General features: G+C 45.6%; 127 protein-coding genes and 2 pseudogenes. 104 read left to right on the plus strand and 25 right to left on the minus strand.

Annotated elements, in window-relative coordinates:
* Positions 1–152, plus strand: a 152-nt coding sequence (locus tag HQN90_RS39970; RefSeq protein WP_173220921.1) for an IS3 family transposase, incomplete at its 5' end; no start/stop codon positions are given.
* Positions 153–483: 331 nt separating this feature from the next.
* Here HQN90_RS39970 and HQN90_RS17300 read toward each other — a convergent pair.
* The gene (locus HQN90_RS17300; protein ID WP_173220923.1) at positions 484–912 is read right to left on the minus strand and encodes a PH domain-containing protein; all 429 of its coding nucleotides are present in this window, start codon (positions 910–912) and stop codon (positions 484–486) included.
* 185 nt (positions 913–1,097) lie between these two features.
* Between HQN90_RS17300 and HQN90_RS17305 the strand changes: the two genes are divergently transcribed.
* The 7 genes from HQN90_RS17305 to HQN90_RS17335 all read left to right on the plus strand — a co-directional run bounded on the left by HQN90_RS17305 (position 1,098) and on the right by HQN90_RS17335 (position 6,308).
* Positions 1,098–1,601, plus strand: a complete 504-nt coding sequence (locus HQN90_RS17305; protein ID WP_246362550.1) for a hypothetical protein — start codon at positions 1,098–1,100, stop codon at positions 1,599–1,601.
* Between the two features lie 131 nt (positions 1,602–1,732).
* Positions 1,733–2,842, plus strand: coding sequence for a C40 family peptidase (locus HQN90_RS17310; RefSeq protein ID WP_173220925.1), 1,110 nt, complete (start codon positions 1,733–1,735; stop codon positions 2,840–2,842).
* Between the two features lie 117 nt (positions 2,843–2,959).
* Positions 2,960–3,181 (plus strand): hypothetical protein, encoded by a 222-nt coding sequence (locus HQN90_RS17315; protein WP_173220927.1) that lies wholly within the window; start codon positions 2,960–2,962, stop codon positions 3,179–3,181.
* Positions 3,178–4,077 (plus strand): hypothetical protein, encoded by a 900-nt coding sequence (locus HQN90_RS17320; RefSeq protein ID WP_173220917.1) that lies wholly within the window; start codon positions 3,178–3,180, stop codon positions 4,075–4,077. Before HQN90_RS17315 ends, HQN90_RS17320 begins: the two co-directional genes overlap by 4 nt.
* A gap of 4 nt (positions 4,078–4,081) precedes the next feature.
* Positions 4,082–5,278 carry a glutathionylspermidine synthase family protein gene (locus HQN90_RS17325; protein ID WP_173220929.1) on the plus strand — a complete coding sequence of 399 codons (1,197 nt, stop codon included), beginning with the start codon at positions 4,082–4,084 and terminating at the stop codon, positions 5,276–5,278.
* On the plus strand, positions 5,275–5,922 hold the full coding sequence (locus HQN90_RS17330) for a hypothetical protein (RefSeq protein WP_173220931.1): 648 nt from the start codon (positions 5,275–5,277) through the stop codon (positions 5,920–5,922). The genes HQN90_RS17325 and HQN90_RS17330 overlap by 4 nt, the downstream gene beginning before the upstream one ends.
* Complete coding sequence (locus HQN90_RS17335) at positions 5,919–6,308, plus strand: DUF350 domain-containing protein (RefSeq protein ID WP_173220933.1); 390 nt, start codon at positions 5,919–5,921, stop codon at positions 6,306–6,308. Before HQN90_RS17330 ends, HQN90_RS17335 begins: the two co-directional genes overlap by 4 nt.
* 10 nt (positions 6,309–6,318) lie before the next feature.
* On the opposite strand, the gene HQN90_RS17340 is transcribed toward HQN90_RS17335, so the two are convergent.
* The 3 genes from HQN90_RS17340 to HQN90_RS17350 are packed head-to-tail and all read right to left on the minus strand — an operon-like array spanning position 6,319 to position 9,216.
* Positions 6,319–7,374, minus strand: coding sequence for an HD-GYP domain-containing protein (locus HQN90_RS17340; RefSeq protein ID WP_173220935.1), 1,056 nt, complete (start codon positions 7,372–7,374; stop codon positions 6,319–6,321).
* 47 nt (positions 7,375–7,421) lie between these two features.
* Complete coding sequence (locus tag HQN90_RS17345) at positions 7,422–8,492, minus strand: ThiF family adenylyltransferase (RefSeq protein WP_216855350.1); 1,071 nt, start codon at positions 8,490–8,492, stop codon at positions 7,422–7,424.
* A gap of 22 nt (positions 8,493–8,514) precedes the next feature.
* On the minus strand, positions 8,515–9,216 hold the full coding sequence (locus HQN90_RS17350) for a molybdenum cofactor biosynthesis protein MoaE (RefSeq protein WP_173220937.1): 702 nt from the start codon (positions 9,214–9,216) through the stop codon (positions 8,515–8,517).
* 131 nt (positions 9,217–9,347) lie between these two features.
* On the opposite strand from HQN90_RS17350, the gene HQN90_RS17355 reads away from it, so the two are divergent.
* The 8 genes from HQN90_RS17355 (at position 9,348) to ytvI (ending at position 19,507) form a co-directional block, all read left to right on the plus strand.
* Complete coding sequence (locus tag HQN90_RS17355) at positions 9,348–9,818, plus strand: molybdopterin-dependent oxidoreductase (protein WP_173220939.1); 471 nt, start codon at positions 9,348–9,350, stop codon at positions 9,816–9,818.
* Positions 9,819–9,888: 70 nt separating this feature from the next.
* Positions 9,889–11,343: a bifunctional metallophosphatase/5'-nucleotidase gene (locus HQN90_RS17360; RefSeq protein ID WP_173220941.1), complete on the plus strand. Its 1,455-nt coding sequence runs from the start codon at positions 9,889–9,891 to the stop codon at positions 11,341–11,343.
* Between the two features lie 118 nt (positions 11,344–11,461).
* Positions 11,462–12,274, plus strand: a complete 813-nt coding sequence (locus HQN90_RS17365; RefSeq protein WP_173220943.1) for an undecaprenyl-diphosphate phosphatase — start codon at positions 11,462–11,464, stop codon at positions 12,272–12,274.
* 117 nt (positions 12,275–12,391) lie between these two features.
* A complete protein-coding gene (locus HQN90_RS17370; protein ID WP_173220945.1) occupies positions 12,392–13,525 on the plus strand; it encodes an HD-GYP domain-containing protein in 1,134 nt (377 codons plus the stop codon).
* A gap of 74 nt (positions 13,526–13,599) precedes the next feature.
* Complete coding sequence (locus tag HQN90_RS17375; RefSeq protein WP_338042338.1) at positions 13,600–15,822, plus strand: MMPL family transporter; 2,223 nt, start codon at positions 13,600–13,602, stop codon at positions 15,820–15,822.
* A 129-nt stretch (positions 15,823–15,951) separates the two neighbouring features.
* Entirely contained in the window at positions 15,952–17,079 is a 1,128-nt protein-coding gene (yfkAB, locus tag HQN90_RS17380) for a radical SAM/CxCxxxxC motif protein YfkAB (RefSeq protein WP_173220947.1), read from the plus strand.
* A 29-nt stretch (positions 17,080–17,108) separates the two neighbouring features.
* Positions 17,109–18,446 carry a hemolysin family protein gene (locus tag HQN90_RS17385; RefSeq protein ID WP_173220949.1) on the plus strand — a complete coding sequence of 446 codons (1,338 nt, stop codon included), beginning with the start codon at positions 17,109–17,111 and terminating at the stop codon, positions 18,444–18,446.
* Between the two features lie 14 nt (positions 18,447–18,460).
* On the plus strand, positions 18,461–19,507 hold the full coding sequence (gene ytvI / locus HQN90_RS17390) for a sporulation integral membrane protein YtvI (RefSeq protein WP_173220951.1): 1,047 nt from the start codon (positions 18,461–18,463) through the stop codon (positions 19,505–19,507).
* Positions 19,508–19,607: 100 nt separating this feature from the next.
* On the opposite strand, the gene HQN90_RS17395 is transcribed toward ytvI, so the two are convergent.
* The gene (locus HQN90_RS17395; protein WP_246362552.1) at positions 19,608–20,294 is read right to left on the minus strand and encodes a C40 family peptidase; all 687 of its coding nucleotides are present in this window, start codon (positions 20,292–20,294) and stop codon (positions 19,608–19,610) included.
* 195 nt (positions 20,295–20,489) lie between these two features.
* On the opposite strand from HQN90_RS17395, the gene HQN90_RS17400 reads away from it, so the two are divergent.
* The 3 genes and pseudogenes from HQN90_RS17400 to HQN90_RS17410 all read left to right on the plus strand — a co-directional run.
* A complete protein-coding gene (locus HQN90_RS17400; RefSeq protein ID WP_173220953.1) occupies positions 20,490–20,708 on the plus strand; it encodes a spore coat associated protein CotJA in 219 nt (72 codons plus the stop codon).
* Between the two features lie 2 nt (positions 20,709–20,710).
* Entirely contained in the window at positions 20,711–20,977 is a 267-nt protein-coding gene (locus tag HQN90_RS17405) for a spore coat protein CotJB (protein WP_173220955.1), read from the plus strand.
* A gap of 15 nt (positions 20,978–20,992) precedes the next feature.
* Positions 20,993–21,193: pseudogene (locus HQN90_RS17410) on the plus strand (manganese catalase family protein); the annotation flags it as partial.
* A gap of 24 nt (positions 21,194–21,217) precedes the next feature.
* Here the strand turns inward: HQN90_RS17410 and HQN90_RS17415 are convergent.
* The 4 genes from HQN90_RS17415 to HQN90_RS17430 form a co-directional block, all read right to left on the minus strand.
* Positions 21,218–22,801: a recombinase family protein gene (locus HQN90_RS17415; protein ID WP_173220959.1), complete on the minus strand. Its 1,584-nt coding sequence runs from the start codon at positions 22,799–22,801 to the stop codon at positions 21,218–21,220.
* 712 nt (positions 22,802–23,513) lie between these two features.
* A complete protein-coding gene (locus HQN90_RS39975; RefSeq protein WP_173220961.1) occupies positions 23,514–23,723 on the minus strand; it encodes a helix-turn-helix domain-containing protein in 210 nt (69 codons plus the stop codon).
* Between the two features lie 75 nt (positions 23,724–23,798).
* On the minus strand, positions 23,799–24,047 hold the full coding sequence (locus HQN90_RS17425) for a hypothetical protein (RefSeq protein ID WP_173220963.1): 249 nt from the start codon (positions 24,045–24,047) through the stop codon (positions 23,799–23,801).
* A 147-nt stretch (positions 24,048–24,194) separates the two neighbouring features.
* Positions 24,195–24,551 carry a helix-turn-helix domain-containing protein gene (locus tag HQN90_RS17430; protein ID WP_173220965.1) on the minus strand — a complete coding sequence of 119 codons (357 nt, stop codon included), beginning with the start codon at positions 24,549–24,551 and terminating at the stop codon, positions 24,195–24,197.
* Positions 24,552–24,713: 162 nt separating this feature from the next.
* Between HQN90_RS17430 and HQN90_RS17435 the strand changes: the two genes are divergently transcribed.
* The 48 genes from HQN90_RS17435 to HQN90_RS17670 all read left to right on the plus strand — a co-directional run bounded on the left by HQN90_RS17435 (position 24,714) and on the right by HQN90_RS17670 (position 58,183).
* Complete coding sequence (locus tag HQN90_RS17435; protein WP_173220967.1) at positions 24,714–24,965, plus strand: hypothetical protein; 252 nt, start codon at positions 24,714–24,716, stop codon at positions 24,963–24,965.
* A gap of 34 nt (positions 24,966–24,999) precedes the next feature.
* Entirely contained in the window at positions 25,000–25,164 is a 165-nt protein-coding gene (locus HQN90_RS17440) for a hypothetical protein (RefSeq protein ID WP_173220969.1), read from the plus strand.
* A 300-nt stretch (positions 25,165–25,464) separates the two neighbouring features.
* Positions 25,465–25,698: a hypothetical protein gene (locus HQN90_RS17445; protein ID WP_173220971.1), complete on the plus strand. Its 234-nt coding sequence runs from the start codon at positions 25,465–25,467 to the stop codon at positions 25,696–25,698.
* Between the two features lie 268 nt (positions 25,699–25,966).
* Positions 25,967–26,230 (plus strand): helix-turn-helix domain-containing protein, encoded by a 264-nt coding sequence (locus HQN90_RS17450; protein WP_246362554.1) that lies wholly within the window; start codon positions 25,967–25,969, stop codon positions 26,228–26,230.
* Between the two features lie 17 nt (positions 26,231–26,247).
* Positions 26,248–26,535, plus strand: a complete 288-nt coding sequence (locus tag HQN90_RS17455; protein WP_173220973.1) for a hypothetical protein — start codon at positions 26,248–26,250, stop codon at positions 26,533–26,535.
* Positions 26,528–26,905 carry a hypothetical protein gene (locus tag HQN90_RS17460; protein ID WP_173220975.1) on the plus strand — a complete coding sequence of 126 codons (378 nt, stop codon included), beginning with the start codon at positions 26,528–26,530 and terminating at the stop codon, positions 26,903–26,905. Before HQN90_RS17455 ends, HQN90_RS17460 begins: the two co-directional genes overlap by 8 nt.
* A 283-nt stretch (positions 26,906–27,188) precedes the next feature.
* Positions 27,189–27,557 (plus strand): replication terminator protein, encoded by a 369-nt coding sequence (locus tag HQN90_RS17465; RefSeq protein WP_173220977.1) that lies wholly within the window; start codon positions 27,189–27,191, stop codon positions 27,555–27,557.
* Between the two features lie 24 nt (positions 27,558–27,581).
* Positions 27,582–28,289 (plus strand): hypothetical protein, encoded by a 708-nt coding sequence (locus tag HQN90_RS17470; protein ID WP_173220979.1) that lies wholly within the window; start codon positions 27,582–27,584, stop codon positions 28,287–28,289.
* Between the two features lie 66 nt (positions 28,290–28,355).
* The gene (locus tag HQN90_RS17475) at positions 28,356–28,691 is read left to right on the plus strand and encodes a hypothetical protein (protein ID WP_173220981.1); all 336 of its coding nucleotides are present in this window, start codon (positions 28,356–28,358) and stop codon (positions 28,689–28,691) included.
* A gap of 12 nt (positions 28,692–28,703) precedes the next feature.
* Positions 28,704–30,263: a PcfJ domain-containing protein gene (locus tag HQN90_RS17480; protein ID WP_173220983.1), complete on the plus strand. Its 1,560-nt coding sequence runs from the start codon at positions 28,704–28,706 to the stop codon at positions 30,261–30,263.
* On the plus strand, positions 30,260–31,261 hold the full coding sequence (locus HQN90_RS17485) for a DUF3102 domain-containing protein (protein WP_173220985.1): 1,002 nt from the start codon (positions 30,260–30,262) through the stop codon (positions 31,259–31,261). Before HQN90_RS17480 ends, HQN90_RS17485 begins: the two co-directional genes overlap by 4 nt.
* Positions 31,262–31,302: 41 nt before the next feature.
* Positions 31,303–32,199 carry a hypothetical protein gene (locus tag HQN90_RS17490; RefSeq protein ID WP_173220987.1) on the plus strand — a complete coding sequence of 299 codons (897 nt, stop codon included), beginning with the start codon at positions 31,303–31,305 and terminating at the stop codon, positions 32,197–32,199.
* On the plus strand, positions 32,177–32,521 hold the full coding sequence (locus HQN90_RS17495) for a hypothetical protein (RefSeq protein WP_173220989.1): 345 nt from the start codon (positions 32,177–32,179) through the stop codon (positions 32,519–32,521). The genes HQN90_RS17490 and HQN90_RS17495 overlap by 23 nt, the downstream gene beginning before the upstream one ends.
* On the plus strand, positions 32,514–33,905 hold the full coding sequence (gene dnaB / locus HQN90_RS17500; protein ID WP_173220991.1) for a replicative DNA helicase: 1,392 nt from the start codon (positions 32,514–32,516) through the stop codon (positions 33,903–33,905). The genes HQN90_RS17495 and dnaB overlap by 8 nt, the downstream gene beginning before the upstream one ends.
* A gap of 19 nt (positions 33,906–33,924) precedes the next feature.
* Positions 33,925–34,410 (plus strand): hypothetical protein, encoded by a 486-nt coding sequence (locus tag HQN90_RS17505; protein WP_173220993.1) that lies wholly within the window; start codon positions 33,925–33,927, stop codon positions 34,408–34,410.
* Between the two features lie 41 nt (positions 34,411–34,451).
* The gene (locus tag HQN90_RS38320; protein ID WP_216855351.1) at positions 34,452–34,904 is read left to right on the plus strand and encodes a hypothetical protein; all 453 of its coding nucleotides are present in this window, start codon (positions 34,452–34,454) and stop codon (positions 34,902–34,904) included.
* 25 nt (positions 34,905–34,929) lie between these two features.
* A complete protein-coding gene (locus HQN90_RS17515; protein WP_173220995.1) occupies positions 34,930–35,193 on the plus strand; it encodes a hypothetical protein in 264 nt (87 codons plus the stop codon).
* Positions 35,194–35,195: 2 nt separating this feature from the next.
* Entirely contained in the window at positions 35,196–35,423 is a 228-nt protein-coding gene (locus HQN90_RS17520; RefSeq protein WP_173220997.1) for a hypothetical protein, read from the plus strand.
* 96 nt (positions 35,424–35,519) lie between these two features.
* On the plus strand, positions 35,520–35,909 hold the full coding sequence (locus HQN90_RS17525) for a hypothetical protein (protein ID WP_173220999.1): 390 nt from the start codon (positions 35,520–35,522) through the stop codon (positions 35,907–35,909).
* Positions 35,910–36,544: 635 nt separating this feature from the next.
* A complete protein-coding gene (locus HQN90_RS17530) occupies positions 36,545–37,090 on the plus strand; it encodes a tyrosine-type recombinase/integrase (RefSeq protein ID WP_173221001.1) in 546 nt (181 codons plus the stop codon).
* Between the two features lie 446 nt (positions 37,091–37,536).
* Positions 37,537–37,767 (plus strand): HNH endonuclease, encoded by a 231-nt coding sequence (locus tag HQN90_RS39650; RefSeq protein WP_338042346.1) that lies wholly within the window; start codon positions 37,537–37,539, stop codon positions 37,765–37,767.
* 431 nt (positions 37,768–38,198) lie between these two features.
* Complete coding sequence (locus tag HQN90_RS39350; protein ID WP_420851061.1) at positions 38,199–39,179, plus strand: collagen-like protein; 981 nt, start codon at positions 38,199–38,201, stop codon at positions 39,177–39,179.
* A 222-nt stretch (positions 39,180–39,401) separates the two neighbouring features.
* A complete protein-coding gene (locus HQN90_RS17545) occupies positions 39,402–39,884 on the plus strand; it encodes a phage terminase small subunit P27 family (protein ID WP_338042339.1) in 483 nt (160 codons plus the stop codon).
* Positions 39,865–41,655 carry a terminase large subunit gene (locus HQN90_RS17550; protein WP_173221005.1) on the plus strand — a complete coding sequence of 597 codons (1,791 nt, stop codon included), beginning with the start codon at positions 39,865–39,867 and terminating at the stop codon, positions 41,653–41,655. Before HQN90_RS17545 ends, HQN90_RS17550 begins: the two co-directional genes overlap by 20 nt.
* 217 nt (positions 41,656–41,872) lie before the next feature.
* Positions 41,873–43,156, plus strand: coding sequence for a phage portal protein (locus HQN90_RS17555; RefSeq protein ID WP_246362556.1), 1,284 nt, complete (start codon positions 41,873–41,875; stop codon positions 43,154–43,156).
* On the plus strand, positions 43,143–43,745 hold the full coding sequence (locus tag HQN90_RS17560; protein ID WP_173221006.1) for an HK97 family phage prohead protease: 603 nt from the start codon (positions 43,143–43,145) through the stop codon (positions 43,743–43,745). The genes HQN90_RS17555 and HQN90_RS17560 overlap by 14 nt, the downstream gene beginning before the upstream one ends.
* A 40-nt stretch (positions 43,746–43,785) precedes the next feature.
* Positions 43,786–44,952, plus strand: a complete 1,167-nt coding sequence (locus HQN90_RS17565) for a phage major capsid protein (protein ID WP_338042340.1) — start codon at positions 43,786–43,788, stop codon at positions 44,950–44,952.
* A 14-nt stretch (positions 44,953–44,966) separates the two neighbouring features.
* Complete coding sequence (locus HQN90_RS17570; protein ID WP_173221010.1) at positions 44,967–45,524, plus strand: head-tail connector protein; 558 nt, start codon at positions 44,967–44,969, stop codon at positions 45,522–45,524.
* On the plus strand, positions 45,521–46,000 hold the full coding sequence (locus HQN90_RS17575; protein ID WP_173221012.1) for a hypothetical protein: 480 nt from the start codon (positions 45,521–45,523) through the stop codon (positions 45,998–46,000). The genes HQN90_RS17570 and HQN90_RS17575 overlap by 4 nt, the downstream gene beginning before the upstream one ends.
* Entirely contained in the window at positions 45,997–46,329 is a 333-nt protein-coding gene (locus HQN90_RS17580) for a hypothetical protein (protein WP_173221014.1), read from the plus strand. The genes HQN90_RS17575 and HQN90_RS17580 overlap by 4 nt, the downstream gene beginning before the upstream one ends.
* Positions 46,322–46,813 carry a phage neck terminator protein gene (locus HQN90_RS17585; RefSeq protein WP_173221016.1) on the plus strand — a complete coding sequence of 164 codons (492 nt, stop codon included), beginning with the start codon at positions 46,322–46,324 and terminating at the stop codon, positions 46,811–46,813. The genes HQN90_RS17580 and HQN90_RS17585 overlap by 8 nt, the downstream gene beginning before the upstream one ends.
* Position 46,814: 1 nt before the next feature.
* The gene (locus HQN90_RS17590) at positions 46,815–47,828 is read left to right on the plus strand and encodes a DUF3383 family protein (RefSeq protein ID WP_173221018.1); all 1,014 of its coding nucleotides are present in this window, start codon (positions 46,815–46,817) and stop codon (positions 47,826–47,828) included.
* Between the two features lie 13 nt (positions 47,829–47,841).
* The gene (locus HQN90_RS17595) at positions 47,842–48,237 is read left to right on the plus strand and encodes a phage structural protein (protein WP_338042341.1); all 396 of its coding nucleotides are present in this window, start codon (positions 47,842–47,844) and stop codon (positions 48,235–48,237) included.
* A gap of 12 nt (positions 48,238–48,249) precedes the next feature.
* The gene (locus HQN90_RS17600) at positions 48,250–48,540 is read left to right on the plus strand and encodes a hypothetical protein (protein WP_173221020.1); all 291 of its coding nucleotides are present in this window, start codon (positions 48,250–48,252) and stop codon (positions 48,538–48,540) included.
* Positions 48,524–48,721, plus strand: coding sequence for a hypothetical protein (locus HQN90_RS17605; protein ID WP_173220919.1), 198 nt, complete (start codon positions 48,524–48,526; stop codon positions 48,719–48,721). The genes HQN90_RS17600 and HQN90_RS17605 overlap by 17 nt, the downstream gene beginning before the upstream one ends.
* A 36-nt stretch (positions 48,722–48,757) precedes the next feature.
* On the plus strand, positions 48,758–50,938 hold the full coding sequence (locus HQN90_RS17610) for a phage tail tape measure protein (protein WP_173221022.1): 2,181 nt from the start codon (positions 48,758–48,760) through the stop codon (positions 50,936–50,938).
* A gap of 19 nt (positions 50,939–50,957) precedes the next feature.
* On the plus strand, positions 50,958–51,407 hold the full coding sequence (locus HQN90_RS17615) for a phage baseplate protein (protein ID WP_173221024.1): 450 nt from the start codon (positions 50,958–50,960) through the stop codon (positions 51,405–51,407).
* Complete coding sequence (locus HQN90_RS17620; protein ID WP_246362558.1) at positions 51,395–51,715, plus strand: phage baseplate plug family protein; 321 nt, start codon at positions 51,395–51,397, stop codon at positions 51,713–51,715. The genes HQN90_RS17615 and HQN90_RS17620 overlap by 13 nt, the downstream gene beginning before the upstream one ends.
* A complete protein-coding gene (locus HQN90_RS17625; protein ID WP_173221026.1) occupies positions 51,712–52,500 on the plus strand; it encodes a phage protein in 789 nt (262 codons plus the stop codon). The genes HQN90_RS17620 and HQN90_RS17625 overlap by 4 nt, the downstream gene beginning before the upstream one ends.
* A complete protein-coding gene (locus HQN90_RS17630) occupies positions 52,497–52,886 on the plus strand; it encodes a Gp138 family membrane-puncturing spike protein (protein WP_173221028.1) in 390 nt (129 codons plus the stop codon). Before HQN90_RS17625 ends, HQN90_RS17630 begins: the two co-directional genes overlap by 4 nt.
* Positions 52,874–53,251: a DUF2634 domain-containing protein gene (locus HQN90_RS17635; RefSeq protein WP_173221030.1), complete on the plus strand. Its 378-nt coding sequence runs from the start codon at positions 52,874–52,876 to the stop codon at positions 53,249–53,251. Before HQN90_RS17630 ends, HQN90_RS17635 begins: the two co-directional genes overlap by 13 nt.
* A complete protein-coding gene (locus HQN90_RS17640) occupies positions 53,208–54,383 on the plus strand; it encodes a baseplate J/gp47 family protein (RefSeq protein ID WP_338042342.1) in 1,176 nt (391 codons plus the stop codon). Before HQN90_RS17635 ends, HQN90_RS17640 begins: the two co-directional genes overlap by 44 nt.
* 17 nt (positions 54,384–54,400) lie before the next feature.
* The gene (locus tag HQN90_RS17645; protein ID WP_246362560.1) at positions 54,401–55,021 is read left to right on the plus strand and encodes a hypothetical protein; all 621 of its coding nucleotides are present in this window, start codon (positions 54,401–54,403) and stop codon (positions 55,019–55,021) included.
* 14 nt (positions 55,022–55,035) lie between these two features.
* On the plus strand, positions 55,036–56,505 hold the full coding sequence (locus tag HQN90_RS17650) for a hypothetical protein (RefSeq protein ID WP_173221034.1): 1,470 nt from the start codon (positions 55,036–55,038) through the stop codon (positions 56,503–56,505).
* The gene (locus HQN90_RS17655; protein WP_173221036.1) at positions 56,505–56,720 is read left to right on the plus strand and encodes a hypothetical protein; all 216 of its coding nucleotides are present in this window, start codon (positions 56,505–56,507) and stop codon (positions 56,718–56,720) included. The genes HQN90_RS17650 and HQN90_RS17655 overlap by 1 nt, the downstream gene beginning before the upstream one ends.
* A complete protein-coding gene (locus HQN90_RS17660) occupies positions 56,717–56,875 on the plus strand; it encodes a hypothetical protein (RefSeq protein WP_173221038.1) in 159 nt (52 codons plus the stop codon). The genes HQN90_RS17655 and HQN90_RS17660 overlap by 4 nt, the downstream gene beginning before the upstream one ends.
* Before the next feature lie 67 nt (positions 56,876–56,942).
* Entirely contained in the window at positions 56,943–57,401 is a 459-nt protein-coding gene (locus HQN90_RS17665) for a phage holin family protein (RefSeq protein WP_173221040.1), read from the plus strand.
* On the plus strand, positions 57,398–58,183 hold the full coding sequence (locus HQN90_RS17670) for a DUF1906 domain-containing protein (protein WP_173221042.1): 786 nt from the start codon (positions 57,398–57,400) through the stop codon (positions 58,181–58,183). The genes HQN90_RS17665 and HQN90_RS17670 overlap by 4 nt, the downstream gene beginning before the upstream one ends.
* Positions 58,184–58,256: 73 nt before the next feature.
* On the opposite strand, the gene HQN90_RS38820 is transcribed toward HQN90_RS17670, so the two are convergent.
* Positions 58,257–58,460 carry a hypothetical protein gene (locus HQN90_RS38820; protein WP_246362562.1) on the minus strand — a complete coding sequence of 68 codons (204 nt, stop codon included), beginning with the start codon at positions 58,458–58,460 and terminating at the stop codon, positions 58,257–58,259.
* A 256-nt stretch (positions 58,461–58,716) separates the two neighbouring features.
* Between HQN90_RS38820 and HQN90_RS17675 the strand changes: the two genes are divergently transcribed.
* The 3 genes and pseudogenes from HQN90_RS17675 to HQN90_RS17685 all read left to right on the plus strand — a co-directional run.
* Positions 58,717–59,514, plus strand: coding sequence for a cytochrome c family protein (locus HQN90_RS17675; protein WP_173221044.1), 798 nt, complete (start codon positions 58,717–58,719; stop codon positions 59,512–59,514).
* A 133-nt stretch (positions 59,515–59,647) separates the two neighbouring features.
* The gene (locus tag HQN90_RS17680) at positions 59,648–59,968 is read left to right on the plus strand and encodes a DUF5316 domain-containing protein (protein WP_173221046.1); all 321 of its coding nucleotides are present in this window, start codon (positions 59,648–59,650) and stop codon (positions 59,966–59,968) included.
* A 318-nt stretch (positions 59,969–60,286) separates the two neighbouring features.
* Positions 60,287–60,673: pseudogene (locus tag HQN90_RS17685) on the plus strand (manganese catalase family protein); the annotation flags it as partial.
* 277 nt (positions 60,674–60,950) lie between these two features.
* Here the strand turns inward: HQN90_RS17685 and HQN90_RS17690 are convergent.
* Positions 60,951–61,847 (minus strand): TetR/AcrR family transcriptional regulator, encoded by an 897-nt coding sequence (locus tag HQN90_RS17690; RefSeq protein WP_173221051.1) that lies wholly within the window; start codon positions 61,845–61,847, stop codon positions 60,951–60,953.
* Positions 61,848–62,150: 303 nt separating this feature from the next.
* Here HQN90_RS17690 and HQN90_RS17695 point away from each other — a divergent pair, with 303 nt between their 5' ends.
* The 4 genes from HQN90_RS17695 to HQN90_RS17710 all read left to right on the plus strand — a co-directional run bounded on the left by HQN90_RS17695 (position 62,151) and on the right by HQN90_RS17710 (position 68,898).
* Entirely contained in the window at positions 62,151–65,261 is a 3,111-nt protein-coding gene (locus HQN90_RS17695; protein WP_173221053.1) for an efflux RND transporter permease subunit, read from the plus strand.
* A gap of 49 nt (positions 65,262–65,310) precedes the next feature.
* A complete protein-coding gene (locus HQN90_RS17700) occupies positions 65,311–66,567 on the plus strand; it encodes an efflux RND transporter periplasmic adaptor subunit (RefSeq protein WP_173221055.1) in 1,257 nt (418 codons plus the stop codon).
* Between the two features lie 53 nt (positions 66,568–66,620).
* Entirely contained in the window at positions 66,621–68,333 is a 1,713-nt protein-coding gene (locus HQN90_RS17705; RefSeq protein ID WP_173221058.1) for a hypothetical protein, read from the plus strand.
* Positions 68,334–68,409: 76 nt separating this feature from the next.
* A complete protein-coding gene (locus HQN90_RS17710) occupies positions 68,410–68,898 on the plus strand; it encodes a DUF4334 domain-containing protein (RefSeq protein WP_216855353.1) in 489 nt (162 codons plus the stop codon).
* An 89-nt stretch (positions 68,899–68,987) separates the two neighbouring features.
* Here the strand turns inward: HQN90_RS17710 and HQN90_RS17715 are convergent, their stop codons facing one another.
* Positions 68,988–70,061 (minus strand): Gfo/Idh/MocA family protein, encoded by a 1,074-nt coding sequence (locus HQN90_RS17715; protein WP_338042343.1) that lies wholly within the window; start codon positions 70,059–70,061, stop codon positions 68,988–68,990.
* Between the two features lie 511 nt (positions 70,062–70,572).
* On the opposite strand from HQN90_RS17715, the gene HQN90_RS17720 reads away from it, so the two are divergent.
* The 5 genes from HQN90_RS17720 (at position 70,573) to HQN90_RS17740 (ending at position 76,902) form a co-directional block, all read left to right on the plus strand.
* Entirely contained in the window at positions 70,573–72,165 is a 1,593-nt protein-coding gene (locus HQN90_RS17720) for a sensor histidine kinase (protein ID WP_173221062.1), read from the plus strand.
* Positions 72,140–73,750: a response regulator transcription factor gene (locus tag HQN90_RS17725; protein WP_173221064.1), complete on the plus strand. Its 1,611-nt coding sequence runs from the start codon at positions 72,140–72,142 to the stop codon at positions 73,748–73,750. Before HQN90_RS17720 ends, HQN90_RS17725 begins: the two co-directional genes overlap by 26 nt.
* A gap of 96 nt (positions 73,751–73,846) precedes the next feature.
* Entirely contained in the window at positions 73,847–75,106 is a 1,260-nt protein-coding gene (locus tag HQN90_RS17730; protein ID WP_173221066.1) for an extracellular solute-binding protein, read from the plus strand.
* A 62-nt stretch (positions 75,107–75,168) separates the two neighbouring features.
* Entirely contained in the window at positions 75,169–76,053 is an 885-nt protein-coding gene (locus HQN90_RS17735; RefSeq protein WP_173221068.1) for an ABC transporter permease subunit, read from the plus strand.
* A 3-nt stretch (positions 76,054–76,056) separates the two neighbouring features.
* Entirely contained in the window at positions 76,057–76,902 is an 846-nt protein-coding gene (locus tag HQN90_RS17740) for a carbohydrate ABC transporter permease (RefSeq protein ID WP_173221070.1), read from the plus strand.
* Positions 76,903–76,934: 32 nt separating this feature from the next.
* Here HQN90_RS17740 and HQN90_RS17745 read toward each other — a convergent pair whose 3' ends face one another.
* The 3 genes from HQN90_RS17745 to nagB all read right to left on the minus strand — a co-directional run bounded on the left by HQN90_RS17745 (position 76,935) and on the right by nagB (position 79,985).
* Complete coding sequence (locus HQN90_RS17745) at positions 76,935–77,690, minus strand: YdcF family protein (RefSeq protein WP_173221072.1); 756 nt, start codon at positions 77,688–77,690, stop codon at positions 76,935–76,937.
* Positions 77,691–78,084: 394 nt separating this feature from the next.
* Entirely contained in the window at positions 78,085–79,260 is a 1,176-nt protein-coding gene (nagA, locus tag HQN90_RS17750) for an N-acetylglucosamine-6-phosphate deacetylase (RefSeq protein WP_173221074.1), read from the minus strand.
* Positions 79,257–79,985: a glucosamine-6-phosphate deaminase gene (gene nagB, locus HQN90_RS17755; RefSeq protein WP_173221076.1), complete on the minus strand. Its 729-nt coding sequence runs from the start codon at positions 79,983–79,985 to the stop codon at positions 79,257–79,259. The genes nagA and nagB overlap by 4 nt, the downstream gene beginning before the upstream one ends.
* Positions 79,986–80,254: 269 nt before the next feature.
* Between nagB and HQN90_RS17760 the strand changes: the two genes are divergently transcribed.
* From HQN90_RS17760 to HQN90_RS17775, 4 genes are all read left to right on the plus strand, one after another.
* Entirely contained in the window at positions 80,255–80,923 is a 669-nt protein-coding gene (locus HQN90_RS17760; RefSeq protein ID WP_173221291.1) for an HAD family hydrolase, read from the plus strand.
* Between the two features lie 75 nt (positions 80,924–80,998).
* Positions 80,999–81,223, plus strand: a complete 225-nt coding sequence (locus HQN90_RS17765) for a spore germination protein (protein WP_173221078.1) — start codon at positions 80,999–81,001, stop codon at positions 81,221–81,223.
* A gap of 202 nt (positions 81,224–81,425) precedes the next feature.
* Entirely contained in the window at positions 81,426–82,472 is a 1,047-nt protein-coding gene (locus HQN90_RS17770) for a cation diffusion facilitator family transporter (protein WP_173221080.1), read from the plus strand.
* 17 nt (positions 82,473–82,489) lie between these two features.
* On the plus strand, positions 82,490–82,852 hold the full coding sequence (locus tag HQN90_RS17775; protein WP_173221082.1) for an ArsR/SmtB family transcription factor: 363 nt from the start codon (positions 82,490–82,492) through the stop codon (positions 82,850–82,852).
* A gap of 48 nt (positions 82,853–82,900) precedes the next feature.
* On the opposite strand, the gene HQN90_RS17780 is transcribed toward HQN90_RS17775, so the two are convergent.
* The 5 genes from HQN90_RS17780 to HQN90_RS17800 all read right to left on the minus strand — a co-directional run bounded on the left by HQN90_RS17780 (position 82,901) and on the right by HQN90_RS17800 (position 89,127).
* On the minus strand, positions 82,901–84,016 hold the full coding sequence (locus HQN90_RS17780) for a YheC/YheD family endospore coat-associated protein (RefSeq protein WP_173221084.1): 1,116 nt from the start codon (positions 84,014–84,016) through the stop codon (positions 82,901–82,903).
* Between the two features lie 6 nt (positions 84,017–84,022).
* Positions 84,023–85,150, minus strand: a complete 1,128-nt coding sequence (locus HQN90_RS17785) for a YheC/YheD family endospore coat-associated protein (RefSeq protein WP_173221086.1) — start codon at positions 85,148–85,150, stop codon at positions 84,023–84,025.
* Entirely contained in the window at positions 85,150–86,514 is a 1,365-nt protein-coding gene (locus tag HQN90_RS17790; RefSeq protein WP_173221088.1) for a YheC/YheD family endospore coat-associated protein, read from the minus strand. Before HQN90_RS17790 ends, HQN90_RS17785 begins: the two co-directional genes overlap by 1 nt.
* A gap of 99 nt (positions 86,515–86,613) precedes the next feature.
* Positions 86,614–87,741: a YheC/YheD family endospore coat-associated protein gene (locus HQN90_RS17795; RefSeq protein WP_173221090.1), complete on the minus strand. Its 1,128-nt coding sequence runs from the start codon at positions 87,739–87,741 to the stop codon at positions 86,614–86,616.
* 9 nt (positions 87,742–87,750) lie between these two features.
* Positions 87,751–89,127 carry a YheC/YheD family endospore coat-associated protein gene (locus HQN90_RS17800; RefSeq protein ID WP_173221093.1) on the minus strand — a complete coding sequence of 459 codons (1,377 nt, stop codon included), beginning with the start codon at positions 89,125–89,127 and terminating at the stop codon, positions 87,751–87,753.
* Positions 89,128–89,400: 273 nt separating this feature from the next.
* Between HQN90_RS17800 and HQN90_RS17805 the strand changes: the two genes are divergently transcribed.
* From HQN90_RS17805 to HQN90_RS17830, 6 genes are all read left to right on the plus strand, one after another.
* On the plus strand, positions 89,401–89,736 hold the full coding sequence (locus HQN90_RS17805; protein WP_173221095.1) for a YlbF/YmcA family competence regulator: 336 nt from the start codon (positions 89,401–89,403) through the stop codon (positions 89,734–89,736).
* A gap of 289 nt (positions 89,737–90,025) precedes the next feature.
* On the plus strand, positions 90,026–91,630 hold the full coding sequence (locus tag HQN90_RS17810) for a LytS/YhcK type 5TM receptor domain-containing protein (RefSeq protein WP_173221097.1): 1,605 nt from the start codon (positions 90,026–90,028) through the stop codon (positions 91,628–91,630).
* Between the two features lie 6 nt (positions 91,631–91,636).
* Entirely contained in the window at positions 91,637–92,386 is a 750-nt protein-coding gene (locus HQN90_RS39655; protein ID WP_173221099.1) for a LytTR family transcriptional regulator DNA-binding domain-containing protein, read from the plus strand.
* Between the two features lie 115 nt (positions 92,387–92,501).
* Complete coding sequence (locus tag HQN90_RS17820; RefSeq protein ID WP_173221101.1) at positions 92,502–94,571, plus strand: carbon starvation CstA family protein; 2,070 nt, start codon at positions 92,502–92,504, stop codon at positions 94,569–94,571.
* A gap of 6 nt (positions 94,572–94,577) precedes the next feature.
* Positions 94,578–94,772 carry a CstA-like transporter-associated (seleno)protein gene (locus tag HQN90_RS17825; RefSeq protein WP_173221103.1) on the plus strand — a complete coding sequence of 65 codons (195 nt, stop codon included), beginning with the start codon at positions 94,578–94,580 and terminating at the stop codon, positions 94,770–94,772.
* Between the two features lie 285 nt (positions 94,773–95,057).
* Positions 95,058–96,116, plus strand: a complete 1,059-nt coding sequence (locus HQN90_RS17830) for an acyltransferase (protein ID WP_173221105.1) — start codon at positions 95,058–95,060, stop codon at positions 96,114–96,116.
* Between the two features lie 164 nt (positions 96,117–96,280).
* On the opposite strand, the gene HQN90_RS17835 is transcribed toward HQN90_RS17830, so the two are convergent.
* Both HQN90_RS17835 and HQN90_RS17840 read right to left on the minus strand, forming a co-directional pair.
* Entirely contained in the window at positions 96,281–97,309 is a 1,029-nt protein-coding gene (locus tag HQN90_RS17835) for an NADH:flavin oxidoreductase/NADH oxidase (RefSeq protein ID WP_173221107.1), read from the minus strand.
* 29 nt (positions 97,310–97,338) lie between these two features.
* On the minus strand, positions 97,339–98,058 hold the full coding sequence (locus tag HQN90_RS17840) for a 3-ketoacyl-ACP reductase (RefSeq protein WP_173221109.1): 720 nt from the start codon (positions 98,056–98,058) through the stop codon (positions 97,339–97,341).
* 192 nt (positions 98,059–98,250) lie between these two features.
* Between HQN90_RS17840 and HQN90_RS17845 the strand changes: the two genes are divergently transcribed.
* The 9 genes from HQN90_RS17845 (at position 98,251) to HQN90_RS17885 (ending at position 105,654) form a co-directional block, all read left to right on the plus strand.
* Entirely contained in the window at positions 98,251–98,553 is a 303-nt protein-coding gene (locus tag HQN90_RS17845) for a winged helix-turn-helix transcriptional regulator (RefSeq protein WP_173221293.1), read from the plus strand.
* 228 nt (positions 98,554–98,781) lie between these two features.
* The gene (locus HQN90_RS17850) at positions 98,782–99,156 is read left to right on the plus strand and encodes a hypothetical protein (RefSeq protein WP_173221111.1); all 375 of its coding nucleotides are present in this window, start codon (positions 98,782–98,784) and stop codon (positions 99,154–99,156) included.
* Positions 99,157–99,339: 183 nt separating this feature from the next.
* Positions 99,340–99,975 (plus strand): 3-hexulose-6-phosphate synthase, encoded by a 636-nt coding sequence (gene hxlA / locus HQN90_RS17855; RefSeq protein WP_173221113.1) that lies wholly within the window; start codon positions 99,340–99,342, stop codon positions 99,973–99,975.
* A gap of 5 nt (positions 99,976–99,980) precedes the next feature.
* On the plus strand, positions 99,981–100,538 hold the full coding sequence (hxlB, locus tag HQN90_RS17860) for a 6-phospho-3-hexuloisomerase (RefSeq protein ID WP_173221115.1): 558 nt from the start codon (positions 99,981–99,983) through the stop codon (positions 100,536–100,538).
* 160 nt (positions 100,539–100,698) lie between these two features.
* Positions 100,699–101,703: an LLM class flavin-dependent oxidoreductase gene (locus HQN90_RS17865; protein WP_173221117.1), complete on the plus strand. Its 1,005-nt coding sequence runs from the start codon at positions 100,699–100,701 to the stop codon at positions 101,701–101,703.
* Positions 101,704–101,749: 46 nt separating this feature from the next.
* On the plus strand, positions 101,750–102,940 hold the full coding sequence (locus tag HQN90_RS17870) for an MFS transporter (protein ID WP_173221119.1): 1,191 nt from the start codon (positions 101,750–101,752) through the stop codon (positions 102,938–102,940).
* 87 nt (positions 102,941–103,027) lie between these two features.
* A complete protein-coding gene (nfsA, locus tag HQN90_RS17875; RefSeq protein ID WP_173221121.1) occupies positions 103,028–103,756 on the plus strand; it encodes an oxygen-insensitive NADPH nitroreductase in 729 nt (242 codons plus the stop codon).
* Between the two features lie 96 nt (positions 103,757–103,852).
* Positions 103,853–104,140: a hypothetical protein gene (locus HQN90_RS17880; RefSeq protein ID WP_338042344.1), complete on the plus strand. Its 288-nt coding sequence runs from the start codon at positions 103,853–103,855 to the stop codon at positions 104,138–104,140.
* Between the two features lie 185 nt (positions 104,141–104,325).
* The gene (locus HQN90_RS17885) at positions 104,326–105,654 is read left to right on the plus strand and encodes a DRTGG domain-containing protein (protein ID WP_173221130.1); all 1,329 of its coding nucleotides are present in this window, start codon (positions 104,326–104,328) and stop codon (positions 105,652–105,654) included.
* On the opposite strand, the gene HQN90_RS17890 is transcribed toward HQN90_RS17885, so the two are convergent.
* From HQN90_RS17890 to HQN90_RS17900, 3 genes are all read right to left on the minus strand, one after another.
* Positions 105,651–105,944 carry a YtpI family protein gene (locus HQN90_RS17890; protein WP_173221132.1) on the minus strand — a complete coding sequence of 98 codons (294 nt, stop codon included), beginning with the start codon at positions 105,942–105,944 and terminating at the stop codon, positions 105,651–105,653. The two genes, HQN90_RS17885 and HQN90_RS17890, sit on opposite strands and share 4 nt — an antisense overlap.
* Positions 105,945–106,010: 66 nt before the next feature.
* Positions 106,011–106,502: a sporulation membrane protein YtrI gene (locus HQN90_RS17895; RefSeq protein WP_173221134.1), complete on the minus strand. Its 492-nt coding sequence runs from the start codon at positions 106,500–106,502 to the stop codon at positions 106,011–106,013.
* Complete coding sequence (locus HQN90_RS17900) at positions 106,499–106,831, minus strand: YtrH family sporulation protein (protein ID WP_079421119.1); 333 nt, start codon at positions 106,829–106,831, stop codon at positions 106,499–106,501. The genes HQN90_RS17895 and HQN90_RS17900 overlap by 4 nt, the downstream gene beginning before the upstream one ends.
* Before the next feature lie 122 nt (positions 106,832–106,953).
* On the opposite strand from HQN90_RS17900, the gene HQN90_RS17905 reads away from it, so the two are divergent.
* The 6 genes from HQN90_RS17905 (at position 106,954) to pyk (ending at position 115,165) form a co-directional block, all read left to right on the plus strand.
* Positions 106,954–110,571, plus strand: a complete 3,618-nt coding sequence (locus HQN90_RS17905; protein WP_173221136.1) for a DNA polymerase III subunit alpha — start codon at positions 106,954–106,956, stop codon at positions 110,569–110,571.
* Positions 110,572–110,658: 87 nt separating this feature from the next.
* The gene (locus HQN90_RS17910) at positions 110,659–111,159 is read left to right on the plus strand and encodes a phosphatidylglycerophosphatase A family protein (RefSeq protein ID WP_173221138.1); all 501 of its coding nucleotides are present in this window, start codon (positions 110,659–110,661) and stop codon (positions 111,157–111,159) included.
* A 172-nt stretch (positions 111,160–111,331) separates the two neighbouring features.
* Complete coding sequence (locus tag HQN90_RS17915; RefSeq protein WP_028554922.1) at positions 111,332–111,520, plus strand: hypothetical protein; 189 nt, start codon at positions 111,332–111,334, stop codon at positions 111,518–111,520.
* A 67-nt stretch (positions 111,521–111,587) separates the two neighbouring features.
* Entirely contained in the window at positions 111,588–112,454 is an 867-nt protein-coding gene (gene accD, locus HQN90_RS17920; protein ID WP_173221140.1) for an acetyl-CoA carboxylase, carboxyltransferase subunit beta, read from the plus strand.
* Positions 112,444–113,418, plus strand: a complete 975-nt coding sequence (locus HQN90_RS17925; protein ID WP_173221142.1) for an acetyl-CoA carboxylase carboxyltransferase subunit alpha — start codon at positions 112,444–112,446, stop codon at positions 113,416–113,418. The genes accD and HQN90_RS17925 overlap by 11 nt, the downstream gene beginning before the upstream one ends.
* Positions 113,411–115,165 (plus strand): pyruvate kinase, encoded by a 1,755-nt coding sequence (gene pyk, locus HQN90_RS17930; protein WP_173221144.1) that lies wholly within the window; start codon positions 113,411–113,413, stop codon positions 115,163–115,165. Before HQN90_RS17925 ends, pyk begins: the two co-directional genes overlap by 8 nt.
* Positions 115,166–115,343: the final 178 nt, after the last annotated feature.

Here is a 115,343-nt window from a genome sequence, read left to right on the forward strand (position 1 = left end):
AAACATTTGAAGAAGCTTACCAGAGAGTACACACATACATTGAATTCTACAACCAACGGCGTTTCCACGGAAGTCTGCACAAAATGAGTCCAAGTCAGTACCATGAGGCTTGGAAAGCTAAAAAATTAGAAGCCATAGAAATTTCGGTTTAGTGTGTTTAGAGAAATGAGAAAAATGAAAAACTGCGAGAGCGAGAGCATTTAGCAGATGGACTCCATAATTAAGGGGCCGAACCGAAATCGCTAAAAAGGAAGAGGAAATGCCTGCGATTGTGCAGGCTTTTTCAGTAAAATCGCAAAAAAGGAAGAAATGCCTGCAATTGTGCAGGTATTTCCTCCCTTTTTGAGCTGAAAACGAAAATGAGCCTTAAATTGATGCATAATCGCAGGAATTTACCAATTTTCCACATGAATGGAGCTAAAAAGATGCACAATTGCATCTTTTTACTTACTCCAAGTCAAAGGAAGGAAGTCATTCATTGACTTATGAATTAATGCGCTTGCGGTTCTGGCTGGCCAGCGAAAGAATAGCTACATAAAAAGGCTGGAGATTGAACTTTTTGCCAAATTCGAATTTGTAAGCTGCCGTTTTGGCATCATTGGCTTTGTAGTACGGTGAAGTGATGTAATGAATGGTTAATTCGCTGTCGTCAAAGCCGGTGCCGCCAGTTTCCATCGTTACTTCGTAAATAGAGTCGAGCTCAATGGAGGCTACCCGCGTTTTTTTACCTGTCACACCTTGATGATCAATGAGAATAATTCTTTCATCGGTGACGATGAAGCTATCCCGTACCAGCTTAAATCCGGTCGTTATTCTCTCATTCGGCATGAGATAGATGCCATATTGTCTAGTGAGTTCATCGACGGAAACTTCTGAGAAATTACCTAAAAGTCCATTTAAAAAACCTGCCATTGTTATCCCTCCTCGTTTCATGTTATTCCCATTATTCGACCAAAAGAAGTGGAATCCTTTATCTACTCTCCGTCTTGAGACGGACGGTTAAGCCTACCAGAGACGGTTATACCAGCGCAAGGATGTTGCTATACTTAGAACAATGAATGTCTGGAGGTCCAGGCAGAGAAGTGAGGGAGCACGAGATGAGCGGAATGAACTGGTTTAATGGCATGTGGGAAAGCAAAGGCTGGAATCAACGAGAAATTGATTACCAATGGCCCTCATCGTCTTTTCCTATTATTAACATTCAAACAGGTGGTTTGGGCAAAGGCAGAAAACGGGTGGCCATTGGCGTTATTGCTGTAGGGGATATTGCGATTGGCATTTTCTCAATAGGGGCTGTCAGTGTGGGGGTTTTCTCTTTTGGCGCTGTAGCGATCTCTTGGCTGTTGTCGATTGGAGCTGTTGCGATGTCGAGTTATTTGGCAGGCGGCGCTGTTGCCATTTCGAATTGGTTCTCAATCGGAGCTGTAGCCATTGGGGATACGGCTGTGGGGGCAGTTGCTATCGCTAGGACAGCCATTGGGGCAGTGGGAATTGGAGAAACGGCTTATGGCGTTGTTGCGATAGGTCAGCACGGCTTTGGACTAATTCCACTCACCCATGATGCAATCAAATGGATCACAGGATTATTTAAATCCAACTGAACTGATCTTATGCAGCAAGCTTGCTTCCAACATGCTCCATGCAGGTGATCACTCCCTTTCATGCATATTTACATGCTCCTTTTCTCAACCTATGAAGGATTATAATGTGTCTTTAAAGGAGAAGAGAAGGTATGTGGAAAAAGCTCAAAGTAGTGGCACTAGGTAGCATGGTTGTCATGATGGCGACTACGACAGCTTGTGGGAGTAATCCGAAAAGTTCCAAGCTTTCAGCACCAACGCCAAATTCACCGACACAATCAGGTACAGGCAATACATTAACCCAGAGCTTATCTCAATCTGGCAGCAACGTAATCCAAAGCGGAAACGATGATGCGGTCCTCCCCATTAAAGTAATTAACAATGTCAATTATGTAGCTGCCAGTGAACTTATTCAAACATTAAAGTTCCAGTCAGACTGGGATGCCGCTAATCAGAAGCTGCTCATTGGAGATAATGATGCGAACTACGAATTAACGGTGAACTCAACGAAAGCGATGAAGGACGGTTCAGACATTCAAGTGAGCCAGCCTTTTATCAAAGAAGGGGACACGACGTATGTACCGGTCTCAGCACTGTCAGACTTGTTTCAGGAAGATATGTCTTTTGAAATCAGCAAAAATCAATTGAAGATTCATCCCTCGCCTGTAGCGCCTATAGAGAGTGAGGATGCAGCTGATCCTAGCGGCAGAACTAATGAGCTTGGGTTCGGCGAGGATCCGCAAGATCCATTTAAAGGCGTGAAAAAGAATGAAAGTCCTGTATCCAACAATCTGCTGCTGGAGAATGAGCTTCAGGTGTGGTCTCCTTTAGGACAAGATCAAGTTGTTCCCGTTCTGAAAAACGTTGATGTTAACGCGATGATTGATAAAGGCGAACAATATTTGGGGGTAAAATATAAATTCGGTACAGGTCCCTACCCAGAAACCGGGAAATTCGACTGCTCCACATTTACCCAATATGTATATGGAAAATATGGCATAAAGCTGCAACGATTGGCTCGTCAGCAAGCGGCTCAAGGCACTTTGGTAAGCCGCAAAACGCTCCGCAAAGGGGATTTAATGTTTTTCTATGTGCCGGGTCGTTTTAAAAGCAACAAAACGGTTGGACATGTAGGCATCTACATCGGCAACATGCAAATGCTGCATGCATCCCCGGAGCCTAAAAACGGCGTTCAAATCTCAAATATTGATAAAGCTTACTGGAAAGCAACTTTTCTTCGAGCAAAACGGATTGTATATTGATCGGTTAGCGTCTATCCTTAGGGGTAGGCCTTTTTTTATTTTCTGGAAAATTGAAACAAATCGACAGTTCGTGCGTTTTATCTAATGTAAAGTCTTGGATGGAGGAGGAATAATTCGATGAATATTACCCTTTACGAAAAAATGGTAGATGGAGAGCTGCAAAAAATTAGTGATCGTCCCTGGGATGAGCAGCTGATTTCGGCTTTGAATGTGGCTAATTTTCTTCTGGTTAACGGCAAGGAGTATGAAATGATTGAAGGCAGATTGAATCTGGATTTGAATGTGTTTGAAATTTTATTGGTAACAGTACATTCAGAAGGGGGAGTGAATCGGCCGTGAAGCGACCGCTCAAAGTACTTTCAGCTTCGCTAGGGATTTTGCTTGCCGGCCATTTGCTGCTTCTACCGGCGCATGCCGCGGAGTCTCCGAAGCCGAATGCAGGTTCAGCCAAGCTGGTTGAATGGTCTACGGATGAGGTGAAAGCGTTTTTCGACCCTGCGCTGGATTGGAGCTTGCCGGTTCCTTCCGCGAAAGGGACGGGGGCTGACTCCTCCACATCGGGTGATTCAAGCTCCGGCAGCGGCACGGCACCGATTATCGTGAATCAAGTTAGCGGCGGCAGCGGGTTCGGTTGGGATGATTTGTTATTGTATCATTTGATTTTTAATACAGTAAGCCCGTATTCTTCGAATAACTGGGGAAGCAATCATCGCTCTTCTTATTATCGTTCTAATACACCGTATGTGAGCAAAACGTACCAACCAAGCACATTCACGAATCGTTCCACAACCAAAGCTCCGACAACATCAAGCGGAACAGGAACGTTTACGACGAATAAATCATCAACAGCAAAATCGGGTTCGACAACGGCCAATACACCGAGTACTGCTTCAGGTTCATCTTCTGGGACAAAAGGAACTTCAGGCACTTCAGGAACTTCGGGAACTTCGGGAACTTCAGGAGCTGCAGGAACTTCAGGGACAAAAAGCACCTCAGGCACTTCAGGAGCTGCAGGAACTTCAGACACCGCAGGAACTTCAGGAACAAAAGGAACCTCAGGAACCTCAGGAACCTCAGGGTCCAAAGGTTCTTCGACGAATTCAGGCTCTTCGGGATCGGTCAGCAGCAGTGGAACGTCGTCTTCCAAATCGACTTCAACGTCTTCCGGCAGTATTGGCGGCAAATCAAGCGGATTCAGCTCATCCTCTAGTTCATCATCCAGCTCAGGAGGTTAATCTTGTGGTGTTTGAAGTGATAGGATCACCTTCGCCGGATCGACAAGCTCAAGTGGCGAAGCTGGCCGAACTAGGATTTACTTGGGCAGACCTGGAAACCGAGGAATATTGGATTGATCAGATTGTGCTGATGGAACGAACATCTTACGATGAATTGATTCACGCTGCGCAATGGCTGTGGCGTGTGTTTGATAAAGCCGTCCGATATGTCATAGGAAGCCGCACATTATACAGGCAGTTGTCAATCCCGGAAGTGCTGTGGGATGGGTTGGATCGGCTCCAACCGAACGAAGCGGGCTTTATAAGCCGGTATGCGCGGTTTGATTTTACGGTGAATCAGGATGGCCGAATTAAGCTTTTGGAACTAAACGCGGATACGCCAACCGGATATGTGGAAGCGGCGATCGCGACGCCTTGGTTATGCGGGTCCAAAGGAATCGAGTCCCCCAATCATGCGATGAAAGACCTCGTTCGGGCAGCTTGGGAAATCGAAGCGCCTGACTACGCGGCCTGCACGGCCTATGGCGATCATATAGAAGATACAGGGACAATAGACGCGCTGGTAGCACATAGCGGAAGACAGATGACCTGTGTGGACACTCTGGACCTATGGATTGATGAAGGTGTTGTAAAAGTAGGCAAGGAGCACATCATTACCAAAATGTTTGCGCTTTACCCCAAGGAATGGATGGGAGTAGATGATGGTGGAGAAGCATTCGCCTATGCGATAGAGGAGCAGTTCATACAGCTGTTCAATCCTTTACATGCCGTCATTTTGCAATCCAAAGGCTTACAGGCTTTGATTTGGGGCTTGCATGAAGGAAATGATGCTATCTATACAGCCGATGAACATAAGGCTATTGCAAGTTATATGCTGCCTACCTATACAGAACCGCTGCTCACAAGAGATTACGTGTCCAAATCGATGTTCGGCAGAGAAGGCGGTTCCGTAGAGCTTTATGACGCCAACGGAGACATTGAGGTTAAAGATGAAGCTGGATTCGATACAAGTGTATTTTTTGAGCGTGTATATCAGCAGCGTGCTGATTTGCCGGAGCTTTCTTTTGCTCAGGGGAAGAAGCATTTGTTAACGGGGCTTTTTGTATTAAATGGCACCCCTTGCGGGCTTTTGGGGAGAGCAGGCGGAATGATTACAGGCAATACGAGTCAATTTGTAGCGATTGGAGTGAAGGCACCTTGAATAAAAAGCGAATTTGGATGTTGGTACTTGTCGTTTTTGTACTTTTCCTGATTGCTCGGGCATGCAGCGTTGCTGCGGATAAGAAGCAAGCCGATTCGAGCAAGACGGCATCGGGGGATGCAGCTAGCGTCAGCGGCGTTACTGGGGAAGTACCTTGGGATTATCAAGTTCGGGAAGCAAAGGTCGGAGATTTATTGGATGGCGACATGGTCTTATTGCCGAATAATGAACGTATTTCCAATGATCAGAATTTTGCAACCGGTGAACAGATCTGGGTGTTAAGTTCGATACAGGCGACGATGAAAGCAGATAGTCAAGGTAAAAATGATGTGACCTTGTCGCAATGGAAGCCCATCAAAACGTTCAAAACGAAAGAGGAAGCGGACAAGGATTTGGCTGAGTTGAAGGTTGAAATCAAGACGGAGGTCAAGTTGGTTGGTGTCTACAAAACGGAGCTCGATGGCAAATTCCGCTACTTCGCTGTTGTTGAGCTGCCAACTGGGCAGAAAGTGAAGCAGCCGATCCCAGAAGAGCGCTATACAGATTTCAAAAGCAAGAAGGATGTGCAAGTGATTTTAGAAGAAGTTCATGATTACAGCAATTATGATCAATCTATGGCGAAATTTCGGGGGTGGGCAGAGTGATAGTGTTTAACGTTGTAGTCAGTTTATTCGTGATTGTCCTGCTGCAATTCGGAGGCATGTATATTTTTAGCTTAATGACGCCTTATCGTGAAATGGAGGAGGTCAACAATGGGAATGTCGCTGTAGGCATTTCCATGGGGGGCCAGTTTGTCGCAACAGCGATTGTGCTAGGCATTGCGGCTTATACCAATTCATCCATCTCGCATATGTGCTTATGGTTTGCTGTGGGGTACGTCTGCGTGGTCGCTACTTACTGGGTGTTCGATTGGCTGACGCCAAGGGTGAAGCTGTCTGATCAATTGAAGCAAGGGAACATCGCGGTTGGCACCCTGCTGGCTGCAGTATATATTGGAATTGCGATTGCAGTCAGCAGTTTAATTGTTTAATTGCTAATTCCTATTCGATTGCGATTTGCGTGATTTCGACGTCTTGCAGCTGAGACAGATCCAAGAATTCATTATTGATGTTAATGAGCGGCCGGAAGAAATCGGAGGGATTCGTCATGACGATCCGCCCGACGCGTCCATCGCTCAGCGACACCTTTTTGCCGATAAAGTTAGGAATCATGTTCCGGATAAACACTTGCGTAATTTTCGGATCCAGCTGTCCAAAGCTCATGCGATGCAGTTCTTTCAGAACAATAAGCAGATCACGCTTTTCCTGATAAACACGGTTGCAGATCATCGCGCTATAGACATCAGCTACCGAAATAATTAAGGAATAGGAATGAATTTCGGTGCTTTTCTTGCGCATGGGATAGCCGGACCCATCCATGCGTTCATGATGCTGCAAGGCAACAAGGGCTAAGGTATTATCTTTCATTGAACTCTTGATGATTTCGTAGCCATAAATCGTGTGTTTTTGAATTTCATTGTACTCATCATTCGTCAATTTAGCAGGCTTATTCAGGATATCCGGGTGAATTCTACTTTTACCGATATCATGGAGATAGCCTGCTTTTCCTATATAAAGCGCATCTTTTTCGCTTTTGTTCATCCACTTGGCTATGTAATAGGAAAGCATGCCGACTTGTACACTATGCTGGTACGTATAGTCATCTTGACTGGTTAAGGAAAGCAGCAAGGAAACAACGTCTTTTTCTTCCTGAAAGCTGTCAATTAAAGGATTGAAAGCGGACTCAACAACTTCGTTATCAATTAAACCGCCATCTCCTACGGTAGTGAAGATATCTTTAATGGCTGTAATAGAGTTGCTGAAAGAAGATAATTGCAGGGCATTTGCTTTACGAACGGGAGCTTCACTTGGCTCGTGGCCTGCTCCGATCGTCGTTCTGGGCAGAATATCTACATATTCGACATTGTGGCGATTGAGCATATGAATATCGCCTGCATCCAAAATAGTTCCAGAGGATAGCAAGTGAAGGCCTAACGAATTGTAAGAATCGGAAATCAGTTTATCGCCAACGATTAATTGCAAGACATGAATGTGCATTGAAGTTCCTCTCCTAGGCCTATAATCAGTAGGTATATGGTAATATACTACATCCCAATATAACGGCTGTAAAGACTTTTGGCCTGAATTAAATCATCGGTCCCTTGAATCAAGACACGGCCTCCCGGGAAAATGACCATATGCAAATCAGGCGCAGCTTGAAACTTTAGAAGGAAGCGATTCTTCTCAACCGGTCCGAGAGGTTTCAAACGCTCTTCCCAATCGTCAAGCGACTTGGTGGAGGGGACAATAGGTTGGATCTGGACCGAGTTCCGTCCGCATAAGGATTGAATCGTGTCGTTTTCGAGATGTGCTTCCAAATACTCATATTGCTGCTTCGCGCAGGCAGGACAATCCGACTTCAATGCGCCATCGACCCGAATAGCGGAGTGCTGATTGAACCATAGGTCCCATTGCTGCATTTTGAGATTCAGCTGTTCCTTTGCGCCAATAAGCAGTTTCAGGGCTTCGGTGGATTGAAAGGAAGCAACGACATGAATGATGCCGCCAATGACGCCCGCCGTATCACAGGTTTCAGCTGTTCCGGCAGCGGGAGCCTGGGTAAACAAGCAGCGCAAGCATGGCGTTTGTCCGGGAATGATGGTTAAGGAGACGCCGCGCGAGGCAACGGCACCGCCATAGATCCAAGGAATTCCAAGCTTCATGCTCACATCATTAATGAGAAAGCGAACCGAGAAATTATCGGTGCCATCGAGAATTAAATCCACATCGCTTAATAAGTCTTCAGCGTTCGTGGAATTGAGATCAGTGACGTGAGGTTCGATGGTAACAAGCGAATTGACGAGCTGCAGCCGTCTTGCGGCAGCAATAGCCTTCGGTGTTGTTGTGTTAGCGTCTTCCTCATCATACAGCATTTGCCGCTGCAGATTGCTGGTGTCGACGAAGTCGCGGTCAATTAAACGCACATAGCCGATCCCGGCACGTACCATATGATTGGCAAGTACGGTACCAAGTGCTCCCATGCCAACGATGGCGACGCGACTTTCCCCCAGCTTGCGCTGTCCTTCCGCACCGATCGGGGAAAAGAGGATTTGTCTGGAATAACGGGCATCTACGTGATCTATTTGTTCGTTATCTAAATGTGAATGTGAGTTCAAGATGGCTCATCTCCAATCGAGTCTATTCAGTGGCTGGTATCTCAAGCGGGTTCCAAGGCCCAGTCTGGCTGCCTTTCCACTCGGAACCGTCTTCCCATATCTCTTTTTTCCAAATGGGGACGATTTGCTTCAAACGCTCAATCGCGTAGCGGCTTGCTTCGTAACAATCTGCCCGGTGAGGAGAAGAAACGGCAATCACTACACTCGCTTCTGCAATAGCGACCTTGCCCAAACGATGGGTAATGGCGCATAGCGTGCCAGGCCACTTCGTGTCTATTTCCTGACCGATGGTTTCCATGGTTTTGAGTGCCATAGGGGTGTAGGCCTCATATTCCAGAAGTACGGTGCGCTGCCCATAGGTCATTTCTCGTGTTGTACCGATAAAAGCAAGGGAAGCGCCATGATTCGGATGGTTGACTTTCGCAGCTACGGAGGCGGCATCAATGGTATCGTACGTGATTTCATAGTTCGCGGGTTGCCCTCCAGAGACTGGGGGGATCAGCGCAAGCTCGTCTGCTTCGGTGATGATCTCTTGGCTGCCGGCATAGGCTTGATTTTTGGCGAAGAAGCAAGATTGCAGCGGCTCGGATGCCGCCGGATAAGCAGCAGCGATCTGTTCCTTGAGTTGTTCAATGGAGATCGTTTCTTGCTGAATATCTATGTGTAGGACAGAAGTCCCGAACAGGTCAACCAGACCTGCGAATAGGTGAATGTGAAGTTTCATGGGTCTGCTCCTAATGGCTTATATAGTAGGAATCCCCTACAGCATATCATATTTTGTCCTGAAAATGGTATAATGGGGAAGCCTTTGGAGAGGCCTATCGGAGTCATAAGGATGAAAGGAGATCAGACTTTATGTCATTGGAAACCCACATACAAGTGTCAGACATCCATATAGCAACGGAAGAGTTTACGGTCGCACAAATGGTTGAGCTTGCTGAGCACAAGCTGTCCCTTGAAGCGCGGGTCCCTGAAGTACAGGGGAAAGCTTTTGATTTAAAAGACTGGTATCGAAGTTGGAAAACGAGCCATGCGGGCAAGCCGTTGGATGAACCTACCCATGTTAAAGTAGAGGCTGTGGATGAGTTTCAAGCTCTTATCCCGTGGTCTGAGGCAGAGAAAGCCTTGTTTCTATACGAACAGGACGGACAACCCCTCAAAAAGGGATATCCGATACGACTTTATGTACCTGATGGCAGCAGTGAATGCCTGAATGTCAAAAGCATCGTGAACATCTGGTTTCTGCATGATCCTTCGCTCGGGGAAGAGTCGACCTTCGGGTTCAAAAATCGAGTAACACTGGATGAACTGAAATACAAGAAATGATCATCCTGTTTCCTGCATAAAATTAGACATGCTTGGAACTGGATGAAGCCTGGAAAGCGTGGTGACTGGTTTGTCTGAGCCTTTGCAACGACTAGTAATTTTACATACGAATGATTTACATAGTCATTTTGAACAAATGCCCAAAATCAGCGCCTATTTTGATCGTGTTCGTCGGTTGTGGCCGGCTGATCAGGTGTTGACGCTGGATATCGGCGATCATATGGACCGGATGAGACCCGAAACAGAAGGCACGAATGCGATTGCGAACTTGGAAATTATGAATGCAACCGGTTATGAAGCCATGGTGGTCGGAAACAATGAGGGGCTGACTTTTACCCCGGATTTGCTGAGCGCCGTTGTGAAAAACCATGCGAGGTTTCCTATTATTGGCAGCAACATTATCGATATGGCGACGAATCAGACGCCGGAGTGGATGCAGGTCTCCCTCATTCTTGAGAAATCAGGTCTCCAGATTGGATTAATTGGCGTCACTGCGGCTTATCAAATCTATTACGAGCTGCTAGGATGGCATGTCACAGATCCTGTCGAGGCTGTAGAAGCCCAAATTCGGCTTCTCCGTCCTCAAGTGGACATCCTGATTGTGATGTCCCATTTGGGGCTGAGAATGGACCAGCGGATGGCTGAGGAGCTGGAAGGGATCGACGTGATTCTGGGTGGACACACCCATCACGTGCTGGAGGAGCCGCTTCTTCTGTGCGGCACCTATATTTGTGCGGCCGGCAAGTATGGTCAGTACGCCGGCCACATTGAACTTGCCTACGATTCGGCGCAGCGCCGAATCGTGGAACTGCACGGCCGCGTCGTCCCGATGACGGCGGAACACGAGGAAGACAGCAGCGTGATCGCGCTGCTGGATCACTACCGCATCGCCGGCGCAGCGGCGCTGGATGAGGAAGTGACGCAGCTGCGGCAGCCGCTGCGTCTGGACTGGTACGGCGAATCCCCGCTCGGCAACTTGCTTGCCGCAGGGCTTCGCCGCTGGACCAGCGCCGAAATCGGGCTGGTCAACAGCGGCCAACTCCTTCAGGGACTGAAGGAGGGGCGGTTAACCAAAGGCAGATTGCTGGACATCTGCCCAGGGCCGATCAACCCCTGCCGGCTGCTGCTCAGCGGGGCGGATCTGCTGCAAGCGCTCGAGGAGTCGCTGATCGGCGAGTTCATGGAGAAGCCGATTCGCGGCTTCGGCTTCCGGGGCGAGGTGCTGGGCGTGCTGTGCGTCGACGGGATAACCGTCGAGCTGGACAGCTCGCGCGCACCTTATGAGCGAATTCTTGCCGTGCATGTCGGCGAGAACCTGCTTGAGCTTGATCGTGACTACGTGGTGGGTACGATTGATATGTTTACGTTCGGCTCCGGTTATTTATCGCTAAGCCGTGGGAAAGAAGTGGCCTATATGCTTCCTGAATTTATTCGCGATATACTGGCTTCTGAGCTGCGGGACGAGGAAGCGATCGCCCAAAGCCAAAGCTTGCGGTTCACGGATCGAAGTATTTCGGTGAGCTGAAATTATGTAGTTCATGTAAAGCTTTATCAAAAAAGTTGTCAGATTCACCAAGTTGCAAGTAGAATAGATAATTGGACAGGCTTCATTTTAATAAACTCTCACAATTTAGGGGGAAACCATGCATACTATTTTTGAAGCGATCATCATTGGGATCGTCGAAGGCTTGACCGAGTTTTTGCCCGTCTCATCTACGGGGCATATGATTCTAGCGCAAAGCTTGTTGAACACAGAAAACGACCAAGTGATGAAAACTTTTGATTTTGTCATCCAATTGGGTGCCATTATGGCTGTCGTGATCATTTATTGGAAACGTATTTTATCATTGTTTGGCTTAGTGAAAAGAAAAAGTGAAAGCAGAACCGGCAAGAAATTGAACTTGCTGCATATCCTGATCGGTATTTTGCCTGCGGGTGTGATTGGCTTAAAGTTTAACCATGTTGTCGATGAGAAGCTGTTTAACACCACGACGGTCCTCGTTGGTCTGGTCTTGGGCGGGATTCTGCTGATTATTGCGGAAAAGAAAAAATCCCAGCCGAGTACGATGGTTTTAGATGACTTGACGTATCGTCAGGCTTTCTTCATTGGGCTGTGGCAGCTAGTTTCCATCTGGCCAGGATTCTCGCGGTCCGGCTCGACGATTGCGGGGGGCATGCTGTCTGGCGTAAGCCGCGCAGCTTCTGCTGATTTTACGTTTATCATGGCAATTCCAATTATGTTTGGCGCATCAGGCGTGTATTTTTTGAAAAATTATGACGCTCTCTCTTCCTCGGATTTGCCCTTTTTCGCGGTTGGTTTTATCGTAGCTTTCATCGTTGCTTTGTTAGCGGTTGTTTCCTTCATCAAGTTTGTTCAAAACATGAAATTAACGTATTTTGCTTACTATCGATTTGCCGTAGCTATCGTTTTTGCTCTTTATATGTTCTTAAAGTAATCATATTTCAAATATTTAGCGAACCGCGTCGAATGATGCGGTTTTTTGTGTTGAACTTTTTTGTGAAATCTATTACATTTAGATAGAAAATAACGCTCAGCTAGCGGGGGTCCTTAAATGCTGTTAATGCCGATCAACATGTGTCATCCTGGAATGAGGCTGGCCAAGAATATTTACAACGACGATGGTATGGTGTTGTTGGCCGTTAACGTGGAGCTAACTCAGAGACTAATTGATCGGCTTTTTTCGTATGGTATCGATTATATCTACATAGAAGATTCAAGAACCGACGATGTCATTCAAGAAGACATCATCCAAGACGAAACGAGAACCAGAGCTGTCATCGAAATTCGAAATACATTCAAGAAAGTGATGGAGGATTCGAATAAGCGCGGGGCTGTCAGCTACTATGATATTGGAAGAAATTTTCGCGATGTAATGAGGATGATCATTGACGACTTAAGCGCCCATCAAGGTGCTATGGTTATGCTCAATAATATGAATATTAAAGATAATTATCTTTTCCAGCATTCCGTCAATGTGAGTATTTATGCGATTATGCTGGGGATCAGCTATGGCTACAGCCGCGAGAATTTGGAAACATTGGGTCTAGGCGCTTTGCTGCATGATATTGGCAAAACCAAAGTACCGCTCGGTATCCTGCGCAAGCCTTCGCAATTGACACCAGAAGAGTTCACAGAAATGAAAAACCACACGAATTATGGCTTTCAAATTCTGAAGGAAGAACCGAACATTCCGTTAATTTCGGCGCATTGCGCGCTTCAGCATCATGAACGTGTCAACGGAAGCGGTTATCCGCGTGGTCTGCAGGGGTCGGACATTAATGAATTTGCCAAATGGATCGGGCTCGTGGATTCCTATGATGCGATGACAACGACAAGAGTGTACAGAAGGCCGCTGCTTCCCCATGAAGCCATGGAGCAGTTGTTCGCTGGATCAACGACCATGTACGACCAGAGCCAAATCGCCTTGTTCCGCGACAAAATTGCCATCTATCCACTAGGAATTACCGTGCGGCTGAACACCGGCGAATACGGGATTGTTTCCAAGTTAAACATGGCCGTACCCCAAAGACCAATCGTACGCATCTTGCAGGATGAAGCGGGAACCGTATTGAAAGAGCCCTACGAAATTGATCTGTCCAAAAGACTTTCTGTCTTAATTTCAGAAATTGGCGAAATTAAAGTGGATGATCTGGGGACAGATCCGCATATACCGACACTTCTTTGAGATACAATATAGATAACGAACTAGAAGAACCTGGGCTCCCAGGTTCTTTTTGCGATAATCAAGGGGGTACGCTTGTGAGAGAATCGACGGTAAAAGGGAAGTTCTGGAGATGGGGATATGCCATGCACCGCTTCCGCTGGCTCGTATTGGCCATTGGCATAGTGCTGCTTCTCAGCTTTGCGATGTTTGCCCAGCAAACGCCTGGCATGTTGAAGGACAACGGCTTCACGCCCAAAGGCAGCGAGTCTGATCAGGGCTTCCTCCAGCTGCGAGATGAACTGGGTGTCCCGCTAACGCAGCTGAACCTGGTATATACAGCCGACGGGCTGGATATGACGGAAGAACGCCATCAACAAACGATCATGGCTTCACTGAATGAGTTAAAGCAGCTCCCTTATGTGGAAAGCGTGAAGTTCGTCACGACACCGCGCAATGAAGGTTATCGGAATGTACAAGCTGTCACGTTATCCCTGAAGCTGGATACCGATCCCGCTCTAGAGAAATACCCGGAACTTAAGGGACTTGTGCATCCGCCCAGTGGGATGAAGGTATATGTGACGGGCGGGCCTGCCATTTTGCATGATATGCAGGAAGCCAGCAAGCATGATATTGCTAAATCAGAAGCAATTGGCCTTCCGATTGCCCTTATCGTTTTATTGATTGTATTCGGAACCTTGGTTGCTGCGCTGCTTCCGATGATTGTCGGATTAATGAGCGTAACCTTGACGCTGGGCATCACGTATTTTATTGCGCAGCATCAATCCTTATCGAATTTTCTGCCTAATATGGTGACCATGCTAGGTCTGGCTGTCGGTATTGATTATGCGTTGTTTCTCGTTAGCCGATTTCGGGAAGAACTCAAGCGTCAGAGCAGTGTGGCGGAAGCGGTAGCTATGACATGCCAAACTGCGGGAAAATCGATTTTCTTTTCTGGCATCGCTGTCCTGATTGGATTAATCGGCATGCTGTTCGTTGATTTGACATTTTTTCGTTCCTTATGCCTAGGCGGCGTGATCGTTGTTTCGATTTCCGTAATCGTAGCGAATACGCTGCTGCTTTCTTTATTAGGCATTTTGGGGACAAAAATTAATTCTTTGCAAGTTTTGCCGAAGCGCTTTCGCAAACAAGAAACGTCCCGATTCTGGGAACGTATTGCTTATACCGTAATGAGACGGCCTGTTCTATTAGTTGTCCTCGTAGGCGGTGCTTTGCTGTATATGATGACACCTATCAGTCATATGAAGTTAAGCGTGCCTAATGCGGAAGTACTGCCACCGAACTATGAATCGCGGTACGGGGCTGATTTGCTCAAGGCTGCGTATGATCCGCGCATGACAGGCCCTATTCAAATCGTTGTCCATACGGGAGCCGAGGTATGGGATGAGACATCAATAGGGCTGATTCGTGCCTATAGCGAGCAGGTGAAAGGCGTATCCGGCGTGAAGGAAGTGCAGAGCTTCATTAGCTCACTGGGGCAGCATTCGGATCAAGATTTAGCCACAATGCTGAAGGATGCCAGTGTGAAGTCGAAGATCGAGGACAATCAAATAGCCAAGGGGCATACCGCGTTGTTGATTGTTGTCCCCGAGAAGGACACGGATGACCCTTCTACAGACGAGCTGGTACGCGAGCTGCGCCGTGTAAGCAATGATGGATTGGAGATAGCGGTCACAGGCGGACCTGCTTATCGTCTAGATATTATAGATCGTATCCAGAATGAAATACCGGCGGTACTGATTTTCGTTATGGGAATTACCTATATCGTCCTGCTTTTCGCTTTCCGATCTGTCTTGCTTCCGCTCAAAGCAGTGCTCATGAACATGCTGAGCTTAGGGGCAAGTCTGGGGATTGTGGTGTTAGTTTTTCAACACGGCTATTTGGCAGATCTCTTGCATATCACTTCGATCGGCTATATCAGTGCGACTTTGCCAGTGATTATCTTCTGTGTTGTCTTCGGGATATCCATGGATTACGAGGTGTTCCTCATTTCACGAATTATGGAGGAATACGAGCAAAGCGGTGACAACGATAAGAGTACGGCGGAAGGCCTTAAAAAAACGGGAAGCTTAATTACGAGCGCTGCTTTCATTCTCGTTGTGGTCGTAGGGTCTTTCATTTTCACGGATATCGAAATTATGAAGGCGCTTGGTCTAGGATTGGGTCTTGCGGTTCTAATTGATGCCACGATCGTTCGCGTCATGCTGGTTCCCGCTTTGATGAAATTGTTAGGCGATGCGAACTGGTGGGCGCCAAAATGGCTGCATATCCGAACAGATAAAGCGGCAGATAAGCCGTAATTGACACATACGGTCCTTGTGGCCGTTTTCTTTTTTTTCAATCATAAGTTACAATATAGGGCATAGGTATAGGCATGATAGCAACATTTGGGCAAGTGAATAGGAAATGATAGGTCAGGTGCAAACAGCATGAATATGAATGGAACACACTCCATCTTACCGGAGCTAACCCCGTCTTACGATCCGTGGGATCCGATTCGGTCTTATCGTAAATATGGGAAACATGTATTAACCAGTGTCGAATTGACCATAACAAATCTGTGCAATATGCGATGCGAGCATTGTGCGGTAGGGGATTCTCTTACCATGACAGAAGGACCTCGCATTCCTTTGCCGGTCATTTTGAATAAGCTTGACGAGGTCGAACATTTGGAGACAATCAGTTTGACAGGCGGAGAACCCTCCTATCATATCAAGATTGTCAAAGATTATATGCTCCCGATTCTCAAGTATGCACGCGAGCGCGGCATCCGTACGCAAATCAACTCGAATTTAACCCTTGATCTGGAACGATACGAGCTGCTTGCTCCTTACTTGGATGTGATGCATATCTCGTTCAATTATTTGAATGCCGATGATTTCCATCAGGTCGGCTTTGTGAATGCCCAGCGGCCAGTTGGACAAGAAACCGCGGCTCGGATGTATGAACGGATGGTTGAGAATACGATCGCGCTGAGCAAGGGCGGGCTGTATGTCTCAGCCGAATCCATGATTAATACGCGAACACATGAGAAGCTGCCGCAGATTCACGAGCTGATTAACGAGATGGGCTGTAAGCGGCATGAGGTTCATCCCATGTATGCGAGCTCATTCGCCTCGCATCTGCCGATGGTCTCTCTGGACGAGTTAAGAACGAGTATCCATCGGCTTCTAGACAGCCGCAACCCAGAGATGTGGATGCTGTTTGGGACTTTGCCTTTCTTCGCCTGCAATGAACTGCAGGAGGATCGATTGTTGGTCAAAAGGCTTCGCGAGGAGCCGAACGTAACGGTCAGGAATGACCCTGACGGCCGGAACCGGCTGAACGTTAGCACCTTTACAGGCGAAGTGTTCGTGACGGACTTTGCCAACGAACCGCCATTAGGCAGCATTCACGACGACGGTCTTGATACCATTTTTGCCCGTTGGGAGCATAATCCGTTGAATCAGCGTGTGAATTGTTTCTGCAGCGCGGCTTCATGCTGCGGCCCCAATCTTTTAGTAGCCGATTCGTATTACCGAACTGTTGATTTTAAGAACCGTAAAGCTATTATCTAAATCATCTATTTTGAAGGAGATATACGCAATTGCCACATACGTCCTTTGATTTCGGTACGATAGTTCTCAACCTAGTATTGGTCATTTTCCTAGTTTTGCTTAATGGTTTCTTCGTTGCTGCGGAATTTGCCCTTGTGAAGGTGCGTCAATCGCGTATTCAGCAGTTGGTTAATGAAGGCAGCGGCAAGGCCAAATTTGCCAGTACGGTAACGTCGCAGCTCGATACTTATTTGTCTGCTACCCAATTAGGGATTACACTTGCATCGCTTGGTCTGGGTTGGGTAGGCGAGCCGGCGATTGCTGATCTGATTATGGAACCTCTTTTTCACAAATTAGGTGTAGAAACTTCGGTGTATACAAACGCCGCATCTTTCATCGTTTCATTTGGATTCATTACCTTTCTGCATATCGTGCTTGGGGAGTTGGCACCGAAGTCATTCGCGATTCAAAAAGCGGAGTTAACCTCTCTGTGGCTCTCGGCACCTTTGCTTTATTTCTACAAGATATTTCGTCCGATCATTTGGCTGCTCAATGGAACGGCGAATAAATTTCTGTCCTGGGTCGGGGTTGAACCTGCCAGCGAGCATGAAGCGGCTCATACGGAGGAAGAAATTCGAATTCTGATGGATGAAAGCGTGAAGAGCGGTCACATTGATCGAGATGAAATGGTGCTGTTCGATAATATTTTCGAATTCTCCGAACGGATTGCCAGGGAAGTTATGCTGCCTAGAACGGACATGGATTGTCTGTTTCTGGAGCTTGGCTTTATTGAAAATTTGCGGATCGTCCATGAAACCAAACATACCCGATACCCTGTAGCTACACAGGATAAAGACACCATTGTTGGTTTTGTACATATTGTTGATCTACTGACAGCCGACCCGGATGTCGAACAGGAGATAAAAAGCTTTATCCGGCCTATTCTCAATGTTCCCGAGTCGATGGAAGTCAGTCGTGTTTTGAAATTGATGCAGAAAAAGCATTCTCAATTGGCGATCGTTGTGGATGAATACGGCGGTACAGCCGGACTCCTCACACTCGAGGACATCATGGAGGAAATCGTCGGTGAACTGCATGATGAATTTGATACCGACGAGCGCCCAGGTGTCGAAGTGAAGGAAAAGTATACATCCGTTGACGGGCGCGTTTTGATCGAAGACTTGAATGACATGCTTGATCTTGAAATTGAAGATGAGGATGTGGATTCGATCGGCGGCTGGTTGTTTAAGAAGCTCGAAGGCGCTCCTGTTAAAGGAAAAACCGTGGAGTTCGGCAATCATGTGTTTGAGATATCGGAAGTAGATCGCTTGCGAATCGTACGTATTCACATTACGAAAACAAACCAAGTTAAACCCGGAAATGAATAAGCGGAGGAATCCCTATGTCGCCTAAGACGGCCTTAATTATGGTGCTTGGCATGATTTTGCTTTACGGCTTGTTTACCATAGGGCTTCCCTTTCTACTCGCACTCGTGACGGCTATATTCTTGGACCCGTTGACGAGTCTCCTTACACGTGCCATCAAGGTGAACCGGTTTGTTGCAGCAACCATCATCAGTACATTGTTCACTTTGCTAACCTTGACATTGGTTTACTTCATCGGTTTGAATGTGGTCACAGAGATTATAGATCTCGGCCGCAAAGCGCCAAATTACATGGCTGAAGTCAATAAATATGTCGATCAGGCTGTCTTGAAAACGCAGGTATTCTACGATTCCTTGTCACCGGAAATGGCTGCGCAGGTACAAAGCTGGGTGGAGAAAAGCACAGCAACCTTAACAAGTGCTTTAACCGACGCCCTAACTGGGATTTCCGGATTTTTCTTGAATATGGCAGGGAAAATTCCGAATTTATTTATGTTAATGATCGTGTACGTCATCGCGTTGTATTTATTTATGTATAGCTTGCCTAAGCTGAAAATTGCCTTCCTCTCGATGTTTGAAGAGCAGACCAAAGATAAAATGGAACATGTGCTTGTCTATTTGCGGGAAGCTATTTTTGGCTTCATTCGGGCACAGCTCATCATGGCGGTATTGACGTATTTGGTTACGTTCATGGGGTTATTGCTGCTGAATGCGGAATATCCGCTGGCAATTTCGCTGCTGGTCATGGTCATGGAATTCGTTCCCGTCGTCGGTACAGGACTTGTCTTTATACCGTGGCTTACCTATCAACTGCTGCTTGGACATACAGGGATGGGTATTGGATTATTGATTCTGTTCCTCGTTTTGACGATATTCCGCAGGATTGTAGAACCTAAGGTGTTAAGCGATGCCGTTGGCATTAACGCGCTTGCGGCGCTGATTAGTTTGTATTTGGGTTTCGAGCTGTTGGGGATCACGGGACTATTTCTAGGTCCATTGGTCGTAATTATTTATCAGGCTATGCGCAAAGCAGGCTTGTTGAAATTAAACATTAAGCTGGACTAATCCGGCAGCTTGTTGAAACTGGTTGTCCTACCTATCTCGTTTACATGATCAAAAGTCCTTGCCTTGTTGCTGAACCGCAACCTGGCAAGGACTTTTTTCATTAAAATACCCGTTTAGCTCCCAAATATTTCGGTCCCCAATACGAGTTCATAAGTGCTTGTGGATAAATACCTGCGGAGCGTGTAGCCGATAGGAACTGGCCGTTCCCCATATAGAAGCCGACATGATCCACGACTCCGGGCGCAGCGATTGCGAAGAATACGAGGTCGCCTGGTTGCAATTGGCTTGTGCTGACAGATGTACCGCTGTCAAAAAGTGCCTTGGCGGTCGTCCGATCGGCAGGAATTCCAAATTTCTGAAACATGAAATAGATAAAGCCGGAGCAGTCGAAGCCTGCCGCGGTGCTGCCGCCCCATACATAAGGGACATGCTCATACGTAAGTGCATCTGCGAGCAACGCGCGTTTGGTTATGGCATGGGAAATACTGGTCTTCGTCGTCACATCAACAACACCTGTTTGCGGTAAAAGGTAAGCTCTCTGGTAATCCTTAACAGCTTGTGTCGTAATTGTTCCAAAGTAACCGGTTACCGTTGGATATGTAAAAAATCCGAGGGTTTTCAAATTTTGCTGCAGCTCAGATACGGAGGAACTGCTCATTCCTTGCGTAAGCTGCGTGCTGCTGGCGGCAGAAGCGGCTGCGGCAGATGCAGGCGATACAGGTACTAGACTGCTAACAGAAGCCGTCATTGCCAGTAAGGCGGCTAGAAGTAACTTGGATTTCATCATCATCATTCCCTCCTGTTGTCATTCATGGTGAAATGTCGTGAACTGATCTTATTGTAGCCGCTAACAATCGGATCAGACCAGTTGGAAATGTTGGAAATCATGTGATTTTGGCCAAGTCCTGCTGCATATAACGAACATATAGGCATTTGGCGCTATGGATGATTGCACGAAATTTGAAAATAGAGGAGGAGACCTATGCAATCGCAATTCAAAAAGTATTATCCCTACATTAGTCCTTTTGATCCTTGCCCGCCGGTCCGTGTGAAATTCTATAACACACCACCGCAATTGTATTTGAACTTTCAGCCTCCGGGATTGCCGCAATTCAGCCCCTACGAAGCTTTGAGAAAAGGGACTCTCTGGCCAGCGCTTTACGGACCGTATGAAGCCAAAGCCGTAGAAGGAGTGCGATAACGATGAGCCACGCTATGGTACCTGAGTCTTACTACAAGCAGCTTCATGATCTGCAAGCGGTAGATTTTGTTCTAGTCGAATTGACCTTATATTTGGATACGCATCCTGATGATATAGGGGCTTTGCAGCAATACAATCAATTCGCACAAAAGAGAATGCAGATAGCGAATCAATTCGAGCTGGAATTCGGTCCGCTAATGCCGTTCGGTCACGCCTATTCCAAACATCCGTGGCAGTGGGTAGAATCCCCTTGGCCATGGCAAGTCTGAGAAGGAGGACTAAGCATGTGGATTTATGAAAAAAAGCTGCAATATCCGGTTAGAGTCAGTAAATGCGATCCTCGCATGGCCAAACTTCTGCTTGAGCAATATGGCGGGGCAGATGGAGAGCTTGCCGCAGCACTGCGGTATTTGAATCAGCGGTATACAATTCCGGATAAGGTCGTCGGGCTGCTGACGGATATTGGCACAGAGGAATCAGTACATCATAGATGTAGATGATAATAAATCCTAGTATTTTCTAGGGTGTATCTCAATTTCAAACTGATTTTCTAGACCGCTCCATCGTCCACCTTTCTCTTTAGTGTAGATCACTTTAGAGAGGATAGAGCGAATCATGGCATTTTGTACCTCGGGGTCTTCTTCTAAGAAATAAGACTGGAGAACGTGTTCAATCTTTGGGATCGTCTCCTTAACAGCAGTAGCTTGATTTTCTTCTAAAGTAATTTCCTCTTTCACTTTTTCAATAACGTTATTGATTTCAGTCATCTCTCGTGTGATATCATTCATTCGTTCAAAGAACATTTCATGAGTGTAAACTTTCTTCTCAAGAAGGGTGTACACTTCTTTCTTTTGTTCTGTTAACTCTGAAAGTTTAGTGCCCAATCGTCTTAAAGTGTCCTGGTTTACCCTCAGCTTGATGTTATCTTTCTCAAGGTCCTCAGGTCGCGTTTCTAGCCATCGACTCTTATATTCGGCTAACCATTGCTTGAGGCCAAGTATTATCTTCTTTTCCACGATATCAAAATATGACCCTACATTTTTGCAGTACTGTGTAGAGCAAATTAATGAAGGAGGCGTTTGGTTATTTCTCCCTCTGTACGGTTTTCTTTGCATGGCCCCACCACACATACCACACCTGATGATACCGGCTAGGGGGTTTGACAGCTTCTTGCTAGGAGCAGATCTTTGCGGACTTCCGTAAAGAATCTCTTGCGCCTTATAAAAGGTGTCCTCACCAATAATCGCTGGGTGCAACCCTTTTTTATGAAAAAAGTCTGCTAACGATTTTCTAGGTCTACTCTTACTATCACGCTTCTTCTTTAGGGCTCTTTGACCCCACTTCACGTATCCAATGTAATGAATGTTGCGAAGCATACTATTTATCGTAGCGACAATCCACTTCTTCCCTTTTGCAGACGGAATTTGCTTCTCATTCAAGTAAGCTGCTATTAATGCAGTACCCATTCGCTTGGTAGGATCAGGGTCCGTGTATAGGCGAAATACAAGCTCCACGATAGGAGCCTGAGCAGGGTGCTTCTCAAGCGTAAACCCCTTACCAGGCAACTTAACTCGTGTGTAACCGTATGGAGCTATATTAGCTACGTATCTGCCCTCGTCTACGCCTCCCAGTCTACCGTCTTGCTGCCTGCGGTTAATCGTCTTAAACTCTCTACGGCTCATAAATAAACCAAATTCAAAATATTCTTCATCATCTCGATTGAGAGGGTTGTATATTCGCATCGGCGTTACAATTAACGTTTCGGAGAACTTAAAAGCTTGAGCAACAATTCCTTGATCCATCGTGTCGCCGCGAGCGAGACGTTCCACTTCTACAACTAATACGCCAGTCCATCTCTCATTCTCTACGTCCTCAAGCAAGCTGATGACTTCAGGTCTTTCTGTTATTCGTTCTCCAGATATAGGTTTTTCTCTGTATATCTTTGATAAGTTGATATTGTAACGAGTGGCCAAATCGAACAAGATTTTCTCATGACGCTTATATGTATCCCCTTCGCCGCGGGATTCGGCTTCTATATCAGCCCTTGATTTACGTAGATATCCACAGTAACGGCCCTCTGGTAACTTGAACAAGGCAACACTTCCTTTCACGATCTCGAATTCTTGAAGTTTTTTTTGACAAGATGTATATCAAAATACCCACAGGACAAGATGATACTGGGGTGATAATATGCAAAGGGAAAATGATATTTTATTTGTACAAGTAGTAGGTAGACGAATAGTCATACATACCAACGATGAAGCCATCATTGGATCATTGACAAACCAATTAGAAATGTTGCTGACAAATTACGGATTCGAGAAAGCTGACTCGAACAAGTTCGTACAAATGGATAAAATCTTGATCAAGGATAAGAAACAGAAGAAAGTGTTTTTCAATGAAGAGAGGACAAAGTTTTGCCCAATAACTAGGCCTAATATGAAAAAGTTCTTTTGGTAATCTTTGTTCTTTCTTTATGCGATTCGACAAATGTCGAAATTATTGTAAATTGTGTTACACTATTTGCTATATTTTCGACAGCCTTTTCTTACAATACATGTTATATTAATCTCATAGATATATTATAGAAAAAAAGCCCAATTACGACAAAATCCAGTATCATTATGCGAATGCTATGGTAAATGGTTGGAATAATATGGGTTATTTTCAGCGCCATATTTCATGTGTGCGAATTTATCAACCTAGAAAATGGAAAGGGTTGTATTTTTTTGAAAGCATAGGTTTAGTCAGGGCTAAAGTATTTCCCAGGGATCGGTAGAAATCTACCTCAACCATCTGCCTTTATTAAATCCACTCATTCAAGTCATCTGACGTGCATCCAAGAAAGTCTGCTGCCATCTTTCTTTTGATCACAGACAATCTACTCTTACCACTTATAACTTGTGATATGTACCCTTCGGTTACATTTAAGTGATCAGCAAGTTGCGCTTGAGTCATTGATGCTTTAGCGAGTAGCTCAGGCAAATGGCTTTTCCCAATTCGGGGTTCAGCCATGTTTTCACCTTATATTCAGTTTGTTGGAAATAACTTACTTGTAAGGAACGTTTGTTCGTATTAGAATGAGAACAATTACTTATTTTTCAATTTCTCAACTTCTAATTCCAAGTCAGCTAATCTATGGTTGAAGTACCTGGTACTTCCGCGGTTGTCATTTGCTTCTTCCGCCAATTCTTCGACCTTGGCGTTCGTGCTGCCAACCATTTGTATTAATGTTCCTATCATTTCTTCATTTCGGTCGAAACGTTTTTCGATAAGATCGATTTTCTTATCCATCTGTTCAAGAATGCTAAGTATTAAATCAATTTTTTTGTCACTCATTCAATGAACTCCTTTCATAAATTACATAATAGGCTGGTGCTGACATGGAGAAACTTATTCAGTTTTTGGAACATTCAGATGAAAAGAAGTATCTACAATTAATTCAAAATCTTTATCAAATAAGGGATGAAGAACTTAATGAATTTGCTAGTTCCCTTCATTTGTTAGTGCTTCAATCAAATCATCAATAATTTTTTTCTTGTGTTGAGGCAATTGAGAATATTTTTCCAAGACGGCGCTCTTAACTCGATTTTTTGTATCGTTTCCCGCTATTTCTTCCATTTCGATATAACCTGCTCTTTCAAGTAATTCATTTGGTGTTATACCTTTTAAGTATTTTGCTAAAGTCCTTAAATTCTCCGAACTGGTTTTGTGGGTTCCTGATTCAAGTCGATTGATTGTCGAGTGACTAACACCAGAGGCATCTGCCAATTGCCTCTGACTATCATAACCACTCTTTTCACGAAGCCTCGTAACATAAATACCCAATTCTTTTAAATTCACAAATAACACCACCATTTCTATCTTCATCATTATTTTATCAGTTAGTGTCTCAAACATGAAACAAAAAAAATGTTTCATTAGTGAAATTTTTTGTTGCACGCGTGATACGAACGTGTTAATATATGAATGTATCAAGCGTGAGACATGAAAGGGGGAGGCGAGTTGAAAGTCATCCTTATACCCGGTGTTTTGAAACAAATCCAAAATGAACTTAAAATGACAGATCAAGAATTCGCTGAATACTTAGGTGTATCAAGGAGTCAGTTATGGAGAGTGCAGTTGCCAGCGAACCATAAAAACTTTTCACTTGGCGAGGAGTTTATTGCTAAGATTTTGAATCGATTCTCACAGAAGATGTTTGAAGACTTTTTTTTAGTCACGGTGTCTCAAGAGTGTGACAGTGTGACTGCGTAGTTTCACAATAATAAAAAGGAGATGAACAAAGCAAATGGATGAACAACGAATTCGCGAAATCATTCAGGAAGAACTGGCGAGAAAGGAAGCCGCCGCTGTAACGGCAGCTAATGATTCCGCTGATACATTAACGGATTCGATCGTAAAAGCAATCACTGATTCTCTCTCCATTGATGGTAGCTTTCCAAAGCATTCATAATTAGCTCGATATTAATTTTCATCATACTCGCACTTAAGGCAACCATTGATTTTTCGTTATTAATATTTCCTTGCTCATCTTTTAATTTCTGGAACTCTTCATGGATTGTATTAGAAGAAAATGAAGATATATGGCTTACATAATTTTCAAAGAAAAAGTTCTTGAAATCATTAAAATCTCTCGACACGTTCTCACCTCCATTCTGTACAAATTTGGCAAGTTCTACAACTTACAATATTCGACAAGAATGGCAGGGAGTCCTGCAATATAACTCAGCCCAAAGGAGGCGAAATAAATTCTATGGCTGTCCCACTCGATCGGCTGCATACACTGGTTACAGACAATACGAACAGGAGTGATGCAGTTGTGAAGTCAACAGTTGTCGCCACCTATATGATCGAAGGAACGAAGGTTAAAATTTGCAGTGATCACTTCGTAAAAACCGAAGAAGAGAATGAAGAATGCATTAAAGAATTGTACAGACTTGCTTGGTTTATTATAGGCAGAGCAAGAGCAAGGGGGGTAGATGTTTAATTCTCTCCTGCGCTCAAGTGGGACGAGTAGTCTAGTCCAAGTTGATTCAATATTTTCCTGATATCAATCTTGATCTTCTTCATGCCCTTATTCATTCCCCTCATAAATAAAAAGTAACCCCCTGTGCATCAGAGGGTTCAGGAAGGGTGGTGATGGTAGCCGACCGATCAACCCTGTAAGTCATAATTGAATAGTATCATGTCTCGCACGCTTTTTCTGTAAACAAACAGTAACAAATTAGAAAAAAAAGGAAGGAGAATGAGTTGCTTTGAAGACAGCTGTAATGAAATGTGGAGCTATTATGCAAGCGTGCAGAGAACGTGCAGGTTTAACGCAAGAACAGTTGGCCGAGAAATTAAATCTTTCACGGATTTCGGTAATCAACTATGAAAAGGATAAAAGAATACCAAACGCTCCAACTTTGATGAACTGGGTTGCAGCTACTGGATCTCAAGAGGTAGCTGTAGCATTTTTTTGTGGGATGGACGGTTTATCGATCATGCAGAGCATTTTGGGTTTGGTAGGAAGTTAATGTGGAGGGATGAAACAATGTTTTCTACGATGCTTATAAATTCAGGATTTAATTCAGGAGTTGTTTATGCAAGTGGGATAATGAAAGCCCACGATGTCATGAGAATGGCTGCTGACTTCCGCGCTCAGGAAACAATCAGTGCTATGACTCAGCGGATTCTCATTGAAAACGGAGTACCAGTAAACGAAGAAATAGCCACCGCTGGACACGATGACTATTCCGAATTTAATACATATGAAACAAATTGTGACTTTAGTATACCCTCGATGTCTTCGGATGGCAAGGGGGTAATGGTGAATGCCTAAGAATAAGTACGATCCTGATCTTCATTCCAAAAAATTTAACAAGACAAAGGCTACAGCGTTCTTTAAGGCAGTTCTTGGAACGGCAAAAGGAATTGAGCCAGGCAATGGGTATAGTCAATCGTTTTACGTTCAGACAGGCATGGTACGCTGCCACGCATGGGTAGCATCTTATGAAAGAGATATTTATATGCAAATAGGGATTAACGGCCATATCATCGCATCTTATCATTTTGATTTTGATTCATTTGAACCGAATTATAAACGAGTTGACAGTGATTCTCGCCATGAAACGAGAAAAGAATTTCACCGGATTCGTGATGAGTTCAAACAGGAAATGATTGAAAGAGGATTTTTGAGGGATGGACGATAGTTTTAACAATCTCGTGGAGGATGCGCTATGGCGTATCCTGGGCGATGCTGTTAAGCATCAGGGAGGTTTTCCAATGTACATATTTAAGGGTGATAGGGTCCGGCTTGTTTCCGGCAAGACGGGAGAAGTTACCGAAACATGGGGCATAGCACGTACCTTCATACGCTTATTATGTGATTCTGACGGTAAAACTATTCCTGTTTTCGCGACTGATGTCGTCGAAGTGAGACGTGCCAAACCATCAGTTACTACTAAAGGTAATAAACGGGGGAGGTGAAGCACAATGCATGGAATTGATATTAACACTTTATCAGGCGGGGCGGTAGCCGAGCGCATCAATCGGGAGTTACAAAGGGTTGCCGAGAATATCCTTGATCCGAACACAAATGCGGCTGTAGCAAGAACGGTAACAGTCACAATTAAGATAAAGCCGGATGAATCAAGACAAATTGGTGTTACTGACATTCAAATCAAATCTGGTTTGGCTCCAACAAGAGGCATACCTGCGCAATTCATTTTTGATTACGGCAAAGACGGTAAGGCAGTTATGGCCGAGCTTCGCTCCAGTGAACGCAATCAATTTATGGTTGATGACGATGGTGATGTAGCAGACGACCGCGGAAAGAAAGTCGTGAATGGCAACTTTAGATAAATTAAATTGGAGGTAATTCAAATCATGATCAAAGAAGCATTACAGTATGTAATCGAAGCTTTTACCGCTGAGACAAAAGAAATTTCTGGACAGATGTATTCCACTCAACCACTCGCTCTAGTAAAGAAGGCAATGCCAAATGCGGTTCACCTTAATAACTTAACTGGCCTAGTAGATTATATTAAAGCCAATTATGATGAGCAACCGCCTGTCTTAATTCAAGTGGCAAGCCCGACTGAAGTTAACGTTTTGAGCACTTTCAATCGTGACATGAATCGAAACCATCTAATCAAGTCAACTGCTTTGCTGCCTAATATTCCTTTCGAAAAATTTCATGATGTCGAAGCTTTTAATATTTTGCTCCAATCCTGTTTCGTAGCCAACGATCATCGCGATGCTTTGTTAAAGGTTGTAGGAAACATCAAAGAAGAGACAGTTCAATCTGTAGGGGATGATGGCATTTCCCAGCAAGTGACTGCAAAAACAGGTATCGCAACTGTTGCTCCTGTAGTAGTTCCTAATCCAGTTTATTTAAAACCATTCCGAACATTCGTAGAAGTTACACAGCCGGAAAGTGCTTTTGTCTTCCGTATGCAGAATGGACCAAGGGCGGCTTTGTTCGAAGCTGACGGAGGAGCATGGAAGCTACAGGCTATATTAGAAATCAAAAGATATTTGGAGCATGAGCTCCGAACAGAGATTGACAATGGCCGTGTGATTATCATTGCTTAGCTTATATAGCATTCTAGCAGGGATCATTCCTTGCTAGAATGCATCCTAAAAACGGGAGGGATAAGGATGTTACAAGATGCCTTGCAAAAGATAGGTACAGAAATAAGTGCTGAAAAGAAGAATAAGTATGCTCCAGCCGTGGGAAGTTTTTTAATAAACCATTTACGTAATAATCCTCAAGATGCAGGAAATATTTTGACAGAAGGAAAAACTATCGCTGGAAGCCTTAAAGCGATGAGAGAAGAAGCCCAGAAGAATCAGGATGGCGGCATTGGAATGTTGTCGGATGAAGAGGCTTTTAACATTGTTCTAAAATACTATGGAATTCATGTTAATGAAAAAGTCCCTGTAACTATGTCTAAAGTGGCAAATTTTGATATCTCGCTTGATGATTTAATGTAAGGAGGATCGCGCATGAGTGACTTTAATTCTTTCAAATCGCATTTCTCTACTGAGATCAGCTCGTCACTAGTAAAATACGCATTGGGTACGGTATTGAAAAGCAGTCGGTATTTATTTATCCAAAGTTCAGTTGGTATCCAGTATGCATATTGTACACATTGTGAGAAGACACATCTTTCAAAAGAGAAGTTGAAACATAAACAAAAGGAACCAGCCAAATGTCCACATTGCAGATCTGAATGCAAGGTTCAAGCTGTAGGTGTCGGAAGAAAGTACCTTGAGGATAAAGCCGTATTTGTCTGGTACGAGAAATCGAAGAGCGACAAGAAGGCTGTTACAGCCAGAATTATCGAAGTTCGGCGCGATTATAGCGGTGATTTCAAGAAAGTTCAGACTACATACAATTGCAGTCATATGTATTTATTCATGACAGGGCAAAGCCATTATTTCCACAGGATTTATGGTGGATGGGAGAAACGTTCGAGCGCTCATAGCGCATTTGATTATTACTTTTCCGGCTGGAAAAATATCGAGAGGCACATGCTTCCTTCAAACATTAAACATGCTGTAAAAGGAACGCCATTTCAATATTGCACATGGGAGAAATATATCAAGTTCAAGAATCCAACTTATGTTTCTGATATGGTAGAGTTTTTTGATCTTGCTGCAAAATATCCCTGTGTGGAGTATTTGACTAAAGCAGGATTTCAAAAAATGATTCAAGCCAAACTGTATAAACTCCCCACCTATGGTGCAATCCATTGGAAAGGCAAGACGCTTCAGAAAGTATTACGTCTTTCCACAACTGAATTGAAGGAGCTTCGATCCGCATCGTTTTCCTTTGATCCTAAGCATTTGAGGTTTTATCAAAAATATAAGAAAGCGGAAAAGCCTGTAACGCTCTTAGAAGCATTCGTTCTGGCAGAGATTGATGATTCATTTTACAAAGAATATTACATGAAGGACATGTTGAAATTTACAACCAACGAAAATATTCTATCTTATATTTCTAAGCAAATTAAGCAAGGACATTTTACATCGGCGAAGGACGCTCTTAGTGATTGGCGTGATTATCAACGACAGTGTGAAAAACTAGGAATGAGTTTAAAAGAGGATAAATTCCTCTTCCCAAACAATTTGAAAGAGGCTCATCGCAAAAATACGGAACGTATCAAGTTAAAAGAAGACGAAAAAATTAATGAAATGATTAAGCAACGTGTGTCTAATGAATTGAAAGATCTAAAGTTCGAAAATAAAAACTTTATAATCCGGCCTGCTCTATCATCAATTGAATTATTTGAGGAAGGCAAAGCATTGACTCATTGTGTCGGAGATTATAGTGAAAGTTATGCCAAAGGAAGAATGATAATCCTTCTAATTCGACGCAAGTCAAATCCGAACGAGCCGTTCTATACTGTAGAGGCCAAAGATGACAAAATCTTGCAATGTCGAGGCTATGATAACTGCGATATGACAGAAGAAGTAGAATCTTTCATTCGAACTTTTATTTCTAAAAGGCTAAAAAAAGTGGTCTGTAAGCGTCCAGAAATTATCCAGGGGGTTGCTATATGAGCAAGCAAATTGTAAAAAAGACGGAAACTAACATAACGGATCGGACACCGCAGTTGATCGCTGCTGAGATTCGTAGTATAGATACACAAGTTAAAGAGATGGTATTACATGGATCTATTAATATTGGCAAGAAATTAATAGAAGCAAAGACGCTTGTTGCTCATGGTGAATGGGGGAAATGGGTCGTAGCAAACTTAGAGTATAGTCACTCTCAAGTAAACAATTTCATGCGGATAGCTGAAGAGTACGGATCGGTAAATTCTCAAGCACTTGGTAATTTAAGCTTTACACAAGCTGTCGCTTTGCTTGGTATGCCAACTGAGGATAAAGAGGCATTTGTTGAATCAAATAACGTTGAGAATATGTCTACAAGGGAGCTGCAGAAGGCTGTTAAGGAAAAGCAGGAACTTGAGCGTAAGCTGAATGAAGAGCAAGCGAAGGCAGAACAAGAGAAGAAACAGCGAGAAGCGGTGTTTGAACAGTATCAGACCGAGTTGAGCCTTCGAAAGAGCCAGGAGCAACAAATAAACGACCTTCAGCAAGCCGTAGCTTCATCAAAGGATGACAAGACAGCAATTAAGCTGAAGGATGATCTTAAAAGTAGCAAGGAAGCTCATGCTGTATCTATAAAACGCATTAAAGAATTGGAAGATCAACTCAATGCCAAGCCTATAGACGTCCCAGTGAAAGAGATTGTCGAAGTGATTCCTGAAGAAACTCAGAAAGAGCTGGATAGTCTTCGTAAGCGTGAACAAGAGTTGGAGTTAAAAGCCAAGCAGCAAGAAGAAGCGACTGCAAAACAAATCTCAGAAATGAAAGAGCTGCTTGAAAAGAATAACAATACAGCGGCGATCAAGGTTAAGGTTTGCTTTGACACACTTGTTTCTAATTTCAAGGAATTGTTATCAGCTGTTGCAGAAGTGTCAAATGAAGAAGAAAAGGTGAAGTTTCAAGGGGCCATGTCCAAGCTTTGCGACAAGATGAAAGAGCAATTGTAATTCTAATCAATTAATGAAAATTTTGAATGGGAGGGGCGTGCATGCAGGATACGAACCTTAGACCGTCCCTAGACAGTTTATTTGATCAGTATGAGGATATCGGTGGACCGGAAACGTTCGGTCCAAATGGAACTGCAATTATTCTGGCGATCTGGAGAAAGTCAAAGAGGCTTGGATGGATTCAAACCTTTCACCTAACCAATACTGAGCTACATTATCAAACGGGTATAAAAAGCAGAGGGACAATTAATTTGTATCGAGAAATGCTTGCAGAAGCTGGAATTATAAAATACGTTGCTCCACCGCGCGGACAGTCGAGAGGCGAGTATTCAATTAATTTCGCCATTAATAAAATGGAAAAAGTTGTTCAAAATATGAACAACTTTGTAGACAACTATACAGAAGTGGTTCAAGAAATGGACAACTTACCGTCCGTTTTGGGGGAAGTAGTCCAAAATACGGACAACTTCAATGACACTGTATTAAGAGATACTATTACTACCATTAAAACTGTTCCGAATCCATTTGAGTTCCTTTTCGAAGAATATTGCAAGCTTCACAATAAATTAGACATTCATGTAAAGACTCCTGATGTTAGTCTAATGCAGTCCATGGTCTCACAAAACATATCTGTGTTCCTCATGGTTAACACAATGAAAGCTCTACACAAGGAACGCACAGCAAAAGGCACGAAGATTAGCGGATTTGCATATTACAAAGAGGCCATTCTAGAAGCTTGGGAATCGTTTAAAGCCATAACTGACGGGGTGCCAGCCCCCGTAGTCGCTCTTGGTGGAGAGTCTATAACTGATGGAGCGCCGATCTCCACAGTCGCCCTTGGATCATCCTCTAAACGTACAAAGCAGCAACAAGAACTTGATGATTTACGCCGAAGGGCAGAGGAGGAACGGCAGCGTGAAAAAGTCAGAAGTGTATGATCTCATGTTTGAAATTAAAGCCAATTACGCACCGTTCGTTGTGAGTGACGATGAAGTTGAGAGGCACTTTAAACATTTGAAAGACTTTCCCCTCTCATCCGCTCTTAAAAATATAGATGCCTACGTTAAAACGAATCAGTACCCGCCAAAGATAGCTGATATTCGTGGGAAGTTGGGTGAACAAATGGACGGTGAAATCAGCAAACGGCAAGCTGCTGAAAATGAGGCCTACCTTATCCACTGGTCATTGAAAGAAAGTGAGCCGCCTTCAGGTTATTGGCAAAACATTCGGGAAAAGTTGAGAGGGGAACAGCATGCATGAGCAACTAGGAATTCAATTACCAGCAGATATAAGAGCAGAGCAGGCTTTGCTGGGGGCGGTATTGATTGATACGGAAGTCTTTGCAATTGCGAAAGATCGATTGATTGGTGGGGAGTTTTTCAGAGAAACACATGCCCGGATTTTTCGCGCAATGGTACAAGTCCAATCGTCAGAGAAGCCAATCGATTTGATTTCTGTAACTGCTCAGTTGCAAGATTCCGACGAACTTAATTCCGTTGGTGGCGTTGGATATTTGTCTGAACTTGCTTCGGCTGTTCCTACTTCTGCAAATGCCGGTTATTATGTGGACCGTATTCAAGAAATGTTCCTTCGAAGACAAGCCATTAATACTGCAATGGATCTCGTCAAGCAAGCAACAGAAGAACAAGACGTGGGGGCCTTTGTAGCAATGGCCGAAAAAGCAGCTTCCAAGCTCTCCGATCAATCAGCACCAAAAAAGGAATTCAAGGTGATCAGACATGTGCTACTTGAAGCATGGGACGACGCCGAAAAGCGCTATAACGCAAGATACACCAATCGAGGCATCACGGGTACTCCTTCTTGTTTTACTGATTTAGATAATATGACTGCTGGATTTCAAGATGGTGATCTAATTATTTTAGCAGCTCGGCCATCTGTTGGAAAAACGGCCTTTGCTTTAAATGTAGGTCAAAACGTCGCAATAAAAACAGGCGAGAACGTTGCGATCTTTAGTTTGGAAATGTCTTCAGCTCAACTAGTGCAGCGTATGATTTGCGCGGAAGGGAACATTGATGCAAATCGAATGAGGACAGGTTTTTTTGAAGATGGTGATTGGGAGAGGATGTCGATGGCCGTTAGTAAGCTGTCAGAAGCAGGCATCTTTATCGACGATACTCCGGGAATAACGGTGAATGATATACGTTCTAAGTGTCGCCGACTCATGAAAGAAAAAGGCATAGGTATGATTATCATCGATTACCTTCAACTGATTCAGAGTTTTGGCAAAGGATCAAATCGGCAAGAAGAAGTTTCAGAGATATCCCGAACACTCAAGCAGCTTGCTCGTGAATTGGCCGTTCCTGTGATTGCTCTTTCCCAGCTAAGTCGGGGCGTTGAGCAGCGCCAGGATAAACGACCGATGATGTCCGATCTCAGGGAGTCGGGAGCAATTGAGCAGGACGCGGACATTGTAGCCTTCCTTTATCGGGATGACTACTACGACAAGGAATCCGAGAAAAAGAATATCCTCGAAATCATCATTGCCAAGCAGCGAAATGGTCCAGTCGGCACAGTGGAACTCGCATTCTTGAAGCAGTTTAATAAATTTGTGAATATGGATCGATCAGACAGGCCAGCTTCGACGCCTACAGGAAAATCAATTCCTGATATGTACACACATTAAGTTCCGAAAGGAGTCACCCATGAGTGACACTATATCCAAAAAATCCATAACTGATTGGCTTCAACAAGAAGCTGATGAGCGGAAGAAGTTGCCCCATCTTGAAGGAAATAGATTGTCCTATCTGCGAGTGAAGGAACATATCGAATCTGGCTCCTTTGATTTTATCACCTCTCAAGTAAGAGAGGGGATGGTGCTGAATCAAGAACGTTACGACGAAGCACGGAAACTCTTCGAAGGTTGGAGCGTCTGGCATGAAAACAAACTGATCGTGCTGTCGGTTATTGATCGGGCTGTACGCCTCGAACGAGAAAACAAACGTCTTCACGCTAAAGACGCAACGATTCCACGAATGAAAGATGAATGGCACGAAGATTATAGTGACGTGTTGTGGTGGTCGTTTCCGATTCAAGAACCACCGTATTGTGGAACACCACTTGATGCAGATTGGCCGGACTATCACACACATTGGACTCCGCTTGTTATTCCAGAGCAGCCTAATGTTTAAAGCTGAATATAGCTGTCCATAAGGAAGAGGGAGGAAAATTAATGACTTTAAAAAATGAAATAAACGCAGCTCGTCATGGAGCTAAATTGTTAGATCAAGACGGATACCAGGCCGAGTCATATGCAATCGAAAGTCTTATATCCGAAGCGGAAATATTGTCACGCCGCAGCAGTACCGTGTCCACGCTTAAGAAAGGCGATCATGTCGTCATACATACTTGCTTAGAAGCAAGTAATCCGAAGTATGCAGGCAAGTTATGGGCCTGTAAGTCGGATGCTTTCCGAGCCAAAGGTCATGACTACTGCTCAATTTTCTTGGAAGGATTTAGCGGATCGTTTTCAGCGGAATATCTCCAAAAGGTTGACTCAAAAGAACTAACCCGTTTACAAGGCGTAGAACATGCTTTACAAGATTTTGGTTTGCCGAACGGAACAGCTCAGGATGTATTTGATTGGCTAGAATCAACGACAGGATACCGAAGCGAACAGGTTTGAAGACGGAAACGCAAAAGGGAAGGTGTTGAAGCTGGATACAAGAGTACTTGCACTGATTGAATATATATTAAAGCCCTTTATAGAAGTTGAGAAACGAGATATCAATAAAATGGTAATGTATGTAACTCCTAAATCACCACTTCTTGAACAAGGTTACATCGACACAAAATATGGAGTTTTAGTGTTAGATTCAAACAACTGGCTCCAAAAGGGTTGTGCATACATTATGGAAGAAGTTAGTAAGGGTAGTGTTTTTGGGTGGGTCATAAGAAAGGAAAGAGGGGAATAAGGTTGAAAGCAAAACCAGCAGATAAATTTGATTCAGCATTGTCACTACGCGTCTTCGCTAAAATAGCTGAGAATGGGCAACTTTCGCAGAAACAAGCGAGTGAAGTGATAGAAGTTTTGATTGATTTTTATGGAGCGGAGAGTGAAAATCAGATACTTAATTGTGGTGATGATGATTTAATTCATATGTACAGAGAGATTAAGGAAAAGATACTAGAGAGAGTCTATTAAAATAAAAAAATCCTCTGCGTGTAAACCTTGCCGGGTCCGCAGAGGATTGAGTTACTCCATACCCCAATTATAACATTAGAATAGGGTGTGTGGAATATGATGGTAGCCGAAATTGAAACAAATCAATTTTCATTATTTCCAGTAGCGAGTTTAGATGAGATAAATAAAATGCGTAAGGACTTGTCTAAATTCAAGAAAATGAAAAAGACAAAAGAAGACTTGGAAAAACATCATAATATGGAAGTCTTGTTGAAGTCTGATGTATATACCAGACTTTCATCCATGGTAGATAGGATTGAGAGAGCGTTTAATCTGATAATTGCGGAAGATGTAAGAGCAATTATAGTTTACCGTTTTTTAGAAGGCCATGATCGTTATGAGACCATTTGCAAATTCGACCTATGCGAAAGATCTATAGATAGAAAAATATTCGAAGGCATAGAATCTATAGCAAATACTTTTAAGTTGTGGGAAGTAATCCAATGAAAACTTGTCTGTAATTTTGCAAATAACAGTCGCAGGCGAGTCCGCGATGCAGAGTATTAAAAAGGTACAGTTAGATCATAGAGCAGAAGGTTGCTCGGGTGATCCTACTGTACCTTTATCATATGTAGGACTCGGCCATGCTGTGGGACTTTTGTCCTTAGACGTTTGTCGTCAAGGGTGTGGTGGTGAGGTGGGGTTAAATGCCCTTAACAAGGTTGACTTGTCCCTTGTTCGATTTGCCGGAATTCTCCGGCCTTTCGAACAAGAGATAATCTTCCAAATGAGCAAAGTGAAGTGCATGTCTGACTATCCAGGCATTCAGCTCCTTTTGTTCATTCGGCTACCTTGAACAAGAGAAAATATAATGGTCTGTTTTTCCGACAGAATACAGACAAAGTGATGGGCTGCTAATGTAGCTCTTTTTTTATTTCAAAAATGGGTGTCATGCAAGGGGGGAGGCAAATGAAAAGCAAAAGATCACCAAAACCAGTTATCCATCCGGTTAAATGCCGTGGGTGTATTTGGGGGAAATGGCAAGATACGGTTCAATTTTGTTCGAGAGCAAAATGCCCGAAAGATAGTACGAATCATCAAATTGCCAAGCGATTGGGAATTTAAAATGAGGTGGTGGTCATGTGAATACTGTGCAGCCGCTGACTGATCCTGAACTTATATCTGATGTCCTCGATTACCTTCGGGAGTCAAATATGAGGAATTACATGCTTTTTTCGATTGGGATCTACACAGGTTTTCGTATAAGCGACATTCTTCGTTTTAGAGTAAGGGATGTTACTGGGACGCATATATCAATTCGTGAACGTAAGACGAAGAAAGAAAAACGTCTTATGATACCATCTGATCTAAGGCGTGAGATAAAGGCTTATGTCGAAGGTCGTTCACAGCACGAGTATCTATTTCAAAGTCGACAAGGTGTTAATCGTCCGATTGGTCGAAGTATGGCCTACAAGATTATGCGTCTCATCGCCGATGAGTTTCGTCTCGATGAAGTTGGCTGTCATACTCTCCGAAAGACTTTCGGATACTTTCATTATAAGAAAAACAAGGATATTGTTTTGCTGCAAAACCATTTTAACCATTCCACATATAAGGTAACGCTTCGATATATTGGGGAGCTACAGGAGACCATGGACACGTCCATGAAGCACTTTAAAATCTTCTGAGGTCACCATATTGAGCATAGGTGTAACTCGTGCGAGAAGAAGCCTTTGAAGCCTTACGTATCAAGGTATTTAGTATCCTTTACGAGTTACCCAGAATGTAACGATATGGATAACTGAAACGTTCACATTTGATCCATTATCTGGATGCTGGAGGTGAGAGAAATGTTTGAAAATTGGTGGTCAAAATTAACATCATGGGAGCCGAAAACCAAGTATCAAAAAAGGAGGCATGACCGCAGAAGGATATGGCGCAATAGCTGGATTCACTTAAAGGAGAGCAAATAATGCCATCTAAACCAAAGCGACCATGCAGTAAGATGGGATGTCCAAAGCTCACTACGAATCGTTATTGTGATATGTGTCAAGCAAAAGAGCGCAAGATCTACAACAGAGATCGGGGAAGTGCAGCACAGCGAGGTTATGATGCCCAATGGAAGAGAGCACGGATGTTCTTCCTCAGTAAACATCCGTTGTGTCTGGACTGTTTGAAGAAAAATAGGGTCACAGCTGCCACAGTTATTGATCACATCATCCCACACAAAGGTAATCGAATATTGTTTTGGGACCAAGAAAATTGGCAGCCAATGTGTGGAAGCTGTCATGGGATTAAGACAGCTTCGGAGGATGGAGGATTTGGCAATGTCTCATCGAACAATTCAAAAAAAATACCCAAATAAAATTTGGGTTGTTAGAGTGATGATAAGTTGTCTTACTAATAGTTGATGGAAAAATAACTGGAAAAGTGAGGGGGAATATCTATAGCCAAAGACAAATCGACCCTATCATTAACCTATTTTTCTAGAAATAGATTCCAGTCTAGCTGTACCCTAGCTATTCGTCCATGCTTTAAATAGAAGGCTCACGTACACTAAACCATCTATATAGGGAGGTGTCGTGATTGAGTTGTCTAGATAAGAAAAGAAGGTGTAAAAAGAAAGTTATCATTGTTTGTCCTAAGAAAAGAAAAAAGAAAGTTTGTCCTAAGAAAAGAAAAAAGAATTGTTGTCATCGAGTTATAAAAAAAATAGTACGGGTAACGTGTCCACCTCCTGAAGTAAATGTTATTGCTCCCATTGGACCTACTGGACCGCAAGGAGCACAGGGGATAGTGGGTCCACAAGGTGCAGTAGGGGCAAGAGGAGCAATGGGGGCGGCAGGAACACCAGGAACGCCAGGTACCGCAGGAGCAACAGGAGCAACGGGTGCCGTAGGAGCAACAGGAGCAACGGGTGCAGGAGCAACAGGAGCAACGGGAGCTGCAGGAGCAACAGGTGCGGCAGGAGCAACAGGAGCAACGGGTGCCGTAGGAGCAACAGGAGCAACGGGTGCAGGAGCAACAGGAGCAACAGGAGCAACGGGAGCTGCAGGAGCAACAGGTGCGGCAGGAGCAACAGGAGCAACAGGTGCGGCAGGAGCAACAGGAGTAACGGGTGCAGGAGCAACAGGAGCAACGGGTGCCGCAGGAGCAACAGGTGCGGCAGGAGCAACGGGTGCCGTAGGAGCAACAGGAGCAACGGGTGCAGGAGCAACAGGAGCAACGGGAGCTGCAGGAGCAACAGGTGCGGCAGGAGCAACAGGAGCAACAGGTGCAGGAGTAACAGGAGCAACGGGAGCTGCAGGAGCAACAGGTGCGGCAGGAGCAACAGGGGCAACGGGTACCGGAGGAGTATTAAGTTTTGCTGATTTTTTTGCGCTAATGCCTCCCGATAATTCAGCAACAGTTGCTCCCGGAACAGACGTAAGCTTTCCACAAGATGGTCCTACTAGTGGGACTACAATTTCCCGAACTGGTCCAAGTTCATTTAATTTATCGGTAATTGGGACTTATGAGGTATTACTTCAGGGAAGTATAACTGAAGCTGGCCAACTCATTTTAACTCTCAATGGAGCTGATCTAGCTTATACGGTTGTCGGGCGAGCGACAGGAACTTCACAAATAACAGGAATGGCTATTGTGCAAACGACAGTCGTCAATTCCATACTCACTGTACGGAATCCTGCTGGCAATTCCACGGCTCTGACCATGACACCACTGGCTGGAGGAACAAGACCTGTTTCCGCACATTTAGTTATTACACAAATCGCATAGTCGGAAGTAAAATGACAACATCTATTTATGATTAGACAATTTGAGTCGCTCAATTGACGAGCGGCTTTTTTTGTCGGCGGTTCCTAAGGTGCCTTAGAAATAATATCTATAAAGCCCCCCTAGGGATAAAAAAATAAAGAGAATAAAAAGAGACCGTGTGGGGGTCAAGTGTAAAAAAATGTCCCCGACGAAAGTTTTGAAGTGGAGAGGAGGAAGTAAGCCGTGAACGAGGTAATACAATTCAATCATATGAGGGTTGGTTCAAAGAATCGCGGCAAACATTGGACCAAAAAGGAAGTTGAAGATCGGGAAGCGGCTGCTAAAAAATTTACTCGAAAAAAACCGAAGAAAATGAAAGTTCCATCTTGGTTAAATGACGAGGCGAGAAAAGTTTGGCGAAAGACCGTTAAAGATATGGAAGACTTCGATGTGCTGGACAAAGTGGACGAGGATGTTCTTGGAGCCTATTGTGATGCAGTCGCCAAGTACCAGGAAGCAAACAACCTCATTGAAATGCATGGAAGCACCGAGGTTAATGCTCAAGGCAATAGAATTGTGAGTGCTCATGTGAAGATGGCACAAGGTTATTCCAGACTTATTCTTGCATATTCTAACAAATTGGGACTTAATGCGGACGCCCGAGCTAGGTTAACTAAGAAAATAGCAGACGGTGAGGAAGACCCTAATGCTGGACTCTTCGACTAATTGGGAAGATGTCCACCCTACGCATCGTTATGCTGCTGAAATAGTTTCTGGTTTACGCCTAAGCTGCAAAATGGAATGGCTAGCATGTGAAAGACATTTAAAGGATCTACAACGGCAAGCAACGGCTAGTTTCCCGTATGTCTTTGATGAAAGCCGGGCAGATCGTATCTTCGACTGGTTTGAACGATGTTGCCGTCATGTTCGGGGTCCTATGAGCGGTGAACTTATCCAACTGCTACCATTCCAAAAGTTTGATTTGGGTAGTGTCTTCGGCTGGGTTCAAATGGATAGCGGCAAACGAAGATTTAAGAAAGCTTTTCACATGCGAGCGAGGGGAAATGTTAAATCTACTGAAATGAGTGGGTTAGCCTTATACGGCATGTGTGGCGATTGCGTCTATCCTCCAGGTGATCCTACTTTCAAACGCTATGAAGATAGCCCAGAGGTCGAGTGTGCGGCAGTTGATAAAGGACAAGCCAAGCGAGTGTGGGTAGATGCTCAAAAAATGGGCGAGGCAAGCCCTGATATTCTTAAGCGCTTGCGAATTAAGAAGACCTATATTGAACACGCTGCACGGGGGGGATTCCTGCGTCCGCTATCAAAAGAAACTAAAAATAAAGATTCTGGGGCACCTTGCATTGTCATAATTGACGAATATCACGCTCATCCTTCAAGTGAAATCGTTGACGTTCTTCACTCCGGTTTTGGTAAACGGCTACAGTCGCTAATGATGATCATATCTACAGCAGGGAAAGATGCAGAGAATAGTCCATGTAAGACAGAGTACGATAACCTTTGTAAAATGCTGAATGGGGAAAACGCTATGAGTGAAACGTATTTCGTTATGATTCGTGAGATTGATAAAGAAGATGATCCCCATGACGAGTCCATGTGGATCAAAGCAAATCCAATTCTTCAATCTAACGATGAATATGCACAAGGACTGTTGAATGAAATACGAGATGCCCATGATGAAGCTTATAACTCAGGTGATCCAGCTAAAATAAGGGAATTTCTTATCAAACGGGTCAATCGATGGCAGGCAGATAGTGAAAACAAATACATGTCTGGAATCATGGACAAATGGAAGGCGCTCGCTGTACCGCGGGACGCTTTTTTAGATTTGGTTCGGGGCTTAGAGACTTGGAACGGTTTAGATTTGTCCAAGACCACTGACTTAACGGGATCTGGATTTGTGTTTCGATTGCCAGATGGACGTTATGCTGTTACCGCTCATGGATTTATGCCTGATGAAACGGCAACTAAGCATGAACATAGTGACCGTGTACCTTATCGGCAATGGGCAGAAGATGGATGGTGTACACTCACCCCCGGTTCTGTTGTTGACTATGGTTTTATCAAATCTCATATACAAAACAAAGAGGTCAAAGAAACATGGCATATCCAAGAGGTTTGCTATGATCCGTATAACGCAACTCACTTCACACAGGACTTAGAAGCTGAAGGATATGTGCGAGTCGAGATTAGACAAGGTACACAGACACTTTCTGAACCTACAAAGTTTTTCCGTGAATTAGTTTTAAAAGGATTGATTGTTCATGATGGGAGCCCGCTATTAACTTGGTGCCTCTCGAATGCTGTTGAAGTAAGTGACAATAACGGCAACATTAAGCTATCAAAGAAACACAAAGATGATAGCCAACGGATTGATTTAATAGCAGCAATTATTAATGCTATGGTCCGAGCGATGGTTGGAGAGTATACCGTTGATATAAACAAACACATTTTGGATGAGGATTTCTCATTTTAAGGCGGTGATTACTACGATAATACTGAAAAAAATAACTTTTTTCCTCCATCTTCTAGCTGCTTTCGCAGAGGATTTTTTAATTTTGGTCGGACTTTACATCATAATATGGACCACATTCCATTTAAATATGATAGCAGGTTACTATACACTCGGATTTATTCTGCTAATGATCGGTCTTATTTTGAGTAGAAGGCCACCAAAAAGGAGGTGATATTAATTGATTTTCCGGCGAATGTTTGAAAAGAGAGGTGCCTTGGTCGATCTTCCTTATGAATCTGACTTCACCAATCCCAAAGATTGGCTACTCGACCTTATGGGGGGAACAAAGACACAGAGCGGGGAGCGCGTTACACCCGAAACAGCCATTCTGAATAGCAACGTGTACACTTGTGCCAGTATCCTTGGTGGCGATGTTGGGAAACTACCAATTCAGATTTACCGTAGCAAAAAAGGCGGGTTGGAGCGTGATAGCTCGCATCCAGTGGCTATCTTACTGGGTGAAAGACCAAACAAGTATATGAGTGCGTATACGTTCAAAGAAACAATGATGTTGCATATGGCGACTTGGGGGAATGCCTACGCTTTCATCGAATGGGATGATAACGGCCGACCGGCTGCTTTATATCCGATGCATCCAGCCCTGACCGATATCCGATTTGATCCAACAACAGGAGATCTTTGGTATGTAACCACAATCCCCCAAGCTGGCAATGGTGAACAACGTAAGCTTCGCGCCAGTGATGTGTTCCATTTAAAAGCAATCGGCACCAATGGGCTTAAGGGAATTACGCCTATTTCAGTAATTAGAGAAAAAATCGGCATTCAACAATCTTCTGAGAAGTTCTTAGGGGCTTTTTATTCTAACGGTACGACAACAAGCGGAATATTAAAAATTCCTACACAACTAGATAAGCCTGCCAAAGATAAAGCTCGTGAAGAATGGCAAAAGCTACAGAGCGGCCTTACTAATGCTCACAAAATAGCGATATTAGATGCTGGAATGGATTATCAAAGTCTAGGAATGCCGCTTGCTGATGCACAGTTCATTGAAACGCAAAGATTTGGAATATCCGAAGTTGCGAAAATTTATAAAATTCCAGGATATAAACTAGGCGTTTTGGATGGAGCTAAGTTTAGCAACATGGAAAACCAATCAGGGGAGTATGTGAAAAGTACATTACAGCCCATTTTTGTGAACTGGGAGCAGGAGATCCACTATAAAATGTTTTCTCCACCGGAGCGGAAAGTTTATTATGCCAAGTTTAATGTAATGAGCGAGCTTCGAGGGGATAGTACAAGTCGCGCTGCCTTCTATAAAGAAATGATTGGAATGGGTGTATACAATATCAATGAAGTTCGCGACATGGAAGACAAGGACAACATGGGTGATATGGGAGATAAGCACCTTGTAAGCCTCAACTACACTACACTCGATAATCTAGAAAAATATCAGATGCTCAAAGCGGGACTTGGGAAAGGAGGTGGCAATGGTGGGGAGTAAAAAAGAAGTTCGTTATTTACAAGCATCGGAGTTTCAAATCCGAGCTGCGAGTGAAGGCGACAATACAATGGGCATTAGTGGATATGTGGTGAAATTCAACCAACGAAGTCAACTGATTTATGGCGAATTCTATGAGCGGGTAGCACAAGGCGCATTTTTGAAAAGCTTGCAGGAAAATAAAATAATAGCCCTGTGGAATCACCGAACTGACTTTGTTTTGGGATCTTCCAAAAATAAAACCTTAAGGCTTCAGGAAGATGATGTCGGTTTGCATTTTGAAATTGACTTACCTAACAGCACTTGGGGGAAAGATGCATTTGAATCTATCCAACGAGGTGATGTGGACGGTGTTAGCTTTGGCTTTAACGTTCGTGGGGATTCATGGTCCTATTTACAAGAAGAGGACGTTTATGAGAGGACGCTACTTGATATTGATTTAAGGGAGATATCACCAACCCCATTCCCAGCATACCTGGACAGTGAGGTAAGTAAGCGCAGCGTTGAACAGCTAGGTATTACAACGAAAGAACATCGCCGATTGGAAAAAGAAAAGTTGCTTATTGAAATCGACTTGTTAGGAATCCTCTAACGGTCTTTTTTTATTTCGAAAACCCACATTAAAAGGAGAAGTGATTATTTTGACAGATAAGGAAAAAGAGTTGCGTCAGCTGCTAGAGACAAAGAGGAATGAAGCTCGCAGTCTGGTAGAAGCAGGGAAGACAGATGAGGCTCGTACAATCATTAAGGAAGCAGAGGCATTAACTACACAAATTGAAACACTTCGCAGTATTGAGGGATTGATTGTGCCGGGCGCAGCTCCCAATGTTATACCTCCTGTCATTGTTCCGAACCAACAACGTAACGATGAAGAATTCAACCTTGAACACCGCGATTCATTCATTCAATTAATGCGTGGCCGCGATTTGACAAGTCAGCAACGTTCAATCCTTGAGGAAAAACGTGCTATGACATCGTCCAGCGGGGAAGATGGCGGATTTTTAATCCCCCAAGACATTCAAACAATGATTAACACCGTTAAACGTCAATTCGTAGCTCTATCCGACTACGTTTCTTATATTCCGGTGACCACTAACGCGGGCTCCCGAGTGTTGGAAAAGTTCGCAGACATTACACCACTCGCGAAAATTTCCGCAGAAAATACGGAGCTGGCTGACTTGGATAATCCGAAAGTGAGGCAAGTTCCATTTACGATCCAAGATTACGGCGGAATTATGACATTGACAAATAACTTGCTTGCTGATTCTCCAGAGAACATCATGTCATTTATTTCTCAGTGGATCGGGCGTAAGGAAATTATCACAGACAACTCGTTAATCTTGGCGATTATGAAGACTTTTTCAAAAAAAGCAATTTCCGGATTAGATGGAATTAAACAAGTCCTTAACGTTGAATTAGATCCAATGGTCGCAATGAATGCAATTATTGTGACTAACCAAGATGGTTATAACTATTTAGACACGCTAAAAGATGGACAGGGCCGTTATATTTTACAACCAGATCCAACGCAACCTAATCGCAAGCTATTTGATAGCAAGCCAGTTGTGGTCATGGCTAATCGTCTATTGCCAACCGCTACAAAGAAAGCGCCAATTATCATAGGAGACTTGCAGTCTTCCGTAGCTTTGTTTGACCGCCAACAACTATCTATTCTAACGACTAACATCGGTGGAAAAGCATTTGAGACAAATACAACTAAATCCCGAGTGATTGACCGCGAGGACGTTGTAAAGTGGGATGACGAAGCTATGGTTTACGGTGAAATCACAATTGCATAGGAGCGTGAACGCTCATGCTTACCTCAGTAGAGAAAGTTAAAAATTTAATGTCCATCCCCGAAGGTGATTTTACTACTGACGGGGATTTTCTTTTACAAATCATGGCTGCATCGCAGGCTATTGAGAATTATTGCAAACGTTCATTCCGCAAGCAGGCGTATTCCGAAAGAGTGAATGCTGGAGCTGGTTCGAAATACATTGTGCTAAGGAATTACCCCGTGATCAGTATTGAAACAGCAACTGTTCCTAATGGGCCAATCACTGATTTCGATATTGCAGAAGATGGTTTAGTTTTTCGTGCTTCTGGTTGGCCTAGCGAAGAACGGAGCGTTAGAGTTGATTATACGGCAGGATATGTGCTCCCAGGCGAGGAGACAACAGATTTGCCCAGGACACTTCCAGAAGTTATTGAGTTTGCCTGTATCATGCTAGTACAACAATGGATTCGGTCGCCTATCGGTGTTAAATCGGAGCGGGTGGACAATATCAACATCACCTATTCGGACGACACTGGGAGTCTTCCTCCTGCTGTTATTGCTTTGATCAATCCATATGTGGGGCGTTGGGTATGAGTAAGAAGCGCAAAAGGGTACTGAAAGGTGCAAATTACTTCATAGAAGACGATGGAGGTATTCCTGCAATCTTCGACATAATCAAGGAGATTCGGAAAGATGAAATCATTGTAGGTGTGTTTGGTTCTGATGAATTGGTCAAAAAGGCAGCTATACATGAGTACGGTGCTGTAAAGGCTGGTATACCAGAACGTAGCTTCCTACGCGCCGGTCTCAAAAAATACAAATCCACTATTAGTAAGACGATGCAGAACGAAATTACTGGAGTCATCGAAGGTGACAAGAACGTTCGTGATTTCATGGAGATCGTTGGGCAAGCGGCTATGGACAAAGTCTTGGAGTACTTCGACAAGATTAAGGACCCACCGCTATTACCAGTTACAATCTCACGAAAAAAAGGGAGTAGCGCAAAGCCGTTGATTGATACGAAAGAGCTTCATGACGCTATTAGATATGAGGTGAATCCGAAAAAATGATCCGATTCGCAGACTTGCTTCGCCGTTACTCTGTTGCTTGCGTGATTATTCGAATAAAAAATGAATGGAATGCTGACGGTGAAGCGGTAAAGAAGGAAGAAAGAACACAAGCAAAAATGCCGATTCTACCAATCGACTCTAAACTTATGCAGATCGAGGGTGGACGCTACACAATGATCGACAAGACGATATATTCATTAAATCCCCTGCGTATAGGCGACATAATCGAACATAAGGGTGGGCGACATACGATAGATCAAGAGGCCGATTACTCGGAGTTTGCTGATTTCAACAAGTACATTGCGAAGCGGGTGAGTACACATGGTTAACTTCGATCTTATCCGCTCAACCATTGTCCGTGGGTTGTATGCATACCTTGGGACGCCTGTAATTGAGAGCGACACAGCAGCAGAAATCCCACCGTACCCTTTTCTAACCTACAACTTCATTACAACAGGAATTGTTGAAGGGTTTCCGAGCATGACCGTAGCGGACAGTGAGGACGGCAACATTATCGAACATTATTCGGAGCAACCGACCATGACGGTTAGCTTTAATTCTTATGCGATTCGTAAAGCGGACAGCGTTACAAACGCCATGCGTGCGCAAGATTGGCTACGATTTATCGGACACGATGAACTGAAACAAAAGGCGAATGTTGTTGTAGTAGATGTGGGTGATATCCACAATCGAGATGTACAGGTTGGCGACGAATGGGAGCGCCGGAACGGTTTTGATGTGGACTTTAGAGCCACAAATATTGTAGATGCAGCCAATACGTTTATTGAAAAAGCAGAAATAAGGAGGGGTTAGAGTGGCAAAAGGATCGGGTGATGTAACCGTCACGATTGATATTCAAAAGCCTGTTGGAAGGTTGGGCTTTGGAAAGCCATTGATTCTAGGCACAAAAGCTGGGGGATTTGAATACAAAGAGTATTTGAGTTTAACCGCAGTTAAAGTAGATTTCAACACTACAACTGAGGAATATAAAGCTGCGGCATCCATCTTTGCACAAGGTGATAACGCACCGGCTGTCATAGCCATTACTTGCCGGGATAGCACCGCATCAAAAGAGACCATTGCAGAGCGAATTGACAAAGTGATTGAAAAGGATTGGTATTTCCTCATTTCCACTTCAGCTCTAATCGCAGACGTAACTGTGATTGCCGATGCAATTGAATTGGATGGTACACATCAATTCTTTGCACGATCAAGTACAAAAGACGATTTGTCTACTATTTTGGCAAAGAAATACACGAAGACAACTGTCTTTTATCACGCAACTATTACGAACTATCCCGAAGCTACTTTGATTGGTGCAGCAGGTTCTGCACCGGTAGGCAGTATAACTTGGAAGTTCAAGACACTAAAGGGAATTACCCCGATGGATATTTCAGCATCGGAGCTTGCATCCATCCACGCTCTTGGAGCAATCACATACGTCACGAAGGCGGGTGACGATGTGACTAGTGAGGGCAAGGTTGTTAGTGGTGAGTACATTGATATCATTCACGCCAAAGATTATGTCCAGTTTTCTATCGGTTACGAAGTTCAAAAATTATTTAACAATGCGCCTAAGGTTCCATACACAGCCGCGGGTATTGCTCAGATTGAGAGCGCCGTAAAAACCGTGCTTCAAAGAGCGCATAATCAAGGAATGATTGCATCGGACAAGGATGGAATTGGCCTTTATGGAACTACATTCAAACCACGTGAGGATGTTGACCCAGCTGACCGCGCAGCACGTACCTATAACGATGGATCTTTTTTCTTTGAGCTTGCAGGCGCTATACATGAAACTAGAATCAAAGGTGTCATCAAATATTAAGGAGGGGTAGCCCGTGGCAACAAAAACCTATGACCCGAAAAGCGTATCCGTTATCGTCGGTGGTGTATACCTCACTGGCTTTGCCGAAAGTATGGTAGAGATATCCAAAGACGAGGACAATTTTGAAGCGAAGGTAGGGGCGCAAGGCGATGCCGTGCGCACAAAAATTAATAACTCTTTGGGCACTATGAAAGTCACTTTGCAGCAGACAAGCCCACAAATTGCATATTTGAATCGCTTGGCGAATAGTGGCGAGATGGTTCCGATCAGTGTGATATCCGCGAATGATCCAAAAGAAACCACAACGGCAACTGAGGCTTACGTTAAGAAACAACCAGATCGCAAATATGGCAAAGACACCGAAGACCGCGAGTACGAATTTCAAGCATTAGATTTGAAAATGGAATAGGAGAGATGAGTAATGACGAATTTTAAACAAAAAACGTATACATCCAAAAGCGGTAAAGAGTACAGATTTCAATTCCCTGGCGTGAGAGCGGCTGCGCAGATCAGCGATCGCATTAAGAATAAATTTGGTGTTCCGCAAGAGGAAAAAATTGCGGAGGAAATGATGAAGCATGTTATCGTTTCTCCTAAATTAACGTTTGACTCTTTTGAAAGTAAGAAAGAATTTAATGACGTCATCACAGAAGCTTATCGGTTTCTCGAAGGTGATGATGACGAAGTAGAAAACGATGACAATAAGCAATGATGAAGCGCGAAAGAGAGCTGAACGTAACTGGGGAATGTGGCGCCTACTTCTAAGTGATATGAATATCACATACACCGACTTGGACCGCATGGACCTTGATGATATCGCTGAAGCGAACGCAGCGCTCGATATTCACATTGAAATGGTTAAGAAGAGTACAGAAGAAAAGAAGCGCTCCTAGTGGGCGCTTTTTCCTCTTTAGAAGGGAGGTTACTGCATGGGTGCCATAGGCAACATGACGTTCGGGATTGGATTTAAGGTCAAGGCCAATGAGTTATATAAGGCCACTCAGGATGTCGAAAAACTCAAAGGCAAAACCCAGTCTGCCGGTGATGAAGCGGAAAAGGCAACAAGTAAGTTTGCGGGACTTGGTAAATCAATCGGTATAGTAAGTGGTATTGTTGGGGGAGCTGTCGTTGCTGGATTTGCTGCGATAGGTGGGGCTGCTATGCACGCCGCTAATCAGTCCATGGAATCTATGCGCATTATAAAGGCTGGCACAGGAGCAACAGGCGTCGAACTTGATGGCATTATGCAAAGCTATCGGAATTTAGGGTCAACCGTCCCTGATGATTTGGGCGTAGTCGCTAAGGTTATGGCTGATATCAGCAAAGGCACAAAAGCTACAGGAAAAAGCCTGGAGGATATGAGTGGGAAGATACTCAGTCTCAATACACTCACAGGTGTAAGTACGGACGTGATGGGGAAAAATTTCCCGCGTGCTATGGGAGCTTGGAGTATTTCCGCTGACAAAGGCGGCGAGATGATGGATAAGTTATTCTTTGTTTCACAAAAAACAGGAGTTGGCGTAGATGTTCTCTCCGATCAGCTCATTACGTTTAGTGGTCCGTTACGACAAATGGGATTTGACTTCGATACGTCAGCAGCCATGCTCGGCAAATGGGCAAACGAAGGCGTTAATACAGAACTTGTCGCTGGTTCTCTTCGGATTGCACTGGGCAAGATGTCTGCGGCTGGCGTGAAGGATACAAAGAAAGGTCTCGATATTGTTATAAAGAAAATTAAGGAAGCGAAATCAGCCGGGGAAGCGACAGCATTAGCCATGGAAGCTTTCGGAGCAAAAGCAGGACCTGATATGGCGGATACCATTCGAGAGGGCCGCTTTGAGCTTGGTAACATGGTTAAGGATATGCAAGGTGCCAAAGGGTTAATTGATGACACCTATAATAACTCCATGACGTTTGGAGATAAGATAGGCGTACTAAAAAATAATATGACCATGGCGCTTACTCCGCTAGGAGATAAGCTAAACGAAATGGCTAGTAGGATCTTTCCCAATATCGAGGCTTTCGTAACTAATGTGGCCAACGGATTTACGAACGCTTTACCGCAGATCGAGAAGTTTGTAAATATTTTCGGAGAAGGACTTGAAGCATCAATCAATGGCATTAGTAAGGCGATTGGATTCCTGAAAGATAATATGGATTATGTAGGTCCAGCTTTAACGGGATTTGCAAGTATAATATTCATTGCTGTCCTACCCGCAATGGGTGCTTGGATTGCTGCACAGTGGGCGTCAGCAGTAGCAGGATGGGCGGCTATCGCTCCGTGGATTCCCTTCATTGCTATTGCTATTGGAGTGGCAGCGGCGATAGTTGGTATTATCTACGTCTTCAAGCATTGGGGAGATATATCAACTTGGCTCGGACAAAAGTGGGGACAGTTCAAAGACTGGATTTTTGGTGTTTTTACGTCCATTGGTAGCTTTTTTTCTGAGTACTGGCCGTATGCACTCGCGCTGTTGACCGGACCGATTGCGCCGCTAGTCATGTTGGTCATCAGATATTGGAGTGAAATCAAGTCATTCACAATTGAAGTTTTTACATCTGTATCTGATTTTTTTATGGATATATGGGGCAACATTACTGGATTTTTAGATAATCTAAATCTCTTTGACATTGGGAAGAACGTTATTCAAGGACTAATCAATGGAATTACGAGCATGGAAACCGTAGTATGGGACACTGTCAAAGATATCGCAGGTGGCATCACTGACGGAATCAAAAATTTCCTCGGTATTCACTCACCTTCACGCGTCATGATGGAAGTTGGTTTTTTCACAACGGAGGGGTTGGCAGAAGGGTTAGAAGGCGGTCAAAATCGAGTCTTAGGTGCATCCGAAAAGGTATCAGAAGCTGTCACAGACCCATATAGCGATAGCGCATACGTAGGAAGCGCAGCTTCCACTATGGCTCCAGCAACTGCATCTGGGAATGCATCCATAACCAATATAGAGGTCAATCCCGTCATCACTGTCACAGTACAAGGAGGTAGTTCAACAGTCGCTCAGGATATCGCAGAGCAAGTAAAGCAAGCAGTGAAAGAAATATTCGAGAGTGCAATGCGCAGGCAAGGCATTCCGATCGAGGTGAATTGATATAGCCACGATTAACGGTATGTATATCACAGTAGAATCCGAAGATCCCTCCTCAGAAGTAGAAGCCACAGACCAACCAGTTGAAGAGGGTATCGACGTTACAGACCATATAAGACCGAAACCAAGGACAATGAATATAAGCGGTGTTATCGTGGGTGAGACAGCGGCACAAACACGTGAAACCATTTTAAAACTGCAAACAACAGGATCTATGATCGAGTTCGTGGGACGAAACTATTTTCAAGGTGTAATTACTCAGTTTCAAAGCACGCACGACTACAAGGTTGCAAATGGTCTATCATTTACCGCAACTCTAAAGGAAATCCGAGTAGCGCGGTCATCTTATGTCGAAACGCTACCAGCTCCAATCCGCGCGCAGGTTGCCCCCGTGATTAGTTCTGGCAGAAAGCAAATTACAGAGAAGAAAAAAACTGGGACCAAGGGAGGGAAATCGATTTGGGAAGAATAATTGAAATTGAAAAATCTATGATTCCCTATAAATTTGAGATTTCACTCGCTGAAGAGCTCTTTGAAATCGAAGTCCATTATGTTACGGACTTCGATTTTTTCACGATTGATCTTTTTAAAAACAAGGAATCTTTAGTCTACGGAGAAAAAATCGTTTATGGCGTGCCGCTTTTTAATGACGTTGCAGATTCAAGATTTCCGAAAGTTCAGATCGTCCCATTAGATGATTCTGGGAGGGAAACAGAGCTTAACTGGTCCACATTAAGTGAAACGGTGTTTCTAAATGTATATGAGGATAGTGATACATGAGGAATTTTGGGCGGGTAGCTGAGGTGATGACAGCTAATATGAGCTTTACAAATAATGAATTTGGGGTCGAGTTTACTGTGCCCTTTGACAACACTCCGCTCCCCAACGAGAGCGAAATCAAAATATGGAACTTATCAGATTCTACGATCTCGAGAATCATACGAAATGAAACTTTGGTCATGAATGCCGGATACGAAGGCGACGTTGGTGTCATCCTTCACGGCTTTATTTCAAAAGTTCTTACGAAACGTGAAGGTATCGACCGTATCACGTATATTTATGTGCTGGATTCTGAGGACTTATCGAGTCGGAAGACGAAGGATATTGCCTATGCTCCAGGTACGTTAGCTAGTTACATTTTGCGGGATATGTCATCTGTTCTGGGACTTCCTATAGCGCAATTCGAACTGAACCAAGACTTTCGTTATGAGGAAGGGTATACAGCAAACGGAGAGGTGACGGAGACCATTAAGAAGGTGGCTGCTGACTGCGGGACGAGTGCTTATGTAAACAAAGGAAAACTTTATATCCGTAATCTGCGGATTGGTGGCGATGCGGTCTTTAATTTATCTTCGGAAACGGGTCTGATCGGCTCCCCTGAATATTTTGAAGACGAAAATTTCAAAGGTCTTAATATGAAGTCACAGCTTCAGTACCGAATTACAACAGCATCGGTGATTCAGCTTAATTCAAAACAGTATAATGGAACGTTTCACATACGCAAAGGTGTTCACAAATGTTCGGGGTCAGACTTTATTACAGAAATGGAGGGGATCTTCCCTTGAGTACAACGGATGCCGGATCTGCTGCAAACTTATTTGTCATGGGCCTCATAGCCAAAACACTTAATGACCTTCACGTTGGACTTCCGTGTAAGGTCATTTCCTTTGATCTGGATCGGTGTGTAGCTAACATACAACCACTGATCCGCACTACCGATAAAGATCCTGCTATTATTCAAAACGTACCAGCGCTTGGACAAAAGCTGATCATTAGCGGAGCAGAGCAGTTGTGCAAGCCATCTCTTCGCATAGGCGATGTGGTATTTGTGGTGTGTGCAGACCAAGAAATCAAAAACGTGCTATCTGGCCAGATCGCTTCGTCAGATTCAAAGCGGAAGCATAGCAAGAATGACGCTGTCATAGTGGGGGTGATGCCATGCAGTCTCTGAAGTTGACGAACGGCGATTTGACAATTGAGAATAATGATATTGTTTTAATAGATGGCGGCGACGAACTCGCGCAATGTTGTGAAATCATCTTGGGTACCAAAAAACAAGAGTGGTTTTTAAACCCTACCTTTGGCATCGACTTTGACCAGTTGAATGGAAAGAACGTAAGTAAAGAAGCAGCGCGAGAACAGGTACGCATAGGACTTCGGCAAGAACCACGCATTGCTACGATAGAGACGATTGACATTAACCTAGATACAAAGACACGCCAAAGCGAAGTTAATTTTAAGGCCATGGGAACGAGTGGGGAGGTGGCTGAAGGTGGCACTGGACAGCGCAGGCTTCAAACGGAAACGGTTCGATGATCTGTTTTCGGAAATGGAAGCGAAGGCCAAAGACGCATTCGGCCAAAATATCAATACTTCGGAACGTTCGGTCATGGGCGTTCTGCTTCGATTGTTCGCGTGGTTCTTGGCACGAGCTTGGCAGAATAGCGAGGACGTATACAACAGCGCTTATGTGAATACGGCGACAGGTCCAAACTTGGACAGGCTAGGCCCCTACGGTGGTATCACACGCATTCAAGCTACAAAGGCGACTGGTACGCTGCGAATCACTGGTACGGATGGAGCGATCATTCCATTAGGTTTCCGTGTAGCGGCGGGAAGCAGTCTATTTGAAACGACGGCGTCAGTCACGCTTGGAAGCGATGGAACTGCGTTAGCAACCATTCAGGCCGTTACTCCAGGACGCAGCGGCAATCTGGCAGCGGGGACAATTAAGACTATCGTTAATCCGACAGTGAGCGTAACAGCTGCTAGTAATACAACAGAAACAGCAGGTGGGAGAGAAAAAGAAACCGACAAGGAATTCCGCGACAGGTTTGTTATCTCCTCAGAAGGCCGAGGAAAGGCGACAGTCGGCTCAATCCGAGCTGCGTTGCTCAGTGTCACCGGAGTGCGAGCTGCTACAGTCATCGAAAACTATTCAATATTGACTGTCGACGGGCGCCCACCCAAGTGCTTTCAGGCGTATGTGCTGGGTGGGAATGATGCGGATATAGGTCAAGCTATCTTAGATACCAAAGCAGGTGGCATTGAACCCTACGGTAACGTATCAGTCACTGTGAAGGACGACGCTGGATTTAATCATGTTATGTATTTTTCGCGTGCAGATGAAATTGGGATGAACGTGCGCTTTGCGGTAAAAACTACCGCAAGTTATCCAAGAGATGGCGACGACCAACTTCGGACAGCGGCGATCCGATATATCGGAGGGGAGGATATGGACGGTACGCTTTACGTGGGTCTGAATATGGGCGAAGATGTGGTGTGTTCCCGCCTCTATGCACTGGCCTACGCAGTCGAGGGAATTGAGGATGTAGTGCCTGAGATCAGCATGGATGGCGTTACATGGACGAAATCAAACCTATCCATCGCCCCAAACCAGGTCGCACAGACGGCATACGGCATGGTATCAGTGGTGCATACATCATGATTACACTTGAGACGATCATGCAACGCCTGACAGACGTATTCGTGAAGGACCCCATTTCAAATACCGGGAAACTGCTTGGAATTCTGACAGAGCAATTGCAAGCGCTGGAGGAGACACAGAACCGCGTTAGGTCGTGGAGAGACATTGATCAGGCACAAGGTGCGACGCTGGATAGGATCGGGACAAACGTTGCTCAGGCGAGGGGTGTCGCGACGGATGAAGTCTACCGTATTCTGATCAAGTCGAAGATCGCCAGGAATCTCTCGACAGGCGACATAAACACAATCATCCGAGTGCTTTCAACAGCGCTGGCGTGTCCGCCGTCAGACATTGAAATACGTGAATTATGGAATGATCCGATTAACCCTGAGCCAGCGGCCATATCTGTTATCAGGCTTCCCATAAGATTCGTTAATGCTGCGGGTATGTCACCGTCACAATTTGGAAGGATTGTTCAGCGTACAGTCGCTGCGGGTGTGCATGTAGGGGCTATAGAGCTCACGGGTACATTTCAGTTTGCCGGTGGTACCGAAACAGAAATAAGCCCGACAGCAGGATTCTCGAATGATTCGGGTTTGATAGGTGGATATTTCGGAGCTGTGTACAGTCCTGGCGACGATGCAGATCTACCAATCTAGAAAGGAGCTATCCAATGGAATTTAATGAACAACTACCAGAATGGCAGGCAGATGGGACCGAACCGCCTGCATCCAAGAAAACAAGTGGATGGCAACCAGAAGACAAGCCGCCAGCGAGTTACTTCAATTGGCTTTTTAATCGTACTTATAAGTCGATTTTAGAATTAAGAACAAAATTGGCAGGGATACTTAACTCGCCAGAATTTACCGGAATTCCAAAGGCTCCAACAGCGGTAGCAGGTACGAATACGGATCAAATCGCAACAATGAAAGCCCTGAAAGCTGCTGTAGACACGATCCCCGCACCTACCGCACCGACATGGGCCAACATCACAGACAAACCGAGTACGTTCCCACCGTCTCCTCATTATCACAATGCAAATGAAATTGCGTTCATTGGCGGGGCTAGCGTTCAAGCGGAAGTAGAGAATTTAAAGTCCTCTGTCAGTAGCGGAAAGAATGCGGTCGCTGCCGCCATTACTGGCAAGAATCAAGCTTCAACCGGCAGTGATACGTTTACACAAATGGCAGCGAAAATAAGTGCGATCAGTACAGATGCAACAGCCACCGCTGGAGACATATATGTCGGGAAGACGGCGTATGTAGGATCGAAAATCACAGGCACACTTCAAGGGTCTGGAACAGCGGCTGATTCGCAAGTGTTAGCGGGAGTAACGTACTATAATACCGATTTCAAAACAAAACGGACGGGGACAATGACAAATAACGGCGCACAAGTATACACGCCTTCAAACGGAAATGTGCCAATCGCTAACGGTTTTCACAATAACAGCTATGTAGCTGCCGTTCCCGTTGACGCTTCAAAATTATTAGTGGGAACAACGGTTGCTGGGACGGCTGGGGCGATGCCAGATCGTTCGGGTAATGGATATATCACGCCTAAAAGTGTCGCTATTTCTGGTGGGATATACGCAAGAATAGATAAAGGTGCATATTTAGTGGGTTCGTCGGGTACAGGTGGCGCCGATGTTGAGGTTAATATGCCAGTTGCACAATTACAAGCTGCTGATCCAAACTTTTTAGCTGCCAACATTGCAGCTGGTACAAGCATCTTTGGTGTTACTGGAAACCTGACAAAACCCGTCTATGTGTCTTTACCTACTCCCAAATATATACAGAACTTCAATGGTTCCTCCGAGCTCGTGAAAGCTGCCCAAATTAACATAACTGGACAGGTATCGATCTCTATGAACCTCGGTAACACATATAACAATGGGGTATATGCAACCCTGTGGCTTTATAAAAATGGTTCACCAATTGGCAATACTGATGGTTATTACACGAATCAACCTTATCCAGGCCTTTCAGTAGGTTTAGCAGTAACAGTAAACTCAGGGGACGTAATTGAGGTCTGGGCCAAAGCCGCGAGTTCCTCAGGAGGAGCTACCGTAGGTAACTTTCTTATCACAAACACATTAACTTCTCCTACAAATGCTTCAAATCTCAGAGAGGGTGGTAGATAATGATCCAGAATACATTAATTACCTTCACATTTAGAACTCCGGAAGAACGTAATCAAATTATAGCAGCGAACCAAGATAAGATTCTAGTAGGCGATTATGACCTGCCGGAAAATAAATCCCTAGTATTTAATGATAATGCCCAAGAGAAATATATCAAGAGTCTGGAAGACCAACTACTTCTTTTATCAGACGAATTAAGCGGAGGTATTCTATGACAAATCCTTTAGTGGTTCAGGTAATAGCAGAGCGTATCATGAGTGGCGGAATAAACCCAAAAACTGCTGGAGTCTACACTTTAGATGAGATCACCAACGAGGAATACAAGAAAGCAGTAGTTGATTACATTGCTACAGTTTCTCCGCAGATATGAGCAAGACCTATTGGGAATCACCTTGGCTGGAATAATTAATAGCCGATATACGGCAGAAAGAGGTTTTATGGACGTAAAATTAATCGCTTCAAACGTTATCACAGCAGCTGCGGGAGCAACAGGCAAAGAAATTACATTAGCCAGCATTACTGCGGGTGTTGGAACTTTTATCGCTTCTCAGCTGGGTGGCTGGGACGGATATATCAGTATACTTGTTTATTTGATGATGGGAGATTATCTGACTGGGGTACTTGGAGCGATCAAAAAAAAGAACTTATATAGCGATGTGATGTTCTGGGGCGGGATCAGGAAAGGTATCGTGCTTTTGGTTGTATTTATTGCTATACAACTTGATCAGCTTTTAGGCGGCACAGCACCTATTTTTCGCACACTTGCCATTTTCTATTATGCTGGACGAGAAGGGTTGTCCCTGATAGAGAATTCGGGTAACTTAGGTTTGCCTTGGCCTCCAGCAATCAAAAACGCACTTGAACAATTAAAGCAGAAGGGTGAGGGAAGCAAATGAGTAAAGGATTTGATTGCGCAACGCCGCTGACTGCCAAAACAGCGGCTCTCTTTGTTGATCAGGGGTATAAATTCGTTGGGCGCTATCTAGCGGAGGTAGGATCATGGAAACGAATGTCTCCAGCAGAGGCGAATCTAATTACTGCTGTCGGCCTTTACATCGTGTCATTCTTCGAACGAAACGAGGATCGTGTCAAAGGTGGGGCCGCAGCAGGTACAGAAGATGGCAAGCAAGCGATTAGATTGGCTAGAGAAGTAGGACAGCCAGTGGGTACAGTGATCTATGCTGCGGTTGACTATGACGCGCAGCCAGCCGAATACGGCGTGATTGAGGCGTATATGAGGGCGTTCGATGCCGAGATCGTCGGCTACGAACTAGGCGTGTATGGTTCATATAGTGTGGTTAAAGCGATGCACGAGCGGGGCGTAGCAAAAAAGCTCATGCAGACATATGCCTGGAGCCGAGGGAAAGTGTTTGAACAGAACAGCATTTACCAATATGAAAATGATGTCACCGTGAACGGAATAGGAATTGACCGAAACGAATCTAACGGTGATGCGGGAGGGTGGAAGGTAGGAATGGCGATTAAACAGCAGGCAACACTTGATAGTGGTGTAGCAAACACGATCATTAACACGTGGATTAAACCAGACTGGAAGCACGCCGAGGAAAGCAAAGTTGGTGCTTCTGAAAATACAGTCATAGCATTGAAGGATCAACAGAAATATTACAATTGGTTATCAAACCAGTTGCGGAAGGCATCGGGGCAGCCCGAAGAGTAAAGTAGTTATCAAATTCGCAAGCGCTTGGGAATTTCAAAAACCCTCTTTCCCTATAAAGGAGAGAGGGCTTCTTTTATTTAAACAGCTTTTTAATTAACTTGAAAATATCAAAGCTCGTCCGGTTGTACACCTTGTTATAAGCTGCCTTTTTCGGGTTTCTTAGCCACCCATAACCACGAGGCATCTTGATTCCAAGTCGGTGTACAACTTGCCTTTTTATACTAGTTCTAGCTGCTATACGCTTCTTTAGACTAGGCGTTCTCAAACCAAACTTCATAGGATCAACCCCATTTAAGTTATCTTACTAATTATCCAAAGTCTACCATAACTATTGATGTAAAGTATATATCAGGAAAGTTCGATCGCTATTACTTTATCGCTTTAATTCTTTGGTTACCCATCGATTACAACAGAATAAAGAAACCATTAAATATTCTTTATGATTTCTTTATATTGGAAAAAAAGGAATATAGAGAAAATGATAGAATTATATTAAATAGTTTCAAAAAAAACAAAATAAGGAAGTGTTGGAATTGAAGAAAATATTTAAATCTGCTCTTGCTGTGGCTCTGTTATCTGTATCTGTTCTTTCCTCTCAAGTATTTGCTGCTGATTCGTTAAACACAGAAAAAGATAATGGCGCAGAGATTATTTACAGCGCGAATGAGATTACCGATGTAGACATTTTGTATGATAAAGCGGTGCAGGAGGAAAAAAACCAAAGTATTAAAAAAACTGGGGGCATTAAGGGTGTTTTAAAAGATGAAAAAGGTAATCAAACAGATACGAAAACATATCATACTACCCAAAAATTAAAAGAAAAGAAATATAAAGATGGAAGAGTTGAAGGTGAATATGCTGTTACAACGTTTGCTGACGTGACTAATCAAGATTTAGATCGTGCTAGTATCCTTGCATCTGACGGAAGTATAGGTAAAGATGGAAAAGACGATACTCTTGGCTTTAAGGCATATTCTACATTTTATTATTCGTATACTACTTCAGGTGGGAGTGAGTTCAGAAAAATCACGAGAGTTACTGGCGGATGGACTAGACTTGACGGCACTTATACATTTGGTAAAAGAACGATTAATTATGGATCATCCGGCATTCCTCAAGGTGGTGGCTTGGCAATAAGTCAAGCAGAATATAATACGATAGATTTGCCAGACATAAGCTTAACTTTTGATTATACTGCACCTACTTCTTGGAAGTATATTTCAAGAAGCACTACAGATAGTTCGTGGTATACGGTAGGTGTAAATCAATCCATAGTTTTAAAAAGAAGTAGTTCAACATGGACTTTTAGTTTTGCGAATAACGACGTGTAGAAATGAAAAATAAACAGTAGGTTACAATGAAATAATAATCATTGCAGCCTGCTGTTTTGTTTATATAATTTATATAGGGGGTACTGTTGTTATTTAAGACTACAACCTTATAAATTAAGAGGGGGGTGGAAAAATGAATACTCTTAAATTCCTGAAATATCCGATTGTAATAGGGATTTCAATTTCTATACTGATTGTTTTAATTTCATTATTAAAACAAGATTTACTACTATGCAAAAAGCTATCGGGGTGGGTTGGAGCTGGTTTCTTGATAATAGCTGCTATACTATCAGGAGCATTTCTAAATGGTGATAGAATTAGAGCGAATTTTGACCGAGAAAATAAAGAAGACAGATTGGCTAGAATAAAATACTCTTCATTTTTTTTCCAACTCTGCCTTCCAAACATTATTTTATTTTTCATTTCGTATATCTTGAATTCCAACAAATTATAGTCCACATTAATAAAGTTTGGCTGCGCCTAATGCATGGGAGAATCGATCCATTTAGCGGTGAGAGGACTGGGATTGGATCAATTACGAGGATGTGATGAGAGCGGAACTAAGTAATGTATGGGAAGAGGATGAAATAATCGATCCTTAAATATTTTTAAAGCCTTGAAGGGAATTCTCCTTCAAGGCTTTATTTGTTTTACTTCTTATCGAATTTCCTGTTTTCATTTCTGAATATAGTGCCTGGCGCCCAATACTGGTATATGGTTAGAGGGCATATATTAATTTAGAAGGAATTACTATCATCTACATCTATGATGTACTAAGGAATTCGCCCATCTTGAGATGATTGCTACAATGGTTTATAAGCTCACGAAAGATGCCACGCTCGAGCAGTTGAAGGAAGCTGGCCTAGATGATCATTACGCCGCTCATGATAAGGCGCTTTTTTATCAGAGTGCCTCCGGCGTGCCTTGGACGGCCACCTACATACAAGCCAAGGGAGACCCGATTGCCGACCTCTACGAGGATATTGCTGCGGAAGAGAAAGCGAGGGCTACCTATCAATGGTTGATTGATCTGACGGATGATGTCGACTTGCAAGACAGTTTGAAATTTCTGCGGGAGCGGGAGATTGTGCATTCCTTGCGGTTTCGGGAAGCTGTTGAAATATTGAAGGATGACCGGGAGGAGAAGAAGGTATTTTGAGGCTTTGACGCTGCACCCATCCCTATAGAAGCGTTGCCGCCTTTCAATCCTCACGGTTGGAGGGCGGCTATTTGAGTTCTTATTTGTGGCTTTTCTATATTAACTGGTGCAATGGCTCGGTGGAGAAGATTATTGGACAAGCCCTAGTCGAAGTTAGCATGTTCTAATCTCGTCTTAGTTCGTATTAGAAACGCAAATGACCCATAAGAAAGTCACTTTTTTAAGTGTCTTTCTTGTGGGTTACAGTTGACCATGATGAATGATGCGGTCTTTCCAGTCATGTAGTCTGAGTGTGAGCACTAAGAATGTGTAAAGCGTAGAACTCTTCTAACATCTTGACCAGTGGATCATACGGCTTGGATAAGGAACTAAGATAGCTGTACATGCCTTGCACAATGACCGGATTACACTGTTCTTTTTGCATTTCAGCAATAAGCGCTTCTATGGATTGAATCATGTTATCGAGCAAAGCTCTTTCTTTCACATTCGATCGGATCCACTGCCTTATATTGTCTATGCATCCGTCAAATGATGGATCTATTTTTGCTGATAGGCCCAATTTCATCATCTGAGAGTCCAAGACCGGTTCGCTCTGCTTACGGAGAATACCGTACACCCAATCATCGAGCCGCTCAAATAAATAGTCAGATAGCTGAGCAGAGTTTAAGTTAACGCCAAATGTGATCTGTAAAAAATAGTAGGATTTCATTGTTCCGTCCAACATTGCTGCACAATCCATAGCGTGGGGTTCGATTTGTTGTCCGTAAAGTTCGGTTATTCGCTCCTGAAACCACCGATTGGTCCACAGAAAATGCTGAATGACGATTTCGTTAATCAAGGAGTCATTGCAAGCGACTCCCTTCAGAAACAAATTGCATAACTCCCTGTTCTCAACAATGAGATCGCACTGAAAAGAGAGACCTTTGATGAGAACTTCTTTTGGAGGCAGCTTTGGTACGGCTTCGATCAAACCTTGCAATGGAGCTGTAATCTTTTCGAAATAGTAAGAAATAATGGACGTGAAGACTTCTTCTTTGGAATGAAAATATTGGTAAAAAGAACCTTTAGAGATCCCTGCCAAGCTTACGATGTCCTGCACTGAGGTCGTATGATAGTCATGTTCGCTGAATAATTTAAGGGCGGCTTGGATCAGCTTCATTTTTTTATCGTTCATAGTCTGTTCACATCCTTAGTTTAAACATCCGATCAGTAGATTAATCCCGATGATGTTATTTTATAGGTAGAACTCTAAATAGTCAAATATAATGACTGACTAGTTCGTTTAATGGTTTTTTAAGATATTTTTATTGATTTTTCTGAAAAAATAAAATATATTGAATTATGACCGACTGGTCATTCTTGTTAAATTCAAGAAGAGAAATATGGAGGCGGATCATACAAAGTGATTTATGAGACAGCTAGTGCAGTGCTCGCATGTAGGATTTTGCTGTAGAGACCAAACGGAAGGAGTATAGAGATGAACCAAATGACCAGGTTTTCTATGAAAAACATTTCGGCAGTCCTGCTGATCAGTATCTTCCTGTTCATTGGAGGGAGCTTTTCTGCAACGACTTTAAAGCAGGAGGCAATGCCAGATATTTCTCTGCCGCAGGTGTTTGTTACAACGGTATACCCGGCAACACCTATGGATGTGATGGAGGATGTTACAAAGAAGCTTGAGAAGCTGATTGTAGGGATCGAAGGGATGAAGAAGGTAACATCTTCGTCGAATGAAAACTACTCGATGCTTACCGTCGAGCTTCGGAATGATGCTAGCGTCGATAAAGCGGTTGATGAGATCGAGAGAGCCATCTCGGACGTTAAATTGCCAGCTAGCGCTGATAAACCGAAGGTATCGAAGGTTGGCAGCAGCAGTTATCCTGTATATTTTGCTGCGATGCATGGCAAAGGAAACACCACACAGGAAGATCTGAACAGTATTTATAAAGATATCGTAGAGCCTGTTTTAAGTACAATGAAAGGCATCGATCATGTCGATTCCGCTGGCTTGCAGGAAGCTACACTTAAATTAAAGCTAGATTTGAATGCTCTTAATACATATGGATTAACGCCAAGCGTTGTTACACAAAGTATTCAAGCTGCGTTAGCGACAAGTCCGGCAGGTACGGCTGATTTGAACGGAACTACACAGTCGGTGAGGATTGAGAGCGATTTAGATACCATTTATAACCTGGAAAATATGAAAATAATGACCTCTAGCGGTCAGACTGTGCTGCTGAAACAGATTTCCAAAGTTGAGGCCATTATGGATTCCGAGTATATTACTCGTTTTGACAACGATAATGCAATTGGGCTTACGTTATTCAAAGGAAAGGATGCCAACACGGTCGAATTTGCAAATGAAATAGACCGTTTGTTTGCAAATTGGGAGAAGGAATATCCTAACATTCAATTTTCAACGGTATATAACTCAGCCAATGATGTTAAGAAGTCAGTAATCGGTATGCTCGAAGAAGGCGGCATAGGTGCAATTCTTGCGTCTGTCATGATTTTGCTGTTCTTAAGGAACGTTCGAATGACATTGATGGTGTTAGTTTCCATCCCGCTTAGTATTGTCACAACACTTAGTATTATGTCTTATATGGATCTTTCTTTAAATGTTATGACATTAGGGGGTTTGACGGTAGCGGTAGGTCGGGTTGTCGACGATAGTATCGTAGTAATTGAGAATATATACTCCGAGCTGCAGAAAGCGCACGAAAGAAATGAATCTGTCATATTATTAGCAACCTCGAAGGTAGCCTCAGCGATTACTTCTTCTACGCTCGTGACATGCGGTGTATTTCTTCCAATGGCTTTTGTCAGCGGTATTCTGGGTGATGTTTTCCGTCCGTTCTCACTGACGATTGTCGTCGCGATGCTGACTTCTTTGGTCGTAGCGCTCACCATGATTCCGGTGCTTAGTAAATTGCTTGTTTTGAACAGCAAGATTAAGCATCACGATGAGAATGCAGTTGGCAAATCAGGCGAATTCTATAGGAAAGTCTTGAACTATTCCTTGCATAATCCAATCAAAATCATGATTACTACAGTACTCATTTTCGTGATATCGATTGGCGGAACTGTACCATTTCTGGGTTCAACTTTCATACCTGCAGACGATTCAAACAAACAGATTCTATTTACGCTGCAGCTGCCAAGGGAAACCTCTTTCGATTCAATGAATGAGGAGATCAAGGAAATTGAGAAGATGCTTGGCGAAGCCAAGGATACGAACGGTCAGCCTGAATTTGACTACTATGAGGCGATGGTTGGGTATGATCAAGCCAACATGAGTGGTGAACGAACTGATTATAAATCAACGATTGTGGCAGCTGTCGGAGCCAATGTGGATGTGAATAAGGCAATCGACAAGTACAAAGGAAAAATAAAAGATATGGTTCCAAAGGGTTCTGAGATCGAAGGTTCCCCACTTGCGGGTACAATGGGAAGCGCTGAGGATTTTGCCTATATATTAAAGGGTGACGATCTGAACCAGTTGATGGCAGCCGCCGAGCTTGTGAAGACAAAGCTTGCTGAGTTTCCGGAGCTTGATCAAATTAAAGATAGTTTGTCCGAGAAGAAAATGCAGATTACGGTCAAAGTCGATCAGAATAAAGCCAGAATTTATGGGCTGTCATCCGCTATGATTACCTCCACAGTTGCGGAATGGCTTAAGGAGAATGAGATTGGCGAGATCAAATTCGATAATGTCAATTTTACAACTAAAATTATGATCGACGAGAAGTTTAAAGACTCATTGGAAGAAATAGGCCGTATCCGATTGACTACACCGACTGGCGCCATTGTTGCTTTGAACGAAGTTGCGAAGACTGCTCAAATAGATGCTCCGGCCTCCATTACTCGGGAAATGCAGCAGCAGTACGTTAAGGTGACAGCGAAAATCGACAGCACGGACAAAGGCGGCGTAGTGTCCAAGTTGACAACGGCTTTAAAATCCGTGGAATTGCCTAATGGTATTCGCAGAGAAGTGCAAGGGGTTAGTGAAGATATCCAGGCGAGCTTTACCCAATTGATTGTAGCTATGGCTGCAGCGATTGTAATTGTATATCTGATCATGGTCATTGCGTTCGGCAATGCAAGCGCCCCATTTGCTGTTATGTTTTCCTTGCCGCTTGCGGCTATTGGCGGCTTCGTCGGCTTATTTGTCACCAAAGAACCGCTTAGTATCACATCGATGATCGGCTTCCTGATGCTCATTGGTATCGTTATTACGAATGCCATCGTATTGATCGACCGTGTGCAGCAGCTGCGCGAAGAAGGTTATGTCCTCCATGAAGCGCTAATTCTGGCAGGTATCTCACGTTTGCGTCCTATTATTATGACTGCAGGTGCTACTGTCTTTTCGCAGCTTCCGATGGCCCTCGGTTTATCAGGAGGCGGAACGATCATTTCCAAAGGAATGTCGGTTGTCGTGATCGGAGGTCTCGTTACATCCACGATACTGACACTAGTAGTCGTTCCCATCATCTATCTATTGATTGAGAAGGCGAAATTGCAAATGGCCCGTTTGTTCAAGAGAAAAGGTTCCACGCAAACGGATATTTCTGCCGTATCCTCTATCTGATAAAGAAATAATTATAAACAATATGCAAGGGTAAAGGAGAAACGTCCAAATGAAGCTGATAGCTACGAAGTCCATACCAAATAGCGTCAAATTGGCCGGTGCAGTCTTAATTAGTGCTGCCTTGCTGGCTGGCTGTTCCACTGCAAAACAGGCTGAGCCGTTTCTGGCAAGCGCCAACGAAATGCTTGTAAAAACTGTTAAAGCTGCGCCAATCGAGAAGAAAACCATTAGCGCGCCTACCGAACAAGTCGCAGAAGTTGTATCCTCTTTGCAGATTGACGTTATTGCCAAAGCGGGGGGTGACGTACAAGAAATTCTGAAAAAGCGTGGAGATTCGGTCGTAAAAGGGGATGTGATTCTCCTGCTCGATCAGACAGATGTCCTTCTTCAGAAAGATAAGACACAGGTTGCTTTAGCCAGCTCGCAAGAGCAGCTTACGAAGGCCAGACGCGATTTGGAAGACGGGAAGGTCGAACTCAAGAATGGCATCACCAAGCTGGAGTTAACCTTGACGGATGCGGAGAAAAGCTATAATAAAAAGCGCAACGACTATGATATGGGAACAGCTACTAAAAATGACTTGGAGATGGCGGAGACTGGCTTGAAAACCCTTCGGCTAGATCTCGATAATACGCGAAATAAATTAAGCACACTGGAAAAAACAAATTCTTTGGCTCAATTGGATCAAGCTATTCAGACCGCAAATTTGTCGTTAAGGGAGATTGATCGCACGATAGAAAATATGTCGGTTAAGGCGAACGCCGACGGGGTTATTACTGATTTTCCCGTTGAAACAGGAATGACGATTTCCCCAGAGTTCAACACGGCTAAAATTCAAATGATGGATCCTATTAAAATAAAAGCAGAGCTGACTGAAACAGCTGCATCGTTGATACGTGGCAAGACTGAGCTTTCTTTCTATGTCCCCAATACAATCGATAGAACAAAAGCTAAAGTGAAGTACCTAGCTGATGTTATGAGTGCGCAATCGCAATCCTACTCTCTCGAACTAGAAGTTCCGAATGCTGATCGCAAGTTGAAACCTGGTATGAAAGCACAAGTGCTGCTTACCGAAGAGAAAGATGAGGTTGTTGTTGCTGTGCCTTCACTAACAGTGGTACGCGAGGGCAGCGACACATTTGTCTACGTGCTCACAGGAGATCAAGTTGAAAAACGGAAAATTGAGCTAGGCAGACTTAAAGAGACTTACCAAGAAGTGCTGAGCGGTGTTAAAGAAGGCGAACAATTGATTATCTCGGGTCAACATCAATTAAAGGATAAAGATAAAGTGAAAGTCGTTCAATAATCTGCTTTCTGCAGCCTTCAGGATTTTCGAAACAAGAATAAGGAGCGTATTTTATGAAAAAACAATGGAAAACGGGAATGACGGCTGTCATGTTGGGAACGATGCTGATTCAGACAGGAGTTCCGGTGTATGCGGCAGATTCGAGTTCAGCGGCTTCTGCCATAAGCACATCTGCGGCAAATTACGGGTTAACGAGCGATATTCGCTCAGCGATCAAAAATTTATCCGTTGAAACCAAAACGAGCGGCTTGCAAATATCAGCAACAATCAGACTTTATAACGGAGGCAGTACTCAGAATCGTGTGCCTGAACACGAGCTTCGCGTTCGCACTTCGGACGGTTTGGTCTATACATTAAAGCCAAGCGTAGGCAATAAAGCAGCCCTGCAGCCTAAGGAGATTGCAGAATTGACTTACATGAACATTGTGGATAGCAAAGAAATGACACAAATTGACCAGGTCTCTTTCGTCGACGTCAATGAATTCACGTATCCGAAAGTAGAAACGACGCTGCTTTCTCTGACTCCGACTGCTGTTTGGTATGGACAAGGAAAAGCTTCGTTGCATAAGCCGGAATTGCTTGCGTGGGGCCAAACATACAGCATTCCGGGAGTCAATTCGGGGTTGCAATATAAACCCGTTGAGGTCTCTATGCAAAGTACAAGCGAAGGCCAAACGGCCGTAGTTACGTTGCTCGTTGAGAATCCGGGAGCTGGTCGCGAAACGCTGCCGGATTTTCGGTTGGATGCCCAATCCGAAAGTAAAACATATCAGGGCACAAGCGCAGCGAAGGGTACCGTTCTCTTAGAACCAGGCGAGAAAAAGTATTTGCATTATGTGATACCGGTAGAGATTGGGGTCACTCTTGCTAATCTGCTCGTCGTATCGACGGAAACATTCGTGCCGACTATCGGGACCCCCGTCAGGCTCGATACGGGGAAGCTCGGTCTCGTTTGGCCGGAAGCCTCACAAAATCAAAGCGCTGCCCCAGCTTATACGATTGGCCAGCGTATAGCCATCGATTCTTTGTCTAAAGTGTTTGACAACAAGACAGAAGTTGCCCTTATGGAGCTGACTCTCCATGACAACCCGGGTGACGGCTACAAAACGGTTGTCGCAAAATTCAAGCTAACCAATTCAAGTGACGCTCCGATTGCCATGCCGACTTTCCAAACGGAGGTGCGCAATACGAGCGGAGTCGCTTATAAAGGCTCACGACAAACGAATGTGACTTCCATGATGAATCCTGGTTTAAGTTACGTGGTCAGCTACGCTTACAAAGTACCTCAATCGGAAAATGAAGACAATTGGGTCGTGAAGCTGCTGGATGCTCAGTCCGCCGCCCCGTACACAACGACGATTGCCGCCGTAAGGACGAAAACCTTGGCGCCTGGAACAGGGATGGACTTCGCCTTATATCCATTTGATATCAATCTCAGAGGGGCAACAACTTCCTATTTGACAACGCCTCTGCTTACGTACACATATAAGATTCAGCTTGATATGGGTATCGTGCAAAAAGAAAATGTCGTAGTTGATGATAACTTCTCCAAGCTAAGATTCGAAATCGTGGACGGTCTTGGCCGTACGGTAGGATCTAAGGATGTGCCTTTCACCGGAGTGAACAAACTCATCAGCGGTAAGCAAACAATCGATGCAAGCAATATTGCATCAGATCAAGTCTCGAATTCCTATACGCTAAATATATACGAAGTTATAGAAACTCAAGATGGCTTGGCTAAACGTTTCCTAAGAAGCTTTAACTAGTGTGGATGGAGCACGGAACGCTTAGTTGCTAAGGCAGCACCTTAGGGGATGCTTTCCGATATTGAGGAGCAGGAGCATGGAGATGACGAACATAGAAGAACGTCTTTGGGAAATTGTAAGAAATAGACAAGCAGATGTGAATACTGCTTACGAAATTTTTGATCAGTTAGAAGCCGTTGATTTACAAACATTGGAAGGGACGTGGGAAGGTTCTGAGTTTCCTACGGGTCACCCATTGGATGGCATGTTAACAGCTTGCCAATGGTATGGAAAGCAGTTTCTTGATCCCGATAACGTACATCCCCTGCTCTTTTTTAAAGAAGATGGGACGGTTTTTTCAGGAGATCCTGTACAGGCGTTCACGACGCGTACGATTGTGGCGACTGATCGACCCAGCGCGCGAATGAGAAAGGTCGAATATAGAAACAAAGTGAGCGCGGCAATGCTCTATGATAACCTGCCGGTTATCGACCATTATAGAAAAGTAAATGATAAACTTCTTCTTGGGGTTATGGATTCTAAATGGATGGCAAAGCCTTATTTCTATTATTTAGAACGTGGATAATTGAAACTTGATAATGCTTCCATTTGCCCCCTAAAGTGGCCACTTTGCATGCGTGGTACCTTAGGGGGTATTTGGTTTGGATGAAAAGCTTAAACGGATGCCCATGATTGTTTGGTCGTTTGAACGGTTTCCCCCGAATCAGCCGCAAGGGTGATCATCATGCCAAGATAGTGATCCTGAGCCGCTTCCGCTAGGCTGTAAAAGCTTGGTCCACCTTGCACGTATTCACCCATTTTCTGAAGGCAGGTCGCAATCGCAATCTCGTCGTCTGTCAAACGCCCAGGCTGGAAAGGATTGCGATAAACCCACTTGTCGCCAGCCAAAATGCCTTTATGATAATAGCCTTCAAGGTTGCCGTATTCCCCTGCATTCAGCCGCCTAAGCTCCATCTCTATGGGCGTCTGAAAGTCTTGTAAATAAGCTACCCTCTTGTTGCTGATTTCTCCTTTATCTCCACGCACGAGTACTCGCTCCGAACGAATCCATGAAAAATATTGATCAGCGGTGAAATCAAATACACCCAGCTTGTCCCCAAATTCGAGGTGAGCGATTACTTGCTTCGAGATGGCTGTCTTCTCTGCAACGGGGTCGCCCTCACGGTTAGGCCCGCTAACGATCGGAGAAGCGAAGCTGTAACCCCGAATTCGCGCATTTTCAAAGCGAATGCCAAGGAGACTGCGCATGATGCTGATGCCATGATAGCCATGGGCGGCGGACACTTGCGCTTGGCTAACGGTGCCCAGCATGCCGGACTGCGCGATAGCAATGCGCGCAGCATGCAGCGGCTGGAATGCATACTGCTCTGCCACCTGCACCTTGGCAGCTGGTCCGATGTCTTGATAGAGCTGATTGAGCTGCTCCAGATCCGCCGCAGGCGGTGTTTCAGTCAGGACGGGAATCCCTTCATGCACGAATTGTTTGATCAATGCCGGCGTCTGTGCCACGGGAACCGAAAGAACAACATAAGAAGGGGAAGCAGCCTTCAATAAGTCTTCGGTCGTTCGGAACGTTGGCACGCCCCATTGCTCCTCGAATGCCCGTCCTTTCTCCTCATTGCGTACGACAACGCCGCAAACCTCAAAACGATCCGGAAGCGCTTGTACGATGCGCATAAAAAAAGCTGCTCGCCAACCGCCTCCGACGATAGCGAATGTGATAGCCACATGGATTCCTCCTTTTATCATGAAACGCGTTTTTACAACTATTGTATTACATAAATTCATTTCTGGGGATGTATTTATTTATGGTTGAATTGATAGCGCCATTTCACCCTCTATCGATAAGATGAGCCTTGATTTTATATATAGCTGTGGTAAACTTCACCTATATGGGAATTTCGATTCCTCTCTTTTTTAACACCAAAAGTTAAAGCCCTTTAATTTTAATCACTCTACTTAACTGCATTATGATAAGGGGAGGATCGGCATCGTACGCAGCATAAAACAGAAACGGAACATTTGGGTATTCATTGTCAGCCTGCTTCGCAAATCACAAATTAAGAATCGGTTAATTGCCTCATTTCTGCTTGTTTCCCTCCTACCGTTAATAACGACCTCTTTGATTGTTTATACCAAGTCAATCCATTCCATCAACTCTAAGATTAGTGCCTATTCTCTGCAAATTTTGGATCAAGTTCGCGATGAAATCAACAGGGAGAATCGGAAGATCCAATATTTGAGCGATCAAGTGATAACGAATAATCTGGTTCAAACGAACCTGCAGAATGCTACCCTAATCGATCATCAGGCGGTTATGGACACGTATTATGAGGTAAACCAAACTTTTAGCGGCCGTAAAATGCTGGATTATATGAAGTCTTTGCAGATTTATAATTCATCCAAAGAGCTGGTTTATGATTTGGGTTATGATAAGCTGCGCCCTGATGATATAGCACCTCTAGTGAAGCAGATTAACGATCATAAGGGCAACGATATTTGGACGCATGTTGTGACTGTTAATGGGGTCGATTGTATTGTACTTGCGAGGGAGATTCACTCGCGCTCCAATTGGTTTCATACGATCGGCTATGTGTTTATCGCGATAAAGGAAAGCTTGTACTCCCGAGATATCTATGAGGATGTCAACATGGGGGAGGGAGCAGATCTGTTTATGATTGATACTGCGGGCAGTGTGCTCTCCTCAAGAAGTGCGGCAATTCCTGTGGGGGTTAAGCTGAGTGAACGCAGTCTGATGAACCAAATTGCTTTGAACGAGAAGGAAGGCCAGCGTGCTTTTACTGCCAAAATAAAGGACAACACAGCTTTGGTTGCTTTTTCTTATGACTCTGCGGCTGGGTGGTATCTCGTCACGACGATTCCCTCCTCCTATTTGAATAAAGAATCCAGGTCTATCTTGCCTTACCTGCTGATGGTTTGCGTTGTGTGTTTTCTAGTTTCCCTTCTCTTAACTTTTGTCATTTCGGGCAGCATTTCGAAGCCGCTTCACCAATTAACCCACTCCATGAAGAATGTAGCTTCGGGGAATTTACAGACGAGCAATGAAGACGTTGGGAAGGATGAGATTGGCTTCTTATCGGGGAAATTCAACACCATGGTTGAGCAAATCAGTGATTTGGTGGAACATACGAAGGAAGAGCAGATTAAGAAGAGAGAGATTGAGCTTCAGATGCTTCAGGCGCAAATTAACCCGCACTTTTTGTTTAATACATTAAATTCTCTCAAATGGACAGCTGTATTGAATCAAGCGACCAACGTAAGCGACGGCCTAAGTGCGCTTGCAGAGCTGCTTCGGAATACGATTGTTAATCGCAAAGAAATGATTTCTTTGTCCGAAGAACTGAAAAACATTGAGAATTATATGGTGATTCAAAGACTTCGATTTGGAGCGCTGTATGAAATTGACTATCAGATTGAAGATGGTTTAATGAACAGCCGCGTTTTGAAATTTATTTTACAGCCGATTGTTGAGAATTCGATTATTCATGGGCTGGATGAAAACAATGCTGATAATAAGATTAGGATCGGGGCCCAAAAGCAGGGAAACCGGATCGAAATTACTGTTCAAGATAACGGTAAAGGCATGCCAATGCAGCAGGCTCTGAAATTGCTGGATTCGGTGAATCAAGCGGAGCAGCGGCTTTCCAATATCGGGATATCGAATGTCAACGAGCGGATCAAGCTGCATTTTGGCGAAGAGTATGGCCTTCAGATTCATAGTGAAATAGGTGTGGGCACGAAGGTTAGTTTGACGATGCCTTTTAATGCGACTGGAGGTAGCAGGGATGATCAAAGTGCTTGTGGTGGATGATGAAAAAATTATGCGGATAGGCTTGAAAATGATGATTCCTTGGGAGCAGCATGGGTATGAGTGGATAGGAGCGGCAGATGACGGGGAAGCAGCTCTGGCTATGGTCAAGCAGCATGATCCCGATATTCTCATTACAGATCTGCAGATGCCCAAAATAAATGGACTTGAGCTTATTCAGAAGCTGCGGGAAATCACGCATTTCCAAGGGAAAATTATTGTGCTGAGCAATCACGGGGAATACAGCTTGGTACGCGAAGCAATGAAACTTGGCGCCTTGGACTACTTGTTGAAGGTGACCTTGAAGCCGGATGATTTGCTGGATATTTTGCAAAAGGCAGCCAACGAGCTGACGTCGGAGAAGGAAAACAAAGAAATTCAAAGGCAAAAGGCCGTAGCTCAAGTTGAAAATTTGATGCTGGCCCGGAAAAATTTCTTTCGCGAGTTGGTTTACGACAATTATTTGTCAGAACGAGAAACGATGATGCAAGCGCAAAAGCTGCACATTCAGATCGACACTGAGCAAAGCTTTTTATTGTATATCACGATAGATGCCTATGATAAAACGATGGGCAGCGGCAAATGGACGAATAGACAGTCCTTGAATTTCTCGATCTGCAACATCATTTCGGAGCTGGTTAGTGATTCTTTTTTTATGGAATTTTCGGAAATTAGTGATCGCGATTATTTCGTTATTTTGCCGAATCATCGCAAGTATGAAAGCGATGCAGGCAAGATGCAGCTGGCTAAACGAATTACCGAAATGCTTCAGCTATATCTCAACCTTGCCGTGAATATTGTGATAAGCAATCCCTTTGCAGGGCTGCTGCAAGTACGAGAAGCTTACTTGGCTTGCAAATGTGCTGCTGGGCTGCGTTTCTATAAGCATCACTCACTTGTGTTCCATGCCCGTGAGGCTGCGTTTAATACCGGCAAAGCCATTCTCCCGTCCCAATTGGAGGAGATGAGGAAGCACATTCAGTTAGGAGCCATGGAAGGACTTATCGATTGCTTGGATAACATCTATCAGGACGCGGAACAACGATGTGTTCATCCTGCTCAATTCCAAAAAACGATTATTGCATTAATCGATGAATGGGAATCAGCCAGTGCGCAGCATGAGTACCATGTTCTGCCCGAGCAGGACAGGAAGCAGCTGGAGAAAGCTGAGAACTTCATTGATTTCAGAACGGCTTTCGTGCAAGCTGTGGGTTATTTCAGACAATATGCGATCCCTTCATCGCCCAAATACCGCAAAGAAATCCGCACTGTTATTGAATTCATGCTGAAGCATATGGATCAGAAAATTACGCTGGGGATGATGGCGAATGAAGTGAATATGAATGAAAGCTATTTGGCGCGGCTATTCAAAACGGAAACAGGCAGAACGATCGTCCATTTTCTCAATGAGCTGCGCATGGAAAAGGCCAAGGAATTATTGAAAAATCCAGACCTTAGTGTCAAGTCCGTTTCGGAGCTTATCGGAATTTCCGACCAATTTTATTTCAATCGCCTATTCAATAAGACGTACGGGACGAATCCGACGGAGTTCAAGAAAAGTCATTTTAGAAGTCAAGATCGTCCATAATTCAGTCAAAATCGTAAATGTCCTGAAAATCTCCTTCGTTATATGATGTTTACAACACCGATTTATACAAAGTACATACATTTAGGGGGTTGTTTAATGAAGAAATCATTATCTGTAATTGTTTCAGCGCTTTTACTTTCGAGCGTATTGGCTGGGTGTGTAACCGGGAAAGATGAGGTTGCTAAACCGAAAAGCGTGACGATTAAAGCGCTTTTTATGAAGCAAGCGGGTTATAGCGAAGATGCGATCAATGAAGCAACAGATGCTTTCATCAAAGCAAATCCAAATATTAAAGTGGAGGCAACTTTCGTTCCTTACGAAGCCTTGGAGCAGAAAATCCTGGTCTCGAACGGCAGTTATGATGCGGTATTAATTGATGCTCCTTGGACAGCGAAATTCGTCAAAGCGAATTTACTCAAAGAGGTGACGGATAAAGTTTCCGATGCGGATCGCAAAGATATTTTTGATGGCGCACTCAGTGCCATGCAGTACGAGAACAAGCTGTATGGGATGCCTTGGCTTAATGATGTCAAATATTTATTTTATAACAAAGAAATGCTCACACAAGCAGGCATCAGCTCACCGCCGAAAACATGGGATGAATTAATCGCAGATTCGAAGATATTGAAGGATAAAAATATTGTCGAGTATCCGATCGTCTGGTCGTGGAAGCAAGCTGAGGCGCTTGCGGTTGATTTCACGCTGCTGAGCGCGTCCTTCGGAGGCGAGTTGGTCAAGGATGGGAAGCCAAGCTTGAACGCTCCGGCGAATGTGGAGGCACTTTCCTTCATGCGACAATCGATGAAAGACAAGCTCACTAACCCAAGCTCTCCTGAGTACTTGGAAGAAGATGTCAGGGGTGTTTTTTCCAGCGGCAAAGCGGCATTTGCTCTGAACTGGACCTATATGTTCGGTATGGCTAACGATCCTAAGGAATCCAAAGTTGTCGATAAAGTGGGGATTGCCATGGTTCCCGGAACGGCCAAAGTCGTGAGTGCCACAGCTAACGGCGGAATGGGACTATCCATTGCCAAAGATAGTAAAAATCCGGATGAAACTTGGAAATACATTCAATTCATGGCTTCCAAGGATTTTCAGAAAAAGCATGCCAAAGATGCACTGCCCATTTGGAAGTCGTTATTTGCGGATAAAGATGTCATTGCGACGAATCCGGAATTGATCAACGTATCCAAAACACAATATGAATATATCGTGAATCGCCCGGTCATTCCTTGGTACGGACAGCTATCAACCGAAATGCAGGTTTCGGTGCAGCAAGCGCTATTTGATAAGGTGACGCCCAAAGAGTCACTGGATAAGCTGCAAGCCAAAGCGTTAGAGATTGCAGGCAAATAGATCAGCGCTAAGGGGGAAGATCAGCTTCCCCCTTAGCATTATTCGGGCAGGAGGACAGCAGGGTGAGAAATAGATGGAGTGACAGACGTTTTGCAGTCATAACGATATTACCGGCTTTTGTATTAGTATTCGGCATTGTACTGTTTCCGTTGATACAAACGTTTATTTATAGTCTCAAGAACATGGAATTAACCTCGGCCAGTCAGGGGCAATTTGTTGGCATTCATAATTACACGCATGCTTTGACCGATTCTTCGGTGTGGGCTTCATTTGGCAAAACCGCTTATTTTTCCTCGATCTCAATTGTGCTTGAACTTGTGCTCGGCTTGCTCGTTGCCCTTCTTCTAAATGAGAATATTCGTGGAATAGCTTTCTTGCGTTCCATTATTATTTTGCCTTGGGCTGTTCCGACGATTGTGAATGCCGCGATGTGGAAGTGGATCTTTCATCCTGAATACGGGGCTTTGAACGCGCTCTTGGTTCAGCTTCACGTGATGACGTCCTATCACTCATGGCTTAGCAGCCCTTGGACAGCTATGAATATGGTTATCCTGGCGGATGTATGGAAGATGACTCCTTTTGTTTGCATATTTTTTCTAGCATCGCTGCAGATGACGAATAAAAGTGTCTATGAAGCGGCCAGCATGGATGGAGCAGGTCTTTTTCACAGATTTTTTGTTCTGACGCTTCCCTATCTAAAGCCCACGGTGCTTGTCTTGATCGTCATGAGAACGATGGAATCGTTTAAAGTATTTGATTTGATTTATGCGCTCACCCAAGGCGGACCTTCGAACGGCACCATGGTAGTCATTTACAAAGCTTATATTCAATCCTTTACCAATCTGCAATTTTCCCAAGGAGCTACACTTTCCTATTTAATTGCTATGTTTATTGCCCTTCTGACCTTTGTGTATGTAAAAGTGCTTAAAGTAGAGGAGGCGAGCTAGCCTATGAAAAGTAAAACCTTATCTACGGTACAATATGTATTCGCTGCTCTAATCGCGGTTTGTACCCTGGCCCCCTTCTTATGGCTGTTCATTTCAAGTATTTCCTATCAAATAGATTTACAGCAAGTGCCCTTAAAGTGGATACCAGGACGGATTACGTTTAGTCGATATCTCGATATTTTTAGTAATCCTCATAATGATATGGCCTATGCTTTTCGAATCTCTATGAAAAATAGTCTTATCGTAGCGGTGGCTGTTACGCTTACTGCTCTTCTCATTGGGGGGCTGGCAGCCCATGCTTTTGCCAGGTTTCAATTTGCCTTCCGTCAACAGCTCATTTATATGTTTCTATTCACGTATATGATTCCATCCGTCGTAATTGTCATTCCTTTATACTTCCTGTTTCAAAAGCTTGGCATGCTGGATGCGAAGCTAACCTTGATTATCCTTGATTTAACGTTCGCCATTCCTTTTGTCATTTGGATTATGCAAAGCTATTTCAAGCAGCTATCCAAAGATTTCTATGAAGCTGCCGCGCTGGATGGCTGCAGCCGGATGCAAATGCTCGTATTGGTCGTAGTGCCAATCGTGCGCCCTGGCATTCTTGCTACGATGATCTTTGTATTTTTATTATCTTGGGACGAATTCTTTTTCTCGCTCCTATTCACCTCGACACTCGATGCGAAAACGATCTCGGTAGCCATTTCTGAATTTAGCGGCAAAAACGCGGTTGATTTTGGCATGGTGGCAACAGGAGGCGTACTTGCGTCATTGCCTCCGCTGCTGATTGCCATCGTTTTTCAGAAGTTTCTTGTTCAAGGAATGACTGTCGGGGGGGTAAAAGAATAAAGATCAGGCTGCGACTGAGCGGTGAAGCCTAATTAGTTCCTTGCGGCAAACAGGCCAACAAACTCCTTCAAAGCGAGTGACGTATTGGCTAAGCCGCCGGAAGAAGGGATGAATTTGCTAACAGCGAGGTCTTGCTGCTGCTGGGAAATATAATCGGTCGGGAAGGGCAGGACTTCGATTTTTAGTTTTTGGAATTGCTTCACGGATCTGGGCATATGGAAAGCCGATGTGATGAGAACCGGCTGCTTCCAGCCGTGCTGGGAGAGAAGCGCCTGCGTATGCAGCGCATTTTCTTCCGTATTGCGACTCGTGTCATCCATGGTAATCGCGGATTCCGGTATGCCGAGGGCTAGCAGATGCCGCTTCGCAATCTGCGACTCATTGCCGGAGTCACTGAATACTTGGCCGCCAGAGAGCAGGATCGGCAGCTTCGTGCTTTGGTAAAGCTCAGCAACTGTCAGCACACGAGCGGCGGTGGTAGCTGTTAGATACCCGCTCCCGTGCGTGAGCGGGTCGGGAGTATCTAAGGTTGCTCCTCCAGTTAACATTACAAGGACGTCCCCGGCAACGCGCTCCGGTGGGGTATACCTATTTTCAATGGACTGCAGCAAGGCATTGCTGAAAGCCGGCATCGCACTCACGCATAGAATCATGGCAGCTAGTCCCACAAGAAGAGCGCTGAAGTATTCTGATTTTTGCTTCAGCCATATAGCGATGCAGAGCAGCAGGAGAATGATAATTCCCGGTGGGAAAAGTAAGGTGTAGGCTATTTTGATAAGATAGATCATAGTCGTGTCCAATTCCTTCCTAGCACAAGGCTAGCTAGCATGTTCGACATAAACCGCTCATTTCCTGCCTGTTTACAAAAGCTCAAATGCGAAGAGGCTGTCCCATAAGTAGATAACCCTACTTGAGGGACAGCTCCAGTTGCTTTCTCTAAACCTGCAATTATGCATCTTTTTTGCTCATGGAATAGCCTCAACGATTAAATTCCTGCATTTGTGCAGGCTTTTGAGGCTTTTTCTGGATGAGCGGCTGAAAAAGATAAAAATGCCTGCACAATTGCAGGCATTTCCACTTTTTAACCGAATTCGTCCGGAAACTCCTGTATTTTTGCAGGCTTTTACACACGGGTGAACTGAACTGAACTGATCTGGAAGCCCCATCATCTTTCTGAACAGGCTAATGTTTGATTTCATTGCCTCGAATCCATACTTGTTCGATGGCTAGTTCCGGGCTGACCAGCAATAAGTCAGCCTGTTTGCCTTGCGCAATCGAGCCATGCGTCGAAGCCAGGCCGAGCAGCCGCGCAGGGTTGCCGCTAGCGTAGCGGCTTGCCTCTTCAATGCTGACGCCAACCTCGCGCACCATAAACCGGAGCGCTTCGATCATCGTCAGCGTACTGCCGGCGAGCGCGCCAACCCCTTCCGTCAGCCGGGCAACGCCCGACTGTACGGTTACGGCTTGCCCGCCAAGCTCGTACTCGCCGTCGCCAAGCCCCGCGGCGGACATCGCGTCCGTGATCAGCAGCAAGCCATGCGGCTGCTTCACCATGGTCAGCAGGCGAATCGCTGCTGGGTGCACGTGATGGCCGTCAGCGATGATTTCGGCGCTGATGCGGGTGTCGGTGAGGACGGCACCGACGGTTCCAGGCTCGCGATGATGCAGCGGCTTCATCGCGTTGAAGGTGTGCACCGCATGCGAGAGCCCCTCGCGAACAGCCGACTGAATGTCGGCATAGGTCGCGTCGGTGTGGCCGCAGGCGGCAACGATACCGTGATCGCGCAGCCACGCGATCAAAGCGAGGCCCCCTTCACGTTCGGGGGCCAAGGTCAACTGCTTGACGAGCTGCGGGTAGCGCTCGTTCCAGTCTTCCAGCCATGGGAGCTGCGGCGTCACCATGAGCTTGGGATCCTGTGCGCCCGCCCACTTGGGCGAGATGAAAGGCCCTTCCATATGCACGCCAAGAAGCTGCGCATAGGGCATTGGCTGCTGGATATAGCGGTCGACTTCGCCCAGCACGCGGTCAATATCTTCGCGAGTTGCCGTCATCGTTGTAGCAAGCATGCCTGTTGTTCCATGAAGCGCGTGAAACCGAGTAATCGTATCCAGCGTTTCGGGACTGGCATCCATGAAATCAGCACCGTATCCGCCATGCACATGAACATCAATGAAGCCTGGCAAGAGCCAGCTGCCCTGTGCATCAAGGAGTACGGCATCAGGGCTGACCGCACGGGAATCCCATGCAGACATGTCCCCGATTGAAGCAATTACGCCATCTTGGATATGAATAAAACCATGCTCGATAATGCCCTGTTCGGTTACGATCTTAGCTCCCGTGATGACGCGTTCGCTCATTCGAATAACCTCCCAGCCTCAGCATCCAGAAGTACGACAAGGTGAGGGTGTGTTTGCAGAAGAGTTGCGGGAATTTCTGTTGTAATCGGGCCTGTTAGTGCGCGATGAACGATTTCTGCTTTGTCAGCGCCACGAACGATCAATAGGATGGTTTTGGCTTTCAAAATTGTACCAACCCCCATCGTTAAGGCATGCGTTGGAACTTCGTCAATCGTGTTGAAGTAGCGCGCATTGGCTTCACGGGTTTCGTCTTTCAGCTCGACACGGTGTGTACCGCTGACCAAGGAATCATCCGGCTCGTTAAAGCCGATATGCCCGTTATGGCCAAGGCCCAGAATTTGCAAATCAATTTGCTTGGCTTCTTCCAGAAGCTCATTATAATGTGCGCATTCCGCTTCTAAATCAACGGCATTTCCATTAGGAATGTGAGCTTGTGCCGCAGGCAGGTCGATATGGTTGAACAGATGCTGCTGCATGTAGGTACGGTAGCTCTCGGAATGATCGGCCGGCAAGCCGACGTACTCATCCAAGTTAAATGTCGTAACGCCTTTGAAGCTTACACGACCTTTATTATAGGCTTTAACGAGTTCTTCGTAGATGCCGACAGGTGTTCCACCCGTCGCTAAGCCAAGGACAGCTTTGGGCTGCATTTGGACAAGCGAAGTAATAATGCCGGCTCCGGCCTCGTTAAGCTCTTGTTGATTTTGGAAAATATGAAGATTCATGATGGTGTTCCTCACTTTCTTAGAGACAGAATTGGATTAGGAAATCTTGCAAGTTTATTTATTTGGTTTTGAAGCTATTTTGCATAAAAAAATCATTTTAAGAAGTAATTATTCACATTTCAATCATAACTGAAATTTAACGTCTCGGCAACAGGCTTTTTGCCAAATATGAACATTGACTTACATGGGTATGTTTGCCATTCTTAACTAAGATCATTACATTCATTTGAAATATGAAAATGCTTCATGAGAAGAGAAGGAGCTGGATGATGAGTATTCAGAGAAAACAACCCGAAGCGATGCTTTTTGACTTAGATGGAACGTTGTTTCAAACGGAAACACTGCTTCTTCCTGCTTATCATGCTACATTTGATGAGCTTAGAGCCAAAGGGCTCTTCGCCGGGGAAACGCCGCCGGAAGAGCGTATTCTTGGAGCACTGGGCATGCTTCTAGAGCATATTTGGATTAGAGTTATGCCGGAAGCTTCTATTGAAACGCGCAGGGCAGCGGACAAGCTGCTGCTGCAGTATCAAATGGATGGCTTGCAGCAAGGACATGGCGTTATGTATGAAGGCGTCGCAGAAACTTTGCAAGCTCTGCGCGACAAAGGGATTCGTCTTTTTGTGGCAAGCAATGGGCTGGAGGATTATGTGCGTCAGGTTATTGAGGCCAAGGGACTTGGACATCTATTTGAAGGCTTGTACAGCGCGGGACAATATCAAACGAAGTCCAAAGTGGATTTGGTCCAAATCCTCCTTGATACGCATGGGATTCAGTCCGCTTGGATGGTGGGAGACCGTTCATCTGATGTGGAGGCAGGTCTTCGCAATAGCTTGACAGTGGCCGCCTGCGATTATGCCGGGTTTCGCGAGTCCGGGGAGCTGGAAGGGGCACATATCCGCATCCGCAGCTTTGCCGAGCTGCTGGACTATTTGTAATTCAGCGAGTTAGTCGCAAACGCGGTTGACTGGGCATACACTGTTATCACATTGATAGATAAGGTGCTGATCAGAATGCCTTCTTTTATAGGAATATTCAACATTATTAGAAATGAAGGAAACCTGGTGAACGGTGATACGCTTATCATTGCTCCAACAAGTGCAACGAAATCGTATGCAGGCAGCGGCGGCGGGATCACAGGTGATTTCGCGGTATCAACGGCAGTTTTCAGCGCTACAGTCACATTCGACCCGGATGTTGTAGACGCGGGAGCGAACAAAGTGGCTACAGGGACGTAGAAGCAAGACGGGAAGAGGATCGATTCAAGCTCATTAAAGGGGCTGGAATCGGTCTTTTTTATTCGGAAGAAAGGGGCTTGACACCGGCTTGTTTGAATCGTTATTATTAATATATGAGTAATCACTCATATGTTATTCGGATATGAATAAAGTACATGACAACACTCCATTCTAAGGGGCAGAGCGAAGGAGAGGAAATACGATGCATCAACATGAATCGAAAGAAGATGCCAAGGGGCTGAAGAATCAAACTTCGTGCAGTGGGCACGATCATCATAAAGGGGATGAACATGCGTCCCATAGCCATTCGCAGGGACATGATCATGATCATGGGCACGGGCACGGCCACGGCCACCATCACGGGCATCACCATCATGGCCACAGCGGAAATAAACGCGGGCTTATCATCGCACTTGGCATAACAGCCAGTATTATGATTTTGGAATTCGTAGGCGGTTTGTGGACCAACAGTTTGGCCTTGCTTTCGGATTCGGGCCATATGTTAAGCGATGCCGGCTCTCTTGCCTTAAGTCTTATGGCGCTCTGGTTTGCAGCCAAGCCAACCTCTGCGAGCAAATCCTATGGCTTTCACCGAACGGAAATCCTTACCGCTTTATTCAATGCGGTGACGTTATTCCTGATTGCAGGCTTTATTATCTGGGAAGCGTTCGGGCGCTTTACTCATCCGCCTGTCGTGGCCAGCGGCTCGATGATGCTTATTGCCAGCGTTGGGTTAATTGCCAATCTGCTTAGTGCCTGGTCCCTCATGCGCCAAGGGGATGTGCACAGTAATTTGAATTTGCGCAGTGCTTACTTGCATATTCTCGGGGACGCTTTGGGCTCCGTGGGAGCGATTGTAGCCGGAGGCGTGATGCTGATCTTCGGTTGGTATGCTGCTGATCCTATCATCAGTGTCATCGTAGCCCTTTTGATTCTAAAAGGAGCGTGGGCTGTTCTGAAATCGACGGTTCACATCTTAATGGAAGGTACGCCAGCGGCGGTATCCCACGGGGATGTTCAGATCATGCTGGAGGGGATTGAGGGAGTTATTAATGTGCACGATTTGCATATTTGGACGATTACATCAGGGCTCGATTCGCTTAGCTGCCATTTGCTTATCGCCGATGACAGGGATAGTCAGGTCATTCTGCAGCAAGCCATTCGTCAGCTTGAGGAGCGGTTTCAATTAACGCATGCCACGATTCAAATTGAGAACTCGACCACGATGCATTCTGAACTGAAAGTATAGGAAGGAGGAGGCTGACTATGGAAAAAACGCTTATCGAAAGCTGTGAGGATACGTGTACAGGAACAGGTCTTGTCCAACCTGCGATAGAGCCTCGATTGCCGGAGCATCAAGCCGTAGGAATTGCTGAGGTGTTCAAAGCATTGGGAGATCCGACTAGGGTGAAAATCATTTATTTTCTCCTGCACCGGGAGCTTTGCGTGCATGATCTGTCAACAGCTCTGGAGATGGGGCAGTCGGCCGTTTCACACCAATTGCGCTATCTAAGGGATTTGCATATTGTAAAAAGGCGCAAAGAAGGCAAGACAGTCTTCTATTCCTTAGACGACGGACATATTGAGCAAATTTTTGTTCAAACTCTTCATCATCTTCAACATATGTAAATCGGAAGGCTGCCAGCCGGTGGCTGCCGCTTCCGATGGCATGCAGAATTACGCCATGTTCGTTTCCTCTGTTTTTTTCTTCTTCTGCTTCATCATCCACAGGGCATATTCCAGGGGTCTTGTAACCGCCTTCTGATACGTAGCGCTTTCGCCAATTTTACGAAAGACTTCCCTGGAAGGCTTGGGATTAACTTCAAGCAGCCATACTCGACCACTGGGATCAACGGCAATATCCAAACCTAGCTCGCACAGCTTGCCGAATTTGGTTTCCAAAAAGCCAGCAAGTGTGTGTGCAAAGCTGGTCATTTCCTTCTTGATGCTGTCTATTTTGTCAGGCGATGAGAAGCGATACGATAACAATTTATTTTGGCTAACCGCGCTCCCGCCGCCGTGCAGGTTGGATGTAATGCTGCGATGAGGACCGATTCGACCTGCACACCCCGTTACTTCCCATTCCCCTTGACCATTCTTCTGAATCAATAAGCGATAGTCGTGCACGCGGCCGTCTTTCAACGTCAACTTGATCCCTTGCTGCACGACATAATCAGGGCTCAGTTTCAAGGAGTTCAGTTTGACCAAGAGCTGTTTCTCCGTAGCCCGATAAGGTGCAATAATCGTGCGCTGTTGATTACGGCCTTGCAATAAATAGAGATCGCTACCCAGCTGTTCAATTCGCAGAATCCCTCGTCCGCCTGTGCCATTTTTGGGTTTGGCATAGATCAGCTTATGTTTCTTTAAGGCTTTTACCAGTTCTTGAACGGAGCTGAATCGTTGGGTTGCCGGTAAATAAGGGCGAATATCTTCATTGTCTGAAAGAAGCTGATGCATCGACCATTTATTGGCTAAAGGCCGGCTCAAGAAGGTAAGCTTCGCATGGCGATTGCGGAAAGCTTTAAGAACCCGATAGTTCGCAACAGCTTTGTAGCGGCAGCGATCATAGATGACGGGAGGAAGGGAGGTTCGTCGACGAATCCATTTCCTTGCCCCGGCATCGTACGTTAAGGTGCGTACGGAATTGTCGCTCTCAACGTCATCGGGAGTGAAAACTTCAACCTGCACACCGATTTTCTTTCCTTCCTTGCTCAGTTTTTGGAAATAAGCAAGCTCTTCCAGCTTAGATTGGCTTAAATAAATAGCGAGTACGCCTAGTCGTTGTGAAGACAAGCATAATCACCTTCTTCTCCTGTTATTAATTAAGTAGAGACTGTAGCGAATAATGCGTTCGAGTGATTTCTGGCGAATTTTCGGTTCGTCGAATTTCATTGGTTTCGAGTTGGCTTCGAAGAACCAGATATGTCCGGCTGTATCGACACCGATATCCATGGACATTTCCCCGAGCTGATTGCCGGAAGACTTTTCGATTTGCTTAGCCAGTGTAACCGCCGCTTTGCGAACCCGCAGTAAAATGTTTTTCGCTTCTTTCGCTCCAAAGGCAGAAGTCAGCAGCTTCAACGGCTCGTCGATCGAGCCGCCGCGCGGGACGTGTGTCGTAATGCTCGCTTTGCCAGCTACCCGGGCACCTATGCCGGAGACACTCCAAACGCCTTTGCCTGTTTTTTGAATCAAAGCTCTCAGATCATAAGCACGTTGTTTATATCTGGTTAACGCAATCCCTTGCTGAACAATATAGTCATGCGTGCCGCGGTGCTTATTCCATTCCTGCCAAAGGTCGTCGGTGCTTTCATGGTAGCTGTAAATCATTTTCTTATCTTCCTGGCGGCTTAATCGGTATTGACCTTGCTCACTTTTTGTCGTTACATGCTCAATGCGCATGATCCCACGCCCAGCTTTTCCTTTCACAGGCTTCAAATAGAGAACGGCATGCTTGCGCAGGAGCTGTGACAGATCCTTGGCTTCACTTAATTGAAGCGTATCGGGCATATAGGTTTTGCTTACCTTGGAACTGTTCAACCAACTGAATAGTGTCCATTTGTTAAAAAAGGAAGGATTAAATAATTGCACACTGGAGCTTCTGTTGCAGGCTTGAATGGCTTGCTGTACATCCGGCTTCATTTCCATTTTGCGGTAGGGGATGCGGTTGTAGACAACTTGTGGAGCGGGAACGAGTTCCCTGCTCCATTTCTTCGTTTGGGTATGGTAACGATAGCCATAGATCTCGGAGCCGGATAGATTGAAATCTTTCGTTGTCACAACATACACATCAACGCCAAGCCGTTCACCGGTTTGAATTAAATCGAGAAAGTTGTGCAAATTGCCGCGAAAGACACGATTGCTATCTTTGACAGTGAGAATGCCAAGCGTAGGCTTAAGCCCTTTATCATGCAGGGTGACTGCCATTAGCTTTCCCTCCTTGAACGGAAGCGGCTCAAGTAGAGGCAATGTTCATAAATATTTTGGATCGTGGCCACGTCGCCTTCTTTCAAGGAAGGATGCTTGAAGATCGATCTTCCCGGTTTGGCATTCGCCTCAAACATCCAGATTTTCTCGTTCTGGTCAATTCCGATGTCGAAGCCAAGTTCTCCGAGCAGATGGTTATAATTGTTCTCAATTCCTTCAGCGAGCTTAATCGCTGTTTCTTTGGCATTGGTCAGCACTTGCTCTGCACGGCTGCCGTAGATTTGACGAAGCACTTGCTCCGGTGTCATTAACTGACCTCCATTGCGAATATGGGTGGTGACGCTGCCTTTTCCAGATTTCTTTGCGCCGATTGCCGCGACGACCCACTTGTTGCTTCCGTTCTTCGTCAGGTGGAAGCGGAAGTCAATTGGACAGCTGTCGATCTCAATGAGGCGAATTCCTTGCTGGGCCACATAGTTGGTAAGACGGCCGCGTCCGGTTCCAAGCATTTGCATCAAGCCGTCAAATTTGCCGTAGCGAATAAGCACATTCTTGCCGCCTTTGCGGTAGCGAACGAAATAACCTCGCTTTGGATTATAGGTGACACGGAAAATGCCGATCCCCAAGCTGCCTGCGGTTGGCTTCAAATAAATGAATTTATGTTTATCCAGCATTTCTTTAATTTGCTCAGCCGATGGATTGATGTGAGATTCGGGTACAAAGCGGAAGGCATCGTCTCCGTCCAGCATTTTATAAACATCCCATTTATCAAAGAAGCTCCAGTTAAAAAGAGGAATGCCCTTTCGTACAAAGCGATCCTTAAAGCCCTCCATACCTGCGGACTTTTCTGCTTTCCGGCTGGATAGACGATTGTAGACGACATCAGGCAATGGGAAGGTTTTGCGTACCCAGCCCCCGCCTTCTTTGGGAATGATCCCTGTAACGGTTTCTTGGACCCAGTTCACACTCCTGGGACTGAATGCGTAAACGAAAGACTTATTTGAACTTGTGTTCATGATCTGACGAATAAATCCTGTTTTGGAACCAAATGGAGAAGTGCCATTCTCCACATTCGTTAGGATTCCGATCACAGGACCGATTCGAAGTTCTTTATTGTTGGAACTTGATACTAAGACGCTTCCGGCTCGCGGAATACGCAAAGTAGCCATTAAGGAAAGCGGAATGTACATATGCTGACCACTTTTTTTGATCAGGCGGATCGGTAGGGTGGTGGATTTGGTGCCAACCTTTACAGTAATCGATTTATTGCCGGTTAACCGTAAAGCTTTGACGAGTTCACTTGTTAAGTAGACCGATCTATCTGTTCGTTGTACGGCGTGGAGCATACACGTTGTCAAACTCATTAGGTTACCCTCCTAAACTTGTTGCCCTACGGGCTTTCCGTGTCTAAACAAGCAGAAATCACCGTCTGCTTATTCAGACACATACCAGCGAAGCCAAGCTCAGCTCAGCTTTTTATGAAGTAAAAATCCAGCATAATGTATGGGGTTCGCAATTGATTTCGTCCGTGCTTTATTATTATGCATACGCGCAAATATCGTTCTGCCTGGCTTCGAGTTTACTTCCAGAATCCATATACGGCCCTGAGTATCGATCCCAAAGTCGATACCAAGCTCAGCTAATCGCCCATGATAAGTTTCCAGTACAAGGGGGACACGGCTTGAGAGTTTCGTTAGCGTATCGATCAGTTCCTCCGTTTTGAAGGCTCCAAATTCCTTGGTTAGGAATGTGGAGACATCTTCTGCGGTGCCTCCGCCATGCAGGTTGGAAGTAATGCTTCCGGGCTTGCCGATACGCGCAGCCATCCCTGATATTTCCCACTGGCCTTGACCATTTTTTTGCACAAGGGAGCGGACATCGTAAGCCATGCCCTGCGAAGATTGCAGAGAAAGGTACTCTTGGATCAGATAAGGACGTGATCCGACCACTCGGCGAAGCCAGCTCCAGCACGCATCAAATCCATTGAATTGCTGCCCGATGGATCGATTGTTGGCGTCGCGTCCTTTTATTTGCAACATGCTGCCGCCTTCGGCTGTACGAAGATGTTGAAGGTGCAGAGCCCCTCTGCCTTGACTCCCGCCCTGTGGCTTCAGGAAGACGTCGTTCCTGTCTCGAAGCCATGCTTTCAGCTGTGAGCGGCCTGTGAGTAAGCTCGTTTCAGGCAAATAGCTGTGCAAAGCGCTGTCCTTTTGGAGGATTTGGCCGACTTCCCACTTTCCGCTCAATCCATAGCCAAGGAAGCGAATATGGGGTGTCTTGCGAAGCCTGCTCACATGGTAACGGTATTGCTGATAGCTGCGCTGGCTGCTGAAGAAGCACCGATCATAGATCAGGGGAGGGAGGGGAAAAAGCTTCATGCCCCATTCCTTTCTTTCACTCTCATAATGGTATCCCCGCACTAACCCTTGCTGCCAATCGATGCGATTCGGTGAGAAAACGAAGACATCCAGTCCTTCATCGGCACCATGCAAAGTAAGACTTTGGTAAAAGTCCGCACTGGCAAAGGGCAGCTCTCGATTCAATTCCGTTACCATAATCCCGAGTAAGGGACGTTGTGGGCTTCGCCGCATAATTTCACCTCAGAAATTCGCTAGATAACGCGCATATTGCACAATTTGTTTGACTGATGGTCTAATTTTCCGCTCATTATTAAGCGGTGTATTATCATCCTTGGACGGTTTGGAGTTTACTTCAAGCAGCCAAACCTTCCCGGTTTTATCAACAGCAAGATCGATCCCCAGCTCTCCAAAATGGTTGGGAATTTGTGTTTCAATCCCTTTGGCGATGTCCAAAGAAGCCTTGCGCAGGCGAGCGGTAATGGAGACGCGGGTAGCCGAGGCAAAAGATGTTTTGGCCAGAGCGCCTGATACCGTTGTGAGACTTCCGCCACGTGCCAGATTGGATACAAAATGCTGGGTTCCGGCGATGCGCCCAACAATCGAGGTGATGGCCCATTGACCCGTAGCTCCACGCTGAACGAGTGCGCGGAAGTCAACGGGATTGCCGTCAGCTGTGATAAGATCAAGTCCTTGCTGCAGTTGGTAGCGTTGTGCCTTAAGTTTGCCGGATAATGCTTGAAAAACAGCAGTCAGCGAAGGGAAGGATTGTTTGCGTGCACCGGCGAGATTCGTAAAATGGCAGACATAGCCCGTTCCTGGTTCTTTGCGAATACGAATAATGCCTTTGCCCAAACTTCCAGTAATGGGTTTAAGGAAAAGCACAGGATGGCGGGCAGCCATGGTTTTCAGCATCTGATAGTTTTTGAAAAGGTAAGACTCGGGTAAGTATCCATGCAGGCTGTTATCTTTGCGCAAAGCTTGGAATACTTCCGTTTTGTCCAAATATTTTTCATTGAAGATTTCTGTGGCATAACGAGCTTTGACATCTTTCATGAATTGTTGGACATTCGTTCTGTTCTCAAATCTGCGCGAAGTGAGCCGATTATAGATGACATTGGGAATCGGGAACGTCTTTTTGCTCCAGGAACCATTAGAATACGAATAGGCGTTTACGGTTTGGGCATTGGCATGCATGTCATTAGGCGGAAAAAAGATCACCATCGCTCCAAATTGTTCACACGCATCCGTCATTTCTTTACAAAAAGCGGTAATAGCACCGAATGGACGATCTTTGGAACCGGCATAAACCCGACTGATCATAACGCCAATCAGAGGCCCAATCGACAAGGTGCTCGTATTTTGCCTATAATGGAGATTGAGTCGGGCTCCTTGGTATAGACCAATTTTGGAGGCGAGGGTAGGATTTACACGCAGGCTGTTCGACGTAGCGGCGGAGACAACCTTGACATCCTGTTTGGCGGAACCAAATCGCATGGTTATCGTTTGATTGGTCGGAACTTTCCATTTTTTCGCAATGGCTTCACTTAGAACAACGGTCCGATCATCCAAATAGATGCTGGTGCCTTGAATGGATATTCCAACTTTCGTCCTGGTCAATAGCAAACACTCCTTCCAGCATGAGAAAACCCCTATCGAGGCCATTCGAGGATGATCGACCGCGTGTAAAGGTATGTTTTATCGCCGATAAGAAAGCTGTTTTCATTAACTAAAAACGCAATCTTTCTTATGTGGGCAAAATGGCATTGCTGTTCAAGCAAAGTAAACTACTCCATCATATGAGGACATATACCCCTTGGTGCTTATGTATATATGGAAAGTACAAAGGGAAAAGCCCAACCATGAATGAGAGAAATGAGGAGGATAACAAACATGAACGTACATGATAAGGCATATGAATTGGCAAAAGCGATCAAAGACAGCAATGAGTATAAGGATATGCTGGAAAGCCGCGCTCAAATTGAGCAAGATCCATCCAGCCAAAGCTTATTGGCGGATTTTCGGCAGCGTCAAGGTGAGCTCCAGCAAAAAATAGGCATGGATGGCATGCCGCCGCAAGAGGATATGGAACAGTTACAAAAGCTGTACGAGGTGCTTGCGCTTAATCCCCGCATCAATCAATTGTTCGACGCGGAACGCAGATTATCTGTTGTTCTAGAGGATGTACAGCGAATTATCGCTGAGCCTTTAACTGCGATGATGAAATGAAAAATAGACTATCCCTAAGTTTGAAAATGACTTAGTTGGATAGTCTTTTTTATATTGTCAGTTTCAGCGGATTTTCAGTTAGTGTTTAAGATGGGATTCAGGCTTCTGGGCAGAGTGTTACCGACAGATCAGATAGCCGAAGACGAAATGATAATCAGTCCAATGCCCGTCCAGATCGTTCATCTCAGTCTGAATTGAAATCACATACGCTTTCCAACTCATCCTACTGCAAGCACGCGCGATTTCTGATAGGATTACGGTATGAGAGAATGTAAAAGGTGAGTGAATCATGCTTCAGTTGTTCGTGGATATGATGGAACGTGTTGGTTTTTTGATAGCGCTTGCGTTTGCCTTCTCCCGCAGCCGCTGGATGCGCAGTTACATGAGCTATCAGGGTGACAGGGCGTATCAATGGCGCTTCCTGTTCTTTTTTTCAGCTTATGCGATTCTTGCCACGTATTCGGGTGTGACGGTTTCTGACTATACATACAGGCCTGCACCGTGGATCGGCGAAGTTTCGCCGACTGCGGCGATCGCGAATGCGCGAACCGTTGGCGTTGTGATTGCCGGACTGCTCGGCGGGGTAAAAAGCGGGTTCATCGTCGGCCTCTTGGCAGGGATGCATCGCTACAGCTTAGGGGGATTCGTTGCCGTTGCTTGTATGATCGCGCCTATTCTGCAAGGTGTCTTGGCAGGACTATGCCGCAATGCGTTCAAGAAGCGCTTCCGTAAAGTATCGTCGGTGCAGCTTGCCTTTCTTGTTGGATTCATGGCCGAATCCCTACAGATGATTCTTATTCTTGTTTTAGCCAAGCCATGGGATGAGGCGGTTAACTTGGTTTCGCTCATTGGCCTGCCTCAGACGCTAGCAAATAGTGTTGGCGTTGCCTTGTATTTTGTGCTGTACAATACGATGGAGCGGGAAGAGGCGCGAATTGGCGCTGAACATGCCCACAAAGCGCTGCAAATTGCGGATATGACGATGCCGCTGTGGCGGCTGGAGTTCGATAAGGCCGTAGCGGAAATCGGGAAGGTGCTGAATGAGGAGATGAAGGCTGCCGGCGCATTTTTCAGCAAAGACGGCGAAGCGTGGGTAGCGGAAGGGAGAAAAACACAGCATTGGGACGATCTGCTCATCCGTGTTCCAAATCGGCCGCAGGTTGGGCAGTTTCGCTTGTATTTTGAGCGGGAACAGGATGACAATCCGTCCCGCAGACGCATGCTGTTCTCCCTCGCGGAGCTGCTTTCCCAGCAGTATGCGTTCGTCGAATCCGAGAGACAGACACAGTTGTTGGCGGACGCGGAGATTCGCTCGTTGCAGGCGCAAATGAATCCTCACTTCCTGTTTAATGTATTGAACACCGTCAAATCCTTTATCCGCACGAAACCGGAAGAGGCGCGTCAGATGGTCATGCATTTGTCCAAATTTTTGCGCAAAAATATGAGCCACGGGAACCAGCGCCTCATCACCATACGTGATGAATACGAATTGGTGATGTCTTACCTCAGCTTGATCAAATCCCGCTTGGGGGATCAGATGGAATTTTACGCTGAAATCGATGAGAGGCTGCTGGATCACTCGATTCCTCCATTTACGATCCAGCCTCTAATTGAGAATGCCATTGTTCACGGTATTAAAAACAAGCAAGGCATTGGAATCATCAGACTTACGGTGCAAGAGGAGCACGACAATGGCAAGCCTCGTACGCGTATTACTGTAGAGGATAACGGAGTTGGACTGGAAGCCGCTGAACTGGGCAGTCAAGGGGAGCACGCCGGCATGGCTTTGCGGAATATCGAGCAGCGTTTGAATTATCATTTCGGCAAAGAGAATCCGCTGGAAATTGAGAGCAAGCTGGGAGAAGGCACGATGATTAAATTTTGGGTGAGGTGATGGTGTGTGGGTTGGAATATAGTCATTGCGGACGATGAAGAGCCGGCTAGAGAAGAACTGATTTATTTGTTAGAAAGCCATGTGGAGGTGGATAAGGTTACCGCGGCAGCAGGCGGGATGGATGCGATAAAGAAGGTCAAAGAATTATCGCCGGATGTCTTGTTTCTGGATATGGACATGCCGGATCTAAACGGGCTGCAGGTTGCTGAAATTGTAGGAGAAATCAATCCGCAGGTGAAAATTGTATTTTCCACAGCTTATGAACAATATGCCGTTCATGCGTTTAAGCTTCGTGCGTTTCACTATATGCTTAAGCCGTACGATGAAGAGGATATTGCGATTGTTTTCCGCGAGCTGCGCAAAACACAGCTTCAGAACGGCGCAGCGACCGCAAGCGGAAGCCATTTGCCATCCGTTAAGACAAGCGTAAAGCTTGCTCTGGAATTAGATGAAGGGATTATTTATGTTTCGCCGAAAGACATCATGTATATCAGCAAGGAGATCAAGCATGTACAGGTTCACCTCTATGATAAGGCCTATATCGTCTCGTATACCTTATCGGAACTGGAGCAAAAGCTGGAGCCGTACGGTTTTTTTCGCTGCCACAAAAGCTATCTGGTCAATCTTGCGTCCATTTCTGAAATGAAGGCTTGGGTGAACGGGGCGTATAACCTGCTAATGGAAGATGCTGGGCGAAGTACGATACCTGTAAGCCGAAATTATGTGAAGATGCTGCGTTTGAAACTCGAAATTTAACATCATGAGGCTCGAAAATGGCATGTTGCGTTTCAAGTATTCCGCTTGTTTATTAAATAAGCTATACTTTTTTGTAAGCGCTAACATTCATGTTAATTGGAGGTTGTTCACACCCATGTTTCTTTTAAAAAACAGAGTTGCTTCCTATGTGATCTGGGCGGTCATTGCCCTGCTTGGTGCGTCAGGTTTCGCGATGCTCGCACTTTCAAGAGGTGAGAGCATTTCGGCGATATGGCTAATCGTTGCTGCTATTTGTACGTATGCATTCGGGTACCGTTTCTACAGCCGTTTTATCGCCAAAAAGATCTATGAGCTAAATGACAACCGTGCAACCCCTGCTCATGTTCATAACGATTCCAAAGACTTCGTGCCGACGAATAAATTTGTTTTGTTTGGACACCATTTTGCTGCGATCGCAGGAGCAGGACCGCTTGTTGGTCCGATTCTGGCCGCACAGATGGGGTACTTGCCAAGCATTCTCTGGATCATTATCGGTGCTGTTCTTGCGGGCTGCGTGCAGGATTTTGTGACCCTTGTCGGCTCCATGCGCCGTGACGGTAAGTCACTTGGACAAATGGCCAAGAATGAAGTGGGCCGGTTCAGCGGAACGTTAGCGTCCATTGCAACGCTAGCCATCTTGATCATCATCGTTGCCGTTCTCGGGCTCGTTGTTGTGAAAGCATTAGCAGAATCCCCGTGGGGCATGTTCACCATCGCGATGACGATGCCAATCGCCATTTTTATGGGCTTTTACATGCGCTACATACGTCCGGGCAAAGTGATCGAGGGCTCTATCATTGGCTTCGTTTTGTTGATGATCGTTTTGTGGTCAGGCCAGTATATTGCAGAAAGTCCGGCTTTAGCTAAAATGTTTACGTTCACCGCCCCACAAATCGCGGTTCTAATGGTGGTCTATGGTCTTATTGCTTCCATTTTGCCCGTCTGGGTGCTGCTTGCTCCGCGGGATTATTTAAGTTCATTTTTGAAAATCGGTGTCATTCTCTTACTCGCTGGCGGCATTATGGTTATTTTACCGGAATTGAAAATGCCTGCTGTAACGAAGTTTATCGATGGAACCGGGCCTGTATTTTCGGGCAATTTGTTCCCGTTCTTGTTCATTACGATTGCATGCGGCGCGGTTTCCGGGTTTCATTCATTGATTTCATCCGGAACGACGCCCAAAATGATCGATAGAGAAAGCCATGCGCCGTTTATCGGCTTTGCCGGTATGGCGGCAGAATCCTTCGTCGCGGTTATGGCATTGATTGCGGCTTGTTCCTTGGAGCCCGGCCTGTACTTCGCGATGAATTCTTCACCGGCTGTCATTGGAACCGATCCTGCAGCAGTCGCTGCCAAAATTTCATCCTGGGGCTTCACCTTAACCCCTGATCAAATTACAGGCACAGCTAGAGAAATTGGCGAAAAGACCATTCTCTCCCGAACAGGCGGAGCGCCAACGCTGGCTGTGGGGATGGCTGAAATTTTCTCTACTTTTTTAAGTGGCGCCAAAGCGTTCTGGTATCATTTCGCGATTTTGTTCGAGGCTGTGTTTATCTTGACTGCCGTGGATGCGGGGACACGCGTCGGCCGGTTTATGCTCCAGGATTTAGTTGGCAACTTCTATAAACCTTTTGGGCAAACAAAAGATTTCAGGTACAATTTCATAGCTTCGCTGCTTGTTTGCTTGGCTTGGGGATACTTCCTATATCAAGGAGCTGTCGATCCGTTCGGCGGTATCAACTCTTTATGGGCGCTTTTCGGTATTGCCAACCAAATGCTGGCTGCTATTGCTCTAGCCGTAGCGGTTACGATCATGATCAAAATGGGGAAAGCCCGCTATGCCTGGGTAGGCATGATCCCTTTCGTGTTCCTGTCCGTGACTACGCTGACTGCGGGGTTCCAAAAAGCCTTTTCCGCGAATGCCAGCATCGGATTTATAGCGGCAGCGAAGAAGTATCAAGAGGGTATCGATAAAGGACAAGTCATTGCGCCTGCCAAAAACATGGACGTTATGCACCAAATCGTAACAAATAATTATATTGATGCGGGGCTAACGATCTTCTTTGGCATCGTTGTTCTTCTGATGATCATCATTTCGATCCGTTTATGGTTCAACATTTTGATTCAAAAACAAAAACCGCAATTACAAGAATCGCCGTTTGTCCAATCCACATTCGGAGCGTGATGCGTTTTGAGAGCGATCTCAGGCTTTACGAGCAAGGTGAATTCGACGATTAAAGTCATTTTCAATATTCCGGACTATGCCAAATATGTAAAGCATCAGCAGGAGCGCCACCCAGACGATCCCATTTTGACGGAAAAAGAGTTCTACATGCATTCCCTGCATGAGCGTTATGAGAGCGGTAAAATTAACAGGTGCTGTTAATTGAAAAAGACTCGATCGCTACGGTGATGAACCGTGAGATCGAGTTTTTCTTTTTTATAAGAAGGGGATCATCCCGGGCCCAAAGGATACGATCCTGACTGTGTTAGATTCGTTCCCCTGTTCCAATCCTGTACTTGCTGCAGGCCGAAGGCCGCTTTAGAGCGGAGGCATTCGTGCTGTAAAGCTGATGATCTCGAATGTCTTTTTTCCGATATTGCGAAACCTGTCCAAACTGTCTATAGTAGTTAATGGGCATTTAAGAGGAAAAGAGGATTTGAAACCGACATGGCAAAAGCAAAAATCACGGAGCTCGATATCGTTCGAGCGCTCGCTATCCTTGCTGTCGTCCTGATTCATGTTACCGCGGATTGGACAGTGGATCCAGCTTTGAAAGGCAGCAGCACGCAGCTGCTTGTTTTATTTTTAAACAAAATCAGCTATTTTGCTGTTCCTGTTTTTATTTTTTTGAGCGGTATCGTGCTGTTCTACATCTATACGGATAATTGGAGCGCTAAGCAGGCCGGTATCTTTTATTGGAAACGTGTTCGTCAAGTCTTAGTCCCCTATATCGTGTGGTCCTTCTTCTACTATATATACAATCCCTGGCTGTGGACGCCTCATCATCCGATCAAGCTTGATTTTGGCGTGTTTTTGGAGCAGCTGAAATGGGCAGATTCCGGCTATCATCTGTATTTCATGATTATTATCGTACAGTTTTATGTACTGTTTCCGCTGCTGGTATGGGCCGTTAGGAAGGCTGCTTGGTTCAAACGCACATTGGCCTTCTGGGGATTAGCCGTTCAAGCTGGCGTCTACATCTACAGTCATTGGTTCGGGACGATCGGCCATAAGCCGGAGCTGTGCATTACCTATTTTGGATATTTTCTCATTGGCGGTGCCATTGGAATGAATTACGGGGCTTTCCGCTCTTGGCTGGATCGCAACAAAGGCTGGGTGCTGCCCGCAACACTCCTATGTGGACTTACCTATGCGGGACTCTACCTGCTTGGCTTAAAAGGATACAATTTTGAAAACACATGGTTTGAAATTTTATGGTTGTTGTACAGCGTGGGTATCGGTGTAAGCTTTATTTGGCTGGCGAAATGGTTGCAGCAGAAATGGGGCGGCTTGGCGCGGTTTTTTGTTTCTTTGGGTTCGGTGTCATTTGGGGTGTATTTAATGCATCCGGCGCTGCTGTCTTTATGGAAATATAAAGTTCATGTGCCAGGTTCGATTATGCTTTTCAATGTATATAACGCGATTGTGTTTGTTCTGATTGTAGCGATTCCTTGGGTTCTGACGCTGCTATATAGAAAAGTAAGGAAATGGATTGCGATTTCATAGACATCAGCCTGCTAAAGGATGCGACACCTCAGCGTCGTCAGTTGTTGGGCGATATCGGTTCGAACTGCTTTAAGTATTAAAAAGATTGCCAACCCTCTAACCGGTAAATCCGGCGCAGGGCGGCAATCTTTTTTTGCCTACCAGCAGGTAGGATGTTTAAAAGCTTAGTAGGCGCGAATATATTGTTTCGGGATGCTGGTTGGTTCGCTTTTTAAAGTAACAGCAGCATGTGTGGCCCAGTAAGGGTCTCGCAGCAAACCGCGGGCGATGGCAACCATATCAGCGTCTTCATTGCCAATAACGGATTGAGCTAGTGCTGGGTCCTCCAGCATGCCTACCGCGATGACAGGCACTTGAAGCGCCTCGCGGATCTGACGTGCGAACGGGACTTGATAGCCCGGATGATTTCCGGGTTTTCTTTGGCCGGCAGGGCCTTCACCGCCAGAGCTTACGTGGAAGGCATCAACGCCTGCTGCTTGATAAGCTTTGGACAGCTTGATTGCATGATCGATATCGTAGCCGCCATCCGCATACTCCACTGCGGAGATTCGGAAAATGAGCGGCATATCAGCGGGTATTTCTTTTTTCACCGCTTGAATGACTTCTACGCCGAATCTAGCCATATCTTGACCGTATTCATCATCTCTTTGATTCGTGAGCGGTGATTGGAATTGATGGATTAGGTAGCCATGAGCACCATGAAGCTCAAGCGTATCAACACCTGCCTTGACAGCGCGGCGGGCAGCCTGCGCGAACTGCTGAACAACCTCCTGCACTTCGCTTGTCGTCAGCGCACGCGGCATTTTGTATGAAGCCCCAGGAAAAGGGATGGCTGATGGCGCTACAGGCACTTCCGCATCTTCCGCTTTGCGTCCTGCATGGGCAATTTGAATGCCGATTTTGGCGCCATGCGCATGGACGCCATCAATAATCCTAGCAAAAGCGGGAATATGCTCATCGGACCAAATGCCCAAATCGCCATCTGTAATTCGGCCGTCAGGATGAATATCCGTCATTTCCATAATAATCAGACCCGTACCGCCAATCGCACGGCTGAGGTAGTGGACATAATGCCATTCATTCGGCTTGCCATCTTTCTCAGTAACGGAATATTGACACATGGGTGCCATGACGATGCGGTTTTTTATATGCAGACCTTTGAGGTCATAAGGTGTAAATAAATCTTTTTTCATGTAAGTTCCTCCTTGATGTCAGCTTGCCTTTATTGCGGGTTTGTCGTCCAAATGCCGGCTGTTTTTATGAAGACGCGCGGCGGCAGCTTCAAGCTGGCGAGAATCAGTTCAGCCACATCCTCAGGCTGCATCATGCGATCCTCATCTCCAACGGGAAGACCTGTGTTGACGGCTAATTCTGTATTCACAGTACTTGGCGTTAGGGCTGTTACACGGATATTGGACTTCCGCACCTCTTGCATGAGCGCTTCCGTTAAACCGATAACGGCGAATTTGGACGCGCAGTACGCGGAGCCCGTTGCAAAACCTCGCTCGCCAGCGGTTGAGGCAATATTTATAATGCTTCCGCTGCTTTGTTGGAGCATGGAAGGCAGCACGGCGCGCGTAACATAATAGGTGCCCATCAGATTGGTTTGAATAATACGTTCCCATGCTTCGGGTTCCATATCAACCAAAGTACCAAATTGTGCAGTACCGGCATTATTAAGCAAAATATCGACGGAACCCAGCTCAGCGAGAAGTCCTTCAATCGCACGATCGACTGCTTCCTTATTGGAGATGTCTGCCGCAGCGATGAAGACTTTAACACCGTAAGTGCTTGTTAAATGCTGTTGAAGGGTTTCCAGATCAGATTGACTTCTAGCTAGAAGGGCAAGATGAACGCCTTCTTTGGCCAATGCAATTGCCGCAGCTTTCCCGATGCCTTTTCCGGCACCTGTAATCAGAGCTTTTTTATCTTTTAAATCCATATGAATCTCTCCCTATCTTTGGTTAGCAAGCATACGTATTGTGATTCCCAAGTATGTCTAACAACTATGCATTTTATTATCTGCTGATATATAATTAAATACAAGTACCCACTTTTTTGTAAGATAGTATCATTTAGTATACTTAAGGAGTCGTTAGCTTTGGGAGATCCCCTATTTAAAAGTTCAGTTGAAATGACATTAAAGGTGATGGGGGGCAAATGGAAGCCCGTTATCCTTTGTCATCTGACGGATGGCATTAAACGTTTTGGCGAATTAAAACGGGGAATGCCCGATATCACGCAGAAAATGTTGACTCAACAATTAAGAGAATTAGAGGATGATGGAATTATAGACCGCAAAGTATACACCCAGGTTCCACCTAAAGTTGAGTATTCCCTTACGGAGTATGGCTTTACGATTACGGCAGTTCTGGATGTTATGGCAGAATGGGGTTTTAAACATAAAGGTCGAATTGAGACAGGCGTGTTAAAGTAGGTGGGTTTTAAAGAACTTTAAAAGAGCTGTTAAAGAACTTCAATAACTTTTAAAGAACTTCAATCGTTGGATTGAAGTTCTTTAACGTGTTGATAAAGTTCAACAGGCTATATTTTTGGCGCGAGCCTGCCATTATGGCAGGCTCAGGGTGGCAAAGCGGTCGATTAGCTCCCGAGCCGGTTTTTTTGGCTGTCTCAGCGGGACTTGGCGGAGAAAAGGAGCTTTTGAGTGCGCGAGCCTGCCATTATGGCAGGCTCAGAGTGGCAAAGCGGTCGATCAGCTCCCGAGCCGGTCTTTTTGGCTGTCTCAGCGGGACGTGGCGGAGAAATGGAGCTTTTGAGTGCGCGAGCCTGCCAAAATGGCATGCTCAGAGTGGATATCGGCCGATCAGCTCCCGAGTCTGCCATTTTGGCCGTCTCAGCTGGCCATGGCGGAGAAATGGAGCTTTTGAGGGCGCGAGCCTGCCATTATGGCAGGCTCAGGGTGGATATGCGGCCGATCAGCTCCCGAGCCTGCCTTTTTGGCTGTCTCAGCGGGACTAGGCGGAGCAATGGTGCTTTTGAGGGCGCGAGCCTGCCATTATGGCAGGCTCAGAGTGTCTAAGCGGCCGATCAGCTCCCGAGCCTGCCTTTTTGGTCCTCTCAGCTTAGCGTTGCTGAGCTTTCGTCTCTGCTTAGTATCCTTTTGGGTACTACGTCACCAAATAGTGCGTACTATCTTTATTTTTCGATCAGACATACAATAATCCCCATGAAAGAAAATAAAGACATGAGGAGAGAAACAACGATGGAACTTCAATTAGCTTTAGATCTTGTCGACATTCCACAAGCCAAACAATTAGTGAAGGAAGTCGAACCTTTTATAGATATTATTGAAATCGGTACGCCTGTTGTCATCAACGAGGGACTGAGAGCGGTGAAAGAATTGAAAGAAGCTTTCCCTTCCCTGAGGGTGCTTGCTGACTTGAAGATTATGGATGCAGCTGGATATGAAGTCATGAAGGCATCGGAAGCTGGCGCGGATATCGTGACTGTGCTTGGAGCATCCGAGGATATGACGATTAGAGGGGCTGTAGAGGAAGCAAGGAAACAAGGAAAGCAAATTCTTGTCGACATGATTAGTGTTAAAAATTTGGAACAACGCGCTGTAGAAGTAGATGCCTTCGGAGTTGATTATATTTGTGTGCACACAGGCTATGATCTTCAAGCTGTCGGGAAAAATTCATTTGAGGATCTTCTTACCATTAAGCGAGTGGTGAAGCATGCCAAAACAGCGATCGCCGGGGGAATTAAGCTAAGCACGCTTCCTGAGGTTATTAAGGCGAACCCTGATCTCGTCATCGTTGGCGGAGGGATTACCGGACAAGAAGATCGCGCAGCCGCAGCCGCCGAAATGCAGAAAATGATCAAGCAAGGATCCTAAGTCCGATGAAGACGAGTCAATATTTGGGCAAGATCCTCCATGAGTTAAATCAGCCCGCTGATGACGAGGTAGATGAACAAGCAGAAGAGTTGATTAGCCATCTCCTCGCTTCCCGTAAAGTGTTTGTCGCTGGTGCCGGTAGATCCGGCTTGATGGCTCGCGCCTTCGCTATGCGATTGATGCATTTGGGCTTAGATGCTTATGTGGTTGGAGAAACCGTCACTCCAGCTATCGGGAAAGAGGATTTACTGATCATCGCTTCCGGCTCTGGGGAAACCAAAAGTCTCTTTTCGATGGCGACCAAAGCAAAAAGTCTCGAAGCAACGGTTGCGCTGGTGACAATTCGCCCTGAATCAACCGTCGGTAAATTATCGGAAGTGGCCGTGAAGCTTCCTGGCGCTCCCAAAGAACAGAGCGATAGCTCTCTGACAACCATACAGCCAATGGGCTCGTTATTTGAACAAGTTTTATTGTTGTTTTTTGATGCTCTCATTCTGAGGCTAATGGAGCGATTAGGGGATGACGCGAAGAACATGTTTGGCCGGCATGCCAATTTAGAATAAAATCGAACAAGCTTCTGAAAGCTATAGGCGAGTATGCCTGACGCTGCAGAGGTTTGTTTTTGTTAAATGGTTATAAGATTAAATTGTAAATGTCATATCTTCGAATTTACAAAAAGTAAGCAGATGCTTATAGTTATATAAAAATGGAGGTAGAAATTATATGGTTCCCATTTCAATTTTAGATTTGGCTCCTGTCATTGTCGGCGGGACGCCTCGAGATTCTTTCAAACGTTCACTGGATTTGGCTCAACATGCCGAAAAGTGGGGCTATCATCGCTACTGGCTGGCCGAGCATCATAATATGCCGGGAATCGCCAGCTCGGCGACATCCTTGATCATCAGTCATGTTGCCAGCGGGACAGAGAAAATTCGTGTTGGCTCCGGCGGCATCATGCTGCCCAATCATGCGCCGCTCGTCATCGCTGAGCAGTTCGGAACCTTGGAATCGTTATACCCAGGCCGTATCGATCTGGGCTTAGGGCGGGCACCAGGCTCTGATCAGCCTGCTATGCGTGCGCTTCGCCGCGGCTTAGGAAGCGACGGCAATGATTTCCCGGAAATGCTGAGCGAGCTGCGGGGCTACTTAGATCCATCACGAGAAACCGCGGTACCGGGCGTACGAGCGATTCCTGGCGAAGGGCTTAACATTCCGATCTGGCTGCTTGGCTCCAGTGGATTCAGCGCTCAACTGGCTGGCCAGCTGGGGCTGCCGTTTGCTTTTGCAAGCCATTTTGCTCCGGGCTACCTGTTGACGGCGCTTGAATTGTATCGCGGAGGCTTCCGGCCTTCGGAGGCGCTGGAGAAGCCATATGCCATGGTAGGTATCAATATCATCGCGGCCGATACGGATGAGGAAGCGAATAAATTGGCAACTTCGCAGCTTCAGCAGTTTCTAAATATCATTCGCGGCAGGACCGGATTGTTGAATCCTCCGGTGGACAATATGGAAGCCTTGTGGACGGCGCAGGAAAAAACGTATGTCCAGCAGCAATTAAGCTATTCCATTGTTGGCAGCAAGGAGACGATTCGCCAGAAGCTGAAGCAGGTCCAGCAGGAAACCAAAGCGGATGAATGGATTGTTGCCGCACAAATCTATGATCACGAGGCCCGTTTGAAGTCTTATCAGATCGTTGCGGAAATTATGCAGGAATCAGCTTCAAGCTGATCCTTGCTGCACTTGGCTCTAATTAGAAAGGTTGGTAGCACTACGTATGAATCAGTCAGAAAGTTTATCTGAACAATCGGCAACCAAGGAACGGTTTCCCATTTCTATTTTCTCTCTAACCGTGGGTTCCTTTGCCATTGGGATGACCGAATTTGTTATTATGGGGCTTCTGCCCAATGTGGCCAGTGATTTGCAAGTGAGTATTTCCCAAGCCGGCCAGCTCATTACGAGCTATGCGCTGGGCGTAGCGATCGGTGCCCCGATCTTGGCTGTTGTTACGCATCGCTTGCCCCAAAAGCTGCTGCTGTGCCTCTTGATGGCCTTATTTATTTTGGGCAATGGCATTGCGGCAATAGCGCCTAATTATACCATTCTGATGATAGCGCGATTAGTTACGGCGCTGTCGCATGGTACATTTTTTGGTGTTGGAGCCGTGCTTGCGGCTAATTTGGTGCGCCCGGATAAGCGGGCAGGAGCGATTTCGATTATGATGGCTGGATTAACGATTGCGAACATCATTGGCGTTCCTTTCGGCACGTTTATCGGGCAGCAGCTCGGATGGCGAGCTTCTTTTGGCGCCGTGGTGATCATGGGGATTATTTCGCTAATCGGCATAATCGCCTTCATTCCGCATATTCGGCAAGAGCATAATTCCAGCCTCACGAAGCAGTTTCGTGCACTGATGCAGCCCAGACTGCTGCTTGTTCTATTGATAGGAGCCTTGGGGACCGGCAGTTTATTTACGGTGTTCACTTACATTGCCCCGCTGCTTGAGCAAGTGACCGGCTTCTCTGAATCAAGCGTAACCTGGATTTTAGTCTTGTTTGGCTGCGGTGTGACGCTTGGAAACATTTTGGGCGGAAAGCTTGCCGATTGGAAGCTTATGCCTTCGATGATAGGGAATTTTGCCGCGTTAGCTTTAATCTTAGCTGTTTTTGCATGGACTGACCGGGTGCCGATTGCTGCTGTCATTACCATTTTCATCTGGGGTGTCGCTTCCTTCGGTATTTTGCCGGGCCTTCAGGTTCGCATTATGACCATGGCCAAAGAAGCGCCCGCGCTGGCTTCGACCTCGAATCACTCCGCACTTAATTTAGGCAATGCCGGGGGTGCTTTCATCGGAGGCTGGTTCATTACGCACATGGGGCTTTCTTCTCTGCCTTGGGTGGGCTCGGCAATCACCGTTCTCGGACTTCTTTTGGCACTGGTCAGCTACAGGCAAGATCGCCAAAGATAAGCTGCTGCTTCCATAACAGTTTGTCGACCATTTCCATGGAGACTTTCTCATATAAAATTAACTTTATAGAAAGAAGGTTGTTTCCCGATGAATGAAATCATTTCATTGCTGCAAAATCATCGCTCGATTCGAAAATTTAAGGACCAGCCTGTCAGCGAAAGCCAGCTAAACGCTATTTTGGCTGCTGCGCAAGCTGCATCGACCTCAAGCAATATGCAGGCCTACAGCATTGTCCATGTCAAAGACAGCTCGCTGAGAAGTCAGCTGGCTGCATTGGCCGGCAATCAAGCCTATGTCAGCGAGAGTCCGGTCTTTCTCGTGTGGTGCGCAGATTTGCATCGCTACGAGCAAGCTGTTCGCCGCCACGGAGATACGCCAGTCACCGGCAACGCGGAGAACTTCATCATTGCGACGGTCGATGCGGCGCTAGCTGCGCAAAATGCGGCCGTTGCGGCCGAGTCGCTGGGCCTCGGCGTGGTGTATATCGGCGGGCTGCGCAATAAGCCAGCCGAGGTGTCCGAGCTGCTGGGCTTGCCGCAGCTCGTGTACCCGGTCTTCGGCATGTGCATCGGCATGCCGGACCAAGAGCCGCTGCTGCGCCCGCGGCTCCCGCTTGAAGCCGTATACCATGTGAATCAGTATACGGATAACCAGGTCGCGGTCGACGGGTACGACGAAAGCATCCGCGACTACATGAAAGAACGTACCGACGGCACAGTTGATACGACCTGGTCCAAGGAAATGGCCGCCAAAGCGCAGCGGCCGCGCGAGCACATGAAAGCGTTCCTGAACGCGCAAGGCTTTGGCATCGAATAAGCGCGCAAACTTTCGCTTGAACTCATATAACAGGAACTTGTCTCATACAATGGAAGTAGGCAAGAGACAGGCTTCAGGCATTCAAGCGAAAGGAGTGTGGTCATTTTGAAAGGCTTCAAAAATGTGGTGTACATGAGCTTGGCGATCGGCATGTTGTTTTATTCCATTCCCCAGCTGAACTTTCGGGATATCGGCTCATTGCCGATGATCTTCAGTATGGTTTGGATCGCTATGGCGCTTCTCGTCATCGCTGCGCATCTGCATCAGATATTGGGTGTGGATGAAGAGAAACGCCAGGAACTAAGCCGCATCAAGCGAATGAAGAAATGGCAGATGGAGCAGCTTGTCCAAGGACGCAGAAAAATGCTGCAATTTCGCAAATAACAGCAGCATGAAGAGATTTCCATTTTGACATCGAACACATGTTTGGTATAATACGAATAAAGCATCCAATCCAATAGGGTTGGATTTTTTCAGTTGACATCACAGCTCGCATTGTTCTTGCTCTTTGGAACGCGTATACTAGTAGTACAGAGTAGTACAGGAACAAGTAAGAGAGGTGTAACAGTTTGGACTCACAATCCACAGATACATTAACGAAGCATGAACAAATTTTACGTTATATAGAAAGCTTGAAGCTCGGCAGCCGTATTTCGGTGCGCAAAATTGCCAAGAACATGGAAGTCAGTGAAGGCACAGCGTATAGGGCGATCAAAGAAGCGGAGAATCAAGGCTTGGTTTCCACCAAGGAGCGGATAGGCACCGTTCGGGTAGAGAAGAAGCTGCGGCAGAACATTGATAAGCTAACCTTCGCAGAAGTCGTGAATATGGTGGATGGGCAAGTGCTTGGCGGCTCGCGCGGTCTGCATAAGACACTCCACAAGTTCGTCATTGGAGCGATGGAGCAAGATGCGATGATGCGCTACATTGAAGCGGGCAGTCTTCTCATCGTCGGGAACCGCAACAGGGCTCATATTTGCGCTCTGGAGCAAGGTGCCGGTGTTTTGATTACCGGGGGATTCGACACCAGCACGGAAGTGAAAGTTCTTGCCGATAAACTGGAACTGCCGATTATATCAAGCAGCTACGATACATTTACCATCGCTTCGATGATTAATAGAGCTATCTATGACCGCTTAATTAAGAAGAAGATTATGCTGGTGGAAGATATTTTGGCATCCGGAGCCGCCTTGTACGCACTCAAAGCCAACAGCACATTGAAGGATTGGCAGCGGCTTTCAGAGGATACGGGCTACAGCCGATTTCCTGTTGTGGATGAATGGAACCGGATTATTGGTGTCGTGACTTCCAAGGATATGGTGGGGGCAAGCTCCTTGCAGACGGTGGAGAAGCTCATGACCCGCAGCCCGCTGACTGTTACCCCGCAAACCTCTGTGGCCTCAGCGGCTCACATGATGGTGTGGGAAGGCATTGAATTATTGCCTGTCGTCGATACGAACCGCAAAATGCTTGGGGTGCTGAATCGCAGCGATGTGCTGAAGGCCATGCAATACATTCAGAAACAGCCTCAGAATGGGGAAACCTTTGAGGATTTGATCTGGTCCGGCTTGGAAGAGGTCAGAGACGAGAAGGGAGCTTTGCAGTTTCATGGCGTCATTACGCCGCAGATGACGAATCATTTGGGTACTGTGTCTGAGGGCGTGCTCACGACCTTGATGACGCAAGCCGCTTATCGCATCGTACAAGAGCATAAGAAGGGCGATTTGGTCATGGACAATATGTCCACGTACTTCTTAAGGCCTTTGCAGATTGATTCCAAAATAGAAATACGACCCACCATTATTGAGGTGAGCCGTAAATTTGGCAAGATTGATGTCGAGATTTATCATGCCGGCGCGCTTGTTTCCAAAGCGATGCTCACGGCTCAAGTCATTTAACGCAGCAAGCGATTGAAATGTCCATGATTGCGAATGCCGGCGAATACATTGAATACGCCTATCAGGACAAGAATGGTGCCGAAGATCCGCCGGAAGCTCGATTCGCTGAAGAAGAAAATTTGCGTAACGGCAATCAAGATGAGCATGAAGCCCATGCAAATATTCATGCGCGCTGCGAATAATCCGCGTTTGGCCGCATCCTGCTCACGTCTGGATCGAAAGCTGAAAAAGACCGTTAAGGCAAGTAAAACACAAATGAGAAGAAATAAAGTGACTTGTATCGCGAACATGTCTGCAATCCGTCCTTTGGATGAGTTTACTGTTTACTTTAGCGATTTCCGCGATAGATTGCAATCCTAGGTTCGTTTTTCCTGTGCCGTAATCCAAACGGTCAGCTCGGTTTGAAGCAGGACGATGGACTTGACTTCAATGATGTATTTTTTATCATGAAGAACATATGTTCTTTGGGTGATGAGCCGTTCATAAAGAGGCTGGGAATCTCTCACGAAGGTTGCCTTTTGACCAATGACGAGCTTGAGCTCGCTTTTGACATCACCTTCAATTTCTTTTTGAATATCTTCACTGATGAGCTCGGTTTGACTTTTGGGCAGCAAATGGACGTTGACGACATTGATCAAAGCTTGTTTATTGCGGGTTTTATTCAAACTTTCAATATCCGCACGCAGATCGCGATTCTCCTCCAAATATTTATGCATCTCCACATAGAGCTGATTATAGGTGTGTTGATGAATGCTCATATAGATGGCGCTCCCTATGATGGCTCCCGAAACCACCAGTCCGAAGCTCGAAAGCAGACGTTGATATCGGGCAAAAGGAGGAATCCTCAAGGCTGAGTGCCTCCTTTGCAGATCATTTGAATGAGTGAAGTACCCATCTGTGCCCCGATGAAAGCAACGACAATGAGAACAATTTGTTTGATTGCCGGATTCAAATGCCCTACGGCGACATGGCTCTCAATAAAACGTATGGGATCAATCGTTCCGCCAACCGCTGCGACCATGGCCCATATTTTGATGTTTTCAGAGACGGCCAGCATTTTTTCCGTAGGTGACTGCAAGGTTAATACAGCGGCAATGCCGCTTAACATACTGCCTCCGAATACGACCCCGAACGCAATGAAGTAATACATAATAATATTCGCCCAAAAGACGTACATGTCTTTATCGCTTCCCTTCCAGCTAAGTTATGAGGACAAACTCTCTCTCTTACTGTATGGGATTGGCTAGCTCTAATATGATAAAATAACAGGAATAAAATGCACGAAAGGGGGAAATGCGGATGAGTTCGTTTGTCCATTTGCATGTTCATAGTGAATACAGTTTATTAGACGGTGCAGCGCGTATGGAGGAGCTTGTTTCACAAGCGGCTGATCTTGGCATGACCTCTCTCGCCTTAACAGATCACGGAGTTATGTATGGAGCCATCGCCTTCTATAAGGCATGCAGGCAGAAAGGGATTAAACCGATTATTGGCTGTGAGGTGTATTTTACCGCTGGTTCTATTCGAGATAAAGGAACTAGACAAGAACAGCCGATCTATCATCTCATCCTGCTTGCCAAAAATGAAACAGGCTATCAAAACTTAATGAAGCTTTGTTCGATCGGACATTTGGAAGGCTTTCACTATAAACCGCGCATTGACTTGGAGCATTTGGCCAAGCATGCCGAGGGACTTATCTGCTTAAGTTCTTGTTTAGGCAGCGAGGTTTCCCAGCACTTGCTGCATAACCGTGGCGAAGAGGCCAGGAAAGCGGCCGAACGCTATCGTGACATTTTCGGTGATGATTTCTTTCTGGAAATTCAAGATCACGGCATGATTGAGCAGAAAAAAGTTATGGTTGCCATGATTGAACTCAGCAAGGAAACTGGAATCCCCCTGATTGCCACGAATGATGTGCATTATGTTACCGAACCGGATCATGTCATGCAGGATATTCTCATCTGTATTGGCACAGGCAAAACCGTCGATGATACAGATCGGCTGCGCATGGGAACAAGTCAGATGTATCTCAAAAGCGAAGAGGAAATGAAACGCTTATTCGTCCATGTTCCTGAGGCGCTTGCGAATACCGCTGTGGTTGCTGACCGTTGCCACCTGGAGCTGGAGTTCGGCAAGTCGATTTTGCCTCGCTTTCAGCCCATTCCTGAGCCGCTGACGGCTGGGGCGTATTTGCAGGAGCTATGCGGACAAGGGTTGGAGCAGCGTTACGGCTCTAAACCAGAATGGCATCTGCCTGATTCGCCGCTGCGCAGACAAGCGGAAGAACGTCTGGCTTATGAACTTGGTGTTATCGAGAATATGGGTTTCTCGGATTACTTCCTGATCGTTTGGGATTTTATCCGGTTTGCTCATGAGAAGCAGATTATGACCGGACCGGGCAGGGGATCATCGGCTGGCAGTCTGGTTGCTTATGTGCTGAAAATTACGAACGTCGATCCGCTTCGCTATAAACTTCTCTTTGAACGGTTTCTGAATCCCGAACGGATTACGATGCCGGATATCGATATCGATTTCAGTGATGAACGACGCGATGAAGTGATTGATTATGTCGTGCGCAAATATGGTCATGAGCATGTCGCGCAAATTATTACATTTGGTACAATGGCAGCCAAAGCAGCCGTTAGAGACGTCGGCCGAGTGCTTAATGTGCCTTATGGCGATGTCGACCGCGCAGCCAAAGCAATCCCGAATCACTTGGGGATGACGTTGGCGGAAGCTTTACAAGTAAGTACGGACTTGAAAGCTTTGGTGGCCAGACAGCCCAAAACGGCAGAGCTGCTCGAAATGGCGATGCGTGTAGAGGGAATGCCGCGTCATGCTTCCACGCATGCGGCCGGAGTTGTTATTTCCAGAGAACCGCTCACCCAATACGTTCCGCTTCAGGAAGGGACGACGCAGACGGCTCTGACGCAATATACGATGGAGCATTTGGAATCTATCGGACTTTTGAAAATGGATTTTCTGGGCTTGCGCACCTTGTCCATCATTGAACGTAGTGTGGACTGGATCCGGCAAATGGAAGGCGTGCAGCTGGACTTTGATGCGCTGGACATGGATGAGGATGCGCTCACGTATGGCATGCTCAGCAAGGGGGAGACAACAGGCGTCTTCCAGTTGGAGTCAACCGGTGTGCGCAAAGTTCTGAAAGACTTGAAGCCATCTGTATTTGAAGATATTATTTCTGTTCTGGCGTTGTATCGTCCGGGCCCGATGGAGTTTATTCCGAAGTACATTTTCGGTAAGCACGGACAAGAGGAGGTTGTCTATCCGCATCCGACCCTTGAACCGATCCTGCGCGATACGTACGGCATTATTGTCTATCAAGAGCAAATTATGCAAATTGCTTCTTCGATGGCCGGTTTCAGCTTAGGCGAAGCGGATTTATTGCGCCGGGCGGTTTCCAAGAAGAAGCGGGAAGTGCTGGATGAAGAGCGAACCCACTTCGTTGCGGGCAGCTTGAAGATGGGCTTTCAAGCGGAGGATGCGAATCATGTGTATGATATGATTGTCCGTTTTGCGGACTACGGATTTCCTCGGGCCCATGCAACGGCTTATGGGGTACTTGCTTTCCAAACGGCCTACTTAAAAGCGCATTATCCGATTTATTTCATGGCGTCCATGCTTACGGCAGTGATGGGCAATCACAGAAAGGTAGCCGAATATGTGGATGAATGCCGCCGGATGAAGCTCGCTGTGCTGCCTCCGGACGTCAACGGCAGCAGAACAGTGTTTACACCAGATCCAGCGGCCGGAGCCATCCGTTTTGGCCTTGCTGCGATTAAAAATGTAGGCACTCAAGCGATTGACGCGATTTTGACGGAAAGGAAAAAAGACCCTTTTGAGAGCCTGTTGGATTTCTGCCGAAGAGTTGATTTGCGCGTGTGCAACAAAAGGGTGGTCGAATCGCTTATACAAGGCGGAGCCTTCGATACGCTCGGCGGGCATCGGGCACAGCTTATGGCGGTCCTTGATGAAACGATAGCTTCGGCTACCAAATGGCGCAAGGAGCGGGATGATTTGCAGCTTCACCTCTTCGGCTTCGTGGAAGAACCGAACTGGGAAGTGGAAGTTCCGAACATTCCCTTAATGCCTCAGAGCAAGCAGCTGGAGCTGGAGAAGGAGCTTCTTGGGATGTATATCTCGGGGCATCCTCTGGATGCTTATACGCAGCAGCTTGGGGAAATTGAAGCGGTCATGCTCCACCAGCTGGAGGAACTGCCGGATAACAGCGAAGTGATCGTTGCGGGGATGATTCTTTCGAACAAGACCATCGTCACCAAAAAAGGCCAGCCCATGGCTTTCATGGAGCTGGAAGATCGGATTGACAAGGTCGAGGTGGTGTTGTTCCCCGAGACCTGGAAGAACGCGGCTCCGCTCGTTCAGAAGGGCAGGCTTGTCCTTGTCCGCGCGAAGCTGCAGCTTCAGGACGAGGACCCGCCCAAGCTGCTCGCGGAGCAGCTTGTGGCGCTGGACGACCCTGCAGGCGTCCAGCGGCTGCGCCGGCAGCCTGGCGCGCCTAGGCGGGCTGCTGACGCCGCCAGCGGCCAACCGCCGCGTGCGGCTGTCACCGCCGGCGGTGCGCGCAGTGCAGCCGCTGCGCCGACGGCGCGTGAGAGCACTGCCCAGCCTGCGGCTGCGGGCAGCGCAAGCCCCGCTGCGGCGCCGAAGGCGCAGCGGGTGTTCGTCAAGATCACGGCTGACTGTGAGCAGCCGGATAAGCTCTTGCAGCTGAAGGCGCTGCTGAAGCTGTACAAAGGGCCGCTCGCGGTTGCGCTTTTCTACGAAAGCAGCAACAAGCTCTTGGCCCTGAGCGACCAATATTTGGTGGATCCGTCCAAGGATCTGATCCGCATGATTGAAACTATCATGGGCAAAGATTCCGCCAAAGTGAAATGACTTTGAAGTGGTAAATAAAGGTTCCTCCGCATATGAATAGGAACCCGGTGTTTCCGGGGCAATACATGTGTAGGAGGAGGAGGACTTATGACCGAACAACATATGATCCAATTGCTGCAAAAGCGTGGCGTTACCGTCGAGCAAATCTCCGAAATCGTCTACAAGCTGCAAAAGCCGTATAACGACCAGCTTACCGAAGAGGATTGTACGGAAAGTGTGCTGGCAGTTCTTGCCAAGCGGGAAGTGCAGTACACACTGTATACAGGCATTGCGCTGGATGAATTAGCAGAGAAGAAGCTGCTGCCTGAGCCCCTGCAATCCATACTGGAGGCGGATGAGCCGCTGTTCGGCGTGGATGAAACGCTGGCCTTGGGGATTGTTCATGTATACGGGATGATTGGATTAACCAGCTTCGGCTATTTAGATAAAGAAAAGATGGGAATTATTCGTGCGCTCAATGATGATCGAAGTGCTGTACATGTTTTTCTGGATGATTTGGTCTGCGGTTTAGCCGCCGCGGCATCGGCCAGAATCGCTCATCAGAATGAGCATGCGCCTGATTATAGTAGTAAATTGCGTCTGGACTAGCACCAATAGTTCAGACTTCGCTTTTTTCATGAAAGTGCTCTGTTGCGGGAAAAAGAGAAATTATGATATCATTATTCCATTGTGTGCGCCTGTGCTTGTCTAAGGATGTTTACTATCATCGCTGCAAATTGCCCTAATCCATGTAGTTGCACTTCATAGGAGGTTTTTTTTCATGTGGACGGTGATATATATAGCTCCTACCGCAAAAATCGCAGAGCGGATTAAACAGAGGCTAACGGAAGAAGGATTTCTCGTACAAGTACGCGGGATCTCATTATCCAAAAATCAGTTCGAAATCGTCGTTCCCGAAGGGGAATTGGAAGAAGTACAAGAAGTGCTCAATTCTATTTTACATAGATAATGAAAAGTAGAAGTAAGTAACGTGGCTTGTCAGCGGTACACGATAAAAGCCAAGTAGAGGTGGAAATGTGCTAAAGGATTTATTTCAAAAGCGGAAATATGCAACGATTCCTTCTGAAAAAACAAAAAGGGAAATTCCCGAAGGTTTAATGAATAAATGCCCGAAATGCGGTACGATTCAAACGAGCAAAGAGCTTGAGAAAAACCTGAAAGTCTGTACATCCTGCGGTTATCATTATCGATTAAGCGCATTGGAACGGATTCAGTTAACGCTCGATGAAGGACATATTGTGGAGTATGATACGGATATGATTTCCGAGGATCCTTTGCAATTTCCGGATTACGTAGAGAAGCTGGATAAAGCCAAAAGCACAACGAAGCTGCAAGATGCCATTATGACCGGCGAAGGTACGATTGGCGGCTATCCTGTAATCATTGCTGCGATGAGCTTTGATTTCATGGGTGGATCGCTAGGCTCCGTTGTTGGTGAAAGAATCACAAGAGCGATTGAAATGGCGATTGAGAAGAAATATCCGATTATTATTTATTCCACATCGGGTGGAGCGCGGATGCAGGAAAGCATTCTGAGCTTGATGCAAATGGCCAAGACAAGCGCGGCATTATCCAAGCTAAGCGAAGCAGGCGGATTGTTTATTTCTGTTATTACGGATCCGACTTTCGGTGGCGTATCAGCGAGCTTTGCCATGCTGGGCGATATTATTATTGCGGAGCCAGCAGCGCCGTTCGGCTTTACAGGCCGCCGTGTTATTGAGCAAACGATCAAACAAAAGCTGCCTGATAATTTCCAGACATCTGAATTCAATCTCGAGCATGGTCAGCTCGACAAGGTCGTCAGCCGCAAGGATATGAGACCTACGTTAATCAAGCTGCTGGACATGCACGGTGTGAAGGAGGAGGCGACTTATGGCGAGTGATATGCCTTTTGAACAGCCACTGTTTGAGCTAAAGAAAAAGATTGCCGAACTCCGTACGTTTGGCGCGGAGAAGCAAATTGACTTCTCCGAGGAAATTCGTCGCTTGGAAGAAAGATATGCGCAACTGGAAGATGAGTTGTATGCAACGATGTCGTCAGCTGAGAAAATGCAGCTTGCCCGCCATCCGCAAAGGCCTACAACAATTGATTATATTAGTACCATTTTCACAGACTTTATTGAGTTTCATGGGGATCGCCTCTATGGAGATGACCTGGCAATCGTTGGCGGTCTTGCCAAGTTGAACGGCATACCGGTGACGGTTGTCGGTCATCAAAAAGGGAAAGATACGAAGGACAATATCGCCCGCAACTTCGGATGTCCGCATCCGGAAGGCTTCCGCAAGGCGCTGAGAATGATGCGTCAAGCGAATAAGTTCAAGCGTCCGATCGTAACATTTATTGATACGAAAGGGGCATTCCCTGGGAATGCTGCAGAAGAGCGCGGTCAAGGAGAAGCGATTGCCAGAAATTTGCTGGAAATGGCCTCTTTTCGTGTGCCGATCATCTGTGTTGTTATTGGCGAAGGCGGCAGTGGCGGCGCCCTGGCGTTAGGTGTAGGCAATAAGGTATTAATGCTGGAGAATGCGATCTATTCGGTTATTAGTCCCGAAGGCGCAGCCTCCATCTTATATAAAGATGCTTCCAAAGCGCTGCTCGCGGCAGAAGCGATGAAAATTACTGCGGATCATATATTGGAGCTGGGCGTAATCGATGGCATTATTCCCGAGCCCAAAGGTGGCGCACATCGAGATCCAGCAACACAAGCCGAATTTATTAAAACAGCGATCTGGGAACAGCTTCAGCATTTGCTAAGTATGAACGAACAGGAGCTGTTAGAGGACCGTTACCAGAAATTTAGAGATATTGGGCGGTTCACATTCAACCAGGAGGGAAACCATGCGTAAAACGAAAATTGTCTGTACCATTGGACCTGCAAGCGAATCACAAGAGAACTTGAAAAAACTTCTAGAAGCGGGAATGAACGTTGCCCGTCTTAACTTCTCCCACGGAGATTTTGAGGAGCACGGCGCACGTATCCGCAACCTTCGCGCAGCATCCGCTGAGACAGGCAAAATAGCTGCTATTCTGCTTGATACCAAAGGACCGGAAATTCGCACAGGCAAATTAAAAGAAGAACCGATTGAGCTTGTTCAGGACAAGCACATCATTCTGACAACGGAAGAAATTCTAGGCGATGCAGACCGTATCTCCGTGACGTACTCCGATCTGCCGCGTGATGTAGCTGTTGGATCAACCATCCTGATCGACGATGGTTTGATTGGTCTTACGGTTGTTGATATTCGTGGAACAGAAATCGAATGCCGCATCGTGAATGGCGGAACGATCAAGAGTAAAAAAGGCGTAAACGTACCAGGCGTGAAAATCAGCCTTCCGGGCATTACCGAAAAAGATGCCAACGATATCGTATTCGGTATTGAACAAGGCGTTGATTTCATTGCCGCTTCTTTCGTTCGTAAAGCAAGCGATGTTATGGAAATTCGTGAATTGCTCGAGAAGCACAACGCATCCCACATTCAAATCATTAGTAAAATCGAAAACCAAGAAGGCGTTGATAACTTAGACGAAATTCTTGAAGTTTCCGATGGTCTGATGGTTGCCCGTGGAGATCTGGGTGTTGAAATCCCGGCGGAAGATGTTCCGGTTGTGCAAAAACAAATGATTAAAAAATGTAATATCGTAGGTAAACCGGTTATCACGGCAACGATGATGCTGGATTCCATGCAGCGCAACCCGCGTCCAACTCGCGCAGAAGCGAGTGACGTAGCGAATGCTGTATTTGATGGCACAGATGCTGTTATGTTGTCCGGTGAGACAGCCGCGGGGAAATACCCGGTTGAATCCGTCCAAACGATGGCTCGTATTGCTGAGCGTGCGGAAGCCGCTTTGGAATACAAAGAAATTTTCCTTCGCCAAGCGCAAGCACAGCAAGTGACTGTGACAGAAGCGATTTCTCAAGCGGTTGCGAACTCAGCTCTGGAGCTTGGTGCCAAAGCGATTCTGACAGCAACGGAAAGTGGATATACAGCTCGTATGGTATCCAAATACCGTCCAAAATCACCAATCATCGCCGTTACGCCTAGCGATCAAGTGATTCGCCGTTTATCCCTTGTATGGGGTGTTATTCCAGTGAAGGGAATTCCAGCGAAAACAACGGACGAGCTGTTCAACCTTGCGGTAGACAGCAGTATCAAAACAGGACTTGTATCACTTGGTGACATCGTCGTTATTACAGCTGGCGTACCGGTAGGCCGCTCTGGAACTACGAACTTGATCAAGGTTCATCATGTTGGCGAGATGATTGCCAAAGGTACGGGTATCGGGATGCAAACAGCTACAGGTATCGTAGTTACGGCTCGTACACCGGAAGAAGCCAATGAGAAAATGGTCGATGGTGCTGTTCTTGTAACAGTCTCAACAGATAAGGAATATATGCCTGCTGTGCAAAGAGCTTCCGCTCTAATTACGGAAGTTGGCGGCATTACTTCCCATGCGGCAGTAGTTGCGCTAAGCCTTGGCATCCCTGTTATTGTAGGCGTTGAGAACGCAGTGGAAATTATCAAAGACGGTACAGAAGTTTCGATCTATCCGGAAGTTGGCGTTATTTACTCCGGTCAAGCGAGCGTACTGTAGGACATAGCAAAGAGTGAAGCGAGAGTAATCTGCGCTTCACTCTTTTTTTTGACGTCAAGGGAACTACATTCCCTTATTTGTGATCAAAACAGCCGTTTCTCTACTCAGACGGAACTAGGGTACACTAAATTCTCTAAATTGCGGGAATTTCCTCCTAGATAGGCGAAATAAGGGATCG

Origin of the sequence: Paenibacillus alba (assembly GCF_013204855.1) — a bacterium.
Classification (GTDB): Bacteria; Bacillota; Bacilli; order Paenibacillales; family NBRC-103111; genus Paenibacillus_E; species Paenibacillus_E alba.

Excerpts from the sequence above, each read along its gene's own strand:
- ytvI (WP_173220951.1), top strand. The coding sequence starts at position 18,461 with ATGTCGCCTAAGACGGCCTTAATTATGGTGCTTGGCATGATTTTGCTT.
- HQN90_RS17395 (WP_246362552.1), bottom strand. The coding sequence starts at position 20,294 with ATGATGAAATCCAAGTTACTTCTAGCCGCCTTACTGGCAATGACGGCT.
- HQN90_RS17905 (WP_173221136.1), top strand. The coding sequence starts at position 106,954 with ATGAGTTCGTTTGTCCATTTGCATGTTCATAGTGAATACAGTTTATTA.
- HQN90_RS17770 (WP_173221080.1), top strand. The coding sequence starts at position 81,426 with ATGCATCAACATGAATCGAAAGAAGATGCCAAGGGGCTGAAGAATCAA.
- HQN90_RS17820 (WP_173221101.1), top strand. The coding sequence starts at position 92,502 with ATGTTTCTTTTAAAAAACAGAGTTGCTTCCTATGTGATCTGGGCGGTC.
- HQN90_RS17760 (WP_173221291.1), top strand. The coding sequence starts at position 80,255 with ATGAGTATTCAGAGAAAACAACCCGAAGCGATGCTTTTTGACTTAGAT.
- hxlA (WP_173221113.1), top strand. The coding sequence starts at position 99,340 with ATGGAACTTCAATTAGCTTTAGATCTTGTCGACATTCCACAAGCCAAA.
- HQN90_RS17680 (WP_173221046.1), top strand. The coding sequence starts at position 59,648 with ATGAATACTCTTAAATTCCTGAAATATCCGATTGTAATAGGGATTTCA.
- yfkAB (WP_173220947.1), top strand. The coding sequence starts at position 15,952 with ATGAATATGAATGGAACACACTCCATCTTACCGGAGCTAACCCCGTCT.
- HQN90_RS17570 (WP_173221010.1), top strand. The coding sequence starts at position 44,967 with ATGCTTACCTCAGTAGAGAAAGTTAAAAATTTAATGTCCATCCCCGAA.
- HQN90_RS17785 (WP_173221086.1), bottom strand. The coding sequence starts at position 85,150 with ATGGCAGTCACCCTGCATGATAAAGGGCTTAAGCCTACGCTTGGCATT.
- HQN90_RS17865 (WP_173221117.1), top strand. The coding sequence starts at position 100,699 with ATGGTTCCCATTTCAATTTTAGATTTGGCTCCTGTCATTGTCGGCGGG.
- pyk (WP_173221144.1), top strand. The coding sequence starts at position 113,411 with ATGCGTAAAACGAAAATTGTCTGTACCATTGGACCTGCAAGCGAATCA.
- HQN90_RS17900 (WP_079421119.1), bottom strand. The coding sequence starts at position 106,831 with ATGTACGTCTTTTGGGCGAATATTATTATGTATTACTTCATTGCGTTC.
- HQN90_RS17490 (WP_173220987.1), top strand. The coding sequence starts at position 31,303 with ATGCAGGATACGAACCTTAGACCGTCCCTAGACAGTTTATTTGATCAG.
- HQN90_RS17300 (WP_173220923.1), bottom strand. The coding sequence starts at position 912 with ATGGCAGGTTTTTTAAATGGACTTTTAGGTAATTTCTCAGAAGTTTCC.
- HQN90_RS17730 (WP_173221066.1), top strand. The coding sequence starts at position 73,847 with ATGAAGAAATCATTATCTGTAATTGTTTCAGCGCTTTTACTTTCGAGC.
- HQN90_RS17365 (WP_173220943.1), top strand. The coding sequence starts at position 11,462 with ATGCATACTATTTTTGAAGCGATCATCATTGGGATCGTCGAAGGCTTG.
- HQN90_RS17405 (WP_173220955.1), top strand. The coding sequence starts at position 20,711 with ATGAGCCACGCTATGGTACCTGAGTCTTACTACAAGCAGCTTCATGAT.
- HQN90_RS17465 (WP_173220977.1), top strand. The coding sequence starts at position 27,189 with ATGCATGGAATTGATATTAACACTTTATCAGGCGGGGCGGTAGCCGAG.
- HQN90_RS17890 (WP_173221132.1), bottom strand. The coding sequence starts at position 105,944 with ATGTTCGCGATACAAGTCACTTTATTTCTTCTCATTTGTGTTTTACTT.
- HQN90_RS17710 (WP_216855353.1), top strand. The coding sequence starts at position 68,410 with ATGGAGATGACGAACATAGAAGAACGTCTTTGGGAAATTGTAAGAAAT.
- HQN90_RS17615 (WP_173221024.1), top strand. The coding sequence starts at position 50,958 with ATGTATATCACAGTAGAATCCGAAGATCCCTCCTCAGAAGTAGAAGCC.
- HQN90_RS17830 (WP_173221105.1), top strand. The coding sequence starts at position 95,058 with ATGGCAAAAGCAAAAATCACGGAGCTCGATATCGTTCGAGCGCTCGCT.
- HQN90_RS17485 (WP_173220985.1), top strand. The coding sequence starts at position 30,260 with ATGAGCAAGCAAATTGTAAAAAAGACGGAAACTAACATAACGGATCGG.
- HQN90_RS17635 (WP_173221030.1), top strand. The coding sequence starts at position 52,874 with ATGCAGTCTCTGAAGTTGACGAACGGCGATTTGACAATTGAGAATAAT.
- HQN90_RS17775 (WP_173221082.1), top strand. The coding sequence starts at position 82,490 with ATGGAAAAAACGCTTATCGAAAGCTGTGAGGATACGTGTACAGGAACA.
- HQN90_RS17840 (WP_173221109.1), bottom strand. The coding sequence starts at position 98,058 with ATGGATTTAAAAGATAAAAAAGCTCTGATTACAGGTGCCGGAAAAGGC.
- HQN90_RS17650 (WP_173221034.1), top strand. The coding sequence starts at position 55,036 with ATGGAATTTAATGAACAACTACCAGAATGGCAGGCAGATGGGACCGAA.
- HQN90_RS17705 (WP_173221058.1), top strand. The coding sequence starts at position 66,621 with ATGAAAAAACAATGGAAAACGGGAATGACGGCTGTCATGTTGGGAACG.
- HQN90_RS17670 (WP_173221042.1), top strand. The coding sequence starts at position 57,398 with ATGAGTAAAGGATTTGATTGCGCAACGCCGCTGACTGCCAAAACAGCG.
- HQN90_RS17925 (WP_173221142.1), top strand. The coding sequence starts at position 112,444 with ATGGCGAGTGATATGCCTTTTGAACAGCCACTGTTTGAGCTAAAGAAA.
- HQN90_RS17315 (WP_173220927.1), top strand. The coding sequence starts at position 2,960 with ATGAATATTACCCTTTACGAAAAAATGGTAGATGGAGAGCTGCAAAAA.
- nagB (WP_173221076.1), bottom strand. The coding sequence starts at position 79,985 with ATGAATCTTCATATTTTCCAAAATCAACAAGAGCTTAACGAGGCCGGA.
- HQN90_RS17660 (WP_173221038.1), top strand. The coding sequence starts at position 56,717 with ATGACAAATCCTTTAGTGGTTCAGGTAATAGCAGAGCGTATCATGAGT.
- HQN90_RS17455 (WP_173220973.1), top strand. The coding sequence starts at position 26,248 with ATGTTTTCTACGATGCTTATAAATTCAGGATTTAATTCAGGAGTTGTT.
- HQN90_RS17480 (WP_173220983.1), top strand. The coding sequence starts at position 28,704 with ATGAGTGACTTTAATTCTTTCAAATCGCATTTCTCTACTGAGATCAGC.
- HQN90_RS17665 (WP_173221040.1), top strand. The coding sequence starts at position 56,943 with ATGGACGTAAAATTAATCGCTTCAAACGTTATCACAGCAGCTGCGGGA.
- HQN90_RS38820 (WP_246362562.1), bottom strand. The coding sequence starts at position 58,460 with ATGAAGTTTGGTTTGAGAACGCCTAGTCTAAAGAAGCGTATAGCAGCT.
- HQN90_RS17445 (WP_173220971.1), top strand. The coding sequence starts at position 25,465 with ATGGCTGTCCCACTCGATCGGCTGCATACACTGGTTACAGACAATACG.
- HQN90_RS17505 (WP_173220993.1), top strand. The coding sequence starts at position 33,925 with ATGAGTGACACTATATCCAAAAAATCCATAACTGATTGGCTTCAACAA.
- HQN90_RS17475 (WP_173220981.1), top strand. The coding sequence starts at position 28,356 with ATGTTACAAGATGCCTTGCAAAAGATAGGTACAGAAATAAGTGCTGAA.
- HQN90_RS17310 (WP_173220925.1), top strand. The coding sequence starts at position 1,733 with ATGTGGAAAAAGCTCAAAGTAGTGGCACTAGGTAGCATGGTTGTCATG.
- HQN90_RS17655 (WP_173221036.1), top strand. The coding sequence starts at position 56,505 with ATGATCCAGAATACATTAATTACCTTCACATTTAGAACTCCGGAAGAA.
- HQN90_RS17350 (WP_173220937.1), bottom strand. The coding sequence starts at position 9,216 with ATGAAACTTCACATTCACCTATTCGCAGGTCTGGTTGACCTGTTCGGG.
- HQN90_RS17355 (WP_173220939.1), top strand. The coding sequence starts at position 9,348 with ATGTCATTGGAAACCCACATACAAGTGTCAGACATCCATATAGCAACG.
- HQN90_RS17370 (WP_173220945.1), top strand. The coding sequence starts at position 12,392 with ATGCTGTTAATGCCGATCAACATGTGTCATCCTGGAATGAGGCTGGCC.
- nfsA (WP_173221121.1), top strand. The coding sequence starts at position 103,028 with ATGAATGAAATCATTTCATTGCTGCAAAATCATCGCTCGATTCGAAAA.
- HQN90_RS17550 (WP_173221005.1), top strand. The coding sequence starts at position 39,865 with ATGCTGGACTCTTCGACTAATTGGGAAGATGTCCACCCTACGCATCGT.
- HQN90_RS17400 (WP_173220953.1), top strand. The coding sequence starts at position 20,490 with ATGCAATCGCAATTCAAAAAGTATTATCCCTACATTAGTCCTTTTGAT.
- HQN90_RS17585 (WP_173221016.1), top strand. The coding sequence starts at position 46,322 with ATGGTTAACTTCGATCTTATCCGCTCAACCATTGTCCGTGGGTTGTAT.
- HQN90_RS17525 (WP_173220999.1), top strand. The coding sequence starts at position 35,520 with ATGATGGTAGCCGAAATTGAAACAAATCAATTTTCATTATTTCCAGTA.
- HQN90_RS17915 (WP_028554922.1), top strand. The coding sequence starts at position 111,332 with ATGTGGACGGTGATATATATAGCTCCTACCGCAAAAATCGCAGAGCGG.
- HQN90_RS39975 (WP_173220961.1), bottom strand. The coding sequence starts at position 23,723 with ATGGCTGAACCCCGAATTGGGAAAAGCCATTTGCCTGAGCTACTCGCT.
- nagA (WP_173221074.1), bottom strand. The coding sequence starts at position 79,260 with ATGAGCGAACGCGTCATCACGGGAGCTAAGATCGTAACCGAACAGGGC.
- HQN90_RS17700 (WP_173221055.1), top strand. The coding sequence starts at position 65,311 with ATGAAGCTGATAGCTACGAAGTCCATACCAAATAGCGTCAAATTGGCC.
- HQN90_RS17425 (WP_173220963.1), bottom strand. The coding sequence starts at position 24,047 with ATGAGTGACAAAAAAATTGATTTAATACTTAGCATTCTTGAACAGATG.
- HQN90_RS17725 (WP_173221064.1), top strand. The coding sequence starts at position 72,140 with ATGATCAAAGTGCTTGTGGTGGATGATGAAAAAATTATGCGGATAGGC.
- HQN90_RS17470 (WP_173220979.1), top strand. The coding sequence starts at position 27,582 with ATGATCAAAGAAGCATTACAGTATGTAATCGAAGCTTTTACCGCTGAG.
- HQN90_RS17605 (WP_173220919.1), top strand. The coding sequence starts at position 48,524 with ATGACAATAAGCAATGATGAAGCGCGAAAGAGAGCTGAACGTAACTGG.
- HQN90_RS17810 (WP_173221097.1), top strand. The coding sequence starts at position 90,026 with ATGCTTCAGTTGTTCGTGGATATGATGGAACGTGTTGGTTTTTTGATA.
- HQN90_RS17460 (WP_173220975.1), top strand. The coding sequence starts at position 26,528 with ATGCCTAAGAATAAGTACGATCCTGATCTTCATTCCAAAAAATTTAAC.
- HQN90_RS17870 (WP_173221119.1), top strand. The coding sequence starts at position 101,750 with ATGAATCAGTCAGAAAGTTTATCTGAACAATCGGCAACCAAGGAACGG.
- HQN90_RS38320 (WP_216855351.1), top strand. The coding sequence starts at position 34,452 with ATGACTTTAAAAAATGAAATAAACGCAGCTCGTCATGGAGCTAAATTG.
- dnaB (WP_173220991.1), top strand. The coding sequence starts at position 32,514 with ATGCATGAGCAACTAGGAATTCAATTACCAGCAGATATAAGAGCAGAG.
- HQN90_RS17835 (WP_173221107.1), bottom strand. The coding sequence starts at position 97,309 with ATGAAAAAAGATTTATTTACACCTTATGACCTCAAAGGTCTGCATATA.
- HQN90_RS17560 (WP_173221006.1), top strand. The coding sequence starts at position 43,143 with ATGGTGGGGAGTAAAAAAGAAGTTCGTTATTTACAAGCATCGGAGTTT.
- HQN90_RS17340 (WP_173220935.1), bottom strand. The coding sequence starts at position 7,374 with ATGCACATTCATGTCTTGCAATTAATCGTTGGCGATAAACTGATTTCC.
- HQN90_RS17745 (WP_173221072.1), bottom strand. The coding sequence starts at position 77,690 with ATGATCTATCTTATCAAAATAGCCTACACCTTACTTTTCCCACCGGGA.
- HQN90_RS17645 (WP_246362560.1), top strand. The coding sequence starts at position 54,401 with ATGCAACGCCTGACAGACGTATTCGTGAAGGACCCCATTTCAAATACC.
- HQN90_RS17740 (WP_173221070.1), top strand. The coding sequence starts at position 76,057 with ATGAAAAGTAAAACCTTATCTACGGTACAATATGTATTCGCTGCTCTA.
- HQN90_RS17690 (WP_173221051.1), bottom strand. The coding sequence starts at position 61,847 with ATGAACGATAAAAAAATGAAGCTGATCCAAGCCGCCCTTAAATTATTC.
- HQN90_RS17795 (WP_173221090.1), bottom strand. The coding sequence starts at position 87,741 with ATGCGGCGAAGCCCACAACGTCCCTTACTCGGGATTATGGTAACGGAA.
- HQN90_RS17695 (WP_173221053.1), top strand. The coding sequence starts at position 62,151 with ATGAACCAAATGACCAGGTTTTCTATGAAAAACATTTCGGCAGTCCTG.
- HQN90_RS17440 (WP_173220969.1), top strand. The coding sequence starts at position 25,000 with ATGGATGAACAACGAATTCGCGAAATCATTCAGGAAGAACTGGCGAGA.
- HQN90_RS39650 (WP_338042346.1), top strand. The coding sequence starts at position 37,537 with ATGTTCTTCCTCAGTAAACATCCGTTGTGTCTGGACTGTTTGAAGAAA.
- HQN90_RS17790 (WP_173221088.1), bottom strand. The coding sequence starts at position 86,514 with ATGAGTTTGACAACGTGTATGCTCCACGCCGTACAACGAACAGATAGA.
- HQN90_RS17625 (WP_173221026.1), top strand. The coding sequence starts at position 51,712 with ATGAGGAATTTTGGGCGGGTAGCTGAGGTGATGACAGCTAATATGAGC.
- HQN90_RS17610 (WP_173221022.1), top strand. The coding sequence starts at position 48,758 with ATGGGTGCCATAGGCAACATGACGTTCGGGATTGGATTTAAGGTCAAG.
- HQN90_RS17305 (WP_246362550.1), top strand. The coding sequence starts at position 1,098 with ATGAGCGGAATGAACTGGTTTAATGGCATGTGGGAAAGCAAAGGCTGG.
- HQN90_RS17910 (WP_173221138.1), top strand. The coding sequence starts at position 110,659 with ATGACCGAACAACATATGATCCAATTGCTGCAAAAGCGTGGCGTTACC.
- hxlB (WP_173221115.1), top strand. The coding sequence starts at position 99,981 with ATGAAGACGAGTCAATATTTGGGCAAGATCCTCCATGAGTTAAATCAG.
- HQN90_RS17575 (WP_173221012.1), top strand. The coding sequence starts at position 45,521 with ATGAGTAAGAAGCGCAAAAGGGTACTGAAAGGTGCAAATTACTTCATA.
- HQN90_RS17765 (WP_173221078.1), top strand. The coding sequence starts at position 80,999 with ATGCCTTCTTTTATAGGAATATTCAACATTATTAGAAATGAAGGAAAC.
- HQN90_RS17805 (WP_173221095.1), top strand. The coding sequence starts at position 89,401 with ATGAACGTACATGATAAGGCATATGAATTGGCAAAAGCGATCAAAGAC.
- HQN90_RS17845 (WP_173221293.1), top strand. The coding sequence starts at position 98,251 with ATGACATTAAAGGTGATGGGGGGCAAATGGAAGCCCGTTATCCTTTGT.
- HQN90_RS17600 (WP_173221020.1), top strand. The coding sequence starts at position 48,250 with ATGACGAATTTTAAACAAAAAACGTATACATCCAAAAGCGGTAAAGAG.
- HQN90_RS17580 (WP_173221014.1), top strand. The coding sequence starts at position 45,997 with ATGATCCGATTCGCAGACTTGCTTCGCCGTTACTCTGTTGCTTGCGTG.